Source organism: Pseudomonas sp. BF-RE-25 (assembly GCF_019956105.1).
In the GTDB taxonomy this organism is placed as follows: Bacteria; Pseudomonadota; Gammaproteobacteria; order Pseudomonadales; family Pseudomonadaceae; genus Aquipseudomonas; species Aquipseudomonas migulae.
This window is the reverse complement of the sequence record NZ_JAHBDB010000024.1, coordinates 1-82,217: the sequence shown is the minus strand read 5'-3', so window position 1 is coordinate 82,217 and position 82,217 is coordinate 1. Positions and strand designations below refer to the sequence as shown.

The following is an 82,217-nucleotide window of genomic DNA, read 5'->3' as shown; positions in this document are numbered from 1 at the left end:
AGCCTGCTCGCGATGGTGTGTCAGCCACAGTTATGTCGACTGACACACCATCGCGAGCAGGCTCGCTCCTACAGGGGGATTTGTGGTGTTTGGGAGAATGTGGCTGACAAAAAAAGGGAGGCCACTTGGGCCTCCCTTTTTCATTGCGATTTGCCGTTACAGGCTGGCAATCCGCGCATGCTGCTCGGCCAGTTTGCCCAAAGCCTGTTCGGCTTCAGCCAGTTTGGCGCGTTCCTTCTCGATGACTTCGGCCGGAGCCTTGTCGACGAAACCGGCGTTGGACAGCTTGCCGCCCACGCGCTGGACTTCGCCCTGCAGACGCAGGATTTCCTTGTCCAGACGTGCCAGTTCGGCGTCCTTGTCGATCAGGCCAGCCATCGGCACCAGCACTTCCATCTCACCCACCAGCGCGGTGGCGGACAGCGGTGCTTCTTCGCCGGCAGCCAACACGGTGATCGATTCGAGACGCGCCAGTTTCTTCAACAGGGCTTCGTTCTCGGTGAGACGACGCTGATCTTCGGCGCTGACGTTTTTCAGGAAAATGTTCAGCGGCTTGCCCGGGCCGATGTTCATCTCGCCACGGATGTTGCGCGTGCCGAGCATCAGTTCCTTGAGCCATTCGATGTCGTTCTCGGCCGCCGGATCGATGCGCTCTTCATTGGCCACTGGCCAAGGTTGCAGCATGATCGTCTTGCCTTCGATACCGGCCAGCGGCGCGATGCGCTGCCAGATTTCTTCGGTGATGAACGGCATGAACGGGTGCGCCAGGCGCAACGCGACTTCCAGTACGCGCACCAGCGTGCGGCGGGTGCCGCGCTGGCGCTCGACCGGTGCGTTTTCGTCCCACAGCACAGGCTTGGACAGTTCCAGGTACCAGTCGCAATACTGGTTCCAGATGAACTCGTACAAGGCTTGTGCCGCGAGGTCGAAGCGGAACTGGTCGAGTTGACGGGTCACTTCGGCTTCGGTGCGTTGCAGCTGCGAGATGATCCAGCGATCCGCCAGCGACAGTTCGTAGGCTTCGCCGTTCTGGCCGCAGTCTTCGCCCTTGTCCAGCACGTAGCGCGCGGCGTTCCAGATCTTGTTGCAGAAGTTGCGATAGCCTTCGACGCGGCCCATGTCGAACTTGATGTCGCGACCGGTGGACGCCAGCGAGCAGAAGGTGAAGCGCAGGGCGTCGGTGCCGTAGCTGGCGATGCCGTCGGCGAACTCGTCGCGGGTCTGCTTCTCGATCTTCTTCGCCAGTTTCGGCTGCATCATGCCGGAGGTGCGTTTCTGCACCAGGTCTTCCAGCTCGATACCGTCGATGATGTCCAGCGGGTCCAGGACGTTGCCCTTGGACTTGGACATCTTCTGGCCCTGACCATCACGCACCAGACCGTGAACATAAACGGTCTTGAACGGAACCTGCGGCGTGCCGTCTTCGTTTTTCACCAGGTGCATGGTGAGCATGATCATCCGGGCAACCCAGAAGAAAATGATGTCGAAGCCAGTCACCAACACGTCGGTGGAGTGGAATTTCTTCAGGAATTCGGTCTGCTCAGGCCAGCCGAGCGTCGAGAATGTCCACAGGCCCGAACTGAACCAGGTGTCGAGAACGTCGTTGTCCTGTTGCAGCGCAACGTCCGGACCGAGGTTGTGCTTGGCACGCACTTCGGCTTCGTCGCGACCGACGTAGACTTTGCCCGACTCGTCGTACCAGGCCGGAATCCGGTGGCCCCACCACAGTTGACGGCTGATGCACCAATCCTGGATGTCGCGCATCCACGAGAAATACATGTTTTCGTACTGTTTAGGCACGAACTGGATACGGCCGTCTTCAACAGCGGCAATCGCCGGTTCAGCCAATGGCTTGGTGGACACGTACCACTGGTCGGTCAGCCACGGCTCAATGATGGTGCCGGAGCGGTCGCCTTTCGGCACTTTCAGTGCGTGATCGTTGACGCTGACCAACAGGTCGGCGGCGTCGAACGCAGCAACGATTTGTTTGCGCGCTTCGAAGCGGTCGAGGCCGACGTATTCAGCCGGGATCTTGCCGTCGATGCTTTCGTTCAGCGTGCCGTCGAGGTTGAACACCTGGCAGGCCGGCAGTACGGCAGCGTTCTTGTCGAAGATGTTCAGCAGCGGCAGGTTGTGGCGCTTGCCGACTTCGTAGTCGTTGAAATCGTGGGCCGGGGTGATTTTCACGCAACCGGTGCCGAATTCAGGGTCGCAGTAATCGTCGGCGATGATCGGGATGCGGCGGCCGACCAGCGGCAGCTCGACAAATTTGCCGATCAGGGCTTTGTAGCGTTCATCGTTCGGGTTAACCGCGACGGCGGCGTCGCCGAGCATGGTTTCCGGGCGAGTGGTCGCGACGATCAGGTAATCATTGCCTTCAGCGGTCTTGGCGCCGTCGGCCAGCGGGTATTTCAGGTTCCACAGGAAACCTTTCTCGTCGTGGTTTTCCACTTCGAGGTCGGAAATCGCCGTGTGCAACTTGGTGTCCCAGTTGACCAAGCGCTTGCCGCGATAGATCAGGCCGTCTTCGTGCAGGCGCACGAACGCTTCTTTCACCGCTTCCGAGAGACCGTCGTCCATGGTGAAGCGCTCGCGGCCCCAGTCCACGGACGAGCCGAGACGGCGGATCTGACGGCTGATGTTGCCGCCGGACTGATCCTTCCATTCCCAGACTTTCTCGAGGAATTTTTCACGGCCCAGGTCGTGGCGATTCTGGCCCTGGGCTTCGAGTTGGCGTTCCACCAGCATTTGCGTGGCGATACCGGCGTGGTCGGTGCCCGGCTGCCACAGGGTGTTGCGACCCTGCATGCGGCGGAAACGGATCAGGGCGTCCATGATCGCGTTGTTGAAGCCGTGACCCATGTGCAGGCTGCCGGTGACGTTCGGCGGCGGGATCATGATGGTGTAGGACTCGCCCGCGCCTTGCGGGGCGAAGTAATTCTCAGACTCCCAGGTGTTGTACCAGGAAGTTTCAATGGCGTGCGGCTGGTAGGTCTTATCCATGCGCGGCGGGACCCTATTGGCATTAATTCAGGAAAAGCCGACGAGTATAGCGGGGCATGGGGCGCAGGGCGAGCGGGGGCGGACAGGGCGCAGTATCAAAAAACGCACAAACCCCCTGTAGGAGCGAGCTTGCTCGCGATGGTCTAGAGAACGCCGCATGTATTCAGGAAGCACGCGTTTTCGTTAACGACCATCGCGAGCAAGCTCGCTCCTACAGGGGGGTTGTGTTGGGTTCAGTCGTTGTACTGGCTTAGCAACCGCTCAAGGCGCGCGCTGAGGCGGCGTTTGATTTCGGTTTCGATGTGCGGGGCGAAGTCGTCGATCACGTCTTGCATGATCAGTTGCGCGGCGGCGCGCAGTTCGCTGTCCAGGTGCAGCAGGTCGTCGGGACCTTTGGCCGCGGGTGCCGGTTGCGCGGCAGCGGCGACTGGCGTCGGTGCGACGGTGGGCTGACTGGCGCTGACCGTGTCGAACAACATCGGAATCTGTTCCTGCTCTCCATCGTCGACCGTGTCGGTCAGCAGCGGTGGTTGCAGGTTGTCATCGCCGAGCAATTGGCGGATCGACTCAAGGTCGTCCAGCAGGTGCGCGGACTTTTGCAGCGGTTTTGGAGTGTCCATCGGAATGCTCAGAGTCGCTGTAAACGGTGATCTTGCAGAGGATAGCCCTGTTCGCGGTAGAAACGGAAACTCTCCCGCGCAGCCGTGCGTATCGCCGGATCCTCCACCACCACTTCCGCCACCCGGGCGAATTTGTTGGCAAAGGCCGGGACTTTCAGGTCGAGGTTGACCAGCAAATCCTGATGTTGACCGCAGTCATCGCCAAGACCCAGCACAATCAAACCGTCCGGCTCGCTTTCGGCGGGGCCGTGGGGCACGAAGCTTTCGCCCTTGAAGGCCCACAGGCGTGCATCGAGATCGTCACGCTGAGCGGCATCGCTGCAATGCAGGTAGATGCGATGGCCCATGCGCCAGGCTTTATCGGTGAGCTTGCAAGCGAAATCCAGCCGTGCCGAAGGATCGGCGCTGGGCAGGATATAGAAGTCGACTTTGGTCATTGCAGGTTCCTGGAATCAACTTCCGCGGAATCTGTAGGAGCGAGCTTGCTCGCGAAGGTCGTCAACGATGACGCGGGAAACCAGGTTAATCGCGTCGATCTTGAGTTTTTCGCGAGCAAGCTCGCTCCTACAGTGGTCAGTGGGGCGATGTTCAGGCTTTGGCGCGGTCCAGCAGGTACTGGGTCAGCAATGGAACCGGACGGCCAGTGGCGCCCTTGTCCTTGCCGCCGCTGGTCCAGGCAGTGCCGGCGATGTCCAGGTGCGCCCAGTTCAGGTTCTTGGTGAAGCGCGACAGGAAGCAGGCAGCGGTGATGGTGCCGGCTTTCGGCCCGCCAATGTTGGCGATGTCAGCGAACGGGCTGTCCAGCTGCTCTTGATACTCGTCGAACAACGGCAGTTGCCAGGCGCGGTCGTCAGCCGATTGGCCGGCGCTCAGCAGTTGGCCGATCAGTTCGTCGTTGTTGCCCAGCAGGCCGGAGGTGTGCGCACCCAATGCAACGACGCAAGCGCCGGTCAGGGTTGCGATGTCGATCACGGCTTGTGGCTTGAAGCGCTCGGAGTAGGTCAGGGCATCGCACAGCACCAGACGGCCTTCGGCGTCGGTGTTGAGGATTTCCACGGTCTGGCCGCTCATGGTGGTGACGATGTCGCCCGGACGCGAAGCGTTGCCGCTCGGCATGTTCTCGGCGCAGGCGAGGATGCACACCAGATTGATCGGCAGTTTCAGTTCGAGCACGGCGCGCAGGGTGCCGAAGACGCTGGCGGCGCCGCCCATGTCGTACTTCATTTCATCCATGCCGGCGCCCGGCTTCAGGCTGATGCCGCCGGTGTCGAAGGTGATGCCTTTGCCGACCAGGGCGTACGGCTTCTCGGATTTCTTGCCGCCGTTGTATTGCATGACGATCAGGCGCGGCGGCTGGGCGCTGCCCTGGCCGACGGCGTAGAACGAGCCCATGCCCAGTTCCTTGATTTTCTTCTCATCAAGGACTTCGACTTTCAGGCTTTTGAATTCTTTACCGAGGTTTTTCGCTTGCTCGCCGAGGAACGTCGGGTGGCAGATGTTCGGCGGCAGGTTGCCCAGGTTGCGGGTGAACGCCATGCCGTTGGCGATCGCGGTGGCATGGGCCACGGCGCGCTCGACTTCAGCCTGGGCCGCCTTGATGGTTACCAGGGTGACTTTCTTCAGGGCGCGAGGCTCGGCTTTCTGGCTCTTGAACTGATCAAAAGTGTATTCGCCGTCCATCAGCGTTTCGGCCAGCAGACGGGTTTTGCCATAGCTGTCGCGACCCTTGACGATCACTTCGTCCAGCGCCAGCACGGCATCGCTACCGCCCAGACCTTTAAGGGTGTTGAGGATGCCGGCGATGATTTTACGGAACGGGCGGTCACCCAGTTCTTCGTCCTTGCCCACGCCGACCAGCAGCACGCGCTCGGCTTTCAGGTTCGGCAGGCTGTGCAGCAACAGGCTCTGGCCAACCTTGCCGGCCAGGTCACCACGCTTGAGCACAGCGCTGATGGCGCCGCCGCTCAGTTCGTCGAGTTGTTTGGCAACGGCGCCGAGCTTGCGGCCTTCGCCGACGGCGACGACCAGGGTGGCGGTTTTCAACGTTTCTGGGTTAACGCTTTTTACAACCAGTTCCATGTCCGGGTCCCTGAATGATGGGTCAACACGCAATTGCTCGACGACAGACGTTCGAGCCTGCTTATTTATAGAGTGAAAGACGCAAGTCACGGCTTGCGACAAAGGCCGCAGTTTGAACCTCGCTACCGGCGCCTGACAACCCTCGGTTGTACGATCTTCAGTGTTTACGTGATCACTGTAGGAGCGAGCCTGCTCGCGAAAAACCTGAGACCGCCGCGGGGTGTCAGGTTTCCCGCGTTATCGTTGACGACCATCGCGAGCAGGCTCGCTCCTACAATGGTCGGCTAGCATCTGTGGGCGCGAGCCTGCTCGCGAAGAAAGAGAGAGCACCGCGGGTTATCCCGCATCGCGCGCTATCGTTGAGGCCAGTGCTGTCGCGGCGCATTGCGCAGTGACAGGCGCACCCAATCACAGGATAATGCGCCAACTTTTTTCGGCGGCTCTGTCTTGCGGGCTGCCTGATACGTTTGCTTGTTTGGCCGCCTTAGCCTGACAACCCTGGAGTGTCTGGTTTGATCGTCTTCCGTTACCTATCCCGCGAAGTCCTGTTGACCTTGAGCGCCGTCAGTGCCGTTCTGCTGGTCATCATCATGAGCGGACGCTTCATCAAATACCTCGCCCAGGCGGCGGCTGGCCTTCTGGATCCGGGCTCGTTGTTCCTGATCATGGGCTTTCGCCTGCCAGGCTTTCTGCAACTGATCCTGCCGCTGGGCCTGTTCCTCGGGATCCTGCTGGCCTACGGTCGCCTGTACCTTGAAAGTGAAATGACCGTGCTCTCCGCCACGGGCATGAGCCAGCAGCGCCTGTTCACCATGACCCTGTTTCCGGCCACCCTGGTGGCACTGGTGGTGGCATGGTTGAGCCTGAGCCTGGCGCCACAAGGGGCCAATCAGTTTCAGTTGCTGCTGAACAAACAAGACGCGCTGACCGAGTTCGATACCCTCGAGCCGGGCCGCTTCCAGGCCCTGCGTGACGGCACCCGGGTGACCTACACCGAAACCCTGTCGGATGACCGCATCCACCTCGGCGGCGTGTTCATTTCGCAAAAGAACGTCTCGTCGGACAAGAAAGATCGCGGGATTTCCGTGCTGGTGGCCGAGAAGGGCCGTCAGGAAATCCGCCCCGACGGTAACCGTTACCTGATTCTCGACAACGGTTATCGCTACGACGGTAACCCGGGGCAGGCCGACTATCGTGCGATCAAGTACGAAGAGTACGGCGTGTTGCTGCCTAAACCGGACGTCAGCGACGAAGTCACCGACCGTGATGCAATGCCCACCAGTTCGTTGCTCGGCAGTGATGACCTGCGTTCGCGCACCGAGTTGCAATGGCGCCTGTCCTTGCCCTTGCTGGTCTTCATCGTGACCCTGATGGCGGTGCCGCTGTCGCGGGTCAATCCGCGCCAGGGCCGTTTCCTCAAGCTGCTGCCGGCGATTCTTCTTTATATGGCTTACCTGAGCATCCTGATTGCCGCTCGCGGCGCCCTCGAAAAGGGCAAGATCCCGCCCGCGCTGGGCTTGTGGTGGGTTCACGCAATCTTCCTGGCCATCGGCCTTGGCTTGCTCTATTGGGAACCCTGGCAGTTGAAGCGGGCGAGTCGCCGCAGCGCGCTGGAGGTGGCCCGTGGTTAAGCTCGATCGCTACATCGGTAGCAGCGTCTTTATCGCGATCCTGGCGGTACTGGGGATTATTCTCGGTCTGGCCACGCTGTTCGCTTTCATCGACGAGATGGGTGAAGTCAGCGATACCTACACCCTGGTCGATGTCCTGAGTTACGTCCTGCTGACCGCGCCGCGCCGTCTTTACGACATGTTGCCGATGGCAGCACTGATCGGCTGTCTGATCGGCCTCGGCAGTCTGGCCAGCCACAGCGAGCTGACCATCATGCGCGCTGCGGGCGTGTCGATCGGCCGGATCGTCTGGGCCGTCATGAAGCCGATGCTGATCCTGATGGTGGTGGGCGTGTTGATTGGCGAGTACATCGCGCCGGCGACCGAAAGCACCGCGCAGGCCAACCGCTCGCTGGCTCAAGGCAGTGGTGATGCGCAAAGCGCCAAGCATGGCCTGTGGCACCGTCAGGGCGAGGAGTTCATCCACGTCAACTCGGTACAACCCAACGGCGTGCTGTACGGCGTGACCCGTTATCGCTTCGACGATCAGCGGCACATATTGTCCTCGAGCTTCGCCAAGCGCGCGAAGTTCGATCAGGATCACTGGCAGTTGAGCGATGTCACGACCACGCTGTTCCATGACAAGAGCACCGAAGTGGTCACGGCCCCGGTCGAGCGCTGGAACGTGGCGCTGAGCCCGCAACTGCTGAGCACCGTGGTGATGTCGCCGGATTCGCTGTCGATCACCGGCCTGTGGAGTTACATCCACTACCTGGCGGATCAGGGGCTGAACAATGGCCGTTACTGGTTGGCATTTTGGGTCAAGGTGTTGCAGCCGCTGGTCACTGCCGCCCTGGTACTGATGGCGATCTCCTTCATCTTCGGTCCGCTGCGCTCGGTTACCCTCGGTCAGCGGGTATTCACCGGCGTGCTGGTGGGCTTCACCTTCCGCATCGTCCAGGACCTGCTGGGGCCTTCGAGCCTGGTGTTCGGGTTCTCGCCGCTGTTTGCGGTGCTGGTGCCGGCGGGTGTGTGCGCCCTGGCGGGTGTCTACCTCCTGCGCCGAGCCGGTTGATCGCTATGTAAATGTAGGAGCCGGCTTGCCGGCGATGGCATTACCGCGGTCACCAGGCCCGCCGCGGCGCCCCCATCGCCGGCAAGCCGGCTCCTACAAAAGCCTTCAAAAACGCCCCTGTCGCAAGACCGGGGCGTTTTTTGTAGGTGCCGTCTGACCTGCGAACGTGACGCTTGCGCCGTGGATCAGGTACAATTCCCGGCTATTTTTCGGCGGGCCATGCCTGCAGCCTTTTTGAGTGTTGATCCGTGAGTGATTTGAGTCATATCCGCAATTTCTCCATCATCGCCCACATTGACCATGGCAAGTCGACGCTGGCCGATCGCTTCATCCAGATGTGCGGCGGCCTTGCCGAGCGCGAAATGGAAGCCCAGGTGCTGGACTCCATGGACCTGGAACGTGAACGCGGGATCACCATCAAGGCCCACAGCGTCACCCTCTATTACACCGCTCGCGATGGCATCAAGTACCAGCTGAACTTCATTGACACCCCGGGCCACGTTGACTTCACCTACGAAGTCAGCCGGTCGCTGGCGGCCTGTGAAGGTGCCTTGCTGGTGGTCGATGCCGGTCAGGGCGTTGAAGCGCAGTCGGTTGCCAACTGCTACACGGCGATCGAGCAGGGCCTGGAAGTCATGCCGGTCCTGAACAAGATCGACCTGCCACAGGCCGATCCGGACCGCGTCAAGGAAGAAATCGAAAAAATCATCGGCATCGATGCCACCGACGCGGTCACTTGCAGTGCCAAGACCGGTCTGGGCGTCGATGAAGTGCTGGAGCGCCTGGTCACCACCATTCCGGCGCCTACCGGCAACTACGACGATCCGCTGCAAGCGTTGATCATCGACTCCTGGTTCGACAACTACCTGGGCGTTGTGTCCCTGGTGCGCGTGCGCCACGGTCGTGTGAAGAAGGGCGACAAGATCCTGGTCAAGTCCACCGGCAAGATCCACCTCGTGGACAGCGTCGGTGTATTCAACCCGAAACACACCCCTACTGCCGACCTGAAGGCCGGTGAAGTGGGCTTCATCATCGCGAGCATCAAGGACATTCACGGTGCGCCAGTGGGTGACACCCTGACCTTGAGCTCCACCCCCGACGTTGACGTGCTGCCAGGTTTCAAACGCATTCAACCGCAGGTGTACGCCGGTCTGTTCCCGGTCAGCTCCGACGACTTCGAAGATTTCCGTGAAGCCCTGCAAAAGCTCACGCTCAACGACTCGTCGCTGCAGTACACCCCGGAAAGCTCCGACGCCCTGGGCTTTGGCTTCCGTTGCGGTTTCCTCGGCATGCTGCACATGGAAATCATCCAGGAGCGCCTGGAGCGCGAGTACGACCTGGACCTGATCACCACGGCGCCGACGGTAATTTTCGAGCTGTTGCTGAAAACCGGTGAAACGATCTACGTCGATAACCCGTCGAAGCTTCCGGACCTGTCCACGATCGAAGACATGCGCGAGCCGATCGTGCGGGCCAACATTCTTGTGCCGCAAGAACACCTGGGCAACGTTATTACCCTGTGCATCGAGAAGCGTGGCGTGCAGCACGACATGCTGTTCCTCGGTACTCAGGTTCAGGTGACCTACGATTTACCGATGAACGAAGTGGTCCTGGACTTCTTCGACCGTCTGAAATCCACCAGCCGTGGCTATGCTTCGCTGGATTACCATTTCGATCGTTATCAATCGGCTAATCTGGTGAAACTGGATGTGTTGATCAACGGTGACAAAGTCGACGCCCTGGCGCTGATCGTGCACCGTGACAATGCGAACTACAAAGGTCGCCAGTTGACCGAGAAGATGAAAGAACTGATTCCACGGCAGATGTTCGACGTGGCAATCCAGGCCGCCATTGGCGGTCAGATTGTGGCGCGGACAACCGTCAAGGCACTCAGAAAGAACGTATTGGCCAAATGCTACGGTGGTGACGTCAGCCGTAAGAAAAAGCTGCTGGAAAAGCAAAAGGCCGGTAAGAAACGCATGAAGCAAGTCGGCAACGTGGAAATTCCACAAGAAGCCTTCCTTGCAGTGCTCAGGTTGGATAGTTAGGTCCTATGTCACTAAATTTCCCGCTGTTGCTGGTCATCGCCGTGTTCGTCTGCGGCCTGTTGGCGTTGCTTGATCTGGTTTTCCTGGCGCCGCGTCGGCGTGCCGCCATCGCCTCCTATCAGGGCAGCGTCAGCCAGCCGGATGTGGTGGTGGTCGAGAAGCTGAACAAAGAGCCGCTGCTGGTCGAATACGGCAAGTCGTTCTTCCCGGTGTTGTTCATCGTGCTGGTCCTGCGTTCGTTCCTGGTGGAGCCGTTCCAGATTCCTTCCGGCTCGATGAAACCGACGCTGGATGTCGGCGACTTCATTCTGGTGAGCAAGTTTTCCTACGGGATCCGCCTGCCGGTGATCGACAAGAAAGTCATCGATGTCGGTGATCCGCAGCGCGGCGATGTGATGGTGTTCCGTTACCCGAGTGATCCGAACGTCAACTACATCAAGCGTGTGGTCGGCCTGCCGGGTGACCAGGTTCGCTACACCGCTGACAAGCGCCTGTTCGTCAACGGCGAGTCGATTGCCGAGCAACTGGTCGGCTCCGAGCCGGGCACGCTGGGCAGCGCCGAGCTCTACAAGGAAAAACTCGGCGCCGCCGAGCACTTGATCCGCAAGGAAATGAGCCGTTATCGCGCATCGCCTGACCATACGTGGACCGTGCCTGCCGGGCACTACTTCATGATGGGCGACAACCGCGACAACTCGAACGACAGTCGTTACTGGGATGATCCGACTATTCCCAAGGATCTGCTGGGCATGGTTCCCGACAAGAATATCGTCGGCAAGGCCTTCGCAGTCTGGATGAGCTGGCCGGAACCCAAACTCAGTCACCTGCCGAATTTCTCGCGGGTTGGCCTGATCAAGTAATCACACACGGCGCTGTTGAACACAGCGCCGAATGCATTTCTGGAACTGCCACAATCGGCGCCAGACGCATGAAAACAATGATATTCAGGACGTAATTTTTGAACACAGCGTTAATTGTCCCAAGCCTGCGCCGCACCACGGCGATGGCGGTGGAATCCAGCCACGAACTCAGCGTGGGTAAACCGTGAGCGTCTCCTTAAGCCGTCTAGAGCGTCAGCTCGGCTACACCTTCAAGGATCAGGAACTGATGGTCCTGGCCCTGACTCACCGCAGCTTTGCCGGGCGCAACAACGAACGCCTGGAATTCCTCGGTGATGCCATCCTCAACTTCGTCGCTGGCGAGGCGCTGTTCGATCGCTTCCCGCTGGCCCGCGAAGGCCAGTTGTCGCGTTTGCGCGCACGTCTGGTGAAAGGTGAGACTCTGGCTGTACTGGCCCGCGGTTTCGATCTGGGCGATTACTTGCGTCTGGGTTCCGGCGAGTTGAAAAGCGGCGGTTTCCGTCGCGAGTCGATTCTGGCCGATGCCCTGGAAGCGCTGATCGGTGCGATCTACCTGGACGCCGGCATGGACGTGGCACGCGAGCGCGTGCTGGCCTGGCTGGCCGGCGAGTTCGAAGGCCTGACACTGGTCGACACCAACAAAGATCCAAAAACCCGCCTGCAGGAGTTCCTGCAGTCCCGTGGTTGTGAGCTGCCGCGTTACGAAGTGGTGGATATCCAGGGTGAGCCGCATTGCCGGACGTTCTTCGTCGAATGCGAAATCACCTTACTGAATGAAAAAAGCCGAGGTCAGGGTGTGAGTCGTCGTATTGCCGAACAGGTAGCGGCCGCCGCAGCACTGATAGCCCTGGGTGTGGAGAATGGCAATGACTGATTCAACCGCAACACGCTGTGGCTATGTTGCCATCGTCGGCCGTCCCAACGTGGGCAAGTCCACGCTGCTGAACCACATCCTCGGCCAGAAGCTGGCGATCACTTCGCGCAAGCCTCAGACCACCCGCCACAACATGCTGGGCATCAAGACCGAAGGCGCCGTCCAGGCGATCTACGTCGACACCCCGGGCATGCACAAGGGCGGCGAAAAGGCCTTGAACCGCTACATGAACAAGACCGCTTCGGCGGCGTTGAAAGACGTCGACGTGGTGATCTTCGTGGTGGATCGCACCAAGTGGACCGACGAAGACCAGATGGTGCTCGAGCGTGTCCAGTACGTGACCGGCCCGCTGATCGTGGCGCTGAACAAGACCGATCGCATCGAAGACAAAGCCGAGCTGATGCCGCACCTGACCTGGTTGCAGGAACAGCTGCCGAACGCGCAGATCATGCCGATCTCGGCCCAGCACGGGCATAACCTCGACACGCTGGAGCGAGTGATCGCCGAGCACCTGCCGGAAAACGATCACTTCTTCCCGGAAGACCAGATCACCGACCGCAGCAGTCGCTTCCTCGCCGCTGAGCTGGTGCGTGAGAAAATCATGCGTCAGCTGGGCGCCGAGCTGCCATACCAGATCACCGTGGAAATCGAAGAGTTCAAGCAGCAGGGGAAAACCCTGCACATTCATGCGTTGATCCTCGTCGAACGTGACGGCCAGAAGAAAATCATCATTGGCGACAAGGGCGAGCGCATCAAGCGCATCGGCACCGAGGCGCGCAAGGACATGGAGCTGCTGTTCGACTCCAAGATCATGCTCAACCTCTGGGTCAAAGTGAAAGGCGGCTGGTCCGACGATGAGCGCGCATTGCGTTCGCTGGGTTACGGCGACCTGTAAACCTGAGCCCAGGTGATAAAACTGTGGGAGCGAGCCTGCTCGCGATAGCGGTCTGTCAGTCAACAATGTTGTTGAATGTCAGTCCCTCATCGCGAGCAGGCTCGCTCCCACAGTGGTTTTGGGGTGTTAGTAAAATCGCGATCCGTCATTGAGAGCTCCATGTCCCAGCCCATCGGCCAACCCGCCTACGTCCTCCACTCCCGCGCCTACCGCGAAAACAGCGCATTGGTGGATTTCCTCACGCCGCAAGGTCGGCTGCGGGCGGTGTTGCGCAGTGCGCGGGGCAAGGCCGGGACGTTGGCGCGGCCGTTCGTGCCGCTGGAAGTCGAGTTCCGGGGGCGGGGCGAACTGAAGAATGTCGGGCGCATGGAAAGTGCCGGTACGTCGACATGGCTCATCGGTGAGGCGCTGTTCAGCGGGCTTTACCTCAATGAGCTACTGATTCGCCTGTTGCCATCAGAAGATCCCCATCCCGCTGTCTTCGATCACTACGCCGCGACTTTGCTTGCGCTGGCCGAAGGCCGACCGCTGGAGCCGCTGCTGCGTTCCTTCGAATGGCGATTGCTCGACGATCTCGGTTACGGCTTCGCGCTGAACACCGACATCCACGGCGAACCCGTCGCGCCGGACGGCCTCTATCGTCTACAGGTGGATGCCGGCCTGGAGCGGGTCTACCTGCTGCAACCCGGTCTGTTCAACGGCACCGAGTTGCTGGCCATGGCCGACGCCGACTGGTCGGCCCCCGGCGCGTTGTCCGCCGCCAAGCGTTTGATGCGCCAGGCATTGGCCGTTCACCTGGGCGGTCGTCCCCTGGTCAGTCGCGAGCTGTTTCGCAAGCCATAGGGTCTGTTGACGTTTGGTGGTGGTCGTGACGGGATGACCACTTGGTGCAGGGCAAGGCGCGAGGAACGTTGTTTGGTTGTTCCAAATAAGTTCCGAGCAACGCAGCCCTGCGCCAAGTGGGCGCCCGTCACGACCACCACCAAGCGTCAACAGACCCTATCTCCCCGTGTATGCTGTGCGCCGAATCTTTAAATTCAGGAGCGCTTCCGTGACCACCAGCAATCGCATTCTTCTTGGCGTGAACATCGACCACGTTGCCACCCTGCGCCAGGCCCGGGGCACTCGCTATCCCGATCCGGTCAAGGCCGCACTGGACGCGGAAGAGGCGGGCGCTGACGGCATCACCGTGCACCTTCGCGAAGACCGTCGGCACATTCAGGAACGTGACGTGCTGGTGCTCAAGGATGTGCTGCAAACCCGCATGAACTTCGAAATGGGCGTCACCGAAGAAATGATGGCGTTCGCCGAGCGCATCCGCCCGGCGCACATTTGCCTGGTGCCGGAAACCCGCCAGGAACTGACCACCGAGGGCGGTCTGGACGTAGCGGGGCAGGAAGCGCGGATCAAGGCAGCAGTGGATCGCCTGGCGAAGATCGGTTGCGAAGTGTCGCTGTTCATCGATGCGGACGAGCGGCAGATCGAAGCGTCCCGTCGTGTCGGTGCTCCGGCGATTGAATTGCACACCGGTCGTTATGCCGATGCCGAGACACCGACGGACGTGGCTGAAGAGCTCAAGCGCGTGGCTGATGGCGTGGCATTTGGTCTGGCGCAGGGTTTGATCGTCAACGCCGGTCACGGTTTGCACTATCACAACGTCGAAGCGGTCGCAGCGATCAAGGGCATCAACGAACTGAACATCGGCCATGCGCTGGTGGCGCATGCGTTGTTTGTCGGGTTCAAGTCGGCTGTTGCCGAGATGAAGGCATTGATCCTGGCCGCAGCGCTAAAAGGCTAAGACCGCGGCGCTGCTATCGCCGGCAAGCCAGCTCCTACAGGATCGTGTTGTACACATAATTTGCGCAACGACACGGTCTTGTAGGAGCCGGCTTGCCGGCGATAGCGTCCTCAAACATCACACAAATCTAAAGCTGCGGGGTTTCCTGGCTCGGCTTGGTCTTGTCGACCCCCGGCACATGCAGATTGCCTTCGGCCACCTGATTACCTTCCAGCTGCGGCTGCGTCACCCAGGTCAGGATGTCGTAGTAGCGACGGATGTTCGCCACGAAATGCACCGGCTCGCCGCCGCGGGCGTAGCCGTAACGGGTTTTGCTGTACCACTTCTTCTCGGACAGGCGCGGCAGGATTTTCTTCACGTCCAGCCACTTGTCCGGGTTCAGCCCTTCCTTGGCCGCCAGTTTGCGCGCGTCATCCAGGTGACCGCTGCCGACGTTGTAGGCCGCCAGCGCAAACCAGGTGCGGTCCGGTTCCTGGATCGACTCATCCAGCTGTTCCTTCATGTAGGCCAGGTACTTGGCGCCGCCCATGATGCTTTGCTTCGGATCGAGGCGATTGGACACGCCCATGGCTTGCGCGGTGTTCTGGGTCAGCATCATCAGGCCACGCACGCCAGTCTTCGACGTGACGGCCGCTTGCCACAGGGATTCCTGATAACCGACCGCTGCCAGCAGGCGCCAGTCGACTTTCTCTTTCTTGGCGTAGGTCTTGAAGTGTTGCTCGTACTTGGGCAGTCGTTGCTGCAGATGCTGGGCGAAGGTGGTGGCGCCCATGTAACCGAGTACGTCGACGTGCCCGTAATAGCGGTCCTTCAGGCGTTGCAGCGTGCCGTTCTTCTTCACCTTGTCGAGGTAGGCGTTGATCTCGTTGAGCAGGCTGTTGTCGTCGCCGGCGGCGACGGCCCAGCTCTGGTCGCTGGCGTCACCGAGGTCGAAGGCGACCCGGATATTGGTGAAGTAGACCTGGTTCATCGCCACTTCGTTGGAGTCGACCAGGGTCAGGTCAATCTGGCCTTCATCGACCATGCGCAGCAGGTCGACGACTTCAACCGCGTCGGACTCTTCGTATTCAATGCCGGGAAACTTCTGCTTCAGCTCTGCCAGTTGCCCGGCGTGGGTGCTGCCCTTGAGCACCATGATCTTCTTGCCCACCAGATCCTTTGCATCGGTCGGCCGCGACTGGCCGTTGCGATAGATGATCTGCGGGGTGACTTCCAGATAAGAGTGGGAAAACCGCACCTGCTGTTTGCGCGCTTCGCTGCTGACCAGGCCGGCCGCAGCGATCACCGGACCGTTGGGCTTGCCCACCTGGCTGTACAGGTCGTCAAGGTTGTCGGCGGTTTCGATCTTGAGTTCGACCCCCAGATCGTCGGCGAAGCGCTTCACCAGCTCGTATTCGAAGCCGGTTTCACCGTTGCGATCCTGAAAGTAGGTGGCGGGGCTGTTTCGGGTAACCACCCGCAGCACGCCATCCTCCTTTACGCGCTCCAGCGTGTTGGGTTTATCAACACAGCCACTGAGCATCAGGAAGAGTCCGGTTGCGATCAGCCATTTGGCGTACCGCGGACGCAAAGCCGTTGGGGAAAACATCTGCGCAGTATACGCAAAGGACCACGAGCGCCATATCTCGACAGCGAAGGCCTTGTCTGCTAGAGAGCGAAAAACCGCTCTGGAGCCCGCAGGAATGGGCTCGAGTGGCTTTTTGTGACACAAAAAATAACACCTGGCCGACCGCTGTTTCGGCCCCGGATACCCGGCCCGACGTCCGGGTGACGCCGCCCGTACCGTTTCGGGTGATGTCGCGGGCGGTTTAGGCTAGAATGCACGGCCTCAAAGCACACCCCTTCCCGAGGCTGTCCCGAAGATGTTGATCCTGCGCGGCGCTCCTGCCCTTTCTGCCTTTCGCCACAGCAAACTCCTTGAGCAACTGAGCCAGAAGGTTTCGGCTGTCAGCGGCTTGTATGCTGAATTCGCTCACTTCGCCGAAGTTACCGGCGTCCTGACCGGCGACGAACAGCAGGTGCTCGCGCGCCTTCTGAAGTACGGTCCAAGCGTACCGGTTCAAGAACCGACCGGTCGCCTGTTCCTGGTGTTGCCGCGTTTCGGCACCATCTCGCCGTGGTCCAGCAAGGCCAGCGACATCGCTCGCAACTGCGGCCTGAGCAAGATCCAGCGCCTGGAGCGCGGTATCGCGTTCTACGTCGCCGGCCAGTTCAGCGACGCCGAAGCGCAGCTGATCTCCGATGTTCTGCATGACCGCATGACCCAGATCGTCCTCGCCAACCTTGAACAGGCCGCCGGCCTGTTCAGCCACGCCGAGCCGAAACCGCTGACCGCGATCGACGTGTTGGGTGGCGGCCGCGTCGCGCTGGAAAAAGCCAACACCGAGCTGGGCCTGGCCCTGGCCGAAGACGAGATCGACTACCTGGTCAACGCCTTCGTTGGTTTGAAGCGCAACCCGCACGACATCGAACTGATGATGTTCGCCCAGGCGAACTCCGAGCACTGCCGTCACAAGATCTTCAACGCCAGTTGGGACATCGACGGTCAGAGCCAGGAAAAAAGCCTGTTCGGCATGATCAAGAACACTTACCAGATGCACAGCAAAGGCGTTCTGTCCGCTTATAAGGACAACGCTTCGGTGATCGTCGGTAATGTCGCCGGCCGTTTCTTCCCGGACCCTGAAACCCGCCAGTACGGCGCGGTACAGGAGCCGGTGCACATTTTGATGAAAGTCGAAACGCACAACCACCCGACCGCGATTGCCCCGTTCCCGGGTGCGTCCACCGGTTCCGGTGGCGAGATCCGCGACGAAGGCGCTACCGGTCGTGGCGCCAAGCCAAAGGCCGGCCTGACCGGTTTCACCGTATCGAACCTGCAGATCCCTGGCTTCGAACAGCCGTGGGAAGTGCCGTACGGCAAGCCTGAGCGCATCGTCACCGCGCTGGACATCATGATCGAAGGCCCACTGGGTGGCGCCGCGTTCAACAACGAATTCGGTCGTCCGGCCCTGACCGGTTATTTCCGTACCTTCGAACAGTCGATCACCACCCCGCGTGGCGACGAAGTTCGCGGTTACCACAAGCCGATCATGCTGGCTGGCGGCATGGGTAACATTCGTGCCGAACACGTACAGAAAGGCGAGATCACCGTCGGCTCCAAGCTGATCGTGCTCGGCGGCCCGGCGATGCTGATCGGTCTGGGCGGCGGCGCTGCTTCCTCCATGGCCACCGGCACCAGCTCGGCTGACCTGGACTTCGCTTCGGTTCAGCGCGAAAACCCTGAGATGGAACGTCGCTGCCAGGAAGTCATCGACCGTTGCTGGCAACTGGGTGACAAGAACCCGATCAGCTTCATCCACGACGTGGGTGCGGGCGGTCTGTCCAACGCCTTCCCGGAGCTGGTTAACGACGGCAACCGTGGTGGCCGTTTCGAACTGCGCAACATTCCAAACGACGAGCCGGGCATGGCCCCGCACGAAATCTGGAGTAACGAATCCCAGGAACGCTACGTTCTGGCCGTCGGCCCGGCTGACTTCGAACGCTTCCAGGCGATCTGCGAGCGCGAGCGTTGCCCGTTCGCCGTGGTCGGCGAAGCCACTGCCGAGCCGCAACTGACCGTCACCGACAGCCACTTCGGCAACAGCCCGGTGGACATGCCACTGGAAGTGCTGCTGGGCAAAGCCCCGCGCATGCACCGTTCGGCCGTTCGTGAAAACGAGCTGGGCGACGATTTCGATCCGTCGACCCTTGAGATTGCAGACTGCGTCGAACGCGTTCTGCATCACCCGGCCGTGGCGAGCAAAAGCTTCCTGATCACCATCGGCGACCGCACCATCACCGGCCTCGTGGCCCGTGACCAAATGGTCGGCCCGTGGCAGGTTCCGGTGGCCGACGTTGCCGTCACCGCCACCAGCTTCGACGTCTACACCGGTGAAGCCATGGCCATGGGCGAGCGTACTCCGCTGGCTCTGCTGGACGCTCCGGCGTCGGGCCGCATGGCCATCGGCGAAACCCTGACCAACATCGCCGCTTCGCGCATCAACAAGATCTCCGACATCAAGCTGTCGGCGAACTGGATGTCCGCAGCCGGTCACCCGGGTGAAGACGCGCGTCTGTACGACACCGTGAAAGCGGTCGGCATGGAGCTGTGCCCTGAGCTGGGCATCACCATTCCGGTGGGCAAGGACTCCATGTCCATGGCCACGCGCTGGAACGACAACGGCGAAGACAAGACCGTCACCTCGCCAATGTCCCTGATCGTGACCGGTTTCGCGCCAGTGGCTGACATCCGTCAGACCCTGACCCCGGAACTGCGCATGGACAAGGGCACCACCGACCTGATCCTGATCGATCTGGGCCGTGGCCAGAACCGCATGGGCGCCTCGATCCTGGCCCAGGTTCACGGCAAGCTCGGCTCGCAAGCGCCGGACGTCGATGATGCCGAAGACCTGAAAGCCTTCTTCGCGGTGATCCAGGGCCTCAACGCCGATGGTCACCTGCTGGCCTACCACGACCGTTCCGACGGTGGTCTGCTGACCAGCGCCGTGGAAATGGCCTTCGCCGGTCACTGCGGCCTGAGCCTGAACCTCGACGGTCTGGCGGAAACCTCCGCCGACATCGCAGCGATCCTGTTCAACGAAGAACTGGGCGCCGTGATCCAGGTTCGCCAGGACGCGACTCCGGACATCCTCGCGCAGTTCAGCGCTGCCGGTCTGGGCGAGTGCGTGTCGGTGATCGGTCAGCCGATGAACAACGGCGAGATCAGCATCACCTTCAACGGCGAAACCGTGTTCGAAGGTCAGCGTCGTCTGCTGCAGCGTACATGGGCTGAAACCAGCTACCAGATCCAGCGTCTGCGTGATAACGCCGACTGCGCCGAGCAAGAGTTCGACGTGCTGCTGGAAGAAGACAACCCGGGCCTGAGCGTCAAGCTGAGCTACGACGTCAACCAGGACGTCGCCGCGCCTTACATCAAGAAAAACATCCGCCCACAGGTTGCCGTGCTGCGTGAGCAGGGCGTCAACGGTCAGGTGGAAATGGCGGCCGCGTTTGACCGCGCCGGTTTCAACGCAATCGACGTGCACATGAGCGACATTCTGGCCGGCCGTGTCGACCTGAACGACTTCAAGGGCATGGTCGCTTGCGGCGGCTTCTCCTACGGCGACGTACTGGGCGCCGGTGAAGGCTGGGCCAAGTCCGCGCTGTTCAACAGCCGCGCCCGCGATGCGTTCCAGGGTTTCTTCGAACGTAGCGACAGCTTCACCCTTGGCGTGTGCAACGGTTGCCAGATGATGTCCAACCTGCACGAGCTGATCCCGGGCAGCGAGTTCTGGCCGCACTTCGTGCGTAACCGTTCCGAGCAGTTCGAAGCCCGTGTGGCGATGGTTCAGGTCCAGGAGTCGAACTCGATCTTCCTGCAAGGCATGGCCGGTTCGCGTATGCCGATCGCCATCGCACACGGCGAAGGTCATGCCGAGTTCTCCAGTGAAGAAGCGTTGCTGGAAGCTGATCTGTCGGGTTGCGTGGCGATGCGTTTCGTCGACAACCATGGCAAGGTCACCGAGAAGTACCCGGCCAACCCGAACGGCTCGCCGCGCGGGATCACCGGTTTGACCAGCCGCGACGGTCGCGTGACGATCATGATGCCGCACCCGGAACGTGTGTTCCGCGCCGTGCAGAACTCGTGGCGTTCGGAAGACTGGAACGAAGACGCGCCATGGATGCGTATGTTCCGTAACGCTCGCGTGTGGGTGAACTAAGCGCCGTGTACAAGCTCAGCTTCTTTGTTCCGACCAGTCATGTCGAAGTGGTCAAAAGCGCTGTGTTCGCTGCCGGTGGCGGGCGGATCGGTGCTTACGAGCACTGCGCATGGCAGGTGTTGGGCCTGGGTCAGTTTCGTCCAATGGAGGGCAGTCAGCCATTCATTGGCGAAGCAGGGCAGGTCGAACAGGTTGAGGAGTGGAAAGTTGAGCTGGTGGTGGCGGATGAGTTGATCCGTTCGGTGGTGGCGGCTTTGAAACAGAGCCATCCCTACGAGACACCGGCTTATGAAGTGTGGCGGCTGGAGGATTTCTGATCCGCTGACCGCTGTAATGAAAAACCCGCTACGGCGGGTTTTTTGTTGCCCACAAATTTATAGATCAACACGCAAACCCTGTAGGAGCTGGCTTGCCAGCGATAGCGTCCTGTCAGCCAACATCAACGTTGAATGTTGAACCGCCATCGCCGGCAAGCCGGCTCCTACAAGGGATCACAAAAAAAGGCGACCCCCTTCGCGGGAGTCGCCTTTGCTTTAACCGCCGCTAAAACTTACTCGGACAGTTTGTACGCAATCACATAGTCACCTTGCTTGGTGCCCAGCGACCCGTGACCGCCCGCCACGACGAGCACGTATTGCTTGCCGTCCTTGCCGGTGTAGGTCATCGGTGTGGTTTGCGCGCCCGCAGGCAGGCGACCTTCCCACAGTTGCTTGCCGTTTTTCACGTCGTAGGCACGCAGGTACTGGTCGAGGGTGCCGCTCAGGAAGCCAACGCCACCGGCGGTGGTGAAGGTGCCGCCCAGGCTAGGCACGCCCATGCTCAGCGGGATCGGAACCGGCGAGCTGTCGCGCACGGTGCCGTTCTTGTGTTTCCACAGGACTTTGGCGGTGGTCAGGTCAACCGCCGCTACATAACCCCATGCCGGCGCCTGGCACGGCAGGCCCATTGGCGACAGCAATGCTTCGAGGACTACGCCGTACGGCGCGCCTTTGTTGGGCTGCACGCCTTCGGTTTCGCTTTTACGCGGGCCTTGGGCTGCGATTTCGGCGGCCGGGATCAGTTTCGATTTGAACGCCATGTAGCTCGGGTTCACGAAAGCGATCTGACGCACCGGGTCAACCGAGATGCCGCCCCAGTCGAACACGCCGAAGTTGCCTGGATACACGATCGAACCCTGCAGCGACGGCGGGGTGAACGGGCCGTCGTAGCGCATGGATTTGAAGTCGATCCGGCAGATCAGTTGGTCGAACGGCGTCACGCCCCACATGTCGCGCTCTTGCAGCGGCGGTGGCATGAGGTTGAGGTCGGATTTCGGTTGGGTCGGCGAGGTGTGATCACCTTCGACAGCGCCTTGCGGAACTGGCACTTCGTTGATCGGCACAATCGCCTGGCCGGTGCTGCGATCCAGTACGTAAATGCTGCCTTGCTTGGTGGACGCGAGTACCGCCGGCTTCACGCCGTCTGCGGTTTTCAGGTCCATCAGGGTTGGCTGGCCACCGACGTCCATGTCCCACAGGTCATGGTGGGTGAACTGGAAGTGCCAGCGCACTTTGCCGGTGCCGATGTCGAGGGCGGTCAGGCCGGCGGCGTGCAGTTCCGATTCCGGGGTGCGAGCGCCACCGAACTGGTCCGGCGTCTGGTTGCCCATCGGCAGGTACAGCATGCCGAGTTTTTCGTCGACGGCGAACATCGACCACATGTTCGGCGAGTTGCGGGTGTAGACCTTGCCTTCGGCAATCGGCGTGGTGTCGTCCGGGTTGCCGCTGTCCCAGTTCCACACCAGTTTGCCGGTGTGCACGTCGAACGCGCGGATCACGCCGCTCGGCTCGTCGGTGGAGACGTTGTCGGTGACGTGGCCGCCAATCACCACCAGGTCCTTGGTGACCGCTGGAGGCGAAGTGGAGTAGTAGCCGCCGGCGGTGAAACCACCGATGTTGGCGCGCAGGTCGACCTGGCCTTTGTCGCCGAAGTCTTCGCACATCTTGCCGGTGTCGGCGTTCAGGGCGATCAGGCGGGTGTCGGCGGTCGGCAGGAAGATACGGCGTGGGCAGACGCTGGCGACAGGCGCGCTGGCGCTGCCGGTCGGGCTCTGCTCGGAGGCGTAAGCCGCGTCATCGTGATACGTCACGCCACGGCAGGTCATGTGCGCCCAACCCTTGAAGTTCGCCGCGTTTTGCGTGGAGAGCTTCGGATCGAAACGCCAGATTTCCTTGCCGGTGTCCGGGTCCAGCGCGATCACCTGGCTGTGCGGCGTACACACATAGAGCATGCCGTTGGCTTTCAGCGGGGTGTTTTCAGCGGTGGTTTCACCCGGATCGTTCGGCCCCGGCAGGTCGCCGGTGCGGTAGGTCCAGGCCGGAACGAGCTTGTTGACGTTCTGCGGGGTGATCTGCGCCAGCGGCGAGTAACGGTCACCGTGAGCGCTGCGGCCGTAGGAGTTCCAGTCACCGTCGGGCATGGCCGGGGCGGTGTTGGTCATACCCGGAACGCTGTCGCGGTCCAGTTGGCCTTTGATTTCACCGGGGTTGGTGAATTGGCTGGCCAGTGCGGCCAAGCCTGCGAGCACCACGGCCACGCTCAGTGCGCCGGTGCCTTTCGGTGCAGCGCCTTCGCGCAGCAGCGGACGACGGAACCACGGCAGCAGCATGACGATACCCAGCGCGAACAACATTGCCAGACGCGGCACCAGTTGCCACCAGTCGAGGCCGACTTCCCACAAGGCCCAAACGGTGCTGGCGAACAGCACCAGCGCGTACAGGCCCAAGGCTGCGCGGCGGGCAAGGATCAGCAACACGCCGGTCAGCGCCAGGCCGATACCGGCCAGCAGGTAATACAGCGAGCCGCCGAGCATGCTCAGCTTGATCCCCCCAGCCAGCATGGCCAGGCCCATTAGCAGAAGCAGAATGCCGAGCAGGGTCGGCAATAGACGGCTTCGACTCAAAGCACCATCAGTGCTCATAGTGTGGTTCTCCGTGACGTTTCAAGTAGTCCCGCGCAAGTTCACTGTAGATGACGATCTGGCGCGGGCAGGGTTCATATAAAGAAGTTCGGTTGATGCGGTCCCTGTAGGAGCCGGCTTGCCGGCGATAGCGGTGTGTCAGTCGACATCTGTTTGGCTGATACACCGCCATCGCCGGCAAGCCGGCTCCTACAAGGGTTTGCGGTGTTTGTTAGAACTGCGACTGGATCTTGATCCCGCCAATCAGTGCGTCATCGACCTTGTCCACGCCACCGGGGTGGCGGATGTATTGCAGGTTTGGGCGCACGGTCAGCCAGTTGGTGACGTGCACGCCGTAATAGAGTTCGGCGCTGTATTCGGTGTCCTGCGGCGGCAGGAAGGACGGATCGTCGAAGTCGGAGACCGCGTGGGCCTGATTGCTCGCCTCGGCGTTCTTGCGGTAGGCCGGGTTGACGTGAACACGGGCGAGGGCAAAACCGATGTCGTCCTTGGCGCGCGCATCGAACAAGCCTTTGTAGACGACGCCCACCTGGACATAGTTGTCGATGGCGTTGGTCTTCTTGTCGTGCATCGTGCCGTTGGCGAACACGCTCAGGCCACGGGAATTGTCGCTGGCGCGGCTGGTGATCTGCTGCTGCACACCCAGCCAGACGCCGTGCTTGCTCGACGCGCTGCGGTAGGCTTCGCCACTCAGGGCGGCGGGCTGGCCATTGCTGTCCTTGTAGGCATCGGTGGCGTTGGCGTTGCTGTAGTAATAACCGGCACGGTATTCACCCGGCAGGCCGTTGAGTTTCGGCGTCCACACCAGCTCCACCGGCAAAATTGCGCCTTGGGTGCCGCTGCCGCTGAGCTTGAAACCATTGCCGCGATCGAGGTTCGACGGGTTCTGCTCATACGCGCCGACCTGCGCGTACAGCTCTGGCGTCAGGTGGTACTTGACCCGCATCGCCCACTGGCTGACCGGCCAGTTGTACCAGATGCCCCCGACCCAGTTACCGACCTGGGAGCCGCAGAACGCCAGGTTCTGGAAGTCGCAGGGGAAACTGTTGAAATCCTCGCCTTCGCCGAAACGGCCGACCTTGATGTCGAGTTTCTGATCGAAGAATTTCTGCTGATACCACATCTGCGTCAGGCGCCAGGTTTGCCCGCGACCCCAGACTTCTTGCGCTGAAGTGAAACCGCCGACCCGTGGATCATTGATCCGGTCGTTGCTGATGTTGTTGCCGTTACGTTCGGTGATGGTCAGTTGAAATTCCGCGTCGTCCCAACCGAGGATCTTCTGCAGATCGAGATGCGTGCCGAGGCCGAACTGATCGCTGTAGCGCGCGGTGCGATCGTGGTCGTAGCCGCCGTGCAGATTGCTGCCCATTTCACCGGTGTAATCGACTTTGAAGTCGTAGCCTTTTTCCGAAAGTTCGGTGCGCGTGCCGTTCCAGTCGCCGAGCATCCACGGCGATTCGCTATCGAAGGCCGGGGCGGCCTGAGCGCAGGTGGCGAGGCCCAGCGCGGTGAATCCGCTGATCAGGTTGAGGACTTTTCGCTGGGAAACAGGCGTGCAGACAGCGCTGTCTCGCAAAAATTGAACAAAAGGCATAGAGGAGAAATTCTTGATCTTTTTCTGGGGAGTGAGGGGCGAAGCGGCTAGCGGAAGCGTTTCAGCAGGTTCGGGCGTAAGGATAATGTTCTGTTACAAATAGAGAAAGGCCTTTTGCCGAGATGAATTTTTGTTGATTCGGTAACAGTCAGCACACCACCGCAACCTGTAGGAGCCGGCTTGCCGGCGATGGCGGTCTAACGTTCTATGCAAGATTCAATGGCCCCATCGCTGGCAAGCCAGCTCCTACAAGGGATTGCGTGATCACGTTCAAGTGTTTTGTCCCGTTTCGCCTACATTCAACAGATAGCGCACAGACGCCTTTCCCCCAAGGCGGCCCTCGGCTAAGGTGCGCGGCTTCCAATTCATCTATCGCTCGAAGGCCCGGCATGACCGAACAGAACAACAACCCGCTGCATGGCGTGACACTGGAGCAAATCCTCAACGCGCTGGTTGAACATTACGAATGGTCGGGGCTGGCCGAGCGCATCGATATCCGCTGCTTCAAGAGTGATCCGAGCATCAAGTCGAGCCTGACCTTCCTGCGCAAGACTCCGTGGGCGCGGGAGAAGGTCGAACGCTTGTACGTCAAGTTGATGCGTACCAAGCGACCGCTCTGAACATGATCATGCAACCTGCCGTGCGCCGTCGTTTTGTGGCCGTGGCTGCTGTCCTCGGCTGGGCGGGATTGAGCATTCAGCTGTACCTGATTTTCTATTCGCGCTGGACGCTGGGCGCCAGTCTGCTGGGCGGGCTGGTGAGTTTTTTCAGCTACTTCACCGTGCTCAGCAACACGCTGGTGGCGACCGTGCTGACCTGCGCGCTGACGTCCCGCGAGTCGGCTGCGCGACGCTGGTTTTTGCAGCCGGGGGTGAGCGGCGCGATTGCCGTGAGCATCGCCGTGGTCGGCCTTGCCTACAACATTCTGTTGCGCCATCTGTGGCATCCCGAAGGCTGGCAATGGCTGGCCGATGAGCTGCTGCACGACGTCATGCCGTTGCTGTTCCTGGCCTGGTGGTGGCTGTGTGTGCCCAAAGGCACCCTGCGCCTGCGGCACATTGCGCTGTGGGTGATTTACCCGTTGCTGTACTTCGCGTATGCGCTGCTGCGCGGGCATCTACTGGCGGTTTATCCCTATCCGTTCATTGATGTCGACAAGCTGGGTTATCCACAGGTGTTTGCGAATGCAGGCGGATTGTTGGCGGGGTTTGTGCTGATTGCCTTGGTGCTGATCGCGCTGGATCGGTGGCGGCTGAGTCACACGGACCTGTAGGAGCCGGCTTGCCGGCGATGGCGGCCTCGAGATCGATACAGGATTCAAGGGCCTCATCGCCGGCAAGCCGGCTCCTACAAGGTCTGTGTTTATTCCTCGTCGGTGTCGTCCAGGCGCCAATAGCCGACGGCTTTGACGAACTGCTCGTTCAGCCCGTGCTCGTCCAGCAGCACCCGCCGAATCTGCCGCGACACTTTGGTCTCGGTCGCCACCCACGCATATAGATTGCCGCTGGGCACTTGCAGCTGTTTCACGGTGGTCAGCAAGTTGTTCTTGCCACCTTCGCGCAACACCCAGATCACATTGACCTGCGCCGGGCTTTCGAGCTTTTGCTGTTCCGCGCCGTTCTCCACTTCAATGATCACCAGTGCCTGGCGATTGGCCGCCAAACCCTCCAGGCGCCGCGCAATCGCAGGGATTGCCGTCTCGTCACCGATCAGCAAATAGCTGTCGAACATGTCCGGCACGATCATCGATCCCCGTGGCCCGCCAATGTGCAGGAATTGCCCCGGTTTGGCTTGTTCCGCCCAGGTCGAAGCAGGGCCGTCGCCGTGCAACACAAAGTCGATGTCCAGTTCCAGCGTGTCGAGGTCGTAGCGACGCGGCGTGTAGTCGCGCATCGCCGGCATCGGGCCGTTGTCCTTGCCGGCACCGAGCACCAGGGTCTCCAGCGCCGCTTGTTCTGCCGCGTTCTGCGGGAACAGCAGTTTGACGTGGTCATCGGTGCCGAGGCTGATGAAACCTGCCAGCTCAGGCCCACCCAGGGTAATCCGGCGCATGCGCGGGGTCAGGTCAACCACGCGCAACACTTGCAGGCGGCGGCGTTTGATTTCATGCATGACGCGGTGAATGGTGTGCTCGATCACTTCAGTCATTCAGCTTTCTCCTGAGCGGGTTGAACCAAGGGGCCGTCAACGATGGCTTTGGCGGTGTTGTTGAGCAGGGCGGCGACCCGGATGATTTCTTCCGCGCTCCAGCGACCGTGGTGCAGTTGCAACGCATGACGCAGGTTATGCACCGCTTCGTGGATCTCGGGCGGACGGTCATGGCCGCGCAATGAGCGCTTGCTGACATCGATGCGCATCCGCACGCCGTCCAGTGCAACCGCTTGCTCACTTAAAGACAGACGACCGGCGTCGGTCACGCTGTAACGTTTTTTTCCGCCTTCGGCATCGCCCTGGATCATTTCGCTTTCTTCCAGAAAGGTCAGGGTCGGGTAGATCACGCCGGGGCTGGGACTGTAGGCGCCGTCGAACATGCCTTCGATCTGGCGGATCAAGTCGTAGCCATGGCAGGGCTGTTCGGCGATAAGCGCCAGCAGCAACAATTTCAGATCGCCGGGGGCAAACACCCGTGGGCCGCGACCGCCGCGTTCGCGGCCGGGACGTTTCTCGAAGCCGTCGCGGCCGTCACCGTGTTCGCGGTGGGGGGAATGATGGTCTCTCATTTTTCCTTCTCTTTGTCGTGTTTAGATACAACTTAAGATATATCTTATCGAGAAGGCAAGCGAACAGGACCAACGGTCGTCGCCGAAGGACGTCGTGGCGGATTTCAGTGCGGGATGGGAAAAAGCCTTTTTGTGGCTTGCTGTTTTAGAGTTATTAATCTAATTATGTGTAACTAACAGAGAGTGATTATTAATAATTAAGCCTAAGTAGTCTTTATCTTACAGAGACTGTATTTAGTTTGGCTGTGTGCTTTTTTCGTTAAAACTGTTTGTAGTATGTTTCTGTCGGGTGAACGGTTTAATTATTGATTTTATAGATTTTTTCTACTTGCTCGTGGGCGGTTGTTACTACAAGTTCTTCGGAAGTTACGTACTTACTTTCTCAGGTAATTGGCCGATCATTCTCTCCGTCGAAAGTTGAGCCAAATTGCCACCATTTAAACCGGCGATAGGGACGATTCACGCTTTCCACGGACCAATCCTTTGAAAAAGACAGGTACTAAACAATGTTCAAGAAGTTTGCAATCGCCGTTCCGATGACCCTCCTGGCCCTGAGTGCTTCGATGGCGTTCGCTGCGGATGAGTCGCGCACCTCCATCAACATCACTGCGGAAATCCCGAGCAAAGTGTTTCACGCTCAACCCGTGGACCTGGACTTCGGTAAAGACGAAAGAATGCAATACCAAATTGGCGCCGGCACCCTGTCGGAGGTCCGTGGCACCTACGATATCCAGCACACCAACGGCTCGGTGGGCGCTTACGTCGTCGGTGGCCCGACGCCGCTGTTCAACGGTAATGCGACCTTGAACATTCCGCTGACCTACACCTTCAACGGCACCGTACTGACTGCCGATTCGCAGGAAGTGGTCGGCGATACCGAGTCCAACGGTGGCATGCGCGCAGACCTGGTGATTACGGCCGACAAGCCGGGCAACAATCAGGTGGGTGTTTACACCGCCAATCCCGTCGTCATGTTTGATGCCATTCCGCGCATCTGAATGACAGCGTTCTGTCAGCAAGTTCTTGCTTGATAACGCGCACCGATCGATAGGGCCGTAATCCCTGTCGATCGGGTTTCACCGTCTTTATCCACAGAGTATTTCTTTCATGTTCCCGATGACTCCCATCGCGACGGCGCTTGCCTTGTGTTTTTGCGCAACTGCCCTGGCCGCGCCAGCGGATAACGGCCATACACCTCGAAGTTTGCTGGCGCAGGCCAAGGGTTTGCCGAGCGAGTTCGAAGAGCATTTCTTCGATGTACCGTTGGCGGTGCGCGTGGAACTTGATCAACAATTTCTGGGGGAGGCGATGGTCGTGTTAACCCGCGACGACCGCATCACCCTCGTTGACTTTACCGATGTCAGCGACAGCACGATCAAAGCCAGTGAACGCGACACCTGGTCTAGCTATTTGAAACAAGGCGTGGCGCTGGGCAACTGCGAGGCGAAATGCCCCAAGTCGCTATTGGCCGTGCACTACAGCCTGGAAAACTCGCTGGTGTCGATCCTCACGGAAAACGCCGAGCGCGACGATCAGGTCCAGCGTTATTACAACCAGCCCGAAGGCGGCAGCACCGGGTTGATCGTGCGCAACCAGTTGAACCTCAACGGCGGGCAAAACCAGGACCTGGGCGGGCGCTATGGTCTTGAAGCCAGCAGCAGCCTGGGTAACTGGACTCAAGCGGTGAACCTGCAACTGTCGCGACTGGGCGGTGTGGATAACCAGACCTATCACGCCGTGCATGAGCTCTATACCCAGCGTGAACTGGAAGGCAACTTTGTACGCCTGGGTTATTTCACCCCGACCTCCGAAGGGCTGACTCGCCAACCGCGCTCCTTCGGCGCGAGTCCCGACACGGCGCTGGGTTTGATGTACGGCAGCTCCGACAGCCTGGCCATCAACCAGCCGACACCGGCGGTCTACCCGATCTACGTCACCGCCAATCGCCAGGGCTCGGTGGAGATCTACCGCGACGGTTTGCTGATCAATACGCAGGCGATGCCCGCAGGCCTGCAAACCCTCGACACGCGGCCGTTACCCGGAGGCATCTATGAAGTGGAAGTGCGCCTGATCGAAGACGGCCAGATCACCTCCAGTACCCAGGAGCTGGTCTACAAACCGAACAACTGGCGCAACCACGACGAGCAATGGCGCTACAACCTGTTCGCCGGGCGTGAATCCAAATTTCTCAGCAACTGGGACGATCAGAACGACGGCGACATGACGGCCGGTGCCGCCTTCAACTTTCTGCTGCACCCGCGTGTCATCCTCGGCCTGTCGGGTCGACAGGTGCGTGACAGCCTGCAATATGGCACCTCGGTCGATTGGGCGGTCGTCAACAATGCCAGCGTCTATGCCAACGTCTACAAGACCGAGGACTATGGCACCGGCCTCGACGTGCAGGGGCTTTACTCCTATGGCAGCGGCAGCATCGTCGCCAGCCACAACCGCAGCTGGCTCGACACCACCCGGCTCTACGACACGCTGCCGGATGGCACGCGAGTACGACAGCGCAACGTGTTTATCGGCCAGACCAGCAACTCGTCGTTGTCGCTGAACCATCGGCTCACCAGCAAAAGCTCGGTCAATGCCAGGGTGTCCCACAGCGAGGGCAACACCGAAGGCGTCGGCGTGGATCTGGGCTGGAGCCAGCGCGGCCGATTGTTCGGCAGCGACGCCAACTGGCGCTTGTCGCTGTTCGACAGGCCGGGCAGTTTCAGCTCGGGCAATGACCGCAACCGTGGCGTCGACCTGAGCGTCAACATCGCCCTGGGCGGGCCGGGCGAACAGATCTCCGGCAGCATCGGCACCCGCACCGATCGCGACGGCGGACGCGATAACAATGCCTCGGTCACCTACCGCAAAGACTTGCAGGATCACCTGCTGCAAAGCGTTTCCGCCACGGCCATCACCGACACCTATGGCATCGGCATGAACGCGATGGCGACGATGCAATCGGAGCGGGTCAACGCTGACGGTTTTATCCAGCGCTCCTCATTCAACAACGACTTCACCGGTGGCTTGAACCTCGACAGCACCGTCGCCGTCGGCGGGCAAAAAATGGTCGTGACCAGCCAGTACCACCGCAACGGTGCGGGCATGATCATCGATGTCGAATCGGACATCGACGACATTGCCCTGCGTGCCGACGATTTGAGCGGTGGCAGCGCGGTGCTCAGACCGGGGCGCAATTTCGTGCCGATCACTGCCTACAAAAGCAGTTCGGTCAGTTTCGATTTCGAGGGCAATCACGTGCCGGCCGCGACCATCCAGCCGGCCCGTTCCAGCTATCACCTGAACAAGGGCGGCGTCGAGTATCGCCAGGTTCGCGTGATGAGAACCCTCACCGTGCTCGGTCGCCTGGTGGACTACCAGGGCAGCCCGCTCAAGGGCCACCACATCATCAACCACGCCAGTCGCGGGGTCAGTGAAGTGGACGGCTTCTTCTCCATGGAAATGAACGCCGGTTCACCGACCCTGGAAGTGCGCCACGGCAACCAGTTGCTGTGCCAGTTCCGGCTCGACCCGAGCCGTGGCCGCACGGAAAACAATGTGCTGATGATCGGCGACCTGCGTTGCACGCCGGATACGTTGGCGGACGCAACGACAGAGACGCCGACGGCAGGCTGATGCCCGGCAATACGCAGTTTATCTACGAGGTAAATGACGATGAAACGTCGGTTGGCACTGATTGGTTTTTGTTTGTTCACGCAGACGGCACACGCCGGGCCGAGCATCAATATCGGCACGGTTTACGATTACCTGGACGGCGATAAAAGTACCTATTTGAAGCGCGTCTTCAATGGCGGCGACAGCACCGCTTTCGTCAAGGTCAACATCCTGGAAATCCTTTACGACGCTGACGGAAAGTCGCAGGAAGTACCGCTCAAATCCAGTGCCGACGGCAGCGCCCGGGACGGCTTGATGGCCAGCCCGGCGCGGCTGATTGTGCCTGCCAGTGGCATGCAAGGCACGCGGTTGCTGTACATGGGCGAGCGTGACCGCGAGCGTTATTTCCGCGTGCGTTTCGTGCCGGTGGTGCCGGAGAAAGAAGACGAGTTCGCGGTCTCCGGTGAAGAGCGTGAGGAATACAAGAAAACCCTCTCCGCCGGGGTTACGGTGCTGGCCGGGTATGGCGCGGTGTTTTTCGTCCGGCCCAAGGACGCGCGTTACGCCAGCGTGATCGAGAACGGCGCGAAGGATTACCGCATCCGCAACGACGGCAACACCGTGGTGGTGATCGATGAGTTCAAGGATTGCGCAGTCAAGAACGAGCAGGACTGTATGCCGACCACCAAGCATCACATCCTCGCGGGCCGCAGTTTTCAGTTCGAGAAACAGGCCGGTCGCGAATACCGCTTCACACTGGTTGAAGGCGAGAGCAGCAAGAAGCTCGATGTGAAGGGCTGATGACCATGTTCAAAAAACTGATGGTTCTGATGGTGTCCGCAATGGCCTGCCATTCAGCGTTTGCCGCCCGCGAAGTGCACCACTTCGACGTGTTCGTGACGATTCCGAGCCAGGCGTTCTATGTCATTCCCGCAGACTCAGGCTGGATTCATCGCGAACAGCAATTGCCGTGGAATCTGGCGACCTCGACCTTGGGCGGCTTGCGCAAGTATTTCGATGTGAAGAATGAAGCCGGCTCCATCGAAGCCAGGCTTGAGGGCCGGCCTTACCTGTCCAACGGGACGCCGGCCCATGACATTGGTTTGCGTGTGCTGTTCAACGGCAAGTTATTGAGTGAGCTGGAGAGTAGCGAGGTGGTGTCGATGAGCGAGGCCGCGCCGGGTAAACGTGTGTTGCTGGAGATCGCGCCGGTGCCGCCTGTCGATGGGGTTTATAAACCGGGCAGTTATTTCGGCAGCGTCAATTTGCTTTTCAACGCAGTGTTGCCGGGGGCATAGATGTTTGATTTTGTCGCAGCAGATGTTTTCGTTTGTTTATGCCGGGAAAGTGCTGGCGTGGTGCTAATAGGGCGGTGGAGTTTGTAATGATGAAGTCATCCAAACGGTTGCGATCGTTAATCTTGCTTGTCCTGGTGAGCGTGGTTTTTGGGGCTACGGGTTCGGCTTTCGCAGTCACCCTGGAAATGAGTGCCGTGTTTCGACCTGATCCGGCGAACCCCATGCGCAACGCTTTCCAGAACACCACACCGCAAGGCGGTCATTGCAAGGAGCACCCAACGTACTGTGCGCCGGGAGTATTCAGTATTGGGGTGCCGATCCGGTTCAGGGCTATCGCTCCCATTCAGGCTTTGCACGAAGAACGCCAGGGGCCTATGTTTCGGCTTCCGTCCTCATGGAAGGACACGACGGTCATTCATGATGAAACGGGTGAGTCTGCGACGGTCAGAATGCGATTCAGCGGAATCGGGGCGGCCTATACGATCAAGACACCTCTTCACGCCAGCACCTGGATCGCTCACTGGGGGTATCCGTCGCCACCGTGTGTCAGGGGCGGAACGAGCTACGGCAACGCCAATTATTTCGCTTTTTTCTGGAGGATCCCGGCGGATGGAGGTGTTTGTTCGAAGCAAGCCCAGTTGCCGATAACGCAAGACTATGGTTTTGCCTATGAAAATATGAGCTTTTCATACGAGCTAGCGACGCCTAATCCCTTGCAGATGTCGTCGGGGACTTACAAGGGCATTTTGAATTACGTCGTGGGTCCTCTTGGCGATTTTGATATGGGCGATATCATGTTGCCTGATGACGATTTGATAAGCCTTAATTTCACTCTAAGCGTCGAACATGCGCTCAAAGTGGAGATTCCCCCCGGTGGCAATCGCGTCGAACTGGTCCCGCAGGGCGGCTGGCAGGCCTGGCTGACGCAGGGACGCAAGCCCACACGGCTGTTCCGGGATCAGACGTTCAATGTGTCTTCGTCGAGCCGTTTCAAGATGAACCTCGATTGCCAGTACAGCCTGGATGGCAACCGTTGTTCGGTGCGCGACCCGGTTTCAGGCCATGTCGTGCCGCTCGATGTCAGCGTGACCCTGCCCAGTGGCCTGGTGGATGCCGCCGCGCAACCGGTCAATCGCCGGCCGTTGCGGCGCGACGGCAGTGGCACCGAGTTGTTCCAGCCACGCTTTTATGTCGATCGCAAGCCGGGAGCGTTGCACTTCGAGATTGCCCAAGACGAAGTCGGCGAAATGCTCAAACCCGGTGTCGCCCGATCCTACTCCGGCCTTGTCACCGTCATCTGGGATTCGGAAGTGGGTTAAGGGTTGAACCCTGATGCATTACCCGATGCATCAGGGTTGCCCGATTATTGCTCTGCGGCTTTTTGCAATGCTGCGCGGGTCAGCTTTCTGCTCAGCTCTTTTTCTTCGTAGCCCATGTCGTGAAGCAATCGGCCGTAGACCTCATCGCTCATGTCTTCATCGGTGAGCACCACTCTGTCATCGACACCCAGTCGCCGGGCGAGGTCTTGCAGACGTTGTTTGAGTGCCCGTCGTTGCGCAATCTGCTGGCCTTTGGAGCGGGCCCAGGCGTGCTGGGCATCGCGCAACTCATCCAGCAAGTCGCTTTGGGTTTCGTACAGCCGGGTATTGCGCCTGAACTCGTTCGGGTAAGTGTCACGCAAGTATTTCTCCCAGAACGGCTGTTCGAGCATGTCGTTGATCAACCCGTCACCGGCCTCCATCGCCATCACCGTATCGAAGGCGGTGTCGAGGGTTTTGGCGCTCACGCCGGCCAAGGGACGATGCAGCATCGACTCCGATTGCCACGGCAAACCGAGGCGTTGAGCCAGGCCGGTTTCGTAGGCGAGGTAAACCTCCACCTCATCGGGAGTGCCTTCACGGCCGCCAAAATCGGCACGGGCAATGTCATCCACGCGTGCGAGGCGAGCGGCGCCTTTTGCCAGGGTCACCAGTCTGTTTTCAAGGACGGCATTGGACGTCGACAAGGCATAGGCTTCGGAGGCGAGCACCTTGATGCCCATGTGGTTGAACACCTGCGCCCCGGCATCGGCGCAGGTGGTGGGCGCCTTGGCCATTTCGAACAGTTCGTTGCGCAAAGGAGTGTCCACATCAATGGCTTCGACCATGCGCCAGACTCGACTGCTCAGTTGTTGGCGCAATTCACCGCCGGCCCGGTAATCGGCGGAGCGTGTCTGTTTCTCGATCAAGGCAAAAAAATCTTCGGAGCCAGGTTCGGTCATCAAATCGTGCCAGGCGTCCTCGCGGAAAGTGCCCAGCCCCCCGACCTCGGCACTCCACCACACAGAGTCATCCTTCGTCGGCCACTGGTGCATCGCGTCAGCAGCAGCCTCGGCATAGATCTGGTCGGGTGCGAAGCCGACCGAACGTCGATAGGCTTTGAACGTGATCAGGTTTTCCTGCGAAAGACTCTTTGGAAACAAGCGGGTCCGCGCCACGAGGAAGGCCTCCTCCGAGCCAGGCACGACAGTTGGAATGACGCTGATCGGGTTCTCCTGCAAATCCAGAAAGAAGCCCCGCGGTCGACGTTTGCTGAAGGGCCCGAACAGGCTATCAGGCCAGGTGGTTGCCCCTGTGTTGCTCAAACTCAGGATTCTCAGTTTGGGCATGCGCCCGACGTTCGGAAGCATGCCCAGTTGCTTATTGTCATCGAGCCTGATCGTTTCCAGGTGGGTCAGGTTTCGCAATTGCTCGACGGACGACTGGGTCAACGTGATGTCATTGTTCATCAGCCGCAACGTCCGCAGGTAATGCATCTTGCCGATGGTGGCGGGGAGTCGCGTCAACCCGCAACTGCGGGCGCTCAGTTGCCGCAGATGAGGGAAGTCGCCCAACAGGCCAGAGGCGTTTTCGGAGACGTTCGAGCGGTCCAGATTCAGCGTGCTGATCTGATCGACGTAGTGTTTGATATCCGGCGGCAGTTCCTTCCACCAGCGCTCGAGGTCGGGCACATCGAACTCTACCGACAGGTCCAGCGCATAACCGCCGTCGACCATGGTGCTGCGCTCACCGAACACGGTGGGTTTTCTTGAGAAACAATCGATGAGCCGCTCGGCAATGTGCAGCCCGCCACCGCGCACGAACCCCTGTCGGTCGACCCCCCACGTATCGGGTTGCTGATATTGCCACCGGTTGAGCAACTTGCGCAGGTCATACCGCTCTCGGTCAAGCCTCGTCAGTGTCTGATGCCCTTGCTCTTGCGAACCCAGGGATCGAACGAAGGTGTCGACCTCTCGTTCGTTGAAGTGCGGGTACAAATCCTGCACCCGGTCGGTGAGCGTGGCGGCGGTTGTGGAGAAACCGGGACCACGCAACAGCATCAGGTCTTCGTGGTTCGCCATCGGGCGGATCGGTGGTGCGGCGAGCGCGGTGCGGCGTTCGGCCGGGGTCTCGGTCTTGGCCATGACCCATTGCTTGAAAAACGCCCCCTGGCCTGGCCGATAGCCCAACTGCGCCTGTTTGTTTTTCGGCAACGCCGTGAGCACGGCTTCGAAAAAATCAGCGGCGTCGTGCAGCTTGTGGTTGTCGGCGTCCCAGACTTCGAACCGGTTGGCCTCATCCTTGACCAGCACCCGCACCGTCGCCGCGTCACGTGCCCCCACGCTGCCGCGCAGTGGCCCGGCATCGTTGCCTTCACGCACCTCGATACGCAGTTGCGCGAAGGTGTCGGTATGAATCCTCAGTGCATTCAGCACCAGGCTTTCGGTTTGCGCCACCCACTGCGCGCCGTCATGAAAACCCTCGTACGCATGGTTGGTCCGGGCTTCGAAGGCGGCTTCACGGGCGCGGCTCTTGAGGTTCAACGGCAGGCGTTGCTCCTGATTCATGCGCATGAGGTCGGCCACGTCGGAACTGTTCAGCAGCGTCTGTGCCGCGCGGGTCGGCAGCTCGGGGAATGTCTGGCGAATGAGTCGGACCTGTGGGGCGTCGGACGCTTCTGCACCTTGGTAAAGCTGATTGACGATGTCTGCGTTCAGTCGATTGGCTTCGTCCGCCAGTCGATTGCGCAGGGCTTGCACCTGTTCACTTTTGGCGGTTGACCGACCGAGCATCGCTTGCAGCTCTTCTTCGCCGAGGAACTCGACAAGCCTCGGCGCAAACTGCTCGCTCATGAGCTGCGACTGGCTGGTGGACAGCGTCTGCGCCTCGCTCGCCTCGGGATTGCCGTACTGGCGAAAGCGTCCCGTCATGTCGGCGTCTTCGTAAACCTTCAGGGCCTTATCCACAGGCCAGCCGTCCAGGTAAGTCGCCAGGGGTTCAAACCACCAGGAGGCAGGGTCCAGAGGTTGACCGGTTCGAATCCGTTCAATGGCCTCGCGGGTCTGGTGCTGGATTTTCAAGCGTGTGAGGCTGTCTTCCAGTAGCGGTGGCGGGGCTGTGTTGTCGACGTACATCCGGCGCAGCGCAGCGTCGTCGGTGCCGCTGGCGATGCGCACATTGTCCAGTTCTGCGTCGCTGAAACCGTCCACGGAATGGCCGAGGCGACGCATCAACGTCGGGCGCTGCCACGCTCGCGGGTTTTCGGCTTCGTGGGTCCAGGCGCCCTGGCCGTTATGTTTCAACTCGGGTAAATAGGCGTTGTCGCGGTGCGGATGCTGGACGCGGTAGTTGCCGGTTTGTGGGGCCTTTTGCACGGCGTAGTGTTTGTCATCCAGCGGCAAAATGTCCTGGCCTTCGTGGGCATGAAGTCCCAGTGCGTCAGGTTTGGCTTCAGCGGGTAGTTTTACATCCGGCCTCTCATAAGGCTTGAGATCGGGATGCCACAGTCTTGGCTCGCCATTGGGCAGACTCACCGGTTTCATGCCTTCGATCAGCGGCGAAAGCTTCAGGCGCGCAACGTTGCCAATCTTCACCCCGGCGGCGAACGCCACCAACTGAATGACGTCGGTCACCACGCCGATGACGTGTTCGGCAGCTTCGGTCCACAGCCCCATGGTCATATCGACGATGCCTTCGATGACGTCACTGGCCATCTGATACGCCGTGTAGACCATCATCAATTCACCCAGCCCCGGAACGAACGGCGTGATGACCATCAGCGCGACGTTGAAGATGTCCGAGACTATTTTCTTGAAGTTGTCCCACCAGGCCCATCGGGCATTGCTATTGCTATCGGCGGTGGACACGGCAATGTGCCGGGCGTCGTTCAGCACCTTGTTGAGCTTCTGCTGAAAGAGGTATTCCCAGAGTTCGCCGGGGATCGGTGCGGCTTTGAAATGCAGATTGGGGTTGTCGACCGGTACTTCCCGCCAGCTCGGTCCCTGGTCCAGCGGCGCTTTCTGATGCCATTTCACCTCGAACAACCGTTGTTGTAGCCCGCCGAAAAAATGCCCGCGCTCCGATTGATCGACGAACCGGCTGAAATACTGTTGGTAGGTCATGCCGGTGGATGAAACCACGTTGTTGTCGCGCAGCTGGCGCGTCAGTTCATTCATGAACGCGACGGTCGAGGGGTACTCTTTCAGCGGGTGTTCTGGGTCCTGCGGGACGTAAACAATCACCGGCGTCACCTCACGGATGTGTTGTTCCGGCCTGGCTGTGATCAACACGATTCCGCTCAGTTGGCTGTCGAGAATCGACAGTTCGGCGAATTGCATCACCCGGCCTTTGCGGGTGAGGTTGCGCTGGCCATCGAGCATGCTCAGGATCAGGTCACTGGCCTCGGCGTCGATGTCGCCCTTCAAAACAGCCAATTGAACGGCGGCTTTGAACGCGGCTTTCTCGCTCTCGACGATTTTTAACTTCAAAAAACCTTGGGCGAGGCCGTCACTGGGCAGCAACTGTTCTTCGAGGTATTTCGTGTAGCGCGCGCCGATGTCCAGTTCTCGGCAGAGGTTCTGGAATTGGGCAATGGACATTTTGCGTTTGATCGGCAGGACGTCGAAGTGCCCGCGCGCATCGGGTTGGCTGATGAAGTCCGAGTCCGGTTCGCAGGTTTCGTGACGCGCGAAGTTGTGCAGGGCGGCGTCCAGCAATGAGACGGTTCGGGTAACAACACCGCCGGAGACGTCGAAGACATACCACGGGCGTGCTTTGGGTAAGTACAGATGCAGGAACGTGCGGGTGACATCGACATCGACGTTGAATTTTTTTTGCAGTGCATCGGTGAGTAACGGTTCGGCGAACGTGTAAACGTCCTGCACTTCATCCATGAACCGGTCGACTGCATTCTGCGTGGACCAGAGTTCAAGATTGGCTTCTTGTATCGGCGTGTGGTCGAAATCTCTGGCGCTCTGTATCCATCGCCCTGACGCCGTTTGTGTGCGGCTCAGTTCATGAACCCGTCGCACTGAAGCGTCTTTGAAAACGGGGTGGGTACGGTTCTTGATGAACGCGTAATGGTGACCTTTATTGTCGTTGGCCACGGGTGACGGTAACGCTGATATACGTCCGTGTAAGTCAGTCATGCTTTCAATAAACCTTGAGCATTAAGTGGAGTGACCAGCCTAACGCCCGAGGTTCAAAGTAAAAGTCTGAATTCCCGCTGCTTGGAAAGCGTTCTTCCCGGCAAAGCATTGGAATTTTCAATGCCGAAAATAGTTATTTACCGCCATCGTTTTTCAGCGTCGTGCGACCTCCACGGGCAGGCATTGCGTATGTGTGCCCGGTTGCAGATACGGCGTGAGAATCGGTGCCATGCCCTTGAGCACTTGCACCGGTAAGGCCGAGGTGAACTTGAAGGCTTCGGCCGTGCGTCCGGGTACGAATGCGGTCAACGTACCGAAGTGGCTATCACCGATGTAAAACACAAAGGTGGCCGTGCGGTTGATCGACTTCGAACTCAAGATTCGCCCACCGGAACCAATGGCTTCGATGCGGTTGTCACCGGTCCCGGTCTTGCCGCCCATGGCCAGCGGCTTGCCATCGGGGGTGATGAAACTGCCGGAAACACGTTTGGCCGTACCCGCGTCCACCACGTGCGACAAGGCCTCGCGCATGGCCGTGGCCACTTCGGACGGCATCACCCGTTTACCGACATCCGGGTCGTTGATCAGCTTGGTTTCATAGGGCGTATTCGCCGCGAAATGCAGGCTGTCGATACGCAGTGTCGGCATGCGCACGCCGTCGTTGAGGATGGTGCCGATCAGCTCCGCCAACGCGGCAGGTCGGTCGCCGGAACTGCCGATGGCAGTGGCCAGCGAGGGCACCAGGTGATCGAACGGATAGCCGACTTTCTGCCAGCGCGCGTGAATGTCGAGGAACGCCTCGATCTCCAGCATGGTGCGGATGCGGCCATCACGGGCACCCTTATGTTTGCTTTTGAATAGCCAGCTATAGACTTCCTGGCGTTCGAACTGGCTGGCCTTGACGATTTCGCTCCACTTGGCGTCAGGATGATTCAACAAATAACCGATCAGCCACAATTCCAGCGGGTGGACCTTGGCGATGAAGCCCTGGTCCGGCAAATCGTAGATGCCGGGACTGTAATTTTCGTAAAGCCGTTGCAGGCGTTCGTCCGTGAGTTTCTCGGTGAGCTTGGCGCCTGAGAGGTGCGAGCGCACGAAGGTGTTGAAGCTTTCCTGACTGGCTTGCGGCAACAGGTAGCGATGCACCGCAGCCATGCGAATCGGGGTCGGGCGCATGCTGTCGAGGAAGGTTTCGAGCCGTGCCTGGGTGTCCTTGTTTTTGTAGCGCTTCCAGAACTTCAGCAGGAACGAAGTGCCCTCGCGGTCGGCGAACTCGGCGAGGTATTCCTGGCGCCGAGGATCGCGGTCGTCCCCGAGCAGAGCAGCGCTGTTGTTCGGGCCGGAGTAGGTGGTGTAGCGCACCAGATCGCGCATCAGCCGAATGAACGGCAGGTTGATCGATTCGCGCAGGGCATCGCGCAAGGTCGGTATGCGACCGTTGTCTTCCTTGCGGAAGTTGACGAAGGTATGCAACCCGCCGCCGGTAAAAAAGGCTTCGCCGGGGCTGGCCGAGTATTTGCGGTCCAGCGCGGCGCTGAGCATGGCCGACAGGTTGTGGTCCTTGTTCTCGATCAGGTAATCGACGGCCCAGCGGCTCAGGCGGTCCTGATCCGGGACGTCGACTTTCTTCAGTTCCGGGACGGTCATTTCGGCGTACTTGTCGTGCAGCTCGGCAATGATTTGCAGATAAGTCGTCAGTACCCGCATTTTCGCGGTGGAGCCCAATTCCAGTTTGCTGCCTTCGTTGATATCGAATGGCTGGTCGGTGCTGTCGGTCTGCACGCGCACCCGCGAACCGTCCGGGGTCAGTTCGAACAGCGTGAAGCTGTAGCGCACTTGCGTGGTGCTGGTGGGCGTGAGCAGGCGTTCGCCCATCAAACCGATCTGCGTTGCAAACGCCGGGTCGGCCAAGTGCTTGAGGTACTCGGTGACCTGGGTTTGCAGTTCGCCTTGCAGGGTGCTGGTGGCCGAGAGATCCAGGCGGTCGAGGTCGTACAGCGGACGATTGAGCAACCCGCCCAGGCGACTGCGCGCCACGCTGATGCCTTTGTTGGTTTCGATCGGTTGAATGGTCGGCTGGGTCTGCCAGTCGCGATAGGTCACTTTGCTGGCCAATGCGGCGGCGGCGAATGGTGCGTCGATCACAAAGTTTTGCGCCAACAGGCGAATGTGGCTGTCGGTGAGGTCGGCCAGCTCATCGCGGCCCTTGGTCAGGTAGTGGGAAGGGCGGCGCTGGGCAATCATCAATGAGAGCATCTCACGCAGGGCCAGGCCTTTTTCCGCCATGGCCTTTGGATCGGTGTCGGTACTGGCCAGCCGTTCGTTGGCCTTGTTGAAGTCGGCGCCGTACCAGACACGCAAACCTTCGGCCATGCCGTGTACTTCCCCGTGGCCGGGCACGGCGGACAGGGGCACGCTGTTGAGGTAATCACGCACCACGTTCTGGCGCGCCGCAAGCGTTTCCGGCCCGGCCTGATAGGCGCGCACGCTGGCGGAAATCATCTGGCGGATTTTTTCCCCGCCGGACACGGTCAAGCCGTCGGGCGAGTGTCGATACTTCTCGAGTTGCGTCGCGAGGGTACTGCCGCCCGCCGATTGGCCAGGCATGTGCAGCATTTTGGCGACCTGCGACCACGCCGCCATGCCGAAGCGTGGCCAATCCACGGCGGGGTTGGCCCGGGGCTGACGAGGGTCGAGCAGGAAGCGGTTTTCGATGAACAGCAAACTGCTGACCACCACCGGCGGAATCGCGTCAAAGCTTGAGTAGAGCTGCTGCGGGTATTTGTACTGATACAGCGGTGCCGCATGGCAATCGGTGATCGACAATCCTGCCTGGATCTTTTCCGCATAGGGCACGAAAAAGCCTTTGTCGGTGTAGTCCATCAACGGTTGGGAAAAGCGGGTCTGTGCCGCAACGACGTAGTCGCGCTTGATCAGGCGCGGCAGGAATTCACCTAGAGAGCTGTAGCCCAGACGCAAGTCAAAAGGGCCGGCCCCTGGATAGCGAATGGAGTCGCTTGGGCCTGGCTTCAGTTCGTAACTCAGGGTAGCGGCATATTTGCTGGCTTCCCGGGATTGGAACTTCGAGGTACGCATTTCCCTGGCAGCGGCCAACCCCAGAGCAATCAGGATAATCAACACCAGTAACCAAAACGCCTTCCACCCGTGTTTGGTACGACTACGACGGGGTTTTTCGGGGATAGGCGCTTCATCCACACGTTCAGTCGGGACCACAGTTTTACTCGTATCGGTTTGCCATAACGCGCCCATAGTCGACTGATCCATTCACGCAGATTGATCGGACTTGTTTGAAGCTTAGACGGTGGATGCTGCCGGTGAAAAAATTGTGAACACCCGGATATCGAATATTCACCCTGACGGGGCGTGAGCGAATGTTCTCTTTGCAGGGGGCTGGCTTGTTGGCGATGGCGATTTCACGGACGCCATCGCCGGCAAGCCGGCTCCTACAGGGGGGAGGTGAGCCCGATATTTTGGACCGCGCCCCCGATCTGTAGGAGCCAGCTTGCTGGCGATGGCGATTTCATGGGCGCCATCGCCAGCAAGCCGGCTCCTACAGGGGGGAGGTGAGCCCGATATTTTGGACAGCGCCCCGATCCGTAGGAGCCGGCTTGCCGGCGATGGCGGTTTCATGGACGCCATCGCCAGCAAGCTGGCTCCTACAGGGGGGAGGTGAGCCCGATATTTTGGACAGCGCCCCGATCCGTAGGAGCCAGCTTGCTGGCGATGGCGGTTTCATGGACGCCATCGCCAGCAAGCCAGCTCCTACAGGAGGGCCGTACTAGAGCCATCGCTACGTAAATGCTGCCTAGGTAGGGGCATGACGATGCACCAATGCTGTGCAATACTCCGCGCCGCTTTAGCGGTAAAAATTCCTACAAAAAGTCAGGTAATGCACCTCCAAAAACCGCGCTTTTACCGAGAGTTCTCGCTGAATATTGTGGGTTGTAGAGTGAAATATCCTGCAAGAAGGTTTTTAGACTGCACGTCCCGCTGATCTTGGAGGGTTTTGCCCTGCAGGACGGTTCTGCCCACGAAGCAGGTCCGGTTTCAGGCAAGCAATGGCTTATCGGTCAGCGCTTCGACACTCGGTGGTCATATCCAATAACAAGACGAGGTTGTACCCCTATGCCAGTCGGCAATCACCTGCCCCACGGCGAGACCGCTCAGGGCGGCCCGCTTAAACGCGAACTCGGCGAACGGCATATTCGCTTGATGGCACTCGGTGCCTGTATCGGCGTCGGTCTGTTTCTCGGTTCGGCCAAGGCCATCGAAATGGCTGGCCCAGCCATCATGCTGTCCTACATCATCGGCGGTCTGGCGATCCTGGTGATCATGCGCGCCCTCGGCGAAATGGCTGTGCACAACCCGGTCGCCGGCTCCTTCAGCCGTTATGCCCAAGACTACCTTGGCCCGTTGGCGGGGTTCCTGACGGGCTGGAACTATTGGTTCCTGTGGCTAGTGACCTGTGTCGCGGAAATCACCGCAGTGGCGGTGTACATGGGCGTCTGGTTTCCCGAGGTCCCGCGCTGGATCTGGGCACTCGCCGCATTGGTCAGCATGGGCTCGATCAACTTGATCGCAGTAAAAGCCTTCGGTGAATTCGAATTCTGGTTCGCCCTGATCAAGATCGTCACCATCATTGCGATGGTGATCGGCGGCGTCGGCGTGATCGCGTTCGGTTTCGGCAACGACGGCGTGGCGTTGGGGATTTCCAATCTCTGGGCTCATGGCGGCTTCATGCCGAACGGCGTGCAAGGCGTGTTGATGTCCCTGCAAATGGTGATGTTCGCCTACCTCGGCGTCGAGATGATCGGCCTGACCGCCGGTGAAGCGAAGAACCCTCAGAAGACCATTCCCAACGCGATCGGCTCGGTGTTCTGGCGGATTCTGCTGTTCTACGTCGGCGCGCTGTTTGTGATTCTGTCGATCTACCCGTGGAATGAAATCGGCACCCAGGGCAGTCCGTTCGTGATGACCTTTGAGCGTCTGGGTATCAAGACTGCCGCTGGCATCATCAACTTCGTGGTGATCACCGCTGCACTGTCGTCCTGCAATGGCGGCATTTTCAGCACGGGGCGCATGCTCTACAGCCTGGCGCAGAATGGTCAGGCTCCGGCCGGTTTTGCCAAGACGTCGAACAACGGGGTGCCGCGTCGTGCGCTGCTGCTGTCGATTTTCGCCTTGTTGCTGGGGGTGCTGCTCAATTACCTGGTGCCTGAAAAGGTTTTCGTCTGGGTGACGGCCATTGCTACTTTCGGCGCGATCTGGACTTGGGTGATGATCCTGCTGGCTCAGCTCAAGTTTCGCAAAGGTCTGAGCGCCAGCGAACGGGCCGGGTTGAAATACAAGATGTGGTTGTACCCGGTCAGTTCGTATCTGGCACTGGCGTTTTTGGTGTTGGTGGTTGGTTTGATGGCGTACTTTCCGGACACTCGGGTGGCGCTGTATGTGGGGCCGGCGTTTTTGGTGCTGCTGACGGTGTTGTTTTATGTGTTCAAGCTGCAGCCGACTGGTGTGTCGCAAGGTTCGGTGCGTTCGGCTTCATAGGGGGTGGATGGGGGGCAGATCCGTTGCTGTGGTGACGGCGGCTATTGGTTTCGCCCTTACGGCGAGTCACTTGGAGAAGCGCCAAGTAACCAAGCGCTCGCGCCCCTGACGTACGGTGGCTCGCTCCGGTCCTGCTCCGTGGGCCCGCCGCCATCGGCCATCCATGGCCGGGGGCGGCTAACCCGGCATCCATGCCGGGTTGCCCACTGCGCAGAACCTCCACTCGGCCTCCCGACGGGGCAGATCAAAATCAAAAGCCAAAGCAAAGCAAAGCAAAAACGAGGCGGCCTGCCAGCCGACCTGTCTCAATGAGCGTACGCATTCCCCTGTAGGAGCCGGCTCCTACAGTTGATCGTATTTACCTAAACACATACGCATTTCCCTTGTAGGAGCCGGCTTGCCGGCGATGGACGTCAACGATAACGCGGGTTGTCTGAATGAACGCGTTGTCCAGACGATTTTCGCCGGCAAGCCGGCTCCTACAGGGAATCGCGTACGCTTTTGATTTCCACCACTCATCAGGCCGAGCGTTAGCTCGCCTTCCGCTTTTGATCTGAGCGCCCCCTCGAGAGGCCGAGCGCAGGTTCTGCGTAGTGGGCAACCCGGCATGGATGCCGGGTTAGCCGCCCCCGGCCATGGATGGCCGATGGCGGCGGGCCCACGGAGCAGGACCGGAGCGAGGGCATGCCGAGCCTTAGCGAGGCACCGAACGAAAGGGGCAAGAGCCCTTGGTTACTTGGGGCTTTTCCAAGTGACTCGCCGTAAGGGCGAAACCATTAGAGGCCGTTACCGCAGAAACGGATATGTACACCAGCAAGAGATTGGTCGGCTGTCAGGCCGCCATCGCTGGCAAGCCAGCTCCTACAGCGGGATCCGCTCAGCTGCCGAACGCTGCGACCTGTTGACCGGCTGGTTCAACCGTTTATTGAACTCCAGCCAGGCCCCCAACAACGCCATCAACCCCGCACCCACCAAGGCTGTGAATATCTGCATGGCAAACGCATCGTCGGTCATGGCATTGACCATGTCCGCCAACGGCGCCAACAACACGCCGAGGCAAAAGATTTCCAGCGAATAACGCCCCATGCGACAACTTTGCTGCGCCAGCCAGTTTTGCGTCCAGCCAGTATCGGGCAACAGCTTCGCCGTGACATACGCCAGCGCCAGAAAGTGCAGCAACCGCACCGGCGACAAGTCAGTCTTGCTGATCGGGTACAACAGGTTGCTCAGCCACGCAGGCATCAGCGCATCATGGATTTCCGGCCATCGCCAGGAAACGGTCAGCACGCCGGTAACCACCACATACACCACGGCACTGACAAATAACGGCCGGCGCAGCAACGGGCGCGCGTCAGGTAACCGGGGGCGCTGCCCGTAAGTTGCCGCCGCGCCGCCCAGCACAAACAGCAGTTGCCAGACCACGGGGTTGAAGTACCACACGCCATCCTTGATGGCCGCCAGGTTCCAGCCGAACCACGGCGCCAACAGGTACACGGTCAACGACACGGCCACCACCGCCCACGGTTTGCGCACCAGCATCGGCAGCACCAGCGGCAAGCCGGCCAGCAGCACGATGTACAGCGGCAGCGGGTCCATGAGGTTCGGTTTGAAGCGCAGCAGCAGTTCATCGACCAGGGCTTGCTGCGGGTTGGTGATGAAATGGTGCATGCCCATTTCCTCCACCAGATCCCTCGTTTCCACGTGGCTGTTGGCGAAGAACACGATGCCCATCAGCATCGCCAGCAGGAAAATATGCACCACGTAGAGCACCCAGGCGCGGCGCAGAATCTTTACGCAGGCAATCAGATAACCGTCCCGTCGGAAGATTTTTCCGTAGGCCAGGACCGCCGCGTAACCGGCGAGAAACACGAAAATTTCCGCGGCATCGCTGAAACCGAAGTTACGCGGGGTGATTTGACCGAGGGGGTTGTGAGGCACGTGATCCCAGAAGATGAATATCAGCGCCAGGCCTCGAAAAAAGTCGATTCGGTGATCGCGTTCAAACGTCATGACAGCGGGCTCGTGAACGGGTGTTGAATAAGGAGTGGTCAGCGCGGCAAAAGGTGCGCGCCGCGCATCGGCGGCGCGCAGGGTGGCGCGATTCGACGACAATTGCAAAAAACACGCTATTACTGAATGTCTCAGATGTGACTGGCTGAACGAATCCATCCACTGGTCTGCCAGCTCGATGGCGTGCCCGAATAATGGTGCACGGCAGCTGTCGAATCTTTACCGAGTATGGTTCAGGAGCGTGAAACGTGAAGGTTTCGCTGATCGTTCCGGTCTTCAACGAAGAGCAAGCGATCAGCCTGTTTTATCAGGCGGTGCAGCGCGAGTTGAGGCTGGGCGGCGACGAGGTCGAGATCGTATTCATCAACGATGGCAGCTCCGACCGGACGGCCGAGCAAGTCAAAGCCCTGGCGCAGGTCGACGAGCGCGTATTGTTGATCAACTTTTCGCGCAACTTCGGCAAGGAACCGGCGTTGTTCGCCGGCCTGGAATACGCTTCTGGCGATGCGGTGATCCCCATGGACGTCGACTTGCAGGACCCGATCAGCGTCATTCCACTGCTGATTGACGAGTGGCAAAAGGGCGCAGACGTGGTGCTCGCCAAACGCCGCAACCGGGCCACCGACGGTTACCTCAAACGCCACAGCGCGGCGCTGTTCTACCATGTGCTGAACCGTATCGCGTACACCCGGATCGAAGAGAACGTCGGCGATTTCCGATTGATGGATCGCAAGGTGGTCAACGTGATCCGCGCACTGCCCGAGCATCAGTTGTTCATGAAAGGCGTGTTGTCGTGGGCCGGGTTCACCACCGCGGTGGTGGAGTACGAACGCGTCGGGCGCGTGGCCGGCAGCAGCAAGTTCAATGGCTGGAAGCTGTGGAACCTCGCACTCGAAGGGGTGACGTCGTTCAGCACTGTGCCGCTGCGTTTGTGGACGTACGTCGGTGGCGGCATTTCGATTTTCGCGGTGCTTTACGCGGTGTACATGGTGCTGGACAAGATTTTCTTCGGCAACAGCGTACCCGGTTATCCGTCGTTGATGACCGCCATTCTGTTTCTTGGCGGTGTGCAGCTGATTGGCATCGGCATCCTCGGTGAGTACGTCGGCCGGATTTACATCGAGGCCAAGCACCGGCCGCGCTACGTCATCAAAGACATCGTCGGCGGCAAAGACCGGCTCGGGCTTTAGCATGGGCCGATTCCGCGATGTGCTCGGCAAGGAACTCGGCGGCCGACAGGTCTGGTTGTTTTTTCTGCTCGCGACGTTGCTGTATGTGCTGCCGCTGATCCTCGCGGACTACCCGTACATCGATGACAACTGGCGTTCGCTGTCGGCGGGCATGGCCTGGGCGGAGCAGGGGCGCTTGTTTACCCAGTTGTTCTACAACCTGCTCACTTTCGGCAGCGCGGCACCGAACATCTTTCCCTTGCCGCTATTGATCGCCACGCTGGCCATGGCCTCGGCACTGACCCGGCTGACGTTTCATTACTTTGCGCAACCGACGCTCGCCTGTTGCCTGGTGCCGTTGCCCCTCTGGTACAACCCGTTTTTTCTGCAAAACCTGTCTTATCAATATGACGGTCCCGCCATGGCCCTGAGTCTGGTGGCGGTGATCTACGCGATCACCTTTCGTCATCCTTCGCGCAGCCTGCAATGGATGGTGCCTTCGTTCCTGATTGCACTGGCGCTGGGGCTGTATCAGATCAGCCTCAATGTGTTTGTGGGATTGTGTTGCCTGGAACTGCTGCGCGGCGTAAATGACCGTTTGGCCTGGCCGCAGTTGTGCAGGCTGATCGGCTGGAAACTGGCGCAGGTCACCCTGGGCTGGCTGATGTATTGCGTCAGCGCCGTGGCGTTCATGGCGCAGGATCGCGCGCTGCTGTTGAACTGGACCGCCGCGCCGCTGCTGCAACTGCAGATCAACATTGGCAGAGTGCTGGAAAAAGTCGTGCTGCTGTTTCATGGCGGATTGGTCTGGGTGTTCGCCGCGCTGTTGCTGTGCGCCATCGTCGGCGCTGTGCAATTGGGGCTTAAAGTGTGGAAGCGTCAGGACAGTGGGCCGAAGAAAGCGTTGATCGGCCTGTTGTGTCTGCTGACCTTGCCGGTCGTGACGCTGCTGGTGTCCGGCGTCGCGCTGTTTTTTCGCGACTTCAACGAGGGCGCTCGAACCCTGATGGGCTTCGCGGTTTTATTGATGCTGTTGTTCTACTTGAGCCATCTGGCGCTGGCGCAAATCCATCAACGACTGACGCTGTTACTGGCTGTTCCACTGCTGGCGATGCTGTCGCTGTCGTTCGCTTACGGTCGGGTGCTGACGGTGCAGAAAGCCTTCAGTACCAGCGCACTGTTCAGCCTTGAGCACGACATTTCGACGCATCGGGAATTGCGCGAGGCCAAGCGGATTTACATGTCGGTGACGTATTCCGATCACTGGCTGTCGGGGGCCGCAGGTTCGTTCAAGCAGATGCCGGTGTTGCACTATCTGCTGAACATCGACTTTTTCATGCTGGCCGAGAATCTGCCGAAGCTCGGCATCACCAACGTGGTCGCGGAGAAGGAGCGCCGCAATGCGACACGGGTAGGTTATCTGGGGTATCCGCCGTTGCTGGAGCGCCCGTACTACCGGATTTACCTGATGGGGGACTACGGTTTTATCGTCATGAAAGAACCGGCCCCGATCAAGGCGCTTCGCTGGTGACGACGGGCCTCAGAACGCATCCATCAGCACGATAATGCAATCCCGGGCCTGGAAACGGTTGATCTGCGGCACCAACCGCCGAAAGTGCTCAGACTGGCAATGAGCATCCAGCGCCGCCTGATTTGGCCATTGTTCGACGAAGATAAAGTGGCCGGGGTCTTTTTGATCGATGAACAGGTCGTAAGCGATGCAATCGGGCTCCAGTCGAGTCTTCTCGACCAGTTCGGTGTACCACGGGCGAACCGTTTCAATGTATTCGGGTTTGATGAAATCCTGAGCGATTACTTTCAGCAAAATGTTCTTCCTTGGTGTAAAGCCAGCCTCCCTACGAGACTGGCGTTCAAACAGTGTTTACGCCGCAGCCAACTCATTGGGCTCAAAACTGTCCGCCCGCGCCATCTGCCACATCCGCGAATAAAACTCGCCGTTCACTTCTCCTGTGAGCAATTCCCCCGGTTTCAAAAACACATGCAGCTGCGAGAACAGCTTGATCTCGGTCGCCGACATGCGCCGCACCAGGTGCTTGGCCGACAATTGCGACGGATGTTCCAGGCCCGCGGCGGCGAGCATTTCCGCGAGTGCCTTGAGGGTGTTGCGGTGGAAGTTGAACACCCGCTGGGCCTTGTCCGGGACGACGAGGGCACGCTGGCGCAGAGTGTCCTGCGTGGCGACGCCGGTCGGGCATTTGTTTGTGTGGCACGACTGCGACTGAATGCAGCCGATGGCGAACATGAAGCCGCGCGCCGAGTTGGCCCAGTCGGCGCCGATGGCCAGCACGCTGGCGATGTCGAAGGCGCTGACAATCTTGCCGCTGGCGCCGAGTTTGATTTTGTCTCGCAGGTTCAGGCCCACCAGCGTGTTGTGCACGAACAGCAGACCTTCGCGCATCGGTACGCCGATGTGGTCGGTGAACTCCACAGGCGCTGCCCCCGTGCCGCCTTCCTTGCCATCGACGACGATGAAGTCCGGGAGGATGCCGGTTTCCAGCATGGCCTTGGCGATGCCCATGAATTCCCACGGATGGCCGAGGCAGAACTTGAAGCCCACCGGTTTGCCGCCGGACAGTTCACGCAATTGCTGGATGAAGTGCATTAGTTCGATCGGTGTGGAAAACGCGCTGTGCCGCGATGGCGAGATGCAGTCTTCGCCCATCAGGATGCCACGGGTTTCAGCGATTTCCTTGGTGACCTTGTGCTTGGGCAGGATGCCGCCGTGGCCGGGTTTGGCGCCTTGGCTCATCTTGATTTCGATCATCCGCACCTGCGGGGTTTGCGCTTGGGCGGCGAAGCGCTCCGGGTCGAAGCGACCGTCTGCGGTGCGGCAACCGAAGTAGCCGCTGCCGAGTTCCCAGGTCAGGTCGCCGCCGTTTTCCCGGTGATACGCGCTGATGCTGCCTTCACCCGTATCGTGGGCGAAGTTGCCGAGCTTGGCGCCCTGGTTCAAGGCGCGAATGGCGTTGGCGCTGAGGGAGCCGAAGCTCATGGCCGAGATGTTGAACACCGATGCCGAGTACGGCTGGGTGCACTGCGGGCCGCCGACGAGGGTTCGGAAACTGCCCGGATCGCTCAACGGTGCCGGGCGCATCGAGTGGCCGATGAATTCGAAACCCGACTGATACACGTCGATCAACGTGCCGAAGGGTTTGTCGGCGCTTTCGTTCTTGGCGCGGGAATAGACCAGCGAGCGCTGGGCCCGGGAGAAGGGCAGGGCGTCGCTGTCGGATTCGAGCAGGTACTGGCGGATTTCCGGACGGATGCCCTCCACCAGATAGCGGATGTTGCCGAGGATCGGGTAGTTGCGGCGTACGGCGTGAGGGCTTTGCAGCAGATCAAACAGGCCCACGAGGCTCAGGACACCGGTGACAGCGGTGATCGGCCAGAGCCAGTCGTGTTCCAGGAACGGCAGACTGGCGAGGGTGAAAATCACACAGACGGCAAAGAAGGCGTAGCGGCTCAGGAGTGACAGGCTCATACGGTTTCCTTGGGTTCGGACTCGGTTGTGTTCGGCACACCTATCCCTGTAGGAGCGAAGCTTGCTCGCGAAAGCAACATTTCAGCCAACATCAATGTTGAATGTGATGGCCTCTTCGCGAGCAAGCTTCGCTCCTACGGGACCGTGCTGTGTCAGGCATTCTGCGCCTGGAGGAAAATCGAAAACAGCTCGGACTGGGACTTGATCCCCAGCTTGCTGTACATGTGTTTCTTATGGACTTTCACGGTTTCGACAGAGATTTCCAGCTTACGGGCGATTTCTTTACTGGAGCAACCGCTGAGCATCAAACGCCCGACATCCAGCTCCCGGGCGGTCAGTTGCGCGCCTTTGAGTTGTTGCACCGAGGCTTCCAGCTGAACGCGCCAGTCACCTTGGACCGGTGCCGGCGCGAGAGCCACGACTTCGTTGATTTCGTAGGGCAGGCGCTGACGCAACAAACCCAGCACCCACGGCTGGATCAACGACAGCAACGCGATCTGCTGGCCGCTGAAACGCTGTTTGCTGCCCAGTGACAGGCACAACGTGCGGTCGCCTTCGAGCTGACAATTGAACTGGATTTCATCGGCCACCACATTCAGACGAAAGTAGCGCTGGTAATACTCGGTCAGCTCAAAGTGCTCCGGCGCCACTTCCGACAGGCGATACAGCCCGGTGCGCGATTGCTCGCGGCAGGCGATGTAGAACGGGTCGAGCAGGTACAAACCGCGCAGGTAATCCTGGAACAACTGATCCGGGCTGCCGTCTTCACCGGGACATTCGGCGAACACTTGCGGGTGCTGATCGGCGCTGAAAAGCAGCGCCACCCAACTGTCGAAGGTCACGTATTGATCCAATAACCGGACAAGCTGCGTCCAGAAATTCGGCTTGTCGAGGGCGTCGATCAGTTGCCCGACCGAACGGTGCCAGGCGATGTCGTCTAACGAAAGTGTCATGCATCTACCCCTATCGGGTTACCCCAGCCGCGTGATTCCCTGGCCGGTTGCTTGCTGCGCATACTGGCGCACAGACAACGACCGGGCAATCTTTCTGCCGCCCGGCCACTAGAACAAGGAATACCCATGAAGGTCGAACTCGCCCAACTGGCGGGCCGTGACAACGACACGGCTTACAACCTCGAACGCGCGCTGGCGGCGATTGGTGCCTGCGCCGCTGACACGCAGTTGATCATGTTTCCCGAAAGCCACTTGATGGGCTTCCCGTCGGCCGAGACCGTGGCCGCCGTTGCCGAACCGCTGAACGGTCCGACCGTCAGCGCAATCGTCGCCGCGGCCCGCGAGCGCAACATCGCCGTGGTGATCGGTACGGCGGAAAACGACAACGGTCGTTTTTTCAACACCACGCTGCTGATCACCCCGCAAGGCATCGCACTGAAATACCGCAAGACGCACCTGTGGGCGTCGGATCGCGGCGTGTACGAGGCGGGTGATCGCTACGCCACGTGCCTGTGGAACGGCGTGCGGGTCGGCCTGCTGATCTGCTACGACATCGAATTCCCGGAAACCGCCCGCGCCTTGGCGCAACTGGGCGCCGAATTGCTGATCGTCACCAACGGCAACATGGACCCGTACGGCCCGACGCACCGCACCGCGATCATGGCCCGCGCCCAGGAAAACCAGGCGTTTGCGCTGATGGTCAACCGGGTGGAAGAGGGCGATGGCGGGTTGTTGTTTGCCGGCGGCAGTGCGCTGGTGAATCCGCTGGGCACGCTGTTGTTCGAGGCCGGGCGCGAGGAGGGGCAGTTTGCGGTTGAGCTGGATTTCAGCCAGCTGGAAGCGGCGCGCCAGGATTATCGGTACCTGGATGATCAGCGGCTGAAGTTGCCGGGGGAGATGGTTGAGCATGCTTCTGGATTGCGGGAGCTGCTGATTCCTGTGCGCTGAGCGGCTGACGCTTTCGCTGGCAAGCCAGCTCCTACAGGGATCTCCAGTGAACACAGAGTTTGTGACCACCCGCGATCAACTGTAGGAGCTGGCTTGCCGGCGATGAGGCCCTGACAGGCAACACATCTTTGTCGGTCTGAAACCAAGAACAACAAACGCAACACCCGTAATTTGCGCCGAACTCGGCTCTGCCATAAATCCAATAAAATTCGGAGTAGTCGCTCATGGCTCGTTTGCAACGCACCCTGTCATTGGGGTCGGTGGTGCTGTTTGGCATCGCCTACATGACGCCGATCATTGTGCTCGGCACTTTCGGCATCCTCGCTCAATCCACCGCTGGCATGGTGCCGGCCGCGTACCTCGCGGCGTTGGTGGCGATGTTCTTTACCGCCATGAGTTATGGCCGGATGGCCTCGGCATTCCCTGTCGCTGGCTCGGCCTATAGCTACGTGCGCAAGGCGATCAGCCCGAAACTCGGTTTCATCGCCGGTTGGGCGGTGCTGCTCGATTACCTGTTCCTGCCGATGGCAATCTGGCTGATCGGCGCGGCTTACCTCAACTCCGCATTCCCGGCCGTGCCGCAATGGATCTGGGTGCTGGCGTTCATCGGCATCACCAGCGCAATCAACATCGTCGGCCTGAAACTGGCCAACGGCATCAACGCCTTGCTGATGCTGGTGCAGTTTCTGGTGCTGATCGCCTTCGTGGCGCTGTGCGTGCATTACGTTGGCGGCGATGCGAGCACGCCATTGTGGTCGGTGAAACCGTTCTTCAACGGCGACATGCAGATGCCACTGATCATGAGCGGTGCCGCCATCGCCTGTTACTCGTTCCTCGGTTTCGACGCGGTCAGTACCCTGACCGAAGAAACCCGCGATCCGCGCCGCACCATCCCGCGGGCGATCATGCTGATCACCCTGATCGGCGGGCTGATCTTCGTCGGCGTGTCGTACTTCGTGCAGATCGCGCACCCGTCGTTCCAGTTCGACAGCGTCGATTCGGCGGCCTATGAAATTGCCCGCAACATCGGTGGCGACCTGTTCGTGTCGATCTTCCTGATTGGCTTGATCGTCGGTCAATTCGCCTCGGGGCTGTCGGCTCAGGCCAGCGGTTCGCGCCTGCTCTACGCGATGGGTCGCGACGGTGTGCTGCCGAAATCCTTCTTCGGTACGTTGCATGAGCGTTTCGGGACGCCGATCAACAGCATCCTGCTGTGCGCGGTGGTGGCGTTGCTGGCGCTGAAACTGGACGTCACCACCTCGACCTCGTTCATCAACTTCGGCGCGTTCCTGGCGTTCAGCCTGGTGAACCTGTCGGTGATTTTTCACTACTGGATTGGCGGCGAGAAAAAGGGGCTGCGTGAGTTGGTGCTGTTCCTGATCTTCCCGTTCATTGGCCTGGCGGCGGATTTGTGGCTGATGGTCAGCCTCGATCACCTGGCGATTTATCTAGGCCTGAGCTGGCTGGCGATTGGCGTGGTGTACCTGGCGGTGCTGACCGGCGGATTCCGTCGCCAGCCGCCGGAAATGGATTTTCAGGAAGCCACCTAACCACCTGACTGCTGAAGAACCCTGTAGGAGTGAGCCTGCTCGCGATGGCGGCGTGTCAGTCACTATTAATGTTGTCTGACTCGGCCTCATCGCGAGCAGGCTCGCTCCTACATTTTTGAGTTGTGTTCAGGCTGCCGTTTTTGATTGGTGGATCGGCAATTCGACGCGGAAAGTGCTGCCAACGCCGACTTCACTCACCACCGAAATATCCCCCCGGTGTTTCTTCACGATGCCATAGGACAGGGACAACCCCAGCCCGGTCCCCTGGCCCACCGGTTTGGTGGTGAAGAACGGGTCGAAGATTTTTTGCAGGCTGGCCGGCGGGATGCCGGTGCCGGTGTCGGCGACTTCGATCCACACCTTTTCACCGTCGATCCCCGTGCGCAGGGTGAGGGTGCCGCGTTCCGGGCCGATGGCCTGCGAGGCGTTGACGATGAGGTTCATGATCACCTGGTTGATCTGCGAGGGCAGGCATTCGATGTCGGGGAGGTGCTGATAGTCCTTCACCACATCGGCCTTGTACTTCAGTTCATTGGCCACGATGTTCAGCGTCGATTCGATGCCTTGCTGCAGATTCGCCCACTGCCATTCCTGGTTGGAGTCCACCCGCGAGAATTCCTTCAGGTCTTTGACGATCTGCCCGACGCGGCTGATGCCGTCCTTGGATTCCTTGATCAGCAGCGGGATGTCGTCGCGCAGGAATTCCAGTTCGATCCGCTCACGCAGTTGTTGCAAGCGTTCGACCAGCTCGCTGGAATCTATTGCCTCTTCCGCATCCCGATAAGCGTCGAGCATTTCCTGCAGCTGTTTGAAATAGCCATCGAGGGTGCCGAGGTTGGAGGAAATGAAGCCGATGGGGTTGTTGATTTCATGGGCGACGCCGGCCGCCAGTTGCCCCAGTGACGCGAGTTTTTCCGACTGCACCAATTGCGATTCAAGCTGTTTGCGTTCGTCGATTTCCCGTTGCAATGCCTCACTGGCCTGTTTGAACTGTGTCGTTCTCTGGTCTACCAGATGCTCCAGGTGGCTCATCTGCACAAAGGCCCGTTCGGTCATGTCCCATTTGGTCAGCAGGGTGTTGGCCATCTGCTGGACTTCAATGTTGTCGAACGGTTTTTTCAGAATCAGCAGACGGTCGTGCGCCTGCAAACGGTCCAGCAGTTCATCCCAGGAATAGTCGGAGTAGGCGGTACACACCACCACTTGCAGGCGCGGGTCTTCCTGCCACAGATGCTCGATGGTTTGTGCGCCGTCCCAGCCTTCGGGCATGCGCATGTCGACGAAGGCCAGCGCGTAGGGCTGGTTTTGCTGCAAGGCTTCTTGGAGTTTGCCCAGACCCTCTTGGCCGCCAAATGCCGAATCCAGCTCGAACAGCGCGCGGGTGGATTTCACTTCACTGCCGAACAGCGCGGCCTCCATCTCGTCCAGCTCGACGGTCTGCACGGGCGTCGGCGTGAGGATCTTGCGGAAATCCACATGAATGGACGGCGTGTCATCGATCAGCAAAATGCGGCGGTTCGACAGTTCGCTCATGCCTCCTCCATGACGGTTTTCAGCGGGATCTGCAGGGTGAACAGTGCGCCCTTGCCCGGCCCGTCGCTGTGGGCGGTGAGGTGGCCGTTCATCTCGATGGCTGCCAGTGCGCAACTGTGCAGACCAAAGCCGTGACCTTCCTTGCGGGTGGTAAAGCCGTGGGCAAAGATGCGCGTCATGTTTTCCGGGGCGATGCCTTCGCCGTCATCCTTGACGCTGACTTGCAGCGTGGCGTCGTCGACCACTTTGACCCCGAGGGTCATTTGTCGCGGGCGGTTGCTGAGGTCGGACATCGCGTACTTGGCGTTGCTGATCAGGTTGATCAGGATCAGCAGCAACCGGTGCTTGTCACCCATGACCTGCGGCACCTCGCCGTACTCCTTGACCACCGTGACGTGATGCCGGGTCAGCGCGCCGGAGTTCATGCGCAGGGCATCCTCCAGCAATTCGCTGATGTGCAGCGGCTCCACCAGGCTGTTGGCGCCCGCGTAGGATTGCTGGGTGGCGACGATGTCCTTGATGTGGTCGACACTTTTGCTCAGTTGGGCCAGTTCGTCGCTCATGCCTTGCTGTTCGAGGGCGATGGCCTCGACCAGTTGGTTGAGGTAGCCGGGCAGCAACTTGCCTTTCTCGTCCTGGGTCAGGAAGGTGCCGAGGTCGCCGGGGTGTTCGTTGATCAGTTGCATGGCTTTGCCCAGCCCCTGGGCCTTGCTGGCGCGCAGTTTGCGCGAGACCAGGTCGGCCGAGATATTGACGCTGTTGAGCACGTTGCCGACGTTGTGCAGCACGTTGGTGGCGATCTCGGCCATGCCGGCCTGGCGCGCGGTGTCGAGCAGCTCGCTCTGGGTATCCTTGAGTTCACGGGTGCGTTCTTCTACCCGCAATTCCAGTTCGTCATTGGCGTTTTTCAGGGCTCTGTTGACGCGATTGATGATGCTGAAACTGCGCATCAAGTGAATGGCCAGGTACACCAGCAACAGGACCAGCAACACCGAGAACACCAGCATGTAAAAGTGATAACGCTGCTCGACCGCATCGGCCTGTTGCTGGTCCTTGTTCAACAGGCTGGTGATGTCGTCCAGGCGCTCGGCGACGGGAATCGCTTCGATATTTCCCAGCAAGCGGTTGACCACCGGTTGTTCGCGCAGAATCAGTGAAATGTGGGTGCTCAGAATATCGATCGGGCTGTGAAACTGCTCGGGCAGGCGCAGCTTGTTCACCCCTAGCTTGTTCAGCCCGACCAGAATGTCAGCGGCCTTGTCGTCGGAAGTGACCTGGGCGAACTCCAGGCTGCTGAGCAGCAAATCGTAAGTGTCGGTGGCGATGTTCTGCAGTTGCAGTTTGTCGCCATCCACCAACCGGGCCAGTGGTTCCTGAATGTCGTCCTCGGCGGTGGGCAGGAACGCCAGTGAGTTGCGCAGCAGCGCGTTGTGGGACTTGAACTGCTCCACCAGCCGGGTCTTTTCCTCGATGGCGGCCAGGTACGCATCATGGCTGGCGCGCCAGATCGGCGAGTCGTTGCGGCCGTGGTTCGACTCCATGGTGTCGAACCGCTCCCACAGCTTTGTCATCTCGGTCAGCGGCGCGACCAACGGATCGTAGTTGTGGTTGGTGGCGATCCTGGCCTTGAGAATCTCGGTTTCCCATTGCGCGTTGAGCTGTTTGATCCGGCCGATCAGGTCCCGGGATTCGGCGTAGGTCGACGTCTCGTTCGAATTCGACTTGAGGTACAGGAACAGCAGCGTCGAGGCCAGTAACAAAGCGACGGCGCCCAGTAGTGCGAGGCTGCGACGGCGGGACATTTTCATAAGGGTTTGCCTCCCCATTCACCGGTCAGGGTCTTGAGGAATTTGATGATCAGGGTTTTGTCCTCGGCGGAAGGAATGCGACCGAGCTGGAACTTGAACATCACGTCCACCGCCTCTTCCAGCGTGTTGGCCGAGCCGTCGTGAAAATACGGTGCGGTCACCGCGACATTGCGCAGGCTCGGTACCTTGAACACGTTGCGGTCCTCTTCATCCTTGGTCACCAGATAGCGACCCAGGTCGGAGTCGGTCGGGTTGCCGCGAACCTTGAAGTAATCGCCCATGACGCCGAATTTCTGGAACATGTTGCCGCCGATGTTCACGCCTTGATGGCAGGCGATGCAGCCATAATCCTTGAAGCGTTGGTAGCCGTACTTTTCCTCGGTCGTGAGGATGTCGGTGTTACCCAGCAGATACTGATCAAACCGCGAGTTGCTGCTGAGCAGCGTTCGTTCGTAGGTGGCCAGGGCGTTTTGCACATTGTTCATGGTCACGCCGTCCGGGTAGGCGTTGGTAAATGCGCTGCGGTAACCCGTGTCTGCGGACAGCGCTTGCACCACGTGCTCCCAGTTGCTGCCCATTTCACTGGGGCTTTTCACCACTTCATGGACCTGGGATTCCAGGGTGTCGGCGCGCCCGTTCCAGAACTGCCGGAAGTTCAGGGTGGCGTTGAACACGCTGGGGGTGTTGATCGTCACTGGCTGACCGGCGAAGCCGATGGAAAACGCCTGGGTATCGGCCCCGCCGTTTTCCAGTCGATGGCAACTGGCACAGGACAGCGTGTTGTTGACCGACAACCGCGTTTCATTGAACAACTGGCGACCGAGTTCGACGCGCAGAGGATTCTGTGCAGGCGCCGCTGGCAGTGGCTTGAGGGGTTCGTCCAGCGGCGCGGCGACGGTGCTCAGACAGAAACCGAGCAGCGGCACCAGGAGCAGGTAGTGAATGGACGGCGACATCTGATAATTCCTTGGCTGTTAGCCCGTGTGTCGTTGCGCATCGTTCACGTGGCAATAAATGGAACAGGTTTCACCGACTCTAGGTATCGGGCGAAGGCGTCCGGTTCGACGGCTTTGCTGAAGTAGTAACCCTGGCCTTCTTCACATTGATGGGCCTTGAGGAAATCCAGCTGTTCGAGGGTTTCCACCCCTTCGGCGATGATGGTCAGCTTGAGGCTGCGGCCCAGGCTGATGATGGCGCTGACCAGTGCAGCGTCGTTGCTGTCGGTGCTTAAACCGCGAATGAACGACTGGTCGATTTTCAGCACGTCGATGGGAAAGCGCCGCAAGTAGCTGAGGCTGGAGTAGCCGGTGCCGAAGTCATCGATGGCCAGCCGGATACCCATGACCTTGAGTCGGGTCAGGGCGGTGACGGTGGTATCGATGTTTTGCATCAACACGCCTTCGGTGATTTCCAGTTCCAGCAACGCCGGTTCCAGGCCCGTTTGTTCGAGGGTCAGTCCGATGCCGTCGACAAAGTCGCGCTGCCGGAAATCGATGGCCGACATATTCACCGACATGCATATTTTTGGCAGCCCTTCGGCTTGCCAGGCGCAGGCCTGCCGGCAGGCCTCGGCCAGCACCCATTTGCTCAGCGGCACGATCAGACCGCTGTCTTCGGCCACACCGATGAACTCCGATGGGTAGATCAATCCGTGCCCCGGTTTCTGCCAGCGGATCAACGCTTCGGCGCCAACCACCTGACCACTGCTCAGGTCCAGTTTGGGTTGGTAGTGCAGGATAAACTCGTTGCGCTCCAGCGCCAGGCGAATACCGGTTTCGATACTTTGCTGATCCCTGGCGCGCTGGTTCATTTCATCGATGAAAAAGCTGAAATCATTCGGGCCGATTTCCTTGATGTTGCGCATCGCGGTCTCGGCTTTTTTGATCAGCTCGATGGCTTCGAGGCCGTCATCGGGATAAATGCTGATGCCCAGGCTCGCGGTCACGCTCAAGTCGTGGCCAGCGATATGCAGGGGGATGCGAATGGCGTTCAAGAGTTTTTCGGCGATGCCCCTGGTCTGTTGAGGGTGGCGAATGTCGGCGAGGATGACCACGAACTCGTCGGAGCCATAGCGAAACACCGAATCCGACTCGCGCACGGTGGCCACCAGATTGCGGCTGACCTGTTTCAACATCTCGTCACCGGCCGGATGGCCGAGCGCATTGTTGATGCGCTTGAAGCGGTCGAGCCCCAGAAACATCACCGCCAGTTGTTTGTCATTGCGTCGTGAAAGGGCCAGCGACTGGTTCAACCGGTCACCCAGCAACGTGCTGTTGGGCAACTCGGTCAACACGTCGTACTGCAGCAGGTGCGACACCTTGAGCAGCTCGTGAACCCGCGCCTCGATGGTTTGCTCCAGGCTCAGCACTTTCATCGCCGCGTCCTGCGCCATCTGCCATTTCCAGGTCAGGGCACTGGCCATCTGGCGGATTTCCAGGCTGTCGAAGGGTTTTTTCAGCACCAGCATCTGGTCGCCGAACTCCAGCCGTTCGGTCATGGCTTCCCAGGTGTAATCCGAAAAAGCGGTGCACAGCGCGATTTCCAGGTGCGGGTCGGCTTGCCACATTTGCTTGATGGTTTCCAGGCCGTCCCAGCCCGGCGGCATGCGCATGTCGGTGAACACCAGCGCATAGGGGCGACCTTCAGCCAATGCGTGTTTGACCAGTTCGAGGGCTTCCTGCCCCTGGTACGCCGAGTCGAGCTGAAACGTCAGGCGATCCGTGTGCGGCGTGCCGAACAGTGCGGCTTCTGTGCCAGCGAGGGTCTGTTCATCGTCGGTTTCGGGGCCGAGGATCTTGCGGAAGTCATCATGAATCGAAGGCGTGTCGTCGACGATCAGGATGCGCCGGTTGGTCCGCACGCAAGGCACTTTCATCCTTTGTCCTCCGTGGACCGGTGCGGGTTGTCCCGGATCGGCACGATGCTTCCGGCTTTCAGCAGCTCGGCGGCCTGCTGGCTGCTGACCGCTTTGCTGAAAAAGTAACCCTGGGCGTTCATCGGCGAGCCGGTGGCCATCAATGAACTGCGCTGTTCCTGGGTTTCGACACCTTCGGCGATGATTCCGATCCCTACCTCCCGGGCGAAATTGATAATGGCGCGCAAGGTGTTGGCACTGGCCGGGTCGCGGGCGGCGGTATCGATGAACGGTTGAGCGAGCTTCAGGTGATTGACCTGATAGGTCTTGAGGTAATCGAACGACGAATACTCGGTGCCGAAGTCGTCGATGGCAATCTTCACCCCCAGCTCCCGCAGGCGCGGCAGCACATCGTTGTGGGTCCATTTGGTCTGGGCCAGCGTCGCCTCGGTGACGTCGAAGCGCAGGTCCCAGGCGCAGAGCTCCCAGCGCGCGGTGGTGCGCAGCACGTCATAAATCAGTTCCGGGCCGCTCTTGAGCTGGGCCAGGGACAGCTTGATCGCAATCACCGGTGGCGCGACACCTTCATCCCGCCACTGGCGCATTTGCCGGCAGGCGCGATCCAGCACCCAGTGACCGAGGGCGATGATGGTGCCGGTCTTTTCGGCGGCGGGCAGGAACGCGGGGGCTTCCAGCAAGCCGCGTCCGGGGTGATTCCAGGTGACCTGCGCTTCCATCCCGAGGATCTTGCCGCTGCTCAGGTCCACTTCCGGCCAGTAGCGCAGTTCGAGTTCATCGTGCTCGATGGCCTCTCTCAATTCGCTGGCGATGGTCATGCGCTCGACCATCTCCTGATTGATCTCTTCGGAGTGGAAGTGGTACTGGTTGCGGCCCTTTTCCTTGGAGCGATAGAGCGCCATGTCGGCCTGGGTCAGCAGGCCGTCGGCGCTGGTGCAGGCCGGGCTGTAACTGCTGATACCGATGCTGACCGACACCCGGACATCGTTGCCGGCCAGGGAGTAGGGGAGCACCAGCGCGTCGCGGACCTTGGTGGCCAGGGACGCGGAGTGGGTCGGGTCGCTGACGTCCAGTTGCAGGATCGCGAACTCGTCGCCGCCAAGGCGAGCGACGATATCGTTCTCACGTACGCAAGCCTTGATCCGCCGGGCGACTTCTTGCAGCAACAGATCGCCCACCGGGTGCCCGAGGGTATCGTTGATGCGTTTGAAGTGGTCGAGGTCCAGATAAAAGATGGCAAACGGGGTCGCGCCACGACGCGCAGCGGCGAAGGCCTGGTGCAGCCGTTCGATCAGCGTCGCGCGGTTGACCAGCCCGGTCAGCCCGTCGGTGCGCGCCAGCAGGAAGATTTTCTCCTCGGCCAGCTTGCGCTCGGTGATGTCGATGATGATGCCTTCGACTTCCAGCAGGCGGCCTTCATCGTCGCGCACCGGGATGTAGCGGTTTTCCACCCAGCGCCAGGCCCCTTCGCCAGTGCGCATCCGAAACTCGATGGACGCGCCGGCGGCATGGCGGTCCAGCACCCGCGCCATCGCCGTGTCGACCTTCGCTTGATCGTCGGGATGAATCAGCTCCCGGGCCCAGTTGGCCGAGGCCACCAGTTTTGCCGCGACATGCCCGTATTTGGTGATGTTGTGCGAGATGTACATCAGTGGAAACGACGGTTCGCCCCGCAGCCGATAGAGAATGGTCGGGCTGTTCTGCACGATGATGTTGGCATCGGACAGTTCCCGGGTACGCTCCTCGACCGCTTGTTCGAGCAGCGACATCTTCAGCGCCGCGTCTTCGGTCATTTGCCACTTGGCGGTCAGCGCGCTGGCCATCTGGCGGATTTCGATGGCATCGAACGGTTTCTTCAGAATCAGCAGACGGTCGCCGAGTTCCAGGCGCTCGTCGATGTCTTCCCAGGAATAGTCGGAGTAGGCCGTGCAAAGCGCCACTTGCAGCTTCGGATCGACCTGCCACAGCCGTTCGATGGTTTCCAGACCGTCCCAGCCTGGCGGCATGCGCATGTCGATGAAGGCCATCGCATAAGGCAGGTCGTTGGCCAGGGCTGTCTCGACCTTGTCCAGTGCTTCAAGGCCCTGAAACGCCGAGTCAAGGATGAAGCTCTGCAACGTGACGGCCGCCGTGGTGCCGAACAGGGCATTTTCAGCGCTGGTCAGGCTGTCGTCGTCAAACGAAGGCGGGCTGAGGATCTTGATGAAGTCCTCGTGGATTGAAGCGGTGTCGTCGACGATAAGAATCCGACGATTGGTCCGCGACAACAGCGTATTCATCGCCATATGCCGGGACCGACAGCGTTTTGATACACCGTGTTCATAAGGGGCATCCTTTCCCTGACCGCTTGGCCGAACGTACAGATAATGGATCCGAGTGACGTGAGCATAGTCGCCCGGATCAGACTTCGCGCAACCGACTGAAACGAATCATTGCGGTGGTGGATCGAAAATCATCTAGCCTGTAGGTCAGGATCCGGCAATAGGGGATGTTTGCCCGGTTCCCGACATATCGCTGTAACCGTTTTCGCCCGAGGTAATGCCATGGAAGAGCAACTCCCCACGAGGTCCACCTATAAACCCAAAGTGCTGCTGGTCGACGATGAGGAGTCCATCCTCAACAGCCTGCGTCGACTGTTGCGCGGCCAGCCCTACGACGTGTTGCTGGCCACCAGCGGCGCCCAGGCTCTGGAAATCATGGCGCAGCAGCCCATCGACCTGGTGATGAGTGACGCGCGCATGCCCAACATGGACGGCGCCACGCTGCTGGCCCTCATCCACCAGCATTACCCCGATACCGTGCGCATCATGCTGACCGGTTATGCCGATCCGTCAGCCATTATCAAAGCCATCAATGACGGGCAGATTCACCGTTACATCAGCAAACCCTGGCACGATGAGGAAATGCTGCTGGTCCTGCGACAATCACTCGCGTATCAGCATTCCGAGCGTGAACGGTTGCGTCTGGTCCAGGAAACGTGGGATCAGAATCAGGAATTGAAGCTGCTCAACATCACCCTGGACAAACGCGTCGCCTCCCGCACCGCTGAGCTGCAGCAGACCGCCGACATGCTCGACCTGGCCTACGAAGAGCTCAAGCACAGCTACGTTACCGGCACCGAAATGTTCTCGCTGCTGGCCAACCTGCGCATGCCGCCGGCCAAACAGACCAACCGCCAGATCATCGAGCTGGTGCGGGTGTACTGCAAACTTCATGACCTGGACGAAGGCACCAGCCGCGACCTGACCATGGCGGCGGCGCTCTACAACATCGGCAAGCTGAGCTGGACCGACAGCATGATGACCGCCCCCGCGGACCTGTTGCATCACAATGATCGCGAGCGTTATCGCAATTACCCGAAGCAGAGCGAATCCCTGTTGATGACGCTCGATCCGATGAAGGACGCTGCCCGTCTGATTCTTCACCATCAGGAGCGTTGGGACGGCAGCGGTTTTCCTGACCGGCTCAAGGGCGAGGCGATACCGGTCGGTTCCCGGCTGTTGAAACTGGCAGTGGATTTCATCGAGTTGCAGCGCGGGTTGATCCTGGAACGGCAGATGAACAGTGATGAGGCGCTGGTGTATATCCGCAGCTACGCCGGAAAACTCTACGACCCTGAGATGGTGGAGGATTTCATCAAGGTGTGTGCCGCGTACCTGAGCGATGTGTCCCTGGCCGATCCGATGGTCAAGGTCATGACCACCCGGGAATTGGCAGCGGGGATGGTCCTGGCACGCAACCTCAACGCCGACAACGGCATGTTGTTGCTCAACGCCGGCAAGGTGCTGAACGGACCGCTGGTGGAAAAGCTGATCGCCTTCGAAGCCATGGAGGGCGCGAAGTACAGCATTTTCGTGAAGGTGCCGGAAGAAGTGAACAGCGCGATTCTCGAGATGGAACAGGTTCCCCAAGCCTTGCATTGATCCTCTGTAGGAGTGAGCCTGCTCGCGATGAGGACGACGCGGTTTTTCAGGTACAGCGCGTCATCGTTCATCGCGAGCAGGCTCACTCCTACAGGGGCGGTGTTTCGCAGAGGTTTTTTCGGCGTGACGATGTCCCGCCACTCATGTGATGCTTGCACCTTTCAGCCAAGGCCACGCCTCACCCATGACACTTGCATCAGCCACTTCCCCCCGCATCATCCACATCGCCGCCGCCCTGTTGATCGGCCCTGACGGTCGCACGCTGCTGGTGCGTAAACGTGGCACTGAAGCTTTCATGCAACCGGGCGGCAAGATCGAAGCCCATGAACAACCGGTTCACGCCCTGGTGCGTGAGCTGGAAGAAGAATTGGGATTGGCCATCGATCCGGCGCACGCCACTTATCTGGGGCAGTTTTCGGCACCGGCCGCCAACGAGCCAGGTTTTGTCGTACAGGCCGAACTCTTTCAGCTGACTATCGATTCAGACGTATCGCCTGCGGCGGAAATCGAAGAGGTGCGCTGGATCGACCCCGCCACCGACGGCGATGTGACGCTGGCGCCATTGACACGCGACCTGATCCTGCCGTTTTATCGAGCCTCGCTGAGCACAATCGCCTGATCATTCACGCCAAGGAACCGCCATGATCCCGCTTCAAGACTTGCTGATCTTCGCCGCTGCCGCGTTGCTGATGGTACTGACGCCGGGACCGAACATGATCTACCTGATCTCTCGTTCGATCTGCCAGGGGCGCAAGGCCGGAGTGACTTCGTTGCTTGGTGTGGTGGCGGGTTTTTTTGTGCACCTGTTCGCCGCGGCAGCGGGATTGACGGCGGTGTTCCTCGCGGTGCCGATGGCTTATGAAGTGTTGAAGTGGGCCGGCGCGCTGTACCTGGTGTGGCTGGCCTGGCAGGCAGTCAAACCGGGCGCGCGTTCGCCGTTCGAGGCACAGCAGTTGCCACCGGACTCCTCGCGCAAACTGATCACCATGGGCTTTTTGACCAGCGCCCTGAACCCGAAAATCGCGGTGTTTTACCTCTCGGTGTTTCCGCAATTCATCACCCCTGAGCACGGTTCGGTGTTCAACCAAAGCATCATCCTCGGCCTGACCCAGATCAGCGTCAGTTTCAGCGTCAACCTGCTGATCGCGGTGTTCGCCGCCGGCATCGCATCGTGGTTCGTCAACAACCCGACCTGGCTGGCGGTGCAGCGTTACTTCATGGGGTTTGTGTTGGCGGCGCTGGCTGTGCGGCTGATGCTTGAGCAACGACGGACGGCGTGAACATGTGGATTGAACGGCTTGATGCCAGCCATGCCCTGGACTATCGGGCGTTGATGCTCGAAGCCTACGACCTGCATCCTCAGGCGTTTACCTCCACCGTGCGCGAACGCGCCACGATGCCGCTGAGCTGGTGGGAATCGCGCCTGAACAACAAACTCGATGTGGTGTTCGGGGCGTTTGAGGAGGGGAAGTTGGCGGGCATCGTCGGCCTCGCTTTCGATCCTCGGGAAAAGGCCCGGCACAAGGCGACGCTGTTTGGCATGTACGTGTCCAGTCAGGTCCGCCAGCGCGGGCTCGGTTATCAACTGGTGCAGGCGGCGTTGGCCGAAGCGCAAACCCACCCGGGGTTGAGGCTGATTCAACTGACCGTTACCGCCGGCAATGACGCGGCGTTCAACCTGTACCAGCGTTGCGGCTTCATCCAGTTCGGCCTCGAACCGCTGGCGGTGCGGGTGGGCGAGGACTACTTCGACAAGATTCATATGTGGCGCGAGATCTAAAGATCACAGAATCACCCTGTAGGAGCGAGGCTTGCCCGCGAAAGGAACGACGCGGTTATTTGGACAGACCGCGTTATCGTTCTTCGCGGGCAAGCCTCGCTCCTACAAGTCCGTGTCGTTCTAACGGACGGCGCTGACACCATCGAGTGTCGAGAACGACGTGTCCTTGGCCGTCAACAGGAAGTCGCGCATATACGGCGCATCCAGCATGTCCGCACGAACCGCCGCGTACAACGTCGCAAACAATCCCTTCTCGCCCAGTCGCTTGGCCTTCACGTAGCCCCGTGAACTGTATTCATGCAGCGCCCAGTGCGGCATGCCGCACACACCACGACCGCTGGCAACCAACTGCATCATCATCACCGTCAGTTCCGAGGTGCGGACCTGGGCCGGTTCGATGTCGGCCGGCTCCAGGAAGCGGGTGAAGATGTCCAGCCGGTCACGTTCCACCGGGTAAGTGATCAGGGTTTCCGTGAGCAAATCCTCCGGAACGATGTACGCCTTGTTCGCCAAACGGTGCTGATTGGCAACCGCGAGCATGGCTTCATAAGTGAACAACGGCACATACGTGATCCCGGCCAGTTCCAGCGGATCGGAGGTCACCACTAGATCCAGATCACCACGGGCCAACGCCGGCAGCGGTGCGAAAGAAAAGCCCGAGGCCAGGTCCAGCTCGACTTCCGGCCAGGCATCGCGGAACTGGTCGATGGTCGGCATCAGCCACTGAAAGCAACTGTGGCACTCGATCGCCATGTGCAAGCGCCCGGCGGTGCCACCGGCCAGCCGCGCGATATCACGCTCGGCGCCGCGCAGCAGTGGCAGGGTGGCGTCGGCCAGTTGCAGCAGGCGCAAACCGGCACTGGTGAAGCGCACCGGTTTGGTCTTGCGCACGAACAGCGGCATGCCCATGCGCTCTTCCAGCTCCTTGAACTGGTGGGACAGCGCTGACTGCGTCAGGTGCAGCCGGTCGGCGGCATCGACCAGGCTATCGGCTTCGCGCAAGGCGTGCAGGGTCTTCAAGTGACGGATTTCAAGCACCGGAGGGCTCCATGAGGAAAACTTGTGATCAACACGAAAAGGTTGAGTTTGTCTCATGTTGGGTTGGCTGTCGACAATAGCGCCATCTTTTACAAGGAGGAACTCACCATGGCTCTGGCCCACACACTTGGTTTTCCACGCATAGGCGCTGACCGCGAACTGAAAAAAGCCCTCGAATCCTACTGGAAGGGCGATCTCGATCAGGACGCGCTGAAAAGCGTCGGCCGCCAACTGCGCGCCACCCACTGGCAATTGCAGAAAGACGCCGGCATCGACCTGCTGCCGGTCGGCGACTTCGCCTGGTACGACCAGGTCCTGACGCATTCCCTGACCTTCGGTGTAATCCCGGAGCGTTTCGACAGCGCCAAGAATGCCAGGGGCCTGCCGTCGCTCGACACGTTGTTCGCCATGGCCCGTGGCGCCACCACCACTTGCTGCGGTGGCGAACACAGCAAAGCGCAATACGCACAGGAACTGACCAAGTGGTTCGACACCAACTACCACTACCTGGTCCCGGAGTTCAGCGCTGACCAGCAGTTCAAGCTGAGCTGGGAACAGCTGTTCGACGAAGTCGACGAAGCCAAGGCCCTCGGCCACAACGTAAAACCGGTGATCATCGGCCCGCTGACTTACCTGTGGCTGGGCAAGGCCAAAGGCAACGACTTCGACAAACTCGATCTGCTGGAACGCCTGCTGCCGATCTACGGTGAAATCCTCGGCCGCCTCGCCGCACAAGGCGTGGAGTGGGTGCAGATCGACGAACCGATCCTGACCCTCGACCTGCCGCAAGAATGGAAAAACGCCTTCGAACGCGCCTATCACATCCTCCAGTATTCGCCGCTGAAAAAACTGGTGGCGACCTACTTCAGCGGCCTGCAAGACAACCTCGGCCTGGCCGTCGGCTTGCCCGTACAAGGCTTGCACATCGATGCGGTGCGCGCGCCCGACCAACTGCTGCACGTGCTCGATCGTCTGCCGACCTACAAGATTCTCTCGGTGGGCCTGGTCAATGGCCGCAACGTCTGGCGCTGCGAACTGGAACCGGTGCTCGCACAACTGCAATTGGCCCAGGAACGTTTCGGCGACAACCTGTGGGTCAGCAGTTCCTGCTCGCTGCTGCACAGCCCGGTAGACCTGGAGCGCGAAGACAAACTCGATCCGGAACTGAAAAGCTGGCTGGCGTTTGCGGTGCAGAAGTGTGGCGAAATCGCCGTGCTGCGCGACGCGCTCAACGATCCGCAATCACCCAAAGTGCAAACCGCGCTGGCACAAAGCCGGGCGATTCAGGCCCGCCGTGCCGAGTCGCCGCGTATTCACAAAACCGAAGTGCAAGCCCGCATCAATGCCATCAGTGCAGCGGACAGCCAACGCCAATCGCCGTTCGCCAAACGCATCCAGCAACAACGCGCACGCCTGAAACTGCCGGCGTTCCCGACCACCACCATCGGCTCGTTCCCGCAGACCGGTTCGATCCGTCTGGCGCGACAGGCCTACAAGCAAGGCAAGCTGTCAGCCAACGACTACACCGACGCCATGCACCATGAAATCCGCCATGCCGTGCAGGTCCAGGAACGTCTGGGGCTGGATGTGCTGGTACACGGTGAAGCCGAACGCAACGACATGGTCGAGTACTTCGCCGAGCAGTTGGACGGCTACCTGTTCACCCGCTTTGGCTGGGTCCAGAGCTACGGTTCGCGCTGCGTCAAACCGGCAGTCATCTATGGCGACCTGAGCCGTCCGAAAGCCATGACGGTCGACTGGATCAGCTACGCGCAGAGCCAGACCGACAAGGTCATGAAAGGTATGCTCACCGGTCCCGTGACCATGCTGATGTGGTCGTTCCCGCGTGAAGACGTTTCGCGCAAAGTCCAGGCGCAGCAGTTGGCGTTGGCCCTGCGTGACGAAGTGGTCGACCTGGAAAGCGCCGGCATCAAGATCGTGCAGATCGACGAAGCCGCGTTCCGCGAAGGCTTGCCACTGCGTCGGGCGCAATGGCAGGAATACCTCGACTGGGCGGTGGAAGCATTCCGCTTGAGCGCCTCCGGCGTGCGCGATGAAACCCAGATCCACACGCACATGTGCTACAGCGAATTCAATGACGTGATCAAGGCGATTGCCGACATGGATGCCGACGTGATCACCATCGAAACCTCGCGCTCGGACATGGAATTGCTGGAAGCCTTCGAAGCATTCGACTACCCGAATGACATCGGTCCGGGCGTCTACGACATTCACTCGCCACGGGTGCCGGACACGGCCGAGATGGTCAAGTTGATGAGCAAGGCCGTGAAGCGCATTCCGGCAGAGCGGTTGTGGGTGAACCCGGATTGCGGTTTGAAGACCCGGGCATGGCCGGAAACTGAAGCGGCATTGGTGAACATGGTGGCGGCGGCGCGGCAGTTGCGCAGTCAGTTGGCTTAAGGACGCCATCGCGAGCAGGCTCGCTCCCACATTGGATTGATGTTGATCACAGATTTTGTGCACGACATCAATCCAATGTGGGAGTGAGCCTGCTCGCGATGAACGATAACGCGGTCTTGAAAAATGACCGTTCAGCAATCTTCATCAAACTGTCACGTAACTGTGGCAGCGCGCTTCAACAAACTTCATCAGACTCGCGCTCTACTGGGGTTCTGCGTTTCGGTGTTTTTCATGCGTGCACGATTTTTATCAACGGCGGCCTTCCTGGCCGCGTTGTTCTTTGGTCTTCCGTCCTTTGCGGCGTCTCGATGCGATGTCAATGTTCCGACCGAACGGGTCGATCTGGCGCAGGTGAGCCTGGCGTACCAGAGCATCGGCCGTGCCTCCGATCCTGCGTTGCTGCTGGTGATGGGCCTGGGCGGACAGTTGATTCACTGGCCGGACGAGGTGGTGGTTGCGCTGTGTCAGCAGGGTTTTCGGGTGATTCGGTATGACAATCGCGATGTCGGCCTGTCCACCTGGCGGCAATCGCCTGCCGACGCCAACCTGACCTTCGAAGTGCTGCGCTACAAACTCGGTTTGCCGGTATCGGCGCCGTACTCCCTGACCGACATGGCCGACGATGCGCTGGGTTTGATGGATGCCTTGCACGTCGAGCAATTCCACGTGCTGGGCGCGAGCATGGGCGGGATGATCGCCCAGCACATGGCGGCCATGGCGCCGCAGCGGGTCGAGAGCCTGACGCTGATCATGACCAGTTCCGGTGCCGAAGGCTTGCCGGCGCCGAACGCGGCGCTGGTACAACTGCTTTCGCGGCGTGGCGCGCCGAATCGTGAAGTGGCGCTGGAGCAGCAGGCTGATTTGTTGGCGGCGCTGGGTAGCCCGTCGGTGAGTGATGATCGGCAGGCGCTGTTGCATCAGGCGGCGCTGTCCTATGACCGTGCGTTCAACCCCGAGGGTGTGAAGCGTCAGATCATGGCGATCCTCGCGGAGCCGAGCCGGGTGGCACTGCTCAATCAACTGCGGGTGCCGACGCTGGTGGTTCATGGCACTGCCGATCCGCTGTTGCCGGTGATGCATGGCGTGCACCTGGCGGCGCATATTCGTGGCAGCCAGTTGAAGCTGATTCCGGGGCTGGCCCATCGTTTTCAGGAAGCCTTCAAAGCGCCATTGCTCGCGGCGGTGCTGCCCTATTTGCAGGCCCACCGCGAGGACACTTCGCATTGGGCACAGATCGATCCGGTGGCCGAACACAACCTCTTGTAACGATGGCGGCCTCGACAACGATGCAAGGTTTGAAGGCCCCATCGCCAGCAAGCCGGCTCCTACAGACCGGGTTGACACACCTGACCTTGTAGGAGCTGGCTTGCCAGCGATGACGGCCTGACAGCCAACCAATTTCTAACTGATGTACTCAGACCCACAGGTGTATCGTTCAACTTTTCCGGCCCGTATCCAGCCCGAGAGGTGAGTGATGAGTACCCCCCTGAAAATCGATTTCGTCAGCGACGTGTCCTGCCCCTGGTGCGTTGTCGGGCTGTACGGCCTGACCCGTGCCCTGGATCTGCTGGGGGACGAGGTCCAGGCCGAGATCCGTTTCCAGCCGTTCGAGCTGAACCCGAAGATGGGCCCGGAAGGGCAGAACATCACCGAACACATCACCGAGAAATACGGCTCGACCCCGGAGCAGTCGCAGAAGAACCGCGAAATGATCCGTGCGCGTGGTGCCGAAGTCGGGTTCGCCTTTCGCACCGACGGCAACAGCCGCATCTACAACACGTTCGATGCGCATCGCTTGCTGTACTGGGCGGGGCTGGAAGGGTTGCAGTTCAATCTGAAAGAGGCGTTGTTCAAAGCGTATTTCACGGAGGGCGGCAATCCGTCCGACCACGCTCAGTTGGCGCAGATCGCGCAAAGTGTTGGCCTGGACCGGCAGCGGGCCGAGGCGATCCTGGCCTCGGACGAGTTCGCCAAAGAGGTGCGTGAGGAGGAGCAGTTGTGGCTGTCGCGGGGGGTGAGTTCGGTGCCGACGGTGGTGTTCAACGGGCAATACGCAGTCAGCGGCGGGCAACCGGTGGAGACATTTGTCGGGGCTATCCGGCAGATCATGAGTGAAGTGAAGGGCGGAAAGGTCAGTTGATCGGCGCCAGTTGAAAACAAATATATCAATGTGCCACTATTGTTTCAGCCGTTGCTGCCGACATAAACAGCAACGTTTTCATTCATAGGGACATGATCCATGACTTTTCATGCTTTTCGCACTTGGGCGGCGCTGACACTGCTTGCCTGCCTGACCCTCACCGGCTGCGCCCACGTTCAACCGCCTGTTCCGCTGGACAAACAATTCTGGGATGCCAAAGAGCCGACCATCGGCGTGGCCATCACTGTGGTGCCGGCGCCGGTGCTGGCGCTGACCGGTCAACAGGGGATGCTCGATTACGCAATCAACCGGGGCGTGAACAGCAAACTCAGTGACAACGTCGAAAAATGGCAAGTGCGCGACTTGAACACGTTGCCGGATGTCATCGTCGCCAAGCTTCAGGCCAAGGGCTACAAGGTCAAGCGGATCAACGAGCCGGTTGACCTGAATGCCTATAAGGAAACCAGTTTCCGTGAAGGATATGTGGGCCGTGACCTCACGCCGGTCAAGGGCGCTTATGGCGTCGATCGTCTGTTGCTGGTGAATGTCTTCGCCACCGGCGCTACCCGCAGTTACTACGGATTTGTGCCGACCAGCGTTCCGATGGCGCAGGTGAGCGGGCAGGGCATGGTGGTCGATCTGGCCGACAACAAACTGCTGTGGTTCAAACCTTTCACTGCGGTGCAAGCGGCCCAGGGTGAGTGGGATGAACCGACCTACACCAACCTGTCCAACGCCTTCTACCAGGCCATGGACAATAGCCGTCAGCAAATGATCACGCCGTTCGAGCAATGAAGCGCTCGATCTTGGGGGCCTGCGCGCTGCCCCTGCTGATGCTTGCCGGTTGTGCACAGAAACCCGCGCCCGAGACCGGTTTCAAGTCGCAGAGTGCTGCGTCCTACGTCCAGGCTCATGGGCTGAAAGTGGACATGCAGTTGCCGCAGGCGTTTGTCGGTGCGAGCACGGTGATTGACGCCAAGGCGGCGCAGGAGGCTGCGGAGTCGAGTCATAACCTGGTGGCGAGTTCCGGCAACACGGCCGGGTTGGCCGGTCTGCTGGTGGCGAGCCTGATCAACACCCAAATGGGCAGTGGCAGCTTGCAGCGCGATGCGGAAAAGGTTGCGCTCAAGGATTCACGTCCAATGGCCGACCTGCTCGCCGGTGTGCCGTTGCAGGAACGTCTGCAACAGCGTTATCAACAGGCATCGCACTCGGCAGGACTGAAGCAGGGCGAAGGGCAGGTCACCGGGCGGCTGGTGATCGAACCCAAACTGATGCTCACCCCCGATCGCGGCAGTTTTGTGCTGATCAATCAGGTGCAGGTTCAGGACATTGCCGGGATGGCGCTGTACCGCATGCGCATCGAAGTGGCCAGTCAGCCGATACGCCGTTGCGGCAAGCAATGCATCGACGACGGCAGCCTGGATCTGGCGAAGGTCACCGCTGTGCTCGACGAATGCATCGATGAATCCATGCGCGTGCTGGCCACCGACCTGATGCTGCCGGCTCCCCCGGAAGCGGCCCAGGAAACCTTGCGGTATGTGCTGGATGGTCAGCGCGTGGTCGAGCGCGGTTACCAACTGGCCAACAACGGCAATTACTGGCGTTACCGTAACCTCTACGGCGCGGTGAAATCAGTCCCGGTGCCGTTCGAAGATGCGCTGACGCAAGCGCAGTTGCAGAAGGTTTATGCGCACTAGCTTCGCAGGTCATGCCCGCACTGCTCGTGGGCATGAAAGTCAGCGCACAATCTTGTCCACATGAATCCCCAGCTTCTTCAACCGATACCAGAAGCTGCGTTCGGAAATCCCGATCAACTGCGCCGCGGCTGCCTGCACGCCGTTGCTCTGTGCCAGCGCCGCCAGAATGTAGGTTTTTTCCACCTCGGCCAGCGCCGCTTCCAGGTCTGCCGGCACGCTGCCCTCAGCGATCAACGTGGCGCCGTCGGCGGAGCTTGAAGCAAACAGGTACGCCGGCAGGTCTTCCTCTTCAATCACCGCGCCCGAGGCGACAATGGTCGCCCGCTCCACGCAGTTTTGCAGTTCGCGAATATTCCCCGGCCACGAATACCGGGCCATGGCCTGCAACGCCTGCGGGCTGAAACCGCTGAAACGTTTGCCGGCCGCAGCCCCCAGCGTGTGGGCGAAATGCCGGGCCAGCGGCGCAATGTCTTCAACCCGTTCGCGCAGGGCCGGCAGCGGAATCGGGAAGACGTTGAGGCGGTAGTAAAGGTCTTCGCGAAACTCCTTGTTGGCCACCGCGTCCAGCAGGTTTTTGTTGGTCGCCGCGATCACCCGTACATCGACCTTGCGCTCGCGGGGATCGCCCACCGGTTCGATCACTCGTTCCTGTAAGGCCCGAAGGATTTTTGCCTGCAAGGCCAGCGGCATTTCGCCGATTTCATCGAGAAACAGCGTGCCCTTGTCAGCCTGCTGGAAGCGCCCGACGCGATCCGCCACCGCGCCGGTAAACGCGCCTTTGCGGTGGCCGAACATTTCGCTTTCCAGCAGCCCTTCGGGGATTGCCGCGCAGTTCACCGCGACAAAAGGCTTGTCGGCGCGATTGCCGTGGGTGTGGATCGCCCGGGCGACCATTTCCTTGCCGGTGCCGCTTTCGCCGGTCAACAGAATGGTCGCGTTGCTTTCGCGCACCGAGTCGATGGCGTGCAGCACCCGTCGAAAGCTTGGGCTGTCGCCGATCAGGCTGTCGATCTGCCGGTGTTCGTCGAGCTCGGCGCGCATGCGCTGGTTGTCTTTGAGAATGTCGCGAAATTGCAGGGCCTTGTTGACGGTGATGTCCAGCTCATCAATGTCGAACGGCTTGGCGATGTAGTCGAAGGCGCCGTTGCGCATCGACTGCACGGCGTTTTTCACCGTGCTGTAGGCGGTCATGACGATCACCGGCAACTGCGGAAAACGGCTTTTGATTTCCGCCAGCAGTTGCGGGCCGTCCATGCCGGGCATGCGCCAGTCGCTGATCACCAGGTCGATGTCTTCGCACTCCAGCACCTTGAGCGCGTGCAGGCCGTTGCCGGCGGTGAACACCACAATGCCGTTCTGACTGAGCGCCGAGGCCAGCAGGTCGCAGAGCTTGGGCTCGTCGTCGACCACCAGTACGTTATGTGTCATCGCTGCCCTCGTCGAAGTCTTCACCGTTGGCCGGAATGTACAGGGTGAATGTGGCCCCGGCATCTTTTTCACTGACGCATTCGATGCGCCCGTCATGACTCTCCATGATCGAGAACACCTTGGCCAGACCCAGCCCGGTGCCCGAGGCCTTGGTGGTGACGAACGGTGTGAAGATCCGTTCGAGCATGTCCGGTTCAATGCCTTGGCCGGTGTCGCTGATGCTGATCACCGTGTAGTGCCGGTCGCTGCTGATGCCCAGGGTCAGCCGCCCACCGTCGGGCATGGCGTCGATGGCGTTGACGATCAGGTTCAGGCCGGCCTGCTTGATTTGCCGCGCGTCGGCGTAAAGCGTCGCGGTGGGCGATTGATCATCGATTTGCACATCGATGTTGTGGCTGGCCAGCTCCGGCGCGCAGAAGCCGGCCAGTTCATCCACCAGCGGGCGTGCCAGTTGGGTCGAGCGCATCGGTGCGCTGGGTTTGGCGAAGTCGAGGAAGTCGGTGATCAGGTCGTTGATCCGGCTGACTTCGCTGACCACGTATTCCAGATGACGCTTGTCGGTCTCGGGCAAATCGGCGCGCCGGTGCAGCAGTTGCGTCGCGGTTTTGATGATGCCCAGCGGGTTGCGGATTTCATGGGCCAGGCCCATCGCCACTTCGCCCAGCGCATGCAGGCGGTCACGCCGACGCAGTTGCGATTCCAGATGCTGCAACTCGCCGAGGCGTTCGCTCATGTGGTTGAAGGTGCTGCTCAGTTCCGCCAGTTCGTCGCCGCCGGTGACCGGCAGGCGTTGGCGATAATCCCCGGCGATCACCGCTTGTACGCCTTTGGATAGCCCGCGCAACGGCTTGGTCAGGCGCTGCGAAACCAGCCAGCCGACCGCCAGGGACGCCGCCGAGCTGAGCAGGAAAATCAGGATGAACAGGTTGCTCTGATTGACCAGCCCGACCAGGCTGGTGTGGCGCAACAGGCCGCTGAAAATCACCCCTTGCAGCTCGCCGTTTTCGTTGAGGATCGGCCGGTAGATGCCGCTGTAGCGGTTGGTGAATTGTTCGATTGGCTGTTTGGTGCTGCGCAGGATCTGTTCGATTTTTTCCGGCACGGCCGCCGGGTGGTCCTCGAAGCGCTGGGTGGAAAAAATCTCCGAGAAGTCATTGGCCTTGGCCAGATACAGGCGCAGGTCCAGCGAGTGCACGTCGGCCACGCTGGTGAGGAAACTGTTGTCGAGGTAGGTGGCAATCACCAGTTTGTACTCGACGCCGTCCTGATCCGTTTCGAAGGTCGAGACCACCGTGCCGGTCGCCACGCCACCGACTTGCAGGGTTTGCAGCACCGCCTTGGGCGCGGTGCTGATCTGGCGGACGATGTCGTCGGCGGCGGTGCTGAACACCACTTTGTGATCGCTGGCGCGCACCAGCGCCACGACGTCGATGCCCATGGAGTCGGCGATGTCGGTGGTGAGTTTGTCGTGTTTGTTCGCCAGCCGATCGGTGGGCGGGCGCGTGTAACGCAGGAATAGCTGCGCGACCCGGGCGTTGTCGCGCAGGATTTCGCTGATCTCGTCCTCGACGATCTTGGTCGATTCCTGCAGCCAGATGCGTACGTTGCTGTCGAAAATCTGCGACAGCGTGGTGGCCGCCAGTTCGGCGGCGATCATCGTCGGAATGACGCTGACCAGCCAGAACGCCAGCACCAGTTTGCGCTGCAGGCTCCAGCCGGAGAGGGCGAAAGGTCGAGCGTTGGTGCGTGAGTCTTTGGTCATTGTGCTTCGCTTATTGCTGCTCGCTGATCGCGGCGGCCATGGCAGGGTCGGAACGGTCCGGTCGGATAAACAGTTTCACCACACGCAACAGGCTGTCGAGCAAGCGGTTGCGATGGCGGAAAAACACGGTGTTGCCGGTAAACGAGCAACCCAGGCGCAGCTTACTGGCATAACCGGCCTGGCCGCACGCGTAGATCGGGATGCCGTGCTCAATACAGTAGTCGACATTGGCCAGCCAGCTGCGCACGTAGAGATTGTGTTCACGGGTCCGGGCCAGGTCGTGGGCGAAGAACTTGTCGACCAGGCGCTGTTCGTCGAACAGCACAAGGTTGAACGCCACCAGCTCTTCGCCGACCCAATACAAAACGCACGCGGCACGTTCATCGAGGTGTTCCAGGACCTGGCGGAAGTAGCCGGGCGGCAGGCGTTCGAAGGTCAGGTCGCTGCGGCTCAGCGTGGCCTCGTAAAGCGCCATCATGCGCGGCAGCAGGTCATCGACCGAGCGCCGCCATTCGATGCGCGGCCCCTGGCCACGCAGGGTGCGGCGCAGGTCTTTGCGGGTGGATTTGCCGAGCGTGCCGAGGTAGGCGTCCACCGAGCCAAAACGGATCGGCAGCTCGGCGCTGGGCAGGCCGGGCATGCTTTGCAGACCCGCGTCCTGACACACCTGCAACCATTGCGGGTCGCGGTGAGAAGCATCCTTGACGGCCAGCAAACCGACCCCGGCCTGATCGGCGTCGTGGCGCGCCAGCCGTAATAATTGCTGAAGCAGGTCCACGCGCCGGGCCGCGTCGATGTGCGGTGCGGTCCCGACATGGCACTGCTCGGCCACCGGTGAACCGAGGGCATACAGGCGCACATCGAACAGCCCCGGCCACACGCGGCGCAGGCGTTCGCTGATGCGTTTGCCCAGCCCCTGAACCGTGGTGTCCAGCGAGTAAGCGGTGGTGAACGCCACGGCTGCCGCGATCAGTACCTCGTCTTCGTACAGCGCCAGATAGCGCCATTGAAAGTCTGCGATGCCGGCCCGTTCAACCGCCCGGTAGTAATTCCAATCCTCCAGCTCGGCAGGGAAGCAGGCATTCCAGGCATCGCGGCCAATGGCCTCGATCGTCGAAAAGGCAAGGGCTGTGATCACATCGTTTCCTTAAGGTGTTACCGCCTCACCCGGTCCGTAGGAGCTGCCGGAGGCTGCGATCTTTTGATCTTATAGATCAAGATCAAAAGATCGCAGCCTCCGGCAGCTCCTACCGGGATCGTGGATTTCGTCAGCTTCAGGCCAGTTGCCGATAGTCCTGGCGCATGGGTTTCGGGGCGCGGCGCTGTTGAATGAAACGTTGCCGGATGAAGTCCGCGCTCAGCTCCACCACGCGGCGGTATTGCAGGTCGACGGTGATCATGTGGTAGCAGTCGTCGAGCAGAACCTTCACCACCGGACCGCCGAGTTTGCGTTCCACATAATCGGCGTTCCAGCGGCTGGTGATGTCGTCTTCGCGCGAGTGCAGCACCAGCGTTTGCGTGGTGATCTGCGGCATGCGTTTTTTCACCGCCGCCACCAGTCGATGCAGTTCCCGGACACTCACCCCGGACATGGTCAGCAGCCCGGCATTGCTGCTCTCGCCAGCCTTCATCTGCCGCTCGACGACCGCTCGCAAGCGTTCGTCCTTGATGCCAAAAGGTGATTTTTCGTTGAAGCGGCATAGGTGCACGCCAAACGGAATCGCCATCAGCAACGGCGTGAGCACCGCGACTTTGGGCATGTTCCAGCCGTCGTAACGCAGGGTCGTCGAATACAGCAACAAGCCTTCGATCTGCCCCGGATGCTCGGCGGCGAGGTACATCGACAGCACCGCGCCCATCGACAAACCGCCGACGAACACGTGCTCGTGTTTGCGCCGCACACCGATGAAGGTATTGCGTGCGCTCTCGTACCAGTCACGCCAACCGGTGGCTTGCAGGTCGGCGTTGTCTCCGCAGTGTCCGGCCAGCGTCGGCACGTACACCGTGCAGCCCGCCTTGGCCAGGCCGATGGCGACCCGACGCAACTCGGTCGGGGTGCCGGTGAGGCCGTGGATCAACAACACCGCGACCTCCCCGCTGCCGAGAACGAAACCGGCGCTGCCTTCGCCCATGTCGATCTCTTGCTCGTTCATCGTGTCATCGCCCGATGCAGCAAGCGGTCGAGCAGGGCGATGCCCAAATCGATTTCCGGATAGCTGATTTCCAGCGACGGCGCGAGGGTGATGACGTTCTTGTAGTAACCGCCCACATCGAGAATCAGGCCCAGGCGTTTGCCGTCGATTTCGATGTCGCCCTTCATGCCTTCTTCGACCATGAAATCGAGCGTGGCCTTGTCCGGCGTGAAACCGTCCGGGCCGCAGATTTCACAGCGCAGCGCCAGGCCCAGGCCGTCGACGTCGCCGATGATCGGGTAGCGTTTCTGCAAGTCTTTCAAACCTTCGAGGAAGTACTTGCCCTTGTTCATGACCATCGCGCCGTAGTCGACTTCGCTGGTCATCTTGAACATTTCCAGGCCCACCGCTGTGCCCAACGGGTTGGAGGCGAACGTCGAGTGGGTCGAGCCTGGCGGGAAGATTTTCGGGTTGATCAGCTCTTCTTTTGCCCAGATGCCGCCCAGCGGGTTGAGGCCGTTGGTCAGCGCTTTGCCGAAGACGATGACGTCGGGTTTGACGTCGAAGTGCTCGATCGACCACAGCTTGCCGGTGCGATAGAAGCCCATCTGGATTTCGTCGACCACCATCAGAATGCCGTGCTGGTCCAGCACATGCTTGAGTTCGCTGTAGAAGTTCATCGGCGGAATCACGTAGCCACCGGTGCCCTGGATCGGCTCGACGTAGAACGCGGCGTATTCGCTCTGGCCGACTTTCGGGTCCCAGACGCCGTTGTATTCGGTCTCGAACAGGCGGGCGAATTGCTGCACGCAATGGCTGCCGTATTCTTCCTTGGTCATGCCTTTCGGGCCACGGAAGTGATACGGGAACGGGATGAAATTGGCGCGCTCGCCGAAGTGGCCGTAGCGGCGGCGATAGCGGTAGCTGGAGGTGATCGACGACGCGCCGAGTGTGCGCCCGTGGTAACCGCCCTCAAACGCGAACATCAGGCTCTTGCCGTTGGTGGCGTTACGCACGACTTTCAGCGAGTCCTCGATGGACTGCGACCCGCCGACGTTGAAGTGCACGCGACCGTCGAGGCCGAATTTTTTCTTCGCGTCGACCGCGATCATTTCCGAGAGCTCGATCTTGCCTTTGTGCAGGTACTGGCTGGCGATCTGCGGCAGGGTATCGATCTGCTGTTTCAGCGCATTGTTCAGGCGCGGGTTGGCGTAACCGAAGTTGACCGCCGAGTACCACATTTGCAAATCGAGGTAGGCCTGGTCTTCGGTGTCCCAGACGTAGGAGCCTTCGCATCGGCTGAAGATACGCGGCGGGTCGATGTAGTGAACGGTGTCGCCGTAGGAGCAGTATTTGGCTTCTTTATCCAGGAGGATCTGGTCTTCTGCGGTGGCGATTCGAATATCAGACATGGTGGAGGAGTTCCTGATTTTCTGCGTTGAAGGTTTCTACGTTGAAAGAGGTGGCATTGGCGGCGTTGGCGCTTGGCAGCAAGGCCAGCAACGCAGGCAGTTCGGCGAAGCTTTCGAAGCGCGCATAGGCGATGCCGTTGCGCTCGCAGTGCTCGGCCAGGCGATCCTTGGCGAACACGAAATCGGCGGTGGCGGCCACGCACATGTCGGACTGGCCGTCGCCGATTACCAGTACCCGTTTGGTGCTGGGGGTGGACTTGCATTTGCAGTTGCCGGAGGCGGCGCGGCAGGCGTCGCTGGCATGGGGGAAGTCGATGCGCCAACTGTCGTGATCGAGCTGGCGCAGGCGATTGGCGAGGATCGGCAAGAGGCTGACGTAGTTGCGCGCCAGGATCCGTGCGATGCCTTGCTCGATGCCGTCGCTGACCACTTCGAGGGACGCGCCTAGGCCGATCACGTGGTCGACGAAGTCGGGGAAGTCCGGGTCGATCTCGACTGTGTCGAAGAACCCGAGCAGCTCGGACGGTGTGGCCTTGACCAGCGAGAGCTGGCGGCTGAGGCATTCACGGGAACCGATGTCGCCCGCCAGCCACTCGTTTTCAATCGCTTCCCAGCTCGGGTCGGCGAACCGTTGGAGGATGCTGTCGATCACGTCGGTGCGGGTGATGGTCCCGTCGAAATCACACACGATATGCCAGTCAATCATCTGCGTTACCTATCTTGTAAAAAGTGTGCGCCGGGTGTGCTGTCTGCGCTGCACAGGGGGTAGAGCAGGGACTGTGCCAACCGGGTTTGGCCCAGCTGGGGCGGGGTTCTGGCGTGTGTTCGTGTCTTCGAAGCTACAATTTTTGTAGGTCGCTACAAACAACATGAGTGCTTGCGCCGGGAGCGCGATCCGGGGATTGATGCGCGCATGTCCCGTTCAAGGAATTGCCTCATGTCGAGGATCACTGTTGCTCTATTCGCCGCGCTGACGTGCCTTTCGGCCAACGTTTCAGCAGACGGCATCACCGGCGAAGCAGGGGTTGGCCTCAGCTATCAGCCGCACGACCCAACCGGCAGCCGTTACGAAACCCGGCCCGTGCCGTACCTCGATCTGGACTGGGGCGATGTCAGCCTGAGCACCGATGACGGGCTGACCTGGGACGCGTTCAACGCAAGTGGCTTCAGCGCCGGGCCGTTCCTGAATTACCTGCCGGGACGGACCTCCAACGGTGAGCTGCAAGGCTTGCGCGATGTGCCGGACATGGGCGAAGTGGGCGGGTTTGTGCAGTACGCACCGGCCGATTTCTGGCGGGTATTTGCTTCCGTTGGCCAGGCGG

The 82,217-nt window shown here is 60.1% G+C and carries 59 protein-coding genes; 32 read left to right on the top strand and 27 right to left on the bottom strand.

Going from position 1 to position 82,217, the window contains the following annotated elements:
- Window positions 1–156: 156 nt before the first annotated feature.
- The 4 genes from KGB24_RS13210 to KGB24_RS13195 form a co-directional block, all read right to left on the bottom strand.
- Window positions 157–3,003: a valine--tRNA ligase gene (locus tag KGB24_RS13210; RefSeq protein WP_008042478.1), complete on the bottom strand. Its 2,847-nt coding sequence runs from the start codon at window positions 3,001–3,003 to the stop codon at window positions 157–159.
- Between the two features lie 233 nt (window positions 3,004–3,236).
- Complete coding sequence (locus tag KGB24_RS13205) at window positions 3,237–3,623, bottom strand: hypothetical protein (RefSeq protein WP_008026675.1); 387 nt, start codon at window positions 3,621–3,623, stop codon at window positions 3,237–3,239.
- Window positions 3,624–3,631: 8 nt separating this feature from the next.
- Complete coding sequence (locus KGB24_RS13200; protein WP_008026678.1) at window positions 3,632–4,060, bottom strand: DNA polymerase III subunit chi; 429 nt, start codon at window positions 4,058–4,060, stop codon at window positions 3,632–3,634.
- 151 nt (window positions 4,061–4,211) lie between these two features.
- Entirely contained in the window at window positions 4,212–5,702 is a 1,491-nt protein-coding gene (locus tag KGB24_RS13195) for a leucyl aminopeptidase (RefSeq protein WP_223413932.1), read from the bottom strand.
- A gap of 512 nt (window positions 5,703–6,214) precedes the next feature.
- Here KGB24_RS13195 and lptF point away from each other — a divergent pair.
- From lptF to pdxJ, 8 genes are all read left to right on the top strand, one after another.
- Complete coding sequence (gene lptF / locus KGB24_RS13185) at window positions 6,215–7,333, top strand: LPS export ABC transporter permease LptF (RefSeq protein WP_008042482.1); 1,119 nt, start codon at window positions 6,215–6,217, stop codon at window positions 7,331–7,333.
- Window positions 7,326–8,387 carry an LPS export ABC transporter permease LptG gene (lptG, locus tag KGB24_RS13180; protein WP_008026686.1) on the top strand — a complete coding sequence of 354 codons (1,062 nt, stop codon included), beginning with the start codon at window positions 7,326–7,328 and terminating at the stop codon, window positions 8,385–8,387. Before lptF ends, lptG begins: the two co-directional genes overlap by 8 nt.
- A gap of 248 nt (window positions 8,388–8,635) precedes the next feature.
- Window positions 8,636–10,435 carry a translation elongation factor 4 gene (gene lepA / locus KGB24_RS13175; RefSeq protein ID WP_008026688.1) on the top strand — a complete coding sequence of 600 codons (1,800 nt, stop codon included), beginning with the start codon at window positions 8,636–8,638 and terminating at the stop codon, window positions 10,433–10,435.
- A gap of 5 nt (window positions 10,436–10,440) precedes the next feature.
- Window positions 10,441–11,295: a signal peptidase I gene (lepB, locus tag KGB24_RS13170; RefSeq protein ID WP_008026689.1), complete on the top strand. Its 855-nt coding sequence runs from the start codon at window positions 10,441–10,443 to the stop codon at window positions 11,293–11,295.
- Window positions 11,296–11,479: 184 nt separating this feature from the next.
- On the top strand, window positions 11,480–12,169 hold the full coding sequence (rnc, locus tag KGB24_RS13165) for a ribonuclease III (RefSeq protein WP_032828632.1): 690 nt from the start codon (window positions 11,480–11,482) through the stop codon (window positions 12,167–12,169).
- On the top strand, window positions 12,162–13,064 hold the full coding sequence (gene era, locus KGB24_RS13160; RefSeq protein WP_008026691.1) for a GTPase Era: 903 nt from the start codon (window positions 12,162–12,164) through the stop codon (window positions 13,062–13,064). Before rnc ends, era begins: the two co-directional genes overlap by 8 nt.
- A 159-nt stretch (window positions 13,065–13,223) precedes the next feature.
- Window positions 13,224–13,907, top strand: a complete 684-nt coding sequence (gene recO, locus KGB24_RS13155) for a DNA repair protein RecO (RefSeq protein ID WP_008026692.1) — start codon at window positions 13,224–13,226, stop codon at window positions 13,905–13,907.
- A 208-nt stretch (window positions 13,908–14,115) separates the two neighbouring features.
- Window positions 14,116–14,862 (top strand): pyridoxine 5'-phosphate synthase, encoded by a 747-nt coding sequence (gene pdxJ, locus KGB24_RS13150; RefSeq protein ID WP_223413594.1) that lies wholly within the window; start codon window positions 14,116–14,118, stop codon window positions 14,860–14,862.
- 127 nt (window positions 14,863–14,989) lie between these two features.
- On the opposite strand, the gene mltF is transcribed toward pdxJ, so the two are convergent.
- Window positions 14,990–16,450, bottom strand: a complete 1,461-nt coding sequence (gene mltF, locus KGB24_RS13145) for a membrane-bound lytic murein transglycosylase MltF (RefSeq protein ID WP_032828633.1) — start codon at window positions 16,448–16,450, stop codon at window positions 14,990–14,992.
- 274 nt (window positions 16,451–16,724) lie between these two features.
- On the opposite strand from mltF, the gene purL reads away from it, so the two are divergent.
- Together purL and KGB24_RS13135 are read left to right on the top strand one after the other, a co-directional pair.
- Entirely contained in the window at window positions 16,725–20,621 is a 3,897-nt protein-coding gene (purL, locus tag KGB24_RS13140) for a phosphoribosylformylglycinamidine synthase (protein WP_223413595.1), read from the top strand.
- 5 nt (window positions 20,622–20,626) lie between these two features.
- On the top strand, window positions 20,627–20,938 hold the full coding sequence (locus KGB24_RS13135) for a YqfO family protein (protein ID WP_032828634.1): 312 nt from the start codon (window positions 20,627–20,629) through the stop codon (window positions 20,936–20,938).
- A gap of 233 nt (window positions 20,939–21,171) precedes the next feature.
- Here the strand turns inward: KGB24_RS13135 and KGB24_RS13130 are convergent, their stop codons facing one another.
- Window positions 21,172–23,580, bottom strand: coding sequence for a glucose/quinate/shikimate family membrane-bound PQQ-dependent dehydrogenase (locus tag KGB24_RS13130; protein ID WP_223413596.1), 2,409 nt, complete (start codon window positions 23,578–23,580; stop codon window positions 21,172–21,174).
- A 211-nt stretch (window positions 23,581–23,791) separates the two neighbouring features.
- Window positions 23,792–25,174, bottom strand: coding sequence for a carbohydrate porin (locus tag KGB24_RS13125; RefSeq protein WP_223416572.1), 1,383 nt, complete (start codon window positions 25,172–25,174; stop codon window positions 23,792–23,794).
- A gap of 389 nt (window positions 25,175–25,563) precedes the next feature.
- Here KGB24_RS13125 and KGB24_RS13120 point away from each other — a divergent pair, with 389 nt between their 5' ends.
- Window positions 25,564–25,794, top strand: a complete 231-nt coding sequence (locus tag KGB24_RS13120; protein WP_007903672.1) for a VF530 family DNA-binding protein — start codon at window positions 25,564–25,566, stop codon at window positions 25,792–25,794.
- A 2-nt stretch (window positions 25,795–25,796) separates the two neighbouring features.
- Window positions 25,797–26,447 (top strand): Pr6Pr family membrane protein, encoded by a 651-nt coding sequence (locus KGB24_RS13115; RefSeq protein ID WP_223416570.1) that lies wholly within the window; start codon window positions 25,797–25,799, stop codon window positions 26,445–26,447.
- 89 nt (window positions 26,448–26,536) lie between these two features.
- Here the strand turns inward: KGB24_RS13115 and KGB24_RS13110 are convergent, their stop codons facing one another.
- Window positions 26,537–27,322 carry a siderophore-interacting protein gene (locus KGB24_RS13110; protein WP_008043265.1) on the bottom strand — a complete coding sequence of 262 codons (786 nt, stop codon included), beginning with the start codon at window positions 27,320–27,322 and terminating at the stop codon, window positions 26,537–26,539.
- On the bottom strand, window positions 27,319–27,894 hold the full coding sequence (locus tag KGB24_RS13105) for a PadR family transcriptional regulator (protein ID WP_008026701.1): 576 nt from the start codon (window positions 27,892–27,894) through the stop codon (window positions 27,319–27,321). Before KGB24_RS13105 ends, KGB24_RS13110 begins: the two co-directional genes overlap by 4 nt.
- 506 nt (window positions 27,895–28,400) lie before the next feature.
- Between KGB24_RS13105 and KGB24_RS13100 the strand changes: the two genes are divergently transcribed.
- From KGB24_RS13100 to KGB24_RS13080, 5 genes are all read left to right on the top strand, one after another.
- Window positions 28,401–28,892, top strand: coding sequence for a CS1 type fimbrial major subunit (locus tag KGB24_RS13100; RefSeq protein ID WP_223416569.1), 492 nt, complete (start codon window positions 28,401–28,403; stop codon window positions 28,890–28,892).
- Between the two features lie 109 nt (window positions 28,893–29,001).
- Window positions 29,002–31,524 (top strand): CS1-pili formation C-terminal domain-containing protein, encoded by a 2,523-nt coding sequence (locus KGB24_RS13095; protein ID WP_223416567.1) that lies wholly within the window; start codon window positions 29,002–29,004, stop codon window positions 31,522–31,524.
- Between the two features lie 39 nt (window positions 31,525–31,563).
- Window positions 31,564–32,304: a molecular chaperone gene (locus tag KGB24_RS13090; protein ID WP_223416565.1), complete on the top strand. Its 741-nt coding sequence runs from the start codon at window positions 31,564–31,566 to the stop codon at window positions 32,302–32,304.
- Window positions 32,305–32,309: 5 nt separating this feature from the next.
- Entirely contained in the window at window positions 32,310–32,801 is a 492-nt protein-coding gene (locus KGB24_RS13085; protein ID WP_223416573.1) for a CS1 type fimbrial major subunit, read from the top strand.
- Between the two features lie 86 nt (window positions 32,802–32,887).
- A complete protein-coding gene (locus KGB24_RS13080; protein ID WP_223416564.1) occupies window positions 32,888–34,120 on the top strand; it encodes a hypothetical protein in 1,233 nt (410 codons plus the stop codon).
- A gap of 44 nt (window positions 34,121–34,164) precedes the next feature.
- Here KGB24_RS13080 and KGB24_RS13075 read toward each other — a convergent pair whose 3' ends face one another.
- Window positions 34,165–39,246, bottom strand: coding sequence for an NEL-type E3 ubiquitin ligase domain-containing protein (locus tag KGB24_RS13075; RefSeq protein WP_223416562.1), 5,082 nt, complete (start codon window positions 39,244–39,246; stop codon window positions 34,165–34,167).
- A 153-nt stretch (window positions 39,247–39,399) separates the two neighbouring features.
- Window positions 39,400–42,516, bottom strand: a complete 3,117-nt coding sequence (locus tag KGB24_RS13070) for a transglycosylase domain-containing protein (RefSeq protein ID WP_008043448.1) — start codon at window positions 42,514–42,516, stop codon at window positions 39,400–39,402.
- A gap of 876 nt (window positions 42,517–43,392) precedes the next feature.
- Between KGB24_RS13070 and KGB24_RS13065 the strand changes: the two genes are divergently transcribed.
- Entirely contained in the window at window positions 43,393–44,814 is a 1,422-nt protein-coding gene (locus tag KGB24_RS13065) for an amino acid permease (RefSeq protein ID WP_223416561.1), read from the top strand.
- A gap of 861 nt (window positions 44,815–45,675) precedes the next feature.
- Here KGB24_RS13065 and KGB24_RS13060 read toward each other — a convergent pair.
- Window positions 45,676–46,824: an OpgC family protein gene (locus KGB24_RS13060; RefSeq protein WP_223415991.1), complete on the bottom strand. Its 1,149-nt coding sequence runs from the start codon at window positions 46,822–46,824 to the stop codon at window positions 45,676–45,678.
- Between the two features lie 248 nt (window positions 46,825–47,072).
- Between KGB24_RS13060 and KGB24_RS13055 the strand changes: the two genes are divergently transcribed.
- Together KGB24_RS13055 and KGB24_RS13050 are read left to right on the top strand one after the other, a co-directional pair.
- Window positions 47,073–48,014 carry a glycosyltransferase family 2 protein gene (locus tag KGB24_RS13055; RefSeq protein ID WP_223415992.1) on the top strand — a complete coding sequence of 314 codons (942 nt, stop codon included), beginning with the start codon at window positions 47,073–47,075 and terminating at the stop codon, window positions 48,012–48,014.
- 1 nt (window position 48,015) lies between these two features.
- A complete protein-coding gene (locus KGB24_RS13050) occupies window positions 48,016–49,524 on the top strand; it encodes a glucosyltransferase domain-containing protein (protein ID WP_223415993.1) in 1,509 nt (502 codons plus the stop codon).
- A 9-nt stretch (window positions 49,525–49,533) separates the two neighbouring features.
- Here the strand turns inward: KGB24_RS13050 and KGB24_RS13045 are convergent, their stop codons facing one another.
- The 3 genes from KGB24_RS13045 to KGB24_RS13035 all read right to left on the bottom strand — a co-directional run bounded on the left by KGB24_RS13045 (window position 49,534) and on the right by KGB24_RS13035 (window position 52,448).
- Window positions 49,534–49,818, bottom strand: coding sequence for a putative quinol monooxygenase (locus KGB24_RS13045; protein WP_192228554.1), 285 nt, complete (start codon window positions 49,816–49,818; stop codon window positions 49,534–49,536).
- Window positions 49,819–49,875: 57 nt separating this feature from the next.
- Entirely contained in the window at window positions 49,876–51,495 is a 1,620-nt protein-coding gene (locus KGB24_RS13040; RefSeq protein WP_223415994.1) for an FMN-binding glutamate synthase family protein, read from the bottom strand.
- Window positions 51,496–51,647: 152 nt separating this feature from the next.
- Window positions 51,648–52,448, bottom strand: a complete 801-nt coding sequence (locus KGB24_RS13035; RefSeq protein ID WP_008032237.1) for a helix-turn-helix transcriptional regulator — start codon at window positions 52,446–52,448, stop codon at window positions 51,648–51,650.
- A gap of 126 nt (window positions 52,449–52,574) precedes the next feature.
- Between KGB24_RS13035 and KGB24_RS13030 the strand changes: the two genes are divergently transcribed.
- Both KGB24_RS13030 and KGB24_RS13025 read left to right on the top strand, forming a co-directional pair.
- Window positions 52,575–53,396 carry a carbon-nitrogen hydrolase family protein gene (locus KGB24_RS13030; protein WP_223415995.1) on the top strand — a complete coding sequence of 274 codons (822 nt, stop codon included), beginning with the start codon at window positions 52,575–52,577 and terminating at the stop codon, window positions 53,394–53,396.
- A 224-nt stretch (window positions 53,397–53,620) separates the two neighbouring features.
- The gene (locus KGB24_RS13025) at window positions 53,621–54,946 is read left to right on the top strand and encodes an APC family permease (protein WP_008032234.1); all 1,326 of its coding nucleotides are present in this window, start codon (window positions 53,621–53,623) and stop codon (window positions 54,944–54,946) included.
- A 126-nt stretch (window positions 54,947–55,072) separates the two neighbouring features.
- Here the strand turns inward: KGB24_RS13025 and KGB24_RS13020 are convergent, their stop codons facing one another.
- Genes KGB24_RS13020 through KGB24_RS13000 form a run of 5 tightly spaced genes read right to left on the bottom strand, consistent with a single transcriptional unit; the run spans window position 55,073 to window position 63,444 of the window.
- On the bottom strand, window positions 55,073–56,479 hold the full coding sequence (locus KGB24_RS13020; RefSeq protein ID WP_223415996.1) for an ATP-binding protein: 1,407 nt from the start codon (window positions 56,477–56,479) through the stop codon (window positions 55,073–55,075).
- Window positions 56,476–58,287 carry a DAHL domain-containing protein gene (locus KGB24_RS13015; protein WP_223415997.1) on the bottom strand — a complete coding sequence of 604 codons (1,812 nt, stop codon included), beginning with the start codon at window positions 58,285–58,287 and terminating at the stop codon, window positions 56,476–56,478. Before KGB24_RS13015 ends, KGB24_RS13020 begins: the two co-directional genes overlap by 4 nt.
- Window positions 58,284–59,243, bottom strand: a complete 960-nt coding sequence (locus tag KGB24_RS13010) for a cytochrome-c peroxidase (protein WP_223415998.1) — start codon at window positions 59,241–59,243, stop codon at window positions 58,284–58,286. Before KGB24_RS13010 ends, KGB24_RS13015 begins: the two co-directional genes overlap by 4 nt.
- Before the next feature lie 44 nt (window positions 59,244–59,287).
- On the bottom strand, window positions 59,288–61,162 hold the full coding sequence (locus KGB24_RS13005) for a putative bifunctional diguanylate cyclase/phosphodiesterase (protein WP_223415999.1): 1,875 nt from the start codon (window positions 61,160–61,162) through the stop codon (window positions 59,288–59,290).
- Window positions 61,159–63,444 carry a putative bifunctional diguanylate cyclase/phosphodiesterase gene (locus tag KGB24_RS13000; protein ID WP_223416000.1) on the bottom strand — a complete coding sequence of 762 codons (2,286 nt, stop codon included), beginning with the start codon at window positions 63,442–63,444 and terminating at the stop codon, window positions 61,159–61,161. The genes KGB24_RS13005 and KGB24_RS13000 overlap by 4 nt, the downstream gene beginning before the upstream one ends.
- 258 nt (window positions 63,445–63,702) lie before the next feature.
- Here KGB24_RS13000 and KGB24_RS12995 point away from each other — a divergent pair, with 258 nt between their 5' ends.
- From KGB24_RS12995 to KGB24_RS12980, 4 genes are all read left to right on the top strand, one after another.
- Window positions 63,703–65,082 carry an HD domain-containing phosphohydrolase gene (locus KGB24_RS12995; RefSeq protein WP_223416001.1) on the top strand — a complete coding sequence of 460 codons (1,380 nt, stop codon included), beginning with the start codon at window positions 63,703–63,705 and terminating at the stop codon, window positions 65,080–65,082.
- A gap of 184 nt (window positions 65,083–65,266) precedes the next feature.
- On the top strand, window positions 65,267–65,701 hold the full coding sequence (locus KGB24_RS12990; RefSeq protein ID WP_223416002.1) for an NUDIX hydrolase: 435 nt from the start codon (window positions 65,267–65,269) through the stop codon (window positions 65,699–65,701).
- Window positions 65,702–65,723: 22 nt separating this feature from the next.
- Window positions 65,724–66,362, top strand: coding sequence for a LysE family translocator (locus KGB24_RS12985; RefSeq protein WP_008032220.1), 639 nt, complete (start codon window positions 65,724–65,726; stop codon window positions 66,360–66,362).
- Between the two features lie 2 nt (window positions 66,363–66,364).
- Entirely contained in the window at window positions 66,365–66,862 is a 498-nt protein-coding gene (locus KGB24_RS12980) for a GNAT family N-acetyltransferase (protein WP_223416011.1), read from the top strand.
- 120 nt (window positions 66,863–66,982) lie between these two features.
- On the opposite strand, the gene metR is transcribed toward KGB24_RS12980, so the two are convergent.
- Window positions 66,983–67,900 carry a transcriptional regulator MetR gene (gene metR, locus KGB24_RS12975; protein ID WP_008032216.1) on the bottom strand — a complete coding sequence of 306 codons (918 nt, stop codon included), beginning with the start codon at window positions 67,898–67,900 and terminating at the stop codon, window positions 66,983–66,985.
- 108 nt (window positions 67,901–68,008) lie between these two features.
- Between metR and metE the strand changes: the two genes are divergently transcribed.
- The 5 genes from metE (at window position 68,009) to KGB24_RS12950 (ending at window position 74,161) form a co-directional block, all read left to right on the top strand.
- Entirely contained in the window at window positions 68,009–70,321 is a 2,313-nt protein-coding gene (metE, locus tag KGB24_RS12970) for a 5-methyltetrahydropteroyltriglutamate--homocysteine S-methyltransferase (RefSeq protein WP_223416003.1), read from the top strand.
- Window positions 70,322–70,552: 231 nt separating this feature from the next.
- Complete coding sequence (locus tag KGB24_RS12965) at window positions 70,553–71,587, top strand: alpha/beta fold hydrolase (RefSeq protein WP_008032212.1); 1,035 nt, start codon at window positions 70,553–70,555, stop codon at window positions 71,585–71,587.
- 208 nt (window positions 71,588–71,795) lie between these two features.
- Window positions 71,796–72,461, top strand: a complete 666-nt coding sequence (locus KGB24_RS12960) for a DsbA family oxidoreductase (protein WP_223416004.1) — start codon at window positions 71,796–71,798, stop codon at window positions 72,459–72,461.
- A gap of 99 nt (window positions 72,462–72,560) precedes the next feature.
- Window positions 72,561–73,256, top strand: a complete 696-nt coding sequence (locus KGB24_RS12955; RefSeq protein ID WP_008032209.1) for a hypothetical protein — start codon at window positions 72,561–72,563, stop codon at window positions 73,254–73,256.
- The gene (locus KGB24_RS12950) at window positions 73,253–74,161 is read left to right on the top strand and encodes a hypothetical protein (RefSeq protein WP_223416005.1); all 909 of its coding nucleotides are present in this window, start codon (window positions 73,253–73,255) and stop codon (window positions 74,159–74,161) included. The genes KGB24_RS12955 and KGB24_RS12950 overlap by 4 nt, the downstream gene beginning before the upstream one ends.
- A 39-nt stretch (window positions 74,162–74,200) precedes the next feature.
- Here KGB24_RS12950 and KGB24_RS12945 read toward each other — a convergent pair whose 3' ends face one another.
- From KGB24_RS12945 to KGB24_RS12920, 6 genes are all read right to left on the bottom strand, one after another.
- Window positions 74,201–75,589, bottom strand: coding sequence for a sigma-54-dependent transcriptional regulator (locus KGB24_RS12945; RefSeq protein WP_145317465.1), 1,389 nt, complete (start codon window positions 75,587–75,589; stop codon window positions 74,201–74,203).
- Window positions 75,579–77,351 (bottom strand): sensor histidine kinase, encoded by a 1,773-nt coding sequence (locus KGB24_RS12940; protein WP_223416006.1) that lies wholly within the window; start codon window positions 77,349–77,351, stop codon window positions 75,579–75,581. Before KGB24_RS12940 ends, KGB24_RS12945 begins: the two co-directional genes overlap by 11 nt.
- A gap of 10 nt (window positions 77,352–77,361) precedes the next feature.
- A complete protein-coding gene (locus KGB24_RS12935) occupies window positions 77,362–78,489 on the bottom strand; it encodes a GNAT family N-acetyltransferase (RefSeq protein WP_223416007.1) in 1,128 nt (375 codons plus the stop codon).
- 136 nt (window positions 78,490–78,625) lie between these two features.
- Window positions 78,626–79,504 (bottom strand): alpha/beta hydrolase, encoded by an 879-nt coding sequence (locus tag KGB24_RS12930; protein WP_223416008.1) that lies wholly within the window; start codon window positions 79,502–79,504, stop codon window positions 78,626–78,628.
- Window positions 79,501–80,895, bottom strand: coding sequence for an aspartate aminotransferase family protein (locus tag KGB24_RS12925; RefSeq protein WP_008032198.1), 1,395 nt, complete (start codon window positions 80,893–80,895; stop codon window positions 79,501–79,503). Before KGB24_RS12925 ends, KGB24_RS12930 begins: the two co-directional genes overlap by 4 nt.
- A complete protein-coding gene (locus tag KGB24_RS12920) occupies window positions 80,888–81,601 on the bottom strand; it encodes an MtnX-like HAD-IB family phosphatase (protein WP_223416009.1) in 714 nt (237 codons plus the stop codon). The genes KGB24_RS12925 and KGB24_RS12920 overlap by 8 nt, the downstream gene beginning before the upstream one ends.
- 231 nt (window positions 81,602–81,832) lie before the next feature.
- Between KGB24_RS12920 and KGB24_RS12915 the strand changes: the two genes are divergently transcribed.
- Window positions 81,833–82,217 (top strand): MipA/OmpV family protein (locus tag KGB24_RS12915; RefSeq protein ID WP_223463948.1); only part of this gene is annotated, 385 nt, incomplete at its 3' end.

Bases quoted from the DNA above. Each gene is read 5' to 3' on its own strand.
- KGB24_RS13210 (WP_008042478.1), bottom strand. From the start codon at position 3,003: ATGGATAAGACCTACCAGCCGCACGCCATTGAAACTTCCTGGTACAAC.
- KGB24_RS13205 (WP_008026675.1), bottom strand. From the start codon at position 3,623: ATGGACACTCCAAAACCGCTGCAAAAGTCCGCGCACCTGCTGGACGAC.
- KGB24_RS13200 (WP_008026678.1), bottom strand. From the start codon at position 4,060: ATGACCAAAGTCGACTTCTATATCCTGCCCAGCGCCGATCCTTCGGCA.
- KGB24_RS13195 (WP_223413932.1), bottom strand. From the start codon at position 5,702: ATGGAACTGGTTGTAAAAAGCGTTAACCCAGAAACGTTGAAAACCGCC.
- lepB (WP_008026689.1), top strand. From the start codon at position 10,441: ATGTCACTAAATTTCCCGCTGTTGCTGGTCATCGCCGTGTTCGTCTGC.
- era (WP_008026691.1), top strand. From the start codon at position 12,162: ATGACTGATTCAACCGCAACACGCTGTGGCTATGTTGCCATCGTCGGC.
- recO (WP_008026692.1), top strand. From the start codon at position 13,224: ATGTCCCAGCCCATCGGCCAACCCGCCTACGTCCTCCACTCCCGCGCC.
- mltF (WP_032828633.1), bottom strand. From the start codon at position 16,450: ATGTTTTCCCCAACGGCTTTGCGTCCGCGGTACGCCAAATGGCTGATC.
- purL (WP_223413595.1), top strand. From the start codon at position 16,725: ATGTTGATCCTGCGCGGCGCTCCTGCCCTTTCTGCCTTTCGCCACAGC.
- KGB24_RS13130 (WP_223413596.1), bottom strand. From the start codon at position 23,580: ATGAGCACTGATGGTGCTTTGAGTCGAAGCCGTCTATTGCCGACCCTG.
- KGB24_RS13125 (WP_223416572.1), bottom strand. From the start codon at position 25,174: ATGCCTTTTGTTCAATTTTTGCGAGACAGCGCTGTCTGCACGCCTGTT.
- KGB24_RS13120 (WP_007903672.1), top strand. From the start codon at position 25,564: ATGACCGAACAGAACAACAACCCGCTGCATGGCGTGACACTGGAGCAA.
- KGB24_RS13115 (WP_223416570.1), top strand. From the start codon at position 25,797: ATGATCATGCAACCTGCCGTGCGCCGTCGTTTTGTGGCCGTGGCTGCT.
- KGB24_RS13110 (WP_008043265.1), bottom strand. From the start codon at position 27,322: ATGACTGAAGTGATCGAGCACACCATTCACCGCGTCATGCATGAAATC.
- KGB24_RS13105 (WP_008026701.1), bottom strand. From the start codon at position 27,894: ATGAGAGACCATCATTCCCCCCACCGCGAACACGGTGACGGCCGCGAC.
- KGB24_RS13100 (WP_223416569.1), top strand. From the start codon at position 28,401: ATGTTCAAGAAGTTTGCAATCGCCGTTCCGATGACCCTCCTGGCCCTG.
- KGB24_RS13095 (WP_223416567.1), top strand. From the start codon at position 29,002: ATGTTCCCGATGACTCCCATCGCGACGGCGCTTGCCTTGTGTTTTTGC.
- KGB24_RS13090 (WP_223416565.1), top strand. From the start codon at position 31,564: ATGAAACGTCGGTTGGCACTGATTGGTTTTTGTTTGTTCACGCAGACG.
- KGB24_RS13085 (WP_223416573.1), top strand. From the start codon at position 32,310: ATGTTCAAAAAACTGATGGTTCTGATGGTGTCCGCAATGGCCTGCCAT.
- KGB24_RS13080 (WP_223416564.1), top strand. From the start codon at position 32,888: ATGATGAAGTCATCCAAACGGTTGCGATCGTTAATCTTGCTTGTCCTG.
- KGB24_RS13075 (WP_223416562.1), bottom strand. From the start codon at position 39,246: ATGACTGACTTACACGGACGTATATCAGCGTTACCGTCACCCGTGGCC.
- KGB24_RS13070 (WP_008043448.1), bottom strand. From the start codon at position 42,516: ATGGGCGCGTTATGGCAAACCGATACGAGTAAAACTGTGGTCCCGACT.
- KGB24_RS13065 (WP_223416561.1), top strand. From the start codon at position 43,393: ATGCCAGTCGGCAATCACCTGCCCCACGGCGAGACCGCTCAGGGCGGC.
- KGB24_RS13060 (WP_223415991.1), bottom strand. From the start codon at position 46,824: ATGACGTTTGAACGCGATCACCGAATCGACTTTTTTCGAGGCCTGGCG.
- KGB24_RS13050 (WP_223415993.1), top strand. From the start codon at position 48,016: ATGGGCCGATTCCGCGATGTGCTCGGCAAGGAACTCGGCGGCCGACAG.
- KGB24_RS13040 (WP_223415994.1), bottom strand. From the start codon at position 51,495: ATGAGCCTGTCACTCCTGAGCCGCTACGCCTTCTTTGCCGTCTGTGTG.
- KGB24_RS13035 (WP_008032237.1), bottom strand. From the start codon at position 52,448: ATGACACTTTCGTTAGACGACATCGCCTGGCACCGTTCGGTCGGGCAA.
- KGB24_RS13030 (WP_223415995.1), top strand. From the start codon at position 52,575: ATGAAGGTCGAACTCGCCCAACTGGCGGGCCGTGACAACGACACGGCT.
- KGB24_RS13025 (WP_008032234.1), top strand. From the start codon at position 53,621: ATGGCTCGTTTGCAACGCACCCTGTCATTGGGGTCGGTGGTGCTGTTT.
- KGB24_RS13020 (WP_223415996.1), bottom strand. From the start codon at position 56,479: ATGAGCGAACTGTCGAACCGCCGCATTTTGCTGATCGATGACACGCCG.
- KGB24_RS13015 (WP_223415997.1), bottom strand. From the start codon at position 58,287: ATGAAAATGTCCCGCCGTCGCAGCCTCGCACTACTGGGCGCCGTCGCT.
- KGB24_RS13010 (WP_223415998.1), bottom strand. From the start codon at position 59,243: ATGTCGCCGTCCATTCACTACCTGCTCCTGGTGCCGCTGCTCGGTTTC.
- KGB24_RS13005 (WP_223415999.1), bottom strand. From the start codon at position 61,162: ATGAAAGTGCCTTGCGTGCGGACCAACCGGCGCATCCTGATCGTCGAC.
- KGB24_RS13000 (WP_223416000.1), bottom strand. From the start codon at position 63,444: ATGGCGATGAATACGCTGTTGTCGCGGACCAATCGTCGGATTCTTATC.
- KGB24_RS12995 (WP_223416001.1), top strand. From the start codon at position 63,703: ATGGAAGAGCAACTCCCCACGAGGTCCACCTATAAACCCAAAGTGCTG.
- KGB24_RS12990 (WP_223416002.1), top strand. From the start codon at position 65,267: ATGACACTTGCATCAGCCACTTCCCCCCGCATCATCCACATCGCCGCC.
- KGB24_RS12985 (WP_008032220.1), top strand. From the start codon at position 65,724: ATGATCCCGCTTCAAGACTTGCTGATCTTCGCCGCTGCCGCGTTGCTG.
- KGB24_RS12980 (WP_223416011.1), top strand. From the start codon at position 66,365: ATGTGGATTGAACGGCTTGATGCCAGCCATGCCCTGGACTATCGGGCG.
- metE (WP_223416003.1), top strand. From the start codon at position 68,009: ATGGCTCTGGCCCACACACTTGGTTTTCCACGCATAGGCGCTGACCGC.
- KGB24_RS12965 (WP_008032212.1), top strand. From the start codon at position 70,553: ATGCGTGCACGATTTTTATCAACGGCGGCCTTCCTGGCCGCGTTGTTC.
- KGB24_RS12960 (WP_223416004.1), top strand. From the start codon at position 71,796: ATGAGTACCCCCCTGAAAATCGATTTCGTCAGCGACGTGTCCTGCCCC.
- KGB24_RS12955 (WP_008032209.1), top strand. From the start codon at position 72,561: ATGACTTTTCATGCTTTTCGCACTTGGGCGGCGCTGACACTGCTTGCC.
- KGB24_RS12950 (WP_223416005.1), top strand. From the start codon at position 73,253: ATGAAGCGCTCGATCTTGGGGGCCTGCGCGCTGCCCCTGCTGATGCTT.
- KGB24_RS12945 (WP_145317465.1), bottom strand. From the start codon at position 75,589: ATGACACATAACGTACTGGTGGTCGACGACGAGCCCAAGCTCTGCGAC.
- KGB24_RS12940 (WP_223416006.1), bottom strand. From the start codon at position 77,351: ATGACCAAAGACTCACGCACCAACGCTCGACCTTTCGCCCTCTCCGGC.
- KGB24_RS12930 (WP_223416008.1), bottom strand. From the start codon at position 79,504: ATGAACGAGCAAGAGATCGACATGGGCGAAGGCAGCGCCGGTTTCGTT.
- KGB24_RS12925 (WP_008032198.1), bottom strand. From the start codon at position 80,895: ATGTCTGATATTCGAATCGCCACCGCAGAAGACCAGATCCTCCTGGAT.
- KGB24_RS12920 (WP_223416009.1), bottom strand. From the start codon at position 81,601: ATGATTGACTGGCATATCGTGTGTGATTTCGACGGGACCATCACCCGC.